The organism is Mesorhizobium sp. MC2-1-1 (assembly GCF_057597255.1).
Map to the genome: position 1 here is coordinate 2333132 of NZ_CP195205.1, position 113106 is coordinate 2446237.

General features: G+C 63.5%; 106 protein-coding genes (2 of these 106 only partly in view). 51 read left to right on the forward strand and 55 right to left on the reverse strand.

Features of this window, described 5'->3' with window-relative positions:
* The 5 genes in view from ACR64R_RS11780 to ACR64R_RS11800 are tightly spaced (at most 55 nt apart) and all read left to right on the forward strand, a layout consistent with a single transcriptional unit that may run on beyond the window.
* A protein-coding gene (locus tag ACR64R_RS11780; protein ID WP_027167184.1) for an acyl carrier protein crosses the window boundary here: on the forward strand, positions 1-78 show its end. It extends 204 nt beyond the left edge of the window; the window shows 78 of its 282 coding nt (coding positions 205-282); the start codon falls outside the window, past its left edge; the stop codon is at positions 76-78.
* A 55-nt stretch (positions 79-133) separates the two neighbouring features.
* Entirely contained in the window at positions 134-1321 is a 1188-nt protein-coding gene (locus tag ACR64R_RS11785; RefSeq protein ID WP_487361793.1) for a beta-ketoacyl-ACP synthase, read from the forward strand.
* Positions 1322-1348: 27 nt separating this feature from the next.
* A complete protein-coding gene (locus ACR64R_RS11790; RefSeq protein ID WP_487361794.1) occupies positions 1349-2620 on the forward strand; it encodes a beta-ketoacyl-ACP synthase in 1272 nt (423 codons plus the stop codon).
* Between the two features lie 38 nt (positions 2621-2658).
* On the forward strand, positions 2659-3687 hold the full coding sequence (locus ACR64R_RS11795) for a zinc-binding dehydrogenase (protein WP_487361795.1): 1029 nt from the start codon (positions 2659-2661) through the stop codon (positions 3685-3687).
* 6 nt (positions 3688-3693) lie between these two features.
* The gene (locus ACR64R_RS11800) at positions 3694-4680 is read left to right on the forward strand and encodes a lipid A biosynthesis lauroyl acyltransferase (RefSeq protein WP_487361796.1); all 987 of its coding nucleotides are present in this window, start codon (positions 3694-3696) and stop codon (positions 4678-4680) included.
* A 239-nt stretch (positions 4681-4919) separates the two neighbouring features.
* On the opposite strand, the gene ACR64R_RS11805 is transcribed toward ACR64R_RS11800, so the two are convergent.
* Both ACR64R_RS11805 and ACR64R_RS11810 read right to left on the reverse strand, forming a co-directional pair.
* Entirely contained in the window at positions 4920-5762 is an 843-nt protein-coding gene (locus ACR64R_RS11805) for a hypothetical protein (protein WP_487361797.1), read from the reverse strand.
* Between the two features lie 187 nt (positions 5763-5949).
* The gene (locus tag ACR64R_RS11810) at positions 5950-6381 is read right to left on the reverse strand and encodes a L,D-transpeptidase (protein ID WP_487361798.1); all 432 of its coding nucleotides are present in this window, start codon (positions 6379-6381) and stop codon (positions 5950-5952) included.
* Between the two features lie 260 nt (positions 6382-6641).
* On the opposite strand from ACR64R_RS11810, the gene ACR64R_RS11815 reads away from it, so the two are divergent.
* The 5 genes from ACR64R_RS11815 (at position 6642) to ACR64R_RS11835 (ending at position 12992) form a co-directional block, all read left to right on the forward strand.
* A complete protein-coding gene (locus tag ACR64R_RS11815; RefSeq protein ID WP_487361799.1) occupies positions 6642-7919 on the forward strand; it encodes an acetylornithine deacetylase/succinyl-diaminopimelate desuccinylase family protein in 1278 nt (425 codons plus the stop codon).
* Between the two features lie 130 nt (positions 7920-8049).
* Positions 8050-9531 (forward strand): ABC transporter substrate-binding protein, encoded by a 1482-nt coding sequence (locus tag ACR64R_RS11820; RefSeq protein ID WP_487361800.1) that lies wholly within the window; start codon positions 8050-8052, stop codon positions 9529-9531.
* Between the two features lie 28 nt (positions 9532-9559).
* Positions 9560-10507 carry an ABC transporter permease gene (locus tag ACR64R_RS11825; protein ID WP_487361801.1) on the forward strand — a complete coding sequence of 316 codons (948 nt, stop codon included), beginning with the start codon at positions 9560-9562 and terminating at the stop codon, positions 10505-10507.
* Positions 10504-11373 (forward strand): ABC transporter permease, encoded by an 870-nt coding sequence (locus ACR64R_RS11830; RefSeq protein WP_487361802.1) that lies wholly within the window; start codon positions 10504-10506, stop codon positions 11371-11373. The genes ACR64R_RS11825 and ACR64R_RS11830 overlap by 4 nt, the downstream gene beginning before the upstream one ends.
* Positions 11370-12992 carry an ABC transporter ATP-binding protein gene (locus ACR64R_RS11835; protein WP_487361803.1) on the forward strand — a complete coding sequence of 541 codons (1623 nt, stop codon included), beginning with the start codon at positions 11370-11372 and terminating at the stop codon, positions 12990-12992. Before ACR64R_RS11830 ends, ACR64R_RS11835 begins: the two co-directional genes overlap by 4 nt.
* An 84-nt stretch (positions 12993-13076) precedes the next feature.
* On the opposite strand, the gene ACR64R_RS11840 is transcribed toward ACR64R_RS11835, so the two are convergent.
* On the reverse strand, positions 13077-13508 hold the full coding sequence (locus tag ACR64R_RS11840; protein ID WP_487361804.1) for a TerB family tellurite resistance protein: 432 nt from the start codon (positions 13506-13508) through the stop codon (positions 13077-13079).
* Positions 13509-13729: 221 nt separating this feature from the next.
* On the opposite strand from ACR64R_RS11840, the gene ACR64R_RS11845 reads away from it, so the two are divergent.
* Both ACR64R_RS11845 and ACR64R_RS11850 read left to right on the forward strand, forming a co-directional pair.
* Positions 13730-14515, forward strand: a complete 786-nt coding sequence (locus ACR64R_RS11845; protein WP_487361805.1) for a TSUP family transporter — start codon at positions 13730-13732, stop codon at positions 14513-14515.
* A gap of 52 nt (positions 14516-14567) precedes the next feature.
* The gene (locus ACR64R_RS11850; RefSeq protein ID WP_487361806.1) at positions 14568-14738 is read left to right on the forward strand and encodes a hypothetical protein; all 171 of its coding nucleotides are present in this window, start codon (positions 14568-14570) and stop codon (positions 14736-14738) included.
* Between the two features lie 184 nt (positions 14739-14922).
* Here the strand turns inward: ACR64R_RS11850 and ACR64R_RS11855 are convergent, their stop codons facing one another.
* Both ACR64R_RS11855 and ACR64R_RS11860 read right to left on the reverse strand, forming a co-directional pair.
* A complete protein-coding gene (locus ACR64R_RS11855) occupies positions 14923-16398 on the reverse strand; it encodes a cobyric acid synthase (RefSeq protein ID WP_487361807.1) in 1476 nt (491 codons plus the stop codon).
* Positions 16398-17015, reverse strand: coding sequence for a dimethylsulfonioproprionate lyase family protein (locus ACR64R_RS11860; protein ID WP_487361808.1), 618 nt, complete (start codon positions 17013-17015; stop codon positions 16398-16400). The genes ACR64R_RS11855 and ACR64R_RS11860 overlap by 1 nt, the downstream gene beginning before the upstream one ends.
* Before the next feature lie 138 nt (positions 17016-17153).
* Between ACR64R_RS11860 and ACR64R_RS11865 the strand changes: the two genes are divergently transcribed.
* Together ACR64R_RS11865 and mmsB are read left to right on the forward strand one after the other, a co-directional pair.
* Positions 17154-18320, forward strand: a complete 1167-nt coding sequence (locus tag ACR64R_RS11865; protein ID WP_487361809.1) for an isobutyryl-CoA dehydrogenase — start codon at positions 17154-17156, stop codon at positions 18318-18320.
* Positions 18321-18342: 22 nt separating this feature from the next.
* Positions 18343-19227 carry a 3-hydroxyisobutyrate dehydrogenase gene (gene mmsB / locus ACR64R_RS11870; protein ID WP_487361810.1) on the forward strand — a complete coding sequence of 295 codons (885 nt, stop codon included), beginning with the start codon at positions 18343-18345 and terminating at the stop codon, positions 19225-19227.
* A gap of 307 nt (positions 19228-19534) precedes the next feature.
* Here the strand turns inward: mmsB and ACR64R_RS11875 are convergent, their stop codons facing one another.
* Together ACR64R_RS11875 and ACR64R_RS11880 are read right to left on the reverse strand one after the other, a co-directional pair.
* Positions 19535-20914 (reverse strand): aspartate aminotransferase family protein, encoded by a 1380-nt coding sequence (locus tag ACR64R_RS11875; RefSeq protein ID WP_487361811.1) that lies wholly within the window; start codon positions 20912-20914, stop codon positions 19535-19537.
* Between the two features lie 206 nt (positions 20915-21120).
* Entirely contained in the window at positions 21121-23196 is a 2076-nt protein-coding gene (locus ACR64R_RS11880) for a prolyl oligopeptidase family serine peptidase (protein WP_487361812.1), read from the reverse strand.
* Between the two features lie 104 nt (positions 23197-23300).
* Between ACR64R_RS11880 and ACR64R_RS11885 the strand changes: the two genes are divergently transcribed.
* Positions 23301-23840 (forward strand): hypothetical protein, encoded by a 540-nt coding sequence (locus tag ACR64R_RS11885; RefSeq protein ID WP_487361813.1) that lies wholly within the window; start codon positions 23301-23303, stop codon positions 23838-23840.
* 1 nt (position 23841) lies between these two features.
* Here the strand turns inward: ACR64R_RS11885 and ACR64R_RS11890 are convergent, their stop codons facing one another.
* Together ACR64R_RS11890 and ACR64R_RS11895 are read right to left on the reverse strand one after the other, a co-directional pair.
* Positions 23842-24996: an MFS transporter gene (locus tag ACR64R_RS11890; RefSeq protein WP_487361814.1), complete on the reverse strand. Its 1155-nt coding sequence runs from the start codon at positions 24994-24996 to the stop codon at positions 23842-23844.
* 93 nt (positions 24997-25089) lie between these two features.
* The gene (locus ACR64R_RS11895) at positions 25090-26262 is read right to left on the reverse strand and encodes an MFS transporter (protein WP_487362421.1); all 1173 of its coding nucleotides are present in this window, start codon (positions 26260-26262) and stop codon (positions 25090-25092) included.
* Positions 26263-26459: 197 nt separating this feature from the next.
* Here ACR64R_RS11895 and ACR64R_RS11900 point away from each other — a divergent pair, with 197 nt between their 5' ends.
* The 4 genes from ACR64R_RS11900 to ACR64R_RS11915 all read left to right on the forward strand — a co-directional run bounded on the left by ACR64R_RS11900 (position 26460) and on the right by ACR64R_RS11915 (position 33660).
* A complete protein-coding gene (locus ACR64R_RS11900; protein ID WP_487361815.1) occupies positions 26460-28037 on the forward strand; it encodes a trimethylamine methyltransferase family protein in 1578 nt (525 codons plus the stop codon).
* 103 nt (positions 28038-28140) lie between these two features.
* Entirely contained in the window at positions 28141-30711 is a 2571-nt protein-coding gene (locus ACR64R_RS11905) for a GcvT family protein (RefSeq protein ID WP_487361816.1), read from the forward strand.
* Between the two features lie 84 nt (positions 30712-30795).
* A complete protein-coding gene (locus ACR64R_RS11910) occupies positions 30796-32322 on the forward strand; it encodes an ArnT family glycosyltransferase (RefSeq protein WP_487361817.1) in 1527 nt (508 codons plus the stop codon).
* Positions 32323-33660 (forward strand): M24 family metallopeptidase, encoded by a 1338-nt coding sequence (locus tag ACR64R_RS11915; protein WP_487361818.1) that lies wholly within the window; start codon positions 32323-32325, stop codon positions 33658-33660.
* Here ACR64R_RS11915 and ACR64R_RS11920 read toward each other — a convergent pair.
* Together ACR64R_RS11920 and ACR64R_RS11925 are read right to left on the reverse strand one after the other, a co-directional pair.
* On the reverse strand, positions 33628-34467 hold the full coding sequence (locus tag ACR64R_RS11920) for a phosphate/phosphite/phosphonate ABC transporter substrate-binding protein (RefSeq protein WP_487361819.1): 840 nt from the start codon (positions 34465-34467) through the stop codon (positions 33628-33630). The two genes, ACR64R_RS11915 and ACR64R_RS11920, sit on opposite strands and share 33 nt — an antisense overlap.
* A 76-nt stretch (positions 34468-34543) precedes the next feature.
* Entirely contained in the window at positions 34544-35566 is a 1023-nt protein-coding gene (locus ACR64R_RS11925; RefSeq protein WP_487361820.1) for a fatty acid desaturase, read from the reverse strand.
* A 228-nt stretch (positions 35567-35794) separates the two neighbouring features.
* On the opposite strand from ACR64R_RS11925, the gene ACR64R_RS11930 reads away from it, so the two are divergent.
* Entirely contained in the window at positions 35795-36652 is an 858-nt protein-coding gene (locus ACR64R_RS11930) for a helix-turn-helix domain-containing protein (protein ID WP_487361821.1), read from the forward strand.
* A gap of 129 nt (positions 36653-36781) precedes the next feature.
* Positions 36782-37804, forward strand: coding sequence for a betaine--homocysteine S-methyltransferase (gene bmt, locus ACR64R_RS11935; RefSeq protein WP_487361822.1), 1023 nt, complete (start codon positions 36782-36784; stop codon positions 37802-37804).
* A gap of 9 nt (positions 37805-37813) precedes the next feature.
* On the opposite strand, the gene ACR64R_RS11940 is transcribed toward bmt, so the two are convergent.
* From ACR64R_RS11940 to ACR64R_RS11970, 7 genes are all read right to left on the reverse strand, one after another.
* The gene (locus ACR64R_RS11940; RefSeq protein ID WP_487361823.1) at positions 37814-38095 is read right to left on the reverse strand and encodes a hypothetical protein; all 282 of its coding nucleotides are present in this window, start codon (positions 38093-38095) and stop codon (positions 37814-37816) included.
* A 144-nt stretch (positions 38096-38239) separates the two neighbouring features.
* Positions 38240-40432: a vWA domain-containing protein gene (locus ACR64R_RS11945; RefSeq protein WP_487361824.1), complete on the reverse strand. Its 2193-nt coding sequence runs from the start codon at positions 40430-40432 to the stop codon at positions 38240-38242.
* A gap of 2 nt (positions 40433-40434) precedes the next feature.
* On the reverse strand, positions 40435-40995 hold the full coding sequence (locus ACR64R_RS11950; RefSeq protein ID WP_487361825.1) for an RNA polymerase sigma factor: 561 nt from the start codon (positions 40993-40995) through the stop codon (positions 40435-40437).
* A gap of 90 nt (positions 40996-41085) precedes the next feature.
* The gene (locus tag ACR64R_RS11955) at positions 41086-42177 is read right to left on the reverse strand and encodes a hypothetical protein (RefSeq protein WP_487361826.1); all 1092 of its coding nucleotides are present in this window, start codon (positions 42175-42177) and stop codon (positions 41086-41088) included.
* Between the two features lie 149 nt (positions 42178-42326).
* The gene (locus ACR64R_RS11960; RefSeq protein ID WP_487361827.1) at positions 42327-43058 is read right to left on the reverse strand and encodes a dienelactone hydrolase family protein; all 732 of its coding nucleotides are present in this window, start codon (positions 43056-43058) and stop codon (positions 42327-42329) included.
* A gap of 103 nt (positions 43059-43161) precedes the next feature.
* Positions 43162-43851: a hypothetical protein gene (locus ACR64R_RS11965; RefSeq protein ID WP_487361828.1), complete on the reverse strand. Its 690-nt coding sequence runs from the start codon at positions 43849-43851 to the stop codon at positions 43162-43164.
* Between the two features lie 89 nt (positions 43852-43940).
* Positions 43941-45515 (reverse strand): trimethylamine methyltransferase family protein, encoded by a 1575-nt coding sequence (locus ACR64R_RS11970; RefSeq protein WP_487361829.1) that lies wholly within the window; start codon positions 45513-45515, stop codon positions 43941-43943.
* 271 nt (positions 45516-45786) lie between these two features.
* Here ACR64R_RS11970 and ACR64R_RS11975 point away from each other — a divergent pair, with 271 nt between their 5' ends.
* Entirely contained in the window at positions 45787-46485 is a 699-nt protein-coding gene (locus ACR64R_RS11975; RefSeq protein WP_487361830.1) for a corrinoid protein, read from the forward strand.
* Between the two features lie 85 nt (positions 46486-46570).
* On the opposite strand, the gene ACR64R_RS11980 is transcribed toward ACR64R_RS11975, so the two are convergent.
* On the reverse strand, positions 46571-46705 hold the full coding sequence (locus ACR64R_RS11980; RefSeq protein WP_487361831.1) for an EncA/B family entericidin: 135 nt from the start codon (positions 46703-46705) through the stop codon (positions 46571-46573).
* Between the two features lie 52 nt (positions 46706-46757).
* Between ACR64R_RS11980 and ACR64R_RS11985 the strand changes: the two genes are divergently transcribed.
* Positions 46758-47390: a DUF1638 domain-containing protein gene (locus ACR64R_RS11985; protein WP_487361832.1), complete on the forward strand. Its 633-nt coding sequence runs from the start codon at positions 46758-46760 to the stop codon at positions 47388-47390.
* A gap of 12 nt (positions 47391-47402) precedes the next feature.
* Here ACR64R_RS11985 and ACR64R_RS11990 read toward each other — a convergent pair whose 3' ends face one another.
* Positions 47403-48317, reverse strand: coding sequence for an NAD-dependent epimerase/dehydratase family protein (locus ACR64R_RS11990; protein WP_487361833.1), 915 nt, complete (start codon positions 48315-48317; stop codon positions 47403-47405).
* A gap of 126 nt (positions 48318-48443) precedes the next feature.
* On the opposite strand from ACR64R_RS11990, the gene ACR64R_RS11995 reads away from it, so the two are divergent.
* The 6 genes from ACR64R_RS11995 to ACR64R_RS12020 all read left to right on the forward strand — a co-directional run bounded on the left by ACR64R_RS11995 (position 48444) and on the right by ACR64R_RS12020 (position 53075).
* A complete protein-coding gene (locus tag ACR64R_RS11995; protein WP_487361834.1) occupies positions 48444-49019 on the forward strand; it encodes a DUF4893 domain-containing protein in 576 nt (191 codons plus the stop codon).
* A gap of 93 nt (positions 49020-49112) precedes the next feature.
* Positions 49113-49895 carry a formyl transferase gene (locus ACR64R_RS12000; RefSeq protein ID WP_487361835.1) on the forward strand — a complete coding sequence of 261 codons (783 nt, stop codon included), beginning with the start codon at positions 49113-49115 and terminating at the stop codon, positions 49893-49895.
* Positions 49896-50030: 135 nt separating this feature from the next.
* On the forward strand, positions 50031-50333 hold the full coding sequence (locus tag ACR64R_RS12005; RefSeq protein ID WP_487361836.1) for a virulence factor: 303 nt from the start codon (positions 50031-50033) through the stop codon (positions 50331-50333).
* The gene (locus tag ACR64R_RS12010) at positions 50326-50931 is read left to right on the forward strand and encodes a methylenetetrahydrofolate reductase C-terminal domain-containing protein (protein WP_487361837.1); all 606 of its coding nucleotides are present in this window, start codon (positions 50326-50328) and stop codon (positions 50929-50931) included. Before ACR64R_RS12005 ends, ACR64R_RS12010 begins: the two co-directional genes overlap by 8 nt.
* Positions 50928-52019, forward strand: coding sequence for a methylenetetrahydrofolate reductase (locus ACR64R_RS12015; RefSeq protein WP_487361838.1), 1092 nt, complete (start codon positions 50928-50930; stop codon positions 52017-52019). The genes ACR64R_RS12010 and ACR64R_RS12015 overlap by 4 nt, the downstream gene beginning before the upstream one ends.
* An 81-nt stretch (positions 52020-52100) precedes the next feature.
* On the forward strand, positions 52101-53075 hold the full coding sequence (locus tag ACR64R_RS12020) for a methyltetrahydrofolate cobalamin methyltransferase (protein WP_487361839.1): 975 nt from the start codon (positions 52101-52103) through the stop codon (positions 53073-53075).
* A 78-nt stretch (positions 53076-53153) separates the two neighbouring features.
* Here ACR64R_RS12020 and ACR64R_RS12025 read toward each other — a convergent pair whose 3' ends face one another.
* Complete coding sequence (locus tag ACR64R_RS12025) at positions 53154-53396, reverse strand: hypothetical protein (RefSeq protein WP_487361840.1); 243 nt, start codon at positions 53394-53396, stop codon at positions 53154-53156.
* 89 nt (positions 53397-53485) lie between these two features.
* Between ACR64R_RS12025 and ACR64R_RS12030 the strand changes: the two genes are divergently transcribed.
* From ACR64R_RS12030 to ACR64R_RS12040, 3 genes are all read left to right on the forward strand, one after another.
* Positions 53486-55555: an ASKHA domain-containing protein gene (locus tag ACR64R_RS12030; RefSeq protein ID WP_487361841.1), complete on the forward strand. Its 2070-nt coding sequence runs from the start codon at positions 53486-53488 to the stop codon at positions 55553-55555.
* 181 nt (positions 55556-55736) lie between these two features.
* Complete coding sequence (locus ACR64R_RS12035; RefSeq protein WP_095765549.1) at positions 55737-55922, forward strand: hypothetical protein; 186 nt, start codon at positions 55737-55739, stop codon at positions 55920-55922.
* Between the two features lie 309 nt (positions 55923-56231).
* Positions 56232-57194, forward strand: a complete 963-nt coding sequence (locus tag ACR64R_RS12040) for an alpha/beta hydrolase (protein ID WP_487361842.1) — start codon at positions 56232-56234, stop codon at positions 57192-57194.
* Position 57195: 1 nt separating this feature from the next.
* On the opposite strand, the gene ACR64R_RS12045 is transcribed toward ACR64R_RS12040, so the two are convergent.
* Positions 57196-58095 (reverse strand): LysR substrate-binding domain-containing protein, encoded by a 900-nt coding sequence (locus tag ACR64R_RS12045; protein WP_487361843.1) that lies wholly within the window; start codon positions 58093-58095, stop codon positions 57196-57198.
* Positions 58096-58314: 219 nt separating this feature from the next.
* On the opposite strand from ACR64R_RS12045, the gene ACR64R_RS12050 reads away from it, so the two are divergent.
* The 3 genes from ACR64R_RS12050 (at position 58315) to ACR64R_RS12060 (ending at position 60243) form a co-directional block, all read left to right on the forward strand.
* Positions 58315-58500, forward strand: coding sequence for a hypothetical protein (locus tag ACR64R_RS12050; protein WP_487361844.1), 186 nt, complete (start codon positions 58315-58317; stop codon positions 58498-58500).
* A 349-nt stretch (positions 58501-58849) separates the two neighbouring features.
* Positions 58850-58984, forward strand: a complete 135-nt coding sequence (locus tag ACR64R_RS12055) for a hypothetical protein (protein WP_095791071.1) — start codon at positions 58850-58852, stop codon at positions 58982-58984.
* Positions 58985-59304: 320 nt separating this feature from the next.
* Positions 59305-60243 (forward strand): GlxA family transcriptional regulator, encoded by a 939-nt coding sequence (locus tag ACR64R_RS12060; protein WP_487362422.1) that lies wholly within the window; start codon positions 59305-59307, stop codon positions 60241-60243.
* Between the two features lie 21 nt (positions 60244-60264).
* Here ACR64R_RS12060 and ACR64R_RS12065 read toward each other — a convergent pair whose 3' ends face one another.
* The 7 genes from ACR64R_RS12065 to ACR64R_RS12095 all read right to left on the reverse strand — a co-directional run bounded on the left by ACR64R_RS12065 (position 60265) and on the right by ACR64R_RS12095 (position 68404).
* On the reverse strand, positions 60265-61056 hold the full coding sequence (locus ACR64R_RS12065) for an ABC transporter ATP-binding protein (RefSeq protein ID WP_487361845.1): 792 nt from the start codon (positions 61054-61056) through the stop codon (positions 60265-60267).
* Entirely contained in the window at positions 61053-61826 is a 774-nt protein-coding gene (locus tag ACR64R_RS12070; protein ID WP_487362423.1) for an ABC transporter permease, read from the reverse strand. The genes ACR64R_RS12065 and ACR64R_RS12070 overlap by 4 nt, the downstream gene beginning before the upstream one ends.
* Positions 61827-61982: 156 nt before the next feature.
* The gene (locus ACR64R_RS12075) at positions 61983-62933 is read right to left on the reverse strand and encodes an ABC transporter substrate-binding protein (RefSeq protein WP_487361846.1); all 951 of its coding nucleotides are present in this window, start codon (positions 62931-62933) and stop codon (positions 61983-61985) included.
* A gap of 124 nt (positions 62934-63057) precedes the next feature.
* Complete coding sequence (locus ACR64R_RS12080) at positions 63058-63900, reverse strand: DUF1194 domain-containing protein (RefSeq protein WP_487361847.1); 843 nt, start codon at positions 63898-63900, stop codon at positions 63058-63060.
* A 79-nt stretch (positions 63901-63979) separates the two neighbouring features.
* Positions 63980-64921, reverse strand: coding sequence for a phosphoribosylaminoimidazolesuccinocarboxamide synthase (locus tag ACR64R_RS12085; RefSeq protein WP_487361848.1), 942 nt, complete (start codon positions 64919-64921; stop codon positions 63980-63982).
* A 59-nt stretch (positions 64922-64980) separates the two neighbouring features.
* Positions 64981-65826, reverse strand: a complete 846-nt coding sequence (locus ACR64R_RS12090; protein WP_487361849.1) for a site-2 protease family protein — start codon at positions 65824-65826, stop codon at positions 64981-64983.
* Between the two features lie 16 nt (positions 65827-65842).
* Positions 65843-68404, reverse strand: coding sequence for a GcvT family protein (locus ACR64R_RS12095; RefSeq protein WP_487361850.1), 2562 nt, complete (start codon positions 68402-68404; stop codon positions 65843-65845).
* Positions 68405-68572: 168 nt separating this feature from the next.
* On the opposite strand from ACR64R_RS12095, the gene ACR64R_RS12100 reads away from it, so the two are divergent.
* Both ACR64R_RS12100 and ACR64R_RS12105 read left to right on the forward strand, forming a co-directional pair.
* A complete protein-coding gene (locus tag ACR64R_RS12100) occupies positions 68573-69181 on the forward strand; it encodes an IclR family transcriptional regulator (protein ID WP_487361851.1) in 609 nt (202 codons plus the stop codon).
* Entirely contained in the window at positions 69121-69348 is a 228-nt protein-coding gene (locus ACR64R_RS12105) for an IclR family transcriptional regulator domain-containing protein (RefSeq protein WP_487361852.1), read from the forward strand. Before ACR64R_RS12100 ends, ACR64R_RS12105 begins: the two co-directional genes overlap by 61 nt.
* A 3-nt stretch (positions 69349-69351) precedes the next feature.
* On the opposite strand, the gene ACR64R_RS12110 is transcribed toward ACR64R_RS12105, so the two are convergent.
* The 11 genes from ACR64R_RS12110 to ACR64R_RS12160 form a co-directional block, all read right to left on the reverse strand.
* Positions 69352-70191, reverse strand: coding sequence for an SDR family NAD(P)-dependent oxidoreductase (locus ACR64R_RS12110; RefSeq protein ID WP_487361853.1), 840 nt, complete (start codon positions 70189-70191; stop codon positions 69352-69354).
* An 18-nt stretch (positions 70192-70209) separates the two neighbouring features.
* Positions 70210-71049 (reverse strand): alpha/beta fold hydrolase, encoded by an 840-nt coding sequence (locus ACR64R_RS12115; protein WP_487361854.1) that lies wholly within the window; start codon positions 71047-71049, stop codon positions 70210-70212.
* 311 nt (positions 71050-71360) lie between these two features.
* Positions 71361-72113 (reverse strand): FkbM family methyltransferase, encoded by a 753-nt coding sequence (locus ACR64R_RS12120; protein WP_487361855.1) that lies wholly within the window; start codon positions 72111-72113, stop codon positions 71361-71363.
* Complete coding sequence (locus tag ACR64R_RS12125; protein ID WP_487361856.1) at positions 72110-73342, reverse strand: hypothetical protein; 1233 nt, start codon at positions 73340-73342, stop codon at positions 72110-72112. Before ACR64R_RS12125 ends, ACR64R_RS12120 begins: the two co-directional genes overlap by 4 nt.
* An 11-nt stretch (positions 73343-73353) precedes the next feature.
* Entirely contained in the window at positions 73354-74829 is a 1476-nt protein-coding gene (locus ACR64R_RS12130) for an aspartate aminotransferase family protein (protein ID WP_487361857.1), read from the reverse strand.
* Positions 74830-74853: 24 nt separating this feature from the next.
* Positions 74854-75861, reverse strand: coding sequence for an NAD-dependent epimerase/dehydratase family protein (locus ACR64R_RS12135; RefSeq protein WP_487361858.1), 1008 nt, complete (start codon positions 75859-75861; stop codon positions 74854-74856).
* Positions 75858-76307 carry an EamA family transporter gene (locus ACR64R_RS12140; RefSeq protein WP_487361859.1) on the reverse strand — a complete coding sequence of 150 codons (450 nt, stop codon included), beginning with the start codon at positions 76305-76307 and terminating at the stop codon, positions 75858-75860. The genes ACR64R_RS12135 and ACR64R_RS12140 overlap by 4 nt, the downstream gene beginning before the upstream one ends.
* 123 nt (positions 76308-76430) lie before the next feature.
* Positions 76431-77783: an FAD-binding oxidoreductase gene (locus ACR64R_RS12145; protein ID WP_487361860.1), complete on the reverse strand. Its 1353-nt coding sequence runs from the start codon at positions 77781-77783 to the stop codon at positions 76431-76433.
* Complete coding sequence (locus tag ACR64R_RS12150; protein WP_487361861.1) at positions 77783-79216, reverse strand: UbiA family prenyltransferase; 1434 nt, start codon at positions 79214-79216, stop codon at positions 77783-77785. The genes ACR64R_RS12145 and ACR64R_RS12150 overlap by 1 nt, the downstream gene beginning before the upstream one ends.
* A gap of 233 nt (positions 79217-79449) precedes the next feature.
* Positions 79450-79713 carry a hypothetical protein gene (locus tag ACR64R_RS12155; protein ID WP_487361862.1) on the reverse strand — a complete coding sequence of 88 codons (264 nt, stop codon included), beginning with the start codon at positions 79711-79713 and terminating at the stop codon, positions 79450-79452.
* A gap of 294 nt (positions 79714-80007) precedes the next feature.
* Positions 80008-82497 carry a mechanosensitive ion channel family protein gene (locus tag ACR64R_RS12160; RefSeq protein WP_487361863.1) on the reverse strand — a complete coding sequence of 830 codons (2490 nt, stop codon included), beginning with the start codon at positions 82495-82497 and terminating at the stop codon, positions 80008-80010.
* 192 nt (positions 82498-82689) lie between these two features.
* Between ACR64R_RS12160 and ACR64R_RS12165 the strand changes: the two genes are divergently transcribed.
* The 4 genes from ACR64R_RS12165 to soxG are packed head-to-tail and all read left to right on the forward strand — an operon-like array spanning position 82690 to position 87841.
* A complete protein-coding gene (locus ACR64R_RS12165; RefSeq protein ID WP_487361864.1) occupies positions 82690-83949 on the forward strand; it encodes a sarcosine oxidase subunit beta in 1260 nt (419 codons plus the stop codon).
* A 13-nt stretch (positions 83950-83962) separates the two neighbouring features.
* Positions 83963-84241, forward strand: a complete 279-nt coding sequence (locus tag ACR64R_RS12170) for a sarcosine oxidase subunit delta (RefSeq protein WP_487361865.1) — start codon at positions 83963-83965, stop codon at positions 84239-84241.
* Complete coding sequence (locus ACR64R_RS12175) at positions 84238-87246, forward strand: sarcosine oxidase subunit alpha (protein WP_487361866.1); 3009 nt, start codon at positions 84238-84240, stop codon at positions 87244-87246. Before ACR64R_RS12170 ends, ACR64R_RS12175 begins: the two co-directional genes overlap by 4 nt.
* A gap of 7 nt (positions 87247-87253) precedes the next feature.
* The gene (gene soxG, locus ACR64R_RS12180; RefSeq protein WP_487362424.1) at positions 87254-87841 is read left to right on the forward strand and encodes a sarcosine oxidase subunit gamma family protein; all 588 of its coding nucleotides are present in this window, start codon (positions 87254-87256) and stop codon (positions 87839-87841) included.
* A gap of 103 nt (positions 87842-87944) precedes the next feature.
* Here soxG and ACR64R_RS12185 read toward each other — a convergent pair whose 3' ends face one another.
* Positions 87945-88100 (reverse strand): hypothetical protein, encoded by a 156-nt coding sequence (locus ACR64R_RS12185; RefSeq protein WP_487361867.1) that lies wholly within the window; start codon positions 88098-88100, stop codon positions 87945-87947.
* Between ACR64R_RS12185 and ACR64R_RS12190 the strand changes: the two genes are divergently transcribed.
* Positions 88099-89445 carry an MFS transporter gene (locus tag ACR64R_RS12190; protein ID WP_487361868.1) on the forward strand — a complete coding sequence of 449 codons (1347 nt, stop codon included), beginning with the start codon at positions 88099-88101 and terminating at the stop codon, positions 89443-89445. The two genes, ACR64R_RS12185 and ACR64R_RS12190, sit on opposite strands and share 2 nt — an antisense overlap.
* 21 nt (positions 89446-89466) lie before the next feature.
* Here ACR64R_RS12190 and ACR64R_RS12195 read toward each other — a convergent pair whose 3' ends face one another.
* Positions 89467-90171, reverse strand: coding sequence for a nitroreductase (locus ACR64R_RS12195; protein WP_487361869.1), 705 nt, complete (start codon positions 90169-90171; stop codon positions 89467-89469).
* A 235-nt stretch (positions 90172-90406) separates the two neighbouring features.
* Here ACR64R_RS12195 and ACR64R_RS12200 point away from each other — a divergent pair, with 235 nt between their 5' ends.
* From ACR64R_RS12200 to ACR64R_RS12220, 5 genes are all read left to right on the forward strand, one after another.
* Positions 90407-90994, forward strand: coding sequence for a helix-turn-helix domain-containing protein (locus ACR64R_RS12200; protein WP_487361870.1), 588 nt, complete (start codon positions 90407-90409; stop codon positions 90992-90994).
* A gap of 97 nt (positions 90995-91091) precedes the next feature.
* Positions 91092-93545, forward strand: coding sequence for a GcvT family protein (locus tag ACR64R_RS12205; RefSeq protein WP_487361871.1), 2454 nt, complete (start codon positions 91092-91094; stop codon positions 93543-93545).
* The gene (locus tag ACR64R_RS12210) at positions 93542-94441 is read left to right on the forward strand and encodes a homocysteine S-methyltransferase family protein (protein ID WP_487361872.1); all 900 of its coding nucleotides are present in this window, start codon (positions 93542-93544) and stop codon (positions 94439-94441) included. Before ACR64R_RS12205 ends, ACR64R_RS12210 begins: the two co-directional genes overlap by 4 nt.
* Positions 94441-95622 carry a pyridoxal phosphate-dependent aminotransferase gene (locus ACR64R_RS12215; RefSeq protein ID WP_487361873.1) on the forward strand — a complete coding sequence of 394 codons (1182 nt, stop codon included), beginning with the start codon at positions 94441-94443 and terminating at the stop codon, positions 95620-95622. The genes ACR64R_RS12210 and ACR64R_RS12215 overlap by 1 nt, the downstream gene beginning before the upstream one ends.
* The gene (locus tag ACR64R_RS12220) at positions 95619-98066 is read left to right on the forward strand and encodes a GcvT family protein (protein ID WP_487361874.1); all 2448 of its coding nucleotides are present in this window, start codon (positions 95619-95621) and stop codon (positions 98064-98066) included. Before ACR64R_RS12215 ends, ACR64R_RS12220 begins: the two co-directional genes overlap by 4 nt.
* A gap of 47 nt (positions 98067-98113) precedes the next feature.
* On the opposite strand, the gene ACR64R_RS12225 is transcribed toward ACR64R_RS12220, so the two are convergent.
* The 7 genes from ACR64R_RS12225 to ACR64R_RS12255 are packed head-to-tail and all read right to left on the reverse strand — an operon-like array spanning position 98114 to position 104687.
* Positions 98114-98701: an NAD(P)H-dependent oxidoreductase gene (locus ACR64R_RS12225; protein ID WP_487361875.1), complete on the reverse strand. Its 588-nt coding sequence runs from the start codon at positions 98699-98701 to the stop codon at positions 98114-98116.
* Positions 98701-99282, reverse strand: coding sequence for an NAD(P)H-dependent oxidoreductase (locus ACR64R_RS12230; RefSeq protein WP_487361876.1), 582 nt, complete (start codon positions 99280-99282; stop codon positions 98701-98703). Before ACR64R_RS12230 ends, ACR64R_RS12225 begins: the two co-directional genes overlap by 1 nt.
* Entirely contained in the window at positions 99282-100682 is a 1401-nt protein-coding gene (locus ACR64R_RS12235) for an FAD-binding oxidoreductase (protein WP_487361877.1), read from the reverse strand. Before ACR64R_RS12235 ends, ACR64R_RS12230 begins: the two co-directional genes overlap by 1 nt.
* Positions 100679-101980: a cytosine deaminase gene (locus tag ACR64R_RS12240; RefSeq protein WP_487361878.1), complete on the reverse strand. Its 1302-nt coding sequence runs from the start codon at positions 101978-101980 to the stop codon at positions 100679-100681. The genes ACR64R_RS12235 and ACR64R_RS12240 overlap by 4 nt, the downstream gene beginning before the upstream one ends.
* A 30-nt stretch (positions 101981-102010) precedes the next feature.
* Positions 102011-102862, reverse strand: coding sequence for an ABC transporter permease (locus tag ACR64R_RS12245; RefSeq protein WP_487361879.1), 852 nt, complete (start codon positions 102860-102862; stop codon positions 102011-102013).
* Positions 102849-103670 (reverse strand): ABC transporter ATP-binding protein, encoded by an 822-nt coding sequence (locus tag ACR64R_RS12250; protein WP_487361880.1) that lies wholly within the window; start codon positions 103668-103670, stop codon positions 102849-102851. The genes ACR64R_RS12245 and ACR64R_RS12250 overlap by 14 nt, the downstream gene beginning before the upstream one ends.
* Before the next feature lie 12 nt (positions 103671-103682).
* Entirely contained in the window at positions 103683-104687 is a 1005-nt protein-coding gene (locus ACR64R_RS12255) for an ABC transporter substrate-binding protein (protein WP_487361881.1), read from the reverse strand.
* Between the two features lie 253 nt (positions 104688-104940).
* On the opposite strand from ACR64R_RS12255, the gene ACR64R_RS12260 reads away from it, so the two are divergent.
* Both ACR64R_RS12260 and ACR64R_RS12265 read left to right on the forward strand, forming a co-directional pair.
* Complete coding sequence (locus ACR64R_RS12260; protein WP_487361882.1) at positions 104941-105324, forward strand: RidA family protein; 384 nt, start codon at positions 104941-104943, stop codon at positions 105322-105324.
* A gap of 69 nt (positions 105325-105393) precedes the next feature.
* Positions 105394-106191: a creatininase family protein gene (locus ACR64R_RS12265; protein ID WP_487361883.1), complete on the forward strand. Its 798-nt coding sequence runs from the start codon at positions 105394-105396 to the stop codon at positions 106189-106191.
* A gap of 12 nt (positions 106192-106203) precedes the next feature.
* Here the strand turns inward: ACR64R_RS12265 and ACR64R_RS12270 are convergent, their stop codons facing one another.
* Positions 106204-106713: a tyrosine phosphatase family protein gene (locus ACR64R_RS12270; protein WP_487361884.1), complete on the reverse strand. Its 510-nt coding sequence runs from the start codon at positions 106711-106713 to the stop codon at positions 106204-106206.
* A gap of 74 nt (positions 106714-106787) precedes the next feature.
* Positions 106788-107828: a threonine-phosphate decarboxylase CobD gene (gene cobD / locus ACR64R_RS12275; protein ID WP_487361885.1), complete on the reverse strand. Its 1041-nt coding sequence runs from the start codon at positions 107826-107828 to the stop codon at positions 106788-106790.
* On the opposite strand from cobD, the gene cbiB reads away from it, so the two are divergent.
* Entirely contained in the window at positions 107827-108816 is a 990-nt protein-coding gene (gene cbiB, locus ACR64R_RS12280) for an adenosylcobinamide-phosphate synthase CbiB (RefSeq protein WP_487361886.1), read from the forward strand. The genes cobD and cbiB overlap by 2 nt on opposite strands.
* Here cbiB and cobO read toward each other — a convergent pair.
* The 3 genes from cobO to ACR64R_RS12295 form a co-directional block, all read right to left on the reverse strand.
* Complete coding sequence (gene cobO / locus ACR64R_RS12285; protein ID WP_487361887.1) at positions 108813-109427, reverse strand: cob(I)yrinic acid a,c-diamide adenosyltransferase; 615 nt, start codon at positions 109425-109427, stop codon at positions 108813-108815. The two genes, cbiB and cobO, sit on opposite strands and share 4 nt — an antisense overlap.
* Position 109428: 1 nt before the next feature.
* A complete protein-coding gene (cobU, locus tag ACR64R_RS12290; RefSeq protein ID WP_487361888.1) occupies positions 109429-109974 on the reverse strand; it encodes a bifunctional adenosylcobinamide kinase/adenosylcobinamide-phosphate guanylyltransferase in 546 nt (181 codons plus the stop codon).
* 130 nt (positions 109975-110104) lie between these two features.
* Positions 110105-110797, reverse strand: coding sequence for a gamma-glutamylcyclotransferase (locus ACR64R_RS12295; RefSeq protein WP_487361889.1), 693 nt, complete (start codon positions 110795-110797; stop codon positions 110105-110107).
* A gap of 98 nt (positions 110798-110895) precedes the next feature.
* On the opposite strand from ACR64R_RS12295, the gene ACR64R_RS12300 reads away from it, so the two are divergent.
* Positions 110896-112074, forward strand: a complete 1179-nt coding sequence (locus ACR64R_RS12300; RefSeq protein ID WP_487361890.1) for an aromatic ring-hydroxylating oxygenase subunit alpha — start codon at positions 110896-110898, stop codon at positions 112072-112074.
* Here ACR64R_RS12300 and ACR64R_RS12305 read toward each other — a convergent pair.
* Positions 112066-113106: the 3' portion of an MFS transporter gene (locus ACR64R_RS12305; RefSeq protein WP_487361891.1), read on the reverse strand. 159 nt of this gene lie beyond the right edge of the window; 1041 of the gene's 1200 nt are visible here — the last part of the coding sequence; its start codon lies beyond the right edge, outside the window; the stop codon is at positions 112066-112068. The two genes, ACR64R_RS12300 and ACR64R_RS12305, sit on opposite strands and share 9 nt — an antisense overlap.

Consider the following 113106-nt stretch of genomic DNA (forward strand, 5'->3'; position numbering starts at 1 on the left):
GCCTCGACCGATGATTATTTCGTCATGAAGAACCTGTGCGCCAAGATCGACGCGTTGGTCGCGGCCAAGGCGGCTTGAGGCCCTCCGAGCGCGGCCTTGACGCGCTTTGCCAGCTGACCCACAACAGCCGCCCATGAGTTCCCACGACGTCGTCATCACAGGCATCGGCCTCGTCTCCTCGCTGGGAGAAGGTCCGGACGCCCATTGGCAAAAGCTGACGCAGCCTGGTTTCCAGCCGGTGCTCGAGACGGAGCGTTTTGCTCCCTATACCATCCACCCCCTGCCCGAGATCGACTGGAATCTGCAGATTGCCAAGCGTGGCGACCAACGCCAGATGGAAACCTGGCAGCGGCTCGGCACCTATGCCGCCGGCCTTGCGCTGGACGATGCAGGAATAAAGGGCAATGACGAGCTTTCCACGACCATGGACATGGTGGTGGCCGCCGGCGGCGGCGAGCGCGACGAGGCCGTCGACGCCGCGATCCTGGCCGCCTCCGAGAGCCGAAACGACCGCGACGTGCTGCTCAACGAGAAGCTGACCACGGAATTGCGGCCGACGCTGTTCCTCGCCCAGCTCTCCAACCTGCTGGCCGGCAACATCTCCATCGTCCACAAGGTCACCGGTTCCTCCCGAACCTTCATGGGCGAGGAAGGCGCGGGCGTCTCGGCCGTCGAGACGGCGGCCGCGCGCATTCGATCCGGGCAATCGACCCATGTGCTGGTTGGCGGCGCGTTCCAGACCGAGCATTCCGACATGCTGCTCGGCTATGAACTCGCCGGTTATCTGCATCGCGGCCCGTGGAAGCCGGTCTGGCAACGCCAGGGCAGCGAAGGCGGCGGCGTGGTCACCGGTTCGGGCGGTGCTTTCCTGGTGCTGGAGCAGCGCGAGCACGCGGAAAGCCGAGGCCGAAGGATCTATGCCGAACTCGGTCCCATTGTGTCAGGCCGCGCCAGGCGCCGCTTGGGCGAGCTGGATTCCGAGATCGTGGCCCTGCTGAAGCAGGCCGGATTGCCCGCCGGGGAACTGCTGACGATATCAGGCGCTTCGGGCGCCCATGCCGCCACGACCGCCGAGAAAGCGGCGCTCGATGCCAACCCCGCGCTTGCCGTGCGCGGCTTCTCGACGCTGACCGGCCATATGAAGGAAGCGCAGTTCCCCTTCGCCGTCGCGCTCGCGGCCATGGCCATCGACCGCAAGGCAGGTTACCCCGCTTTCGACGCCTCGGCCGAGAAGCCGTTTGACGATGCGCCGAAGGCTGTCCTTGCAACGGCGATCGGCTATCACCAATTCGAGGGCATGGGGCTGATCAAAGCGGCCTGAAGACCATCGAGGCTGTCAGGACAAAACATGGCCGAATTCAAAGACCACATGGGCAGGCCGGTCGTCGCCGTCACCGGTATCGGCGTGGTTACGTCGCTGGGCGTAGGCAAGACCGACAACTGGGCGGCGCTGACGTCCGGCAAATCCGGCATCCATCCGATTACCCGCTTTCCGGTCGATCACCTAAACACCCGCATTTCCGGTATGGTCGATTTCCTGCCGTCGAGCTCGAAGGGCGCCAGTCACCTGACTTACGAACTGGCCGAGACCGCTGCCCGGGAGGCCATCTCGGAAGCGGCCCTCGATTCCGGCGATTTCGGCGGGCCGCTGTTCCTCGCCTCGCCGCCGGTCGAGCTCGACTGGGCTGACCGCTTCTCGCTCTATAATTCCGACAAGAAAGATGGCGGCGCGGAAAGGCTGCTCAGGGTGGCGCGCGGGCTGAAGGAGCTCGACATCTTCGAAACCACGCAGTTCGGGTCGATCGCCGATCGCCTGGCCGACCGTTTCGGCACACGCGGCCTGCCGGTCACGCTCTCGACCGCATGCGCTTCAGGCGCTACCGCCATCCAGCTCGGCGTCGAGGCGATCCGGCGCGGCGAATGCGACAAGGCGCTCTCGATCGGCGCCGACGGCTCGGCGACAGCCGAAGCGCTAATCCGCTTCTCGCTCCTCTCCGCCCTCTCCACCCACAACGACATCCCTGAAAAGGCGTCAAAGCCTTTCTCCAAGGATCGCGATGGCTTCGTGCTGGCCGAGGGGTCCGGCGCGCTGGTGCTGGAATCGCTGGAAGCCGCATTGGCCCGTGGCGCGACGATACTGGGCATCATGAGCGGCTGCGGGGAGAAAGCCGACGATTTCCATCGCACCCGCTCCAAGCCTGATGCCTCGCCGGCGATCGCGGCGGTGCGCGCCGCGCTTGTCGATGCGGGCATGAGCGAGGACGAGATCGAATATGTCAACGCGCATGGCACCTCGACGCCGGAAAACGACAAGATGGAGCATCTGTCGCTGTCCACCGTCTTCGGCGAGCGTATCAGCTCGATGCCGGTCTCGTCGAACAAGTCCATGATAGGCCACACGTTGTCGGCCGCCGGCGCGGTCGAGGCCGCCTTCTCGCTGATGACCATGCGCGAAAGCGTCATTCCGCCGACCATCAACTACGACAATCCCGATCCAGCGATCGTGCTCGATGTCGTGCCCAACAAGAAGCGCAACGCCGAAGTCGGCACCGTCCTGTCGAACTCGTTCGGCTTCGGCGGCCAGAACACCTGCCTTGTCATGGCGCGGGAACCGGTCTAAGCGGACGTTTTTCCGCTTCCGGAGTTCCGACAGGCCACATGCGCGCATTGCAACTTATCGAGGACCGCCGTCTTGAAACGGTGGACCTGCCGCCTCCTCCGCCGCCTTCGCTGGGCGAAGTGACGCTCCGCATCAAGGCGGTGGCGCTCAACCATATCGATGTCTGGGGTTGGCGCGGCATGGCGTTTGCCAAGCGCAAGCTGCCGCTGATCGTCGGCGCCGAGGCTTCCGGCGAGGTCGAGGCGGTCGGCCCAGGCGTCTCCAACCTCTTGCCGGGGCAGCTCGTATCGATCTACGGCGCGCGCACCTGCGGGCTCTGTCGCGCCTGCCGCGAAGGCCGCGACAATCTCTGCGAGCATGTGTCGGGCGTCCACGGCTTCCATCTCGACGGCTTCGCCCGGGAAAAGATCAACCTGCCCGCGCGCCTCTTGGTGCCAGCGCCCCCCGGCGTCACGGAAATCGGCGCGGCGGTCGCCCCGGTCACCTTCGGTACGGTCGAGCATATGCTCTTCGACAACGCCAGGCTGGAGCCAGGCGAGACAATCCTCGTCCATGCCGGCGGCTCCGGCATCGGTTCCGCCGCCATTCAGCTGGCGAAGCGCATTGGCTGCACGGTGATCACCACGGTTGGCTCGAACGACAAGATCGACAAGGCCAAGGCGCTTGGCGCGGACCACGTGATCAACTACCGCGAGGACCGTTTCGAGGGCGTCGTGCGCAAGCTGACGAAGAAGAAGGGGGTCGACGTGGTGTTTGAGCATGTCGGCGCGGACACCTTCGCCGGCTCGATGCTGTCCTTGAAGCGTGGCGGCCGCCTCGTCACCTGCGGTTCGACCTCCGGCGTGTCGACGCAGGTCAACCTGATGCAGCTCTTCCAGCAGCAGCTGAAACTGCTCGGCTCCTTCGGATGCCGCATGGAGAACATGGCCAATGCCATGCAGAAGATGGCTGCCGGCCTCGTTGCCCCGGTGATCGATACCGAGGTGGGTTTCGACGACATCGACGCGGCGCTGAATCGAATGGAAGGCCGCGACGTGTTCGGCAAGATCGTCCTCCGCGTCTCCTGAAGGCAAATGGTCGGCAACGCGCTCAGGAAAGCCCGCCGGGACTTGATGTTCCGCTATGGGCGACGGCTGCGCCAGATGGAGCACTGGCTGGTCGCAAGACTCGCCATGGTGTTGCTCTCGCTACTGCGCCTATTGCCCCCGGACAGCGCACTGAACTTCGCCGACCGCGCCGCCCGCCGGATTGGCCCGCTGGTCGGGCGCCATCGGGTCGCGGTCGACAATCTGCGCCTTGCCTATCCGCAAAAGAGCGACGCCGAGATAGAGGCCATCGCACGCGACATGTGGGGCAACATGGCTCGCCTCGCGGCCGAATACATCTTCCTTGATGCATTGTTCGACTTCGACCCCGACGCTTCTAAGCCGGGACGGGTCGAGGTGCGCGGCGTCGAGCATTTCCTGGAGATTGCCAGCGAGAAGAAGCCGCATATCCTGTTCACCGGGCATCTCGGGAATTTCGAATTGCTGCCAGTGGCCGCCGCCACATTCGGCATGAACATCACGGCGCTGTTTCGCCCGCCGAACAACCCCTACCTCGCCGACTACATCCATTCGACGCGCCGCTCCTCGATGGGTGCCCTGCTGCCCTCCGCCACCGGCGCGTCCTTCGCCCTTGCAGGCATCCTGGAGAAGGGTGGCAACATCGGCGTGCTGGTCGATCAGAAATTCTCGGGCGGCGTGGAGACGAGTTTCTTCGGCCGCCCATGCCAGACCAATCCGATGCTAGGCATGCTTGCCCGCCACTATGACTGCGATGTCTACCCCGCCCGCTGCGTCAGGCTGCCGGGCAACCGCTTTCGCCTGGAAATCGAAGACAGACTGACCTTGCCGCGTACCCAAGACGGCAGCGTCGACGTCGATGCCGCCACGCAGCTTATCACCGATGTGGTCGAGCGCTGGGTGCGTGAGGATCCTGGACAGTGGATGTGGTTCCACAAGCGCTGGGAGATCAGCGGCCGTCGCCGCAAGCGCGGACAGGCAAAACCCGCCAACTGAGATTCCGAACCACCGAGGCTAGAGCAATTCCAGGAAAAGTGCGTAGCGGTTCTCCGTCCGGAATTGCGTAAAAACAAAGACTTAGAGCGGTTCGGCGATTCCGTGAAACGCTGAACCGCTCTAGCGTATTTGCGGCCGGAAAAGCCTCGGGGACTTCACTACACACAAAAAAGAAAAGCCGCGAAGATTGATCTTCGCGGCATCGATATTGGCTTGGCGATCAGGCCAGCAAAGCGATCTCAGAAGATCGGCACCCCGAAGTTCGGCCGGTAAGTGTCCATGGTCGCGCCATTGCGGTCTTCTGAAAGCAGGGTATCCGAGCCGAAGCTGGCTTTTAGCCCAACCACATACTTGTGGACGTTCACGCTGCCCGACGCCTCGGATATCGTCAGGTGGTCCCACTGATAGCGTCCAAACACCGACCAAGGTGTGCCGGAAAACCTGTAGGTCGCCTGCAAGGCGCCTGTGAGAGTGTCGAGATGACCGCCATCCGCGGACAGTCGCGAGTATCCGAGTTCACCATCGAAGCGAAGGTTGTCCTGAGCAAAGAAGCGCACCACGCCGCGGCCGCCCCAATTGTCGAAATGGTCGGATTCGCCGCTTGCCCGCAACTGGCCGTAGTAAACTTGGCCATAGAGCGTCACATTGCCGAAATACGCCTGAGCTTCAGGACCGACGGTGAAGCTATAGAGGTTGGCGTCGCTTAGACCTTCGTCGCCGCCATATCCATTGAGCGTCGCAAACCCGCCAAGTGCATAAGAGCTCGGGTCGCGCCAGTAGCCATGAACGGCCCCGCCATAGCTGTAGATGTTCGTTCCCTGCACCCAAAGCGAATCGACGACGGCATCGGTCTGGATATTCCAGCGGGCATCGATCGGGAAATTGACGCGAGCGGCGCCGCCGGCTGCCGTGCCCGTCGCATGATCGCCAGGGACCGAAAAATAAAGTCCGCCCACATAGAGTTCGCCGTAGCCGGAAATGTGCGGCTGGGCGAGTTCCTGATCGAGAACAACCGGCGCATCTGCAGCGAAAGCAGCCGTTGCAGTAGCCGCGATCGCTGTGCCCAAAAGAAATCGATGCATTACAGCCCCCAGCAGCAGAACTAACACTTCGTACTTACCACTGTCGCCTCATGCAAACCAGCTTCGGCAACGCTATTGAATTCATAAGCCGTTGTTTTTCGCAGTATGTGAGGCATCGCTGCAACGCCGCGCTGACGAGCAGGCAGCAATGCTGCCCGCGACTGTCAGAGAAGCGCTGTCGTCCGGTTCAGTTGGTGACGACGATGCGCGTGTTGCCCAAGCCTGCTTCCTTGACCATCGCATAGAAGGTCGCGGCGTTGGCCGGATGCAGGCGCACGCAACCATGCGAGGCCGGGCGCCCGAGATTTCTCACCGCCCCGGTGCCGTGAATGGCGTAGCCCCCGTGGAAGAACACGGCATAGGGCATCGGCGAGTTGTCATATTTGCGTGAGTACCACATCCGGGCGGTCCATTGCGGCCGGTAGCTGCCGCGCGGCGTGAAATAGCCCTTGCGCGCGGTCGACACGCTCCAGCGATAGATCACCTGGCCGTATTTGCTGACGGTCATCGTCTGCGTGGAGACGTCGATATTGGCGACCAGATTGGCCGCCCGGCTTGCGACAGACATGCCGAACAACACGGTCGCCAGCACCGTTGCCATGAGAACGAAGCTCTTCATGCGATCAAACCCCTTTTGTTGCCCCCGCCATTTCCGCGGTTTTTCCATCTTTTTGCTGGCAGATGCGTTAAGTACCACACACTCCTTGACGAATCCGCCAATCCAATCCGATGAATTTGAACGGTTTTCCCGTTAAAGTTGTCTCAGCGACGCGCACCGTCTGAAGTTTAGGCGCGGCGTTGGGCCATGCCTGGATCGTCATGTGGCAATGAGCGACTGGATGCTTGCAAAAGTGCCGGGTTCCCTCTTCAATCCGGCGGATGAATGAACGGCTTTTCAAGGCGGTCGAGGATCGGACCGACGAGCTTGTTGCGCTGACCGCCGACCTGATCCGCTTCCCGACCGTCAACCCGCCGGGCGACGCCTATCGGCCATGCGCCGAGTTCCTTGGCGCGCGCCTTGGCAAGCTCGGCTTCAAAACCGAGTTCATCCGAGCCGTAGGGGCGCCCGGCGACAGCGACCGCTACCCGCGCGTCAACGTCGTGGCCCGTTTCGACGGCCGCTCGCCCGGCGCTTGCGTGCACTTCAATTCCCATATCGACGTGGTCGAGGCCGGCGAGGGCTGGACCGTCGATCCCTTCGCCGGCGTGGTGAAGGACGGCAGGGTCTATGGCCGCGGCGCCTGCGACATGAAAGGCGGCCTGGCGGCCTCCCTCATCGCCGTCGAGGCATTTATGGAAACCTATCCGGATTTCCCCGGCGCCATCGAGATATCGGGCACCGCCGACGAGGAGTCGGGCGGCTTCGGCGGCGTCGCCCATCTGGCGAGGCTTGGCTATTTCTCGAAGCCGAAGGTCGACCACGTCATCATCCCGGAGCCGCTGAACAAGGATCGCATCTGCCTTGGCCATCGTGGCGTCTGGTGGGCCGAGATAGAGACCAAGGGCGAGATCGCGCATGGCTCGATGCCGTTCCTCGGCGACAATGCGGTGCGCCATATGGGCGCCGTGCTGCAGTCATTCGAAGAGGACCTCTTCCCGGCGCTCGACCGCAAGATGACACGCATGCCGGTGGTGCCGGAAGGTGCCAGGCGCTCGACCATGAACATCAATTCCGTCCATGGCGGCCAGACCGAGGATTTCCGCCCGGGGCTCCCCTCGCCCAACGTGCCGGATTCCTGCCGGCTCACCATCGACCGGCGCTTCCTGCTCGAGGAGGACATCGCCGCCGTGAAGGGCGAAGTCACCAGCATCCTCGAGCGCCTGAAGCGCGAGCGCAACAAATTCGACTACGAGATCCGCGATCTGATGGAGGTGCTGCCGCTGATGACCGAGCGCGACGCGCCGGTGGTGAAGGCTGTCGCCAGGGGCATCATGGAGGTGTTCGACCGCGAGCCTGACTACGTCATCTCGCCCGGCACCTACGACCAGAAGCACGTCGCGCGCCTCGGCCACCTTTACGACTGCATTGCCTATGGCCCGGGCATTCTCGACCTTGCGCATAGGCCGGACGAATGGGTGGGCATCGCCGACATGGTGGAATCGGCCAAGGTGATGGCGATCGGCCTCAACATCCTGCTGAGAGGTGCCGCGGACTGATCGGGGTCGATGGTGGTGGGAAAAACATTCCCCGCGGCGGGACACGCCAGCACGAAACGCGATTTACTCGTACGCGAAATCACGCTTCTATCCGCCAGCTTGGGCAGGTTTGAGCAATGGGAGTTCAGCGATGAAATTGTGGAAGACCATCCTGGCCGCGGCTCTGCTGTCGTCAGCCGCGGCGACGTCGGCCTTTGCCGCGCGCACCGACCTCACGCTGGGGATCGTGCTCGAGCCTCCGCATCTCGATCCGACCGCCGGCGCGGCCGCGGCCATCGGCGAGGTCACCTATGCCAATGTCTTTGAAGGGCTGACGCGCATCGACGATAACGGCCGGGTTCAGCCTGGTCTCGCCGAGAACTGGGCCGTCTCCGACGACGGCAAGGTCTACACGTTCAAACTGCATTCCGGCGTGAAGTTCCACGATGGGGCGGCCTTCAGCGCCGACGACGTGAAATTCTCGCTGGACCGAGCGCGTGCCAAGGATTCGCTCAATCCGCAAAAACAGCTCTTTGCGCACATCACCGATGTCACGGCGGTCGATCCGGGGACCGTTAAGGTCACCCTCGACGGGCCGCAGGGCGATTTCCTCTATGACATGGGCCAGGTTGCGGCGGTGATCGTGGCGAAGGGATCGGCCGACGGCAATAAGGACAAGCCGATCGGCACCGGTCCATTCAAGCTCGATCACTGGGCCAAGGGTTCCGAGATCACGCTCGTCAAGAACCCGGACTATTGGGGTACACCCGTCGCGCTCGACAAGGCGACATTCCGGATAGTTCCCGATGCCGCCGCGGCTGTCCCCGCGCTGCTGTCTGGCGACATCCAGGCTTTCGCCAATATGCCCGCGCAGGACGCGCTCGGGCAGGTCCAGTCCGATCCGCGCTTCAGCGTCGTGATCGGCTCGACAGAGGGTGAGACGATCCTGTCGATCAACAACAAGAAGCCACCCTTCGACAAGCTCGCGGTGCGGCAGGCGCTGGCCTCCGCGATCGATCGCAGCGCCATCATCGCAGCCGCCTCGAACGGTCTTGGAAAGCCCATTGGCTCCCATTTCTCGCCAGCAGATGCGGGCTATGTCGATCTCACCGGCGTGTACCCGCACGACATCGCCAAGGCCAAGCAATATCTGAAGGAAGCGGGGCTGGAGAACGGCTTTTCGGCCACGATCAAGCTGCCGCCCGTACCCTATGCACGCGACGGCGGTCAGGTGATCCAGTCGCAACTGAAGGAGATAGGGGTCAATCTGCAGATCATGCCGGTCGAATGGGCGGAGTGGCTGAGCCAGGTCTTCACCAACAAGGACTACGACCTGACTATCGTTTCCCATGTCGAGCCAAACGACATCGATATCTATTCGCGGCCCGGCTACTATTTCCAGTATGACAATCCGAAGTTCAACGAAGTCATCAAGGAACTCGGCACCACGGTTGACAAGGACAAGAGGCTGGAGCTGCTTGGCACGGCCCAGAGGATTCTCGCGCACGACGTGCCCGCCGTCTACCTGTTCGAGCTACCCAAGATCGGCGTCTGGGACGCGAAGCTGCAGGGTATGTGGGCAAACTGGCCAATCGAGGCAGATGATCTGACCAAGGTGAAGTGGACGGATTGAAGGCCGCGCGATCGCCCGATCGCCTCCCATGACCGCCTACCTCCTCAAGCGCCTCATCATCGCCGCCCTCACGCTGGTGCTGGCCTCGATGGTGGTGTTCGCGGTGATGGAGATCCTGCCTGGAGATCCGGCGCGCCTGATGCTGGGCATGAATGCAAGCTCCGAGCAGGTCGAAGTGCTGCGTAACCAGATGGGGCTGAACGCGCCGCTGGTGCTGCGCTACCTGCAATGGGCGGGGGGCTTGCTCAGCCTCGATTTCGGCCGTTCCTACACCTATTCGGTGCCCGTCATCGACCTGGTGCGGGAACGCATCGCCGTTTCCCTGCCGCTGGCGTTGATCGCGCTGGCGCTTTCGACCGTCATCGCCATTCCGGTCGGCGTGTTTTCCGCCAGCCGGCAAGGCCGGGCCGGCGACACGCTTGCCATGGGGGCCGCCCAGCTCGGCGTCGCGGTGCCTAATTTCTGGTTCGCGCTGATGCTGATCTATCTGTTTGCCGTCTGGCTTCGTCTGGTTCCGGCCGGCGGTTTCCCGGGCTGGGGCGCCGGCATCTGGACGGCGCTGAAATCCCTGATCTTGCCGGCCGTGGCCCTTGCCTTGCCCCAGGCGGCGATCCTGGCGCGCGTCGCGCGCGCGGCGCTGATCGAGGTGCTCAACGAGGACTATATCCGCACCGCACGCGCCAAGGGCCTGCCCTACCGAGCGGTGCTGTGGCGCCATGCGCTGCGCAACGCCATGATCCCCGTCCTCACCATCCTTGGCCTGCAATTCGCTTTCCTGCTCGCCGGAACCATCATCATCGAGAACGTTTTTTACCTGCCCGGCCTCGGCCGGCTGATCTTCCAGGCCATTACCCAGCGCGACCTGATCGTGGTCGAGAGCATCGTCATGCTTTTGGTCGCCGCCGTGATCCTCATCAACCTCATCGTCGATTTCTCCTACGCCATCGTCGATCCGCGTCTAAGAGGCCGGCAATGACCATGCGCTTCGACTTCCCCGAGGAAACCTTAGCCGCCGTGCTCGCCAAGGCCCTCGGCAACCGCTCCTTCCTGATCGGGCTTGTCATCACGCTGCTGATCGTGGCCGCTGCGCTCATCTCCTTCGTCTGGACACCCTACGACGTAACCAGGCTGGTGATCGCCGACAGGACGCAGCCGCCCTCGCCGTCGCACTGGTTCGGCACCGACCATTTCGGCCGCGACATCCTGTCGATGATCATGGTCGGCGCTCGCAATTCGATCGCTGTCGCGCTGGTCGCGCTGGGCATCGGCATGGGCATCGGCGTCCCGCTTGGCGCCTTCGCCGCCGCGCGCGGGGGCCTGGCCGACGAGGTGCTGATGCGCGTCAACGATCTCGTCTTCGCCTTTCCGGCCTTGCTTTCGGCGATCATGATCACCGCCATCTTCGGGCCGGGCGCCGTCAACGCCATCATCGCCATCGGCATCTTCAACATCCCGGTCTTCGCTCGCGTGGCGCGGGCCGGCGCCTTGGCGATCTGGCCGCGCGAGTTCATCCTTGCCGCGCGCGCCGCCGGCAAGGGCATGACGCGCATCAGCATCGAACACATCCTGCCCAACATTGCGACGCTGCTCCTGGTCCAGGGCACGATCCAGTTCGCGCTCGGCATACTGGCCGAAGCCGGCCTCTCCTATGTCGGCCTCGGCGCCCAGCCGCCGATGCCGAGTTGGGGCCGCATGCTGTTCGACGCGCAGACGCGCATGGTGACCGCGCCCTGGATGGCGATCTTCCCCGGCATGGCCATCGTCATCACCGTGCTCGGGCTGAACCTGCTCGGCGACGGCATCGCCGACATCCTCGACCCGAAATCGCGGCGGCGCAGATGAGCCTGCTCGAGATCGAGAACCTGTCACTGAGGATCGGCGCCACGCCGATCCTCAAAGGCGTCGAGCTGGACATCGCGCCTGGCGAAGTTGTCGGCCTGGTCGGCGAATCCGGCTCCGGCAAGTCGATGACGGCGCTGACGATCATGCAGTTGCTGCCGCATCTGGCGCGCGCCGAGGGTCGCGTGACCTTTGACGGCATCGACATCCTCGGCGCGACCGAGGACCAGATGTGCGCCTTGCGCGGCGACGATATCGGCATGGTCTTCCAGGAGCCGATGACAGCTCTCAATCCGGTCAAGACCATCGGCGAGCAGGTCGCCGAAGGCATCCGCTGGCACACCAAGGCGGGCCGCGCCGAAGCCGAGAACCGCGCGCGAAAAATCCTCGATCGCGTCGGGCTGCCTGAAGCTAAGTTCCCGCTCTCGCGCTACCCGCATGAACTGTCGGGCGGCCAGCGCCAGCGCGTCGTCATCGCCATCGCCTGCGCACTGAAGCCGAAATTGCTGATCGCGGACGAACCGACGACCGCGCTCGACGTGGTGCTGCAGGCGCAGATCCTCGACCTTTTGCGCGATCTGGTCAGCGAAAACCGCATGGGCCTCCTGCTCATTTCGCACGACCTGGCGGTGGTGACCGAGATGGCCGATCGCCTGACCATCCTGCGCAACGGCGAGGTCATGGAAGCCGGCGACACCGCCCGCACGCTGTCGGAACAATTGCATCCCTATACACGCGAACTGGCGCTCGCCTCCATGCATGTGCCGGCGCGCCCGAAACCACACCTTGCCGGCTCGGCGAAACCCTTGCTCGAAGTCGAGGGCGTCGGCCGGGACTATCCGGGCCGGCGGACATCCCTGTTCCGGCCGGTTCAGCCGGTGCGCGCCGTCGACGATGTCTCGCTGACCATCGAGCCGGCTCAATCGGTGGCGCTCGTCGGCCGCTCGGGCTGTGGCAAGTCCACGCTTGCCCGCATGATCCTGGCCTTGGACAAACCGACGGCGGGCACCATCCGCTTTCGCGGCGAGCCCATCACGGGCAAGCCGGAATCGGCGCTGAGGCCGGCCAGGCGCGACATGCAGGTGGTGTTCCAGGATCCTTATGGCTCCTTCGACCCGCGCCAGAAAGTGGCGACGCTGGTGTCCGAACCGCTGCATCTCCTTGAGAAACAGCCGGCCGCGGCCGAACGCCGGGAGATGATCGCGCATGCGCTGCATGAGGTCGGGCTCGGGCCGCGCGATATGGACAAATACCCGCATGAATTCTCGGGCGGCCAGCGCCAGCGCCTGTCGATCGCGCGGGCCATCATCACGCGCCCGAAGCTGGTGGTCGCCGACGAGCCGGTCTCGGCGCTGGACGTCTCGATCCGCGCCCAGATCCTGGACCTTTTCGCCGAGCTCAACCAGAAGCTCGGTATCGCCTATCTGTTCATCACCCACGACCTGACTGTCGCCCGCGCCATGGCGGACGAGGTGCTGGTGATGCATGAGGGCAAGATCGTCGAGCGCGGCCGGACCGCCGATATGCTCGACCATCCGCGCTCCGAACCTGCACGGGCGCTTGTCGCGGCCGCCCCCGACCTTCACCGCGCCATCGCGCGGCGCGTGCAGGAACAGGGGTAGCTCAGTCAATTTGTTTCACGCAATTCCGGACGGCTACGGCGAAGTCGCCGAGCCCAAACGCTTCACACTTATGCTGGAATTGCTTTAGCCCTCCGGCTTCACCACATCGACCGGACTGATATCGAGCAGATCGAGCGTCCGGCGCAGAAGCCGTACTTCACTTTCCGCCAGCTTGGAATCGGCCTTGGCGATCTCGGCCATGTGCCGCGCAAGCAGTTTACGGCGCTCGACGTCGAGATCGCGGAACAGCGCGATCGCCTGCGAACCGTTGGTCTCGTATCCATAATCGTTGAGGTATTCGATGACCCGGTCGATCGACGCCTCCGGGATGCCGAAAGAAGCCTTGCAGATGTGGCGGAAGACTACCATCTCGCTCTCCGAGACCGAACCGTCGGCCAGGATCATGCGAAACAGCATCAAGAGTTCCGCTGAGAGCACCGGATCGTCCGCCACCTTGCGCACGCCGGGATCACCGTCGAAGATCGAGCGTATTTGGTCGAGCAATGCCATCGCCACCAAGCTCCCTTTGCGATTCCATCTGATTGTTAGAGCAATTCCGAGAAAAGTGTGAGCAGTTAAGTTCGGCGTCTTCGCCGTAACCGGAATAGCATCAAAACAACGGCTGGAGCCGCTTGTGGTATCCGTGAAACGGTGAACCGGTCCAGCGTGCAATCGCTCTTGCGCAAATGGGTCGGGCGTGATGGAAGCTGCTGCATCCTTCCAAAGCGCCTTCCCCGATGATCGACCTTACCCTGCAAACCGTCCTCATCCTCATAGCCGCCGCTTTTGCCGCCGGCTTCGTCGACTCGATCGCGGGCGGTGGCGGGCTGATCACGATCCCGGCACTGTTGCTGGCCGGCTATTCGCCGGTCGCAGCCCTCGGCACGAACAAGTTGCAAGGCATGTTCGGTTCCGGTTCGGCCACCCTTCATTATGCCGCCAACGGTCAGGTCGACCTGCGCCGCCAGTTGCCGTCGGCGCTGCTGGCGCTTGTCGGCGGCGCGGTCGGGGCGCTTTTGGCGACCGTCGTTCCCGGCGATTTCCTGCGCGCCGTGTTGCCGCTGCTCCTCATAGCCATCGCGCTCTATTTTGCGCTGAAGCCGAACATGGACGATGTCGACCGCGCCGAACGGCTGTCGCCTTTCCTGTTCGGGCTGATCATCCCGCCGCTGATCGGGTTCTATGACGGCATCTTCGGTCCCGGCGCCGGCTCCTTCTACATGCTCGCGTTCGTTACCCTTGCCGGCTACGGCGTGCTCAAGGCGACCGCGCACACAAAGCTGCTGAATTTCGCGTCCAACATCGGCGGCTTCATCGTCTTTGCCGCAGTCGGCGTCATCGACTGGAAGATCGGCTTGATGATGGGCGTGGCCCAATTCCTCGGCGCGCGCCTCGGAGCCAGTCTCGCAATCCGTATCGGCGCCCGGCTCATCAAGCCGTTGCTGGTCATCGTGTGCGTGGCGCTGGCGATCAAGCTGCTGGCCGACCCGGCCAATCCCCTCCGGCAGCTGATTGGTATGTGAGGCTGCTGCTGGTAGAATTCAGACGTTGCGAATCATGTTGGAGGGACCAGCCATGAATCTCAGTGCGCCCACCCAGATCGTGTTCATTATTTCGTTGGTTATTGCCATCATCGGCCTTCTTGCCGGCCTTGGCGTTCTTGCATTCATTCCGCTTGCGTCAGTTTGGATCATGCTCATCGCCTACATCGTGCTCGCCGCCGGCTGCCTGATGCGCGGCGCCTAAAGCAATTTCAGGAAAAATGTGCAGCGGTTTTCCGTCAGGAATTGCGTTAACCGCTAACAGCAATCTCAGGCAACTCGGAGCGCCCGGCCTTGCCGGGCGCTTTTGATTCTCGCAGGCGTGTTCTGCTCGGCTCGGAACGAGCCGATGAGCGGTTTCGCCAATCTCAAACCTGTTGGTGAGAAGCCTAACGCGCCAAGCCGAAAATCGCGTCGCAGTCGAGATGCCGTTCCAGCTCGGCCGCGACCTCGTCCAGCGCTTTCTCGACTTCGGCACGGTAGTCGATGCCGCCTCCTCTGACGCCAAGGCTCTCCAGATAGGCGGCGCGAAAAGCGTCGGCGCAGAAAAACCCGTGCAGATAGGTGCCGATCACCTTGCCGTCGGCCGAGACCGCGCCGTCCTCGACACCGTTGAGGATCGCAGACGGCCGCGCCGTATCAGGGCCGGTGGTGCGGCCGAGATGGATCTCGTAGCCCTCGAGCGGCAGGTCGAACTGCACCGAATGCGCCCTTGAATTGCGAACCGTCTTTTCAGGCTCCATCACCGTTTCGATATCGAGCAGGCCTAGACCCTCGGCCTTGGTGACGCTGCCTTCGATGCCGTCGGGATCACACACCATGCGACCGAGCATCTGGTAGCCGCCGCAGATGCCAACGACATGGCCGCCACGCTTGCGGTGGGCGTGAAGATCGCGATCCCAGCCATTCTCGCGGAATTTGATGAGATCGCCTATCGTCGATTTCGAGCCGGGGATGACCACCAGCCCGGCATCTTCCGGCAGCTTCTTTCCCGGCGGCACGAACACGACCTCGACCTGCGGCTCGGCTTTCAGCGGATCGAGGTCGTCGAAATTGGCGATGCGCGCCAGCATCGGCACCGCCACCTTCAGCGCCCGCCTCTCGCCGGAAGCGAGGCGTTCGAGCACGACCGAATCCTCGGAAGGCAACCGCCCGGCCGCCTTCAGCCAGGGCACGACGCCGAAGCAACGCCAGCCGGTGAATTTCTCGATCGCCCTTATCCCGTCGTCGAACAACGAGACGTCGCCGCGGAACTTGTTGATGAGATAGCCGACGATCATACGTCGGTCCTCCTCCGGCAGGATCAGATGCGTGCCGGCGACAGAGGCAATGACGCCGCCGCGGTCTATGTCGCCGACCAGGATCACCGGTACATTGGCGCGCGTCGCGAAACCCATATTGGCGATGTCGCGGCTCCTGAGATTGATCTCGGCCGGCGACCCGGCGCCCTCGACGATGACAAGGTCGGCGCCTTCGCCGACCTCGGCCCAGGAATCCAGCACCGCGTCCATCAGCCCGGCTTTCATCGCCTGGTAGTCACGAGCCCGCGCCTCGCCATAGACCTTGCCCTGCACCACCACCTGCGAGCCGATGTCGCTCTGCGGCTTGAGCAGCACAGGATTCATATGCACCGTCGGCCGCACGCCGCAGGCCAGTGCCTGCAGCCATTGCCCGCGGCCGATCTCGCCTTCTGCAGCCTTGTCGCCACCGGGAATGTCGGCTACGGCGGCATTGTTGGACATGTTCTGCGGCTTGAACGGCCTGACCTTCAGCCCGCGATTCTTCGCGGCGCGGCAAAGCCCCGCCACCAGCACGGTCTTGCCGACATCCGAGCCGGTGCCCTGCAGCATGATCGCTTTTGCCATCAGGCTCGGCCCCCAAAGTCGATCATCGAGCCGATGTTCGATTTCTGCGCCAATGGCCCGCCGTGCCAGAGATAGAGGGCCATCAGCGGCTCCTTGCCCGTGCGCATGGCGTGGCTGACGTTAGAGGCGTGGTGAATGACCTCGCCGGCATCGCGAAGCTGGAAACCGCCCTCGCCCATGCGCCACTCCGTGCCGCCGGTGAGCGGGATGTAGATCTCCTCTGCGATGTGATGATGGTCGGGATAGACGATATCCGGTCCGAGGATCAGCAGCCCGGCGGCGACCTCGTCATTGACGAAATGCCCGCGCGCGCCGAACACTTCCAGCCAGCCGTAATTGTCGATGAAGCCCTGCCCGAAATCGGCGGCTGTATAAGTCTGTCCCCAGCGCAGCTTATCGCGATACTCGGCAACCAGACGGACCAGCGGCTTGGCGTCCATCCGCACAAGCTCAGCGATACGATCGAGATGACCAAGGCAGCCTAGCGAGCGCGGCTCGAGAGGACGTGCAGGCATTTTCCAGTTGATGCGCGCGACTTCGTGGGAAACCAGATCATTGTCGACGCCGGCGAGATAGGCGTGGAACAGGTCCAGCAACTCATCGAAAATTGTCGGCACGCAAGGCTCCGTTGATCATTCCATGCACAACCGGTCCGCAGGAGGCCGGGTTGCGCGGCCGCATCATTGGTCTAGATTGAACGGCGCGCAAAGCCAAAAACGACAGGCCATAAGGCCTGGAGCGACAGGGAGCACGCCATGGACGCGGCAGTCGATGCGGGCACTGGCCAGTTCGAACTCAACGAGGAGCAGCGCGCCATCCAGGAGATGGCCCGGGCCTTCGCGGCGGATCGCGTCGCGCCCAATGCGCTCGACTGGGACAAGGCAAGGCACTTCCCCGCCGATGTGATCCGCGAAACCGGGCCGCTCGGCCTGGGTGGCATCTATGTGCGGGACGATGTCGGCGGCTCGGCGCTCGGGCGGCTGGACGCGGTGTTGATCTTCGAGGCGCTTGCCCATGCCGATCCGGCCTTCTCATCCTTCATTTCCATCCACAACATGGCGGCCTCGATGATCGACCGCTTCGGCACCGACGTGCAGCGCCAGCGCTTCCTGCCGAAACTGACCTCGATGGAGTGGCTGGCGAGCTATTGCCTGACCGAGCCCGGCTCCGGCTCGGATGCGGCTGCGCTGAAGACGCGTGCGGAAAAGAGCGGCGGCGACTATGTGCTCAATGGCGCCAAGCAGTTCATCTCCGGCGCCGGCGACAGCGACCTTTACGTCGTGATGGCGCGCACCGGCGGCGACGGCCCGAAAGGCATTTCGACCTTCGTCGTGCCCAAGGATGCGCCGGGTCTCTCCTTCGGCGCCAACGAGCACAAGATGGGCTGGCACATGCAGTCGACCCGCCAGGTCATCTTCGAGGATTGCAAGGTGCCTGCCGAGAACCTGCTGGCTGCGGAAGGCGCCGGTTTCGGTATCGCCATGGCCGGGCTCGACGGCGGCCGGCTGAACATCGCCGCCTGTTCGCTGGGCGGCGCGCAGTCGGCGCTCGACAAGGCGCTTGCCTATACCGCCGAGCGCAAGGCCTTCGGCGCCAAGATCAACCAGTTCCAGGCGCTGCAGTTCAGGTTGGCCGACATGGAGACGGAGTTGCAGGCTGCCCGCATCTTCCTCTACGCCGCCGCTTCCAAGCTCGACCGCAAGTCGCCGGATGCCGGCAAATGGTCGGCGATGGCCAAGCGCTTCGTCACCGACATCGGCTTCGACGTCGCCAACCAGGCGCTGCAGTTGCATGGCGGCTACGGCTATCTGCACGATTACGGCATCGAGAAGCTGGTGCGCGACCTGCGCGTCCACCAGATCCTCGAAGGCACCAACGAGATCATGCGCGTCATCATCGCGCGCTCGCTGATCGGACGCTGAAAAGACATTTGGGAGAGCGACAATGAGCACCATCGCCTTTATCGGCTTGGGCAACATGGGCAATCCGATGGCTGCCAACCTAGTCAAGGCGGGGCATGCGGTGCTGGGCTTCGACCTCGTGCCTGAGAACCTTACAGTTGCGAAAGATCACGGCATCACCGTCATGGCCAACGCTGTCGCCGCGGTGAAGGACGCCGACGTCGTCATCACCATGCTGCCGGCCGGCAAGCACGTGCTGTCGGTCTATGAGGACATCGCGCCCAGGGCGAAGAAGGGCGCGCTATTTATCGATTCCTCGACCATCGATGTCGAATCGGCGCGCAAGGCGCATGCGATTGCCGCCAAGCATGGCCTGCGGTCGATCGATGCTCCGGTCTCCGGCGGCACCGGCGGCGCGACGGCCGGCACCCTCACCTTCATGGCCGGCGGCTCGAACGAGGCCTTCGCCGCGGCCGAGCCGGTCCTGAAGCCGATGGCCGGGCGCGTCGTCCATTGCGGTGGCGATGGCGCGGGCCAGGCGGCCAAGATCTGCAACAACATGATTCTCGGCATCTCGATGATCGGCGTAGCCGAAGCTTTTGTGCTCGCTGAAAAGCTCGGGCTTTCGCATCAGGCACTGTACGACGTTGCCTCGACCTCGTCGGGCCAATGCTGGTCGCTGACCACCTATTGCCCGGTCCCCGGCCCTGTGCCGGCCTCACCGGCCAACCGCGATTACAAGCCGGGCTTTGCCGCCGCGCTCATGCTGAAAGACCTGAAATTGTCGCAGGAAGCAGCGCAGAGCGCGGGCGCCGTGACCCCGCTCGGCGCCGAAGCCACGCAGCTCTATGCCTTATTCAACGCGCAAGGCCACGCCGGCGCCGATTTTTCCGGCATTATTAATTTCCTGCGTGGAAATCAGGCGTAAGCCTCTGCTTTTCATAGGTTATTTTCGATATTTTCCGCTCAGAAGCCGGCAAATTTAGATTTGCTTAAGGTCTCGATAACTCACCGGTAACGATGTGCCTTTAAAACGGATTGCGAGGCGGACATCGCATCCGCCCGGTGCTCCGGATCAGGTCTCGCGTACCGGAGCCCGTAAGTTTCGCAAGTGTTTCGTCGCGAAACGCCATGCGTATCTGGCAAAGCCGCGTTCCCATTGGGGCGCGGTTTTTGCGTTTTGGAAGGTCCAGGAGGACCGGGCGCCCGATCGATAAGCGCCCGGCCATTTCGGCTTAGCGCTTCCGCAAATCCGCGTCCGCGAGATCGAGCGCCTTGGCTATGCGCTCGCAGGCCATATCGATCGTGTCGCGGGTCCAGATCAGCGGCGGCGACAGGATCATCGTGTCGCCGGTAGCCCGGAGCATCATGCCGTTTGCGACCGCATGGTCGCGCACCACGACCGCAGCACTTCCCGACGGCAGGTAGCGTTCCTTGGTCGCCTTGTCCTTGACGATCTCGATCGCGCCCATCAGCCCGATCGAACGCACCTCACCGACCAGCCTGTGCCCGGCGATCCGTTCCTGCAGCGCCTGCGCGAAGTACGGGCCGGTGTCGTTCCTGACGCGCTCGACGAGGCCTTCCTTCTCGATGATCTCGAGGTTCTTCAGCGCCACCGCGCAGGCCACCGGATGACCGGAATAGGTGTAGCCGTGATAGAACTCGCCGCCCTTGTCGACCAGCGTCCTGGCGACACGGTCGCCGACCAGCAGCGCCGACAACGGCTGGTAGCCCGAGGTCAGCGCCTTGGCGGTGGTGATGGTGTCGGGCTCGATGCCGAACGTCTGCGCGGCGAACCACTCGCCGGTGCGGCCATAGCCGGTAATGACCTCGTCCAGCATCAAGAGGACATCGTATTTGCGGCATATCCGCTCCACTTCCGGCCAGTAGCTCATCGGCGGGATCTTCACGCCGCCGGCGCCCATCACCGGTTCGCCGATGAAGGCGGCAACCTTGTCGGCGCCAGCTTCGAGTATGGCGTCTTCGACCGCCTTTGCCGCGCGGATGCCGAAATCATGGTCGCTCTCGCCGGGTAGCGCGAGTTCATAGGCATAGGGCATCATCACATGGACGATGTTGGGCACCGCGCCGCCGAGCTGCTTGTGCATCGGTTCCATGCCGCCCAGCGACGTGCCGGCGATCGTCGAGCCGTGATAGGCCGACTTGCGCGAGATGATGCGGTTCTTCTCGGGCTTGCCTTCGAGCGCCCAGTAGTGGCGGACAAGACGCAGCGCCGTGTCGTTGGCTTCGGACCCGGACGAGCCGTAGAAGACCTGGCTGACATGCTTGGGCGCCAACTCGGCCAGCTTCCCGGACAGGAGCACCGGCGTCGGCGTCGAGCACTTGAAGAAGGAGTTGTAGTAAGGCAGTTCCTTCATCTGCGCGTAAGCCGCCTCGGCGAGCTCGTTGCGGCCATAGCCGACGTTGACGCACCAGAGGCCAGCCATTCCGTCCAGGATCTCCATCCCTTCGGAATCGTAGATGAATGGGCCGTTTGCATGCGTGATGATGCGGGAGCCGATCTCGCGCAGTTCCTTGTGGTCGGTGAAGGGATGAAGGTGATGCGCGGCGTCGATCTGCTGAAGCTGCTTCAGCGAATAATTCTGATAGGTCATGGATCTGATCTTTCCTCTTGAATCAATCCGGCAGCGGCCGGGGCGGATTCGTCAGAGGAAGCGGGGCGGCGAGTAGCCGATGCGGGCGCACAGCCGCAAAAGCTCGGCGCGAAGGGTCCGCGGTGACGGCGTCACCCCGACCCCGAAGGCGCCTGATGTGCTGAAGCGGATCATGGCGGCAGCTTATGCCGCCTGGGGCCCAGAATTCAAGCCGTTCCGGTTAGGGCTCGCTTGAGAAACATATAACGCATCGCCGTTTGCGCGGCCTGCGGCCGGCGGTCGCCACGCCCGCCATGGCCGCCTTCGGTCTCCTCGAAGAACAGCGTCCGGCCATGGCCCGCCTCCTGCAGCCGCGCCGCCATCTTGCGGGCATGCCCAGGATGCACGCGGTCGTCGGCGGTCGAGGTCATCAGCAGCACCGGCGGATAGGCGACGTTGGCAGCGATATGCTGGTAGGGCGAATAGGCGCCGAGCCACGTCGCCTCCTCCGGCTTCGACGGGTCGCCATATTCGGCGATCCAGGAAGCGCCGGGCGGCAGGTCGGTGTAGCGCAGCATGTCGAGCAGCGGCACGTCGATGATGACGGCGCCGAACAATTCCGGCCGCTGCGTCAGCGACGCACCGGTGAGCAGGCCGCCATTCGAGCCGCCCTGTATGCCGAGTTGCGCCGCCGTGGTGATGCCGCGACGGACCACGTCCTCGGCAACCGCGGCGAAATCGTCGAAGGCGTTCTGGCGCTTGCCCTTGAGCGCGGCCTGGTGCCAGGCCGGACCGAACTCGCCGCCGCCGCGAATGTTGGCCTGCACATAGGCGTTGCCCTTGTCCAGCCAGAGCCTGCCGCGAATGCCGGCATATCCGGGCAGGAGCGGCACTTCGAAGCCGCCATAGCCGTAAAGCAGCGCCGGCACCGGCCCCTGCTGGTCGCGCCGCCGCACGACGAAATACGGGATCATCGTGCCGTCCTTCGAGCGCGCCTCGAACTGCTCCGAAACATAGGGCGAGGCGTCGAAGCGTGCCGGCTGCGACTTCACGGTTTGAAGCGTCTCGCCATTGTCGTCCGACCAGATGATCGAACTCGGCGTCAGGAAATCGGTGAAGGAGAAGGAGACGCTGGAGCCGAAATGCTCGACATGGCTGATGCCGACATTGCCGTTGTCGGGCAGCGCCACTGGCTTCAGCGACCAGCCACTGGTGGTGCGGTCGCAGGCGACGACCTTGCCGCGAACATTGTCCATCAGATTGATGAACAGCCGGTTCTGCGTCCTGGCGAGGCCTGCAATCGAGACGCGATGCGCCGGCTCGAGCACGGTTTCGAACGGCCCGAACGCGCCGCTCTCGATCCAGCGGTCGAAATCGACCGAATAAAGCCCGTCGGGCAGGCAGCGCGTGCCATCCGGCGCAGTCCACGGGCTGCGCACGCCGAAGATCAATTGGCCCTTGAAGATCGCCGTGTCGGTGGCATCGTCGGGCAACGGAATGCGGCGGTTCTCGCCGGAATCCAGCCGCAGGAAACTGTGCGAGGTGAAGAAATCGAGCGTCTTGCCGAGCAGTACGTGCCGCTTGTCGCCGTCATATTCCGCGCCGCCGCCGACCGCGAGATGCTGCTTCTCGCCTTCGAAGATCGGCGTCGCGTCCTCGAGCTTCGTGCCGCGCCGCCAGAGTTTTATGACGCGCGGATAGCCGGACTGGGTCTTGTCCTCTTCCTCAAAAGCCGCCGAAACGATCACCGTATCCTTGTCCAGCCAGGAAAAGCCCGACTTGGAGGCGCGCGCGGAGAAACCGCCGTCGACAAAGGACCTCGTCGCGATGTCGAACTCGCGCATCTCGCTGGCATCGCCGCCATCGGGCGACATGTAGAGCAGGCAGCGGTCGAAATCGGGATGGAGGCGGCTGGCGCCACCAAAAACCCATTTGACGCCTTCCTTCGCCGAGAGCTGGTCGAAATCGATGATCGTTTCCCAATCCGGCTTGTCGGTCTTGTAGGAAGCGACAGGCGTGCGCCTCCACAGGCCAAGCGCATTGGCCTTGTCCTGCCAGAAATTATAGACGTAGCCGGCAAGCGCGGCCCCGACGGGGATATTGTCCTCGGCCGTCATCAGGTCGAGCGCGGTCTCGAAGGTTGCCTGATAGGAGGGATCGCCCTGCAGTTCGGCGATCGTTAGCGCATTCTGGCGATGGACCCAGGCCAGAGCTTCCTTGCCGTTGCGGTCCTCCAGCCAGAGGAACGGGTCTTCCGCCGTGCTGGCCAAGGCCGACTGCTTTTGCGCGCTCGATTGGGTCATGTGGTCTCCGAAAATGGTCATGCTCGGTGCCACAAACATCGGCATGGCGCTACCGACATTCAATTGAAGCCTCTAAAAACATGACCGCAACAAGCGAAGAACCCATGCAGCGCCTCTACATTGCGATCGAGAAGTTTGGACCATCCGACAGTGTCCGATGGAAAAGCTACGTCGAGTGGTCGGGCCTAACCCAATTGCACGAACTCGTAACGCTGGACAGTATGCTGTGCCCAAGGGTCCCGAAGGAAATGAAGGATAGCTATTGGTCCCACGTCGTGAACGAGGACTTCATGCTCGACTTCTTCGTGGACTTGGATTTCCTCCTCTCCGAGTTGGATGACACCCGCGATCTCAACATTCTGGGCGTAATCCGAGGGCCGTCAGAGGACGTAGGCTCGTTTTCGTGGCCCGGGTTCACCTTCCTGGGTTATGACCTTATGGACAAGGATGTCGGCAACAGCGCGCTTACCAATTGCGGCGGCTTTCCTGAAGCATTCGCCAACTCGGAGCTCTCAAGCGTTGGGCTGATCTCGGACTTTGAGCGCGCGGTTGAAGTTCAGGGAGCCCTGCGCGGCAACTACTATCCGCGCGAACATCATGCCGATTGCGACCTCTGGGCAATCTTCAGACGACAGGACGCGTAGCCTACATCACCTGTCTTCGAACGACCGTCGCCGCCACCAGCGCCGCGCAGATCGCGCCAAGCGTGACCGGCAGGCCGGCCGCGCCGATGACGTCCATCACGCCGCCGGTGAGCGGCGGCACGACGATGCCGCCGAGGCCCCACATCAGCGAGAAGGCGGCGTTGCCGGCGACCAACGCCGAACCGGTGAAGCGTTCGCCGAGCTCGATGATCGACATCGTGTAGATGCCGTAGGAAACGGCGCCCCAGATGAAGACGCAAACCCAGATGAGCGGCGTCTCGATCAGCGCCGGCAAGAGCAGGCATCCGAGGACCGTCATGGCGACGCAGCCGAAGCGGACCAGTCGCGCGGTCAGTCTTTCGGCAAGCAGTCCGAGCGGCACCTGCATGGCGATGTTGCCGGCGATCATCGCCGAAAGCAGCGCCGACATGCGCTCCTCGGCAATGCCATGATGCGTCCCATAGACCGGCAGCAACGCCAGGATCGCCTGCTCGAAACCGGCCGCCACGATCACCGCCGACAGGAGCAGCCAGGCCAGGGGCACGAAGCCGAGCACCGAAACCTTTTTTTCGGCCTCCTCGACTTTCGGCAGCCGCTTCACCACCGCAGCAAGGCAGCAGCCGCAGAAGAGGAAGGCCAGGATGCCGACCAGGAAAGGCGGCCAGCCTTCGGTGCCGACGGCAAGCAGGCAGAGCGGCCCGGTCGCGAAGCCCGCCGAGATGATCGTCGAATAAATGCCCATGACGCGGCCGCGCCGGGCCGGCGGGGCAAGCGCGATCACCCAGATCTCACTCAACACATAAAGCGGGTTGGTCACCACGCCGATCAGGAAGCGCAGCGGAAACCACAGATAGACATTTTGCGTCCAGCCGATCAGCGCCAGCACCAGCGCCGAAAGCGCCGCGCAGGTCAGCGCGGTGCGCCCCGCCCCGAACCGGCGGGCCAGTCCCGGGATCAGCGGCGAAGACAGGATGAATCCGACCGGTGTCATTGCCGCCGACAGACCGATCATCGCCGGCGAGACGCCTTGCCGTTGCAGGATGAAGCTGAGCAGTGGATAGGAAAGCCCTTGCGCGATGGCGAACACCGACACTGTCGCGATCACGCCCGTGATCGCAGCCCATTGCGCCGTCTCTTCGCTGTCCGCCAGAGCCATCGGTCCTGCTCCAATCGCTTGGAGGCTTAGCCGTTGGGGCTGGTTGCCGTAAGGCCCACCGGAGGCGAAAGCGGATGCTCCAGCCAAATCCTGTCAGGAACCCCGGCGCTGCAAGGACCGATATAAGGCGAACGCCACCAGCAGTATGTCAAGCCCGACGATGACGCTGGGCAGTCCAAGCGGCCCGATCGCCTGCATCAGGGCGCCTGCCCCGGGGGGCCCCACGATGCCGCCGACGCCCCACAGCAGCGCGAAAGCCGCATTGCCGGTGACCAGCAGCGAGCCCCTGAACCGGCTGCCGAGCTCGACCAACGCCATCGTGTAGACGCCGTAGCCGACCGCGCCCATCACCAAAAGCACGCCCCAGATCAGCGGCGTGGTGATCAGCAGCGGCAACAGGATCGCGCAGAACGTCGTCGCCATCGCGCAGGCGAGGATCATCGGGCGGCCGCCGAAACGTTCGGCGAGCAGGCCAAGCGGGATCTGCAGGACGATGTTGCCCAGGGAGAGCATCATCACCAGTGCTGCAAGCGTCGCTTCGGGAAGGCCATAGCCAGCACCGAAGACCGGCACCAGCGCATAGGTGCTTTGTTGGACGGCGGCGGAGACCATCACTGCCAGGAGCAGCGCCGGCGCCAGCCGGGCGAAACCGAAAAAACTCCCGGCGGGCTGGCCGTCATCTTCGAAACCGGTGAGCTTCGAGGAAACGAGCCGCAGGATAACCGCGCACAGCGCAAATCCGGCAATGCCGACGCCGAAGGGCGCCCAGCCGGCGGTGCCGACCAGCGTCAGCGTGAACGGCCCGGCCGCGTAGCCCGCACCCATCAGCGTGTTGAACACGCCCATCACGCGGCCGCGCCGCGCCGGCGGCGCCAGCGACAGCGCCCAAACCTCCCCAAGCACATAGAGCGGATTGATGACCACGCCGATGATGAAGCGGATGACGTACCAGGCGACCCAGTTCTGCAGATAGAAGATGGCGAGAAAGCACAGCGCGCCGATCAGCGAGCAGCCAACCGCCAGGTTGCGCGCGCCGACCAGCCGCACCGCCGTCGGCACGAAGGACGCCGACAGGATCAGGCCGACCGGCATCATCGCCGCCGACAGGCCGATCAGGCCCGGCGAGAAACCCTGCTTCTGCATCAGCAGGGTGAACAGCGGCGAGCTCAAGCCCTGCGCCGCGCCGAACATGGCAAGGGCGGCGGTGACGCCGGCAAGGGCCGCCCATTGCGTTCGATCTTCGACGGTCTGGCCGGAGGTGGTCATCGTGGCCCGCTGTTTGACAATCACGGCTCCATATCAGTGATGAGAGGCTCTCAGATGACTCAGCCGAAGCAATTGGGCGATCCAGCGCCCCCTACCCGCCATGTCGCTTCCCTTGCTCTAGTGGTCGCCACCTCCTTACCGGCGGCATTGTCGTCAGTTCATTATGCCGCCGATTTCGCATGCTCACGAGGCTTCCCATGACCGCCGCCCTTCATCCCGCTGAGCCGGCACAGGCTACCGATCGCGCCCGCCGTGGCGGCCGCGCGGGCAAACGCGCCGGCGGTTCGGCCGCCTTCGAGCAGCCCGCCTTCCGGCAGTTGAAGAATCCGCTGACGCCGACCAAGCTCGTGTCCGATGACGAGTTGGAATCGATCCACATTGCCTCGCTGCGCGTATTGAAGGAGATCGGCGTCGACGTGCTGCACGAGGAAGCCCGCCGCATCATGAAGGCTCATGGCGCGGATGTGCGCGAAGGCTCTGAGCGCGTGCGCTTCGACAGCGACATGATCCTCGAGCTTGTCTCGCACTGCCCATCCGAATTCACGCTGCATGCCCGCAACCCGGCGCACAATCTGCGTTTCGGCGGCAACAACGTGATCCTGTCGATGATGGCCTCGGCACCTAACTGCTCCGATCTCGACCGCGGCCGCCGGCCGGGCAACCAGGCCGACTACCGCAACTTCCTGCGCCTGGCGCAGATGCACAACATCCTGCATTGCACCGGCGGCTACCCGGTGGAGCCGATCGACATCCATCCCTCCGTCCGGCATCTCGAATGCATCCGTGACCTCGCCATGCTGACCGACAAGGTCTTCCACGTCTATTCGCTCGGCAAGGAGCGCAATGTCGACGGAATCGAGATCACCCGCATCGCGCGCGGCATCAGTCGCGAGCAGCTCATGGAAGAGCCGTCGGTCTTCACCATCATCAACACCAATTCGCCGCTCAAGCTCGACGTGCCGATGATGGAAGGCATCATCCAGATGGCGAGCATGGGCCAGGCTGTGATCATCACGCCGTTCACGCTGTCGGGCGCCATGGCGCCCGTCACCGTCGCCGGCGCGCTGGTGCAGCAGAACGCCGAGGCGCTCTCGGGCATCGCCTTCGCGCAGATGGTGAAGAAGGGCGCGCCGGTCGGCTATGGCGGCTTCACCTCCAATGTCGACATGAAATCAGGCGCACCGGCCTTCGGTACACCCGAGTACATGAAGGCGCAGCTTGTCGGCGGCCAGCTCGCTCGCCGCTATCAAATTCCCTACCGCACCTCAAATACCTGCGCCGCCAACACGGTCGATGCCCAGGCCGCCTATGAAAGCGTGTTCTCACTTTGGGGCGCGATCCAGGGCGGCGGCAATCTGATGATGCACGGCGCCGGCTGGCTTGAAGGCGGACTGCGCTGCTCCTACGAAAAGACCATCCTCGACATCGATCTTTTGCAGATGGTGGCCGAATTCCTCACCCCGCTCGACCTTTCCGAGGACGCGCTCGGCTTCGACGCCATCCAGTCGGTCGGCCCGGGCGGCCATTTCTTCGGCACCCAGCACACGCAGGAGCGTTACAAGACCGCCTTCTACTCGCCGATCGTGTCCGACTGGCGCAACTTCGAGACCTGGGCCGAGGCGGGCTCGCCGACGGCGATGGAACGCACAAACAAGGTTTGGAAGGAGCGCCTTGCCTCCTATGAAGAGCCCTATATGGACCCCGCCATACGCGAGGAACTCAACGACTTCGTCGAGAAGCGTCGCGCCGAAGGCGGTGCGCCGACGGATTTTTGATCATCCGTGTTGGGGATGAACAGTCGACCCCACACTCTCGACCTTCGCTCGGCCTCCACGCTCGATCATTCGATTCAGTCTCTGTAAAAACGGACCTATCTGTATGAAATCTCATGTAAAAGCGGTTGTCATCGGCGGCGGCGTCGTCGGCTGCTCGGTGCTCTACCACCTCGCCAAGGCCGGTTGGACCGACATCATGCTGATCGAGCGCTCGGAGCTGACCTCCGGCTCATCCTGGCATGCAGCGGGCGGCTTCCATACGCTGAACGGCGACCCCAACGTCGCCAAGCTGCAGGCCTATACGGTCCAGCTCTACAAGGAAATCGAGGAGCTCTCCGGCCAGTCCTGCTCGCTGCACCTGACCGGTGGCGTCATGATGGCCGATACGCCGGAGCGCATGGACTTCCTGCGGCTGGCGCACGCCAAGGGCCGCTATCTCGGCATGGACACCGAACTGATCACGCCTTCGGAAGCCAAGGCGATGTTCCCGCTGATGGACGAGAAGAACTTCGTTGGCGCCATGTGGGATCCGGTCGAGGGTCATCTCGACCCGTCCGGCACGACCATCGCTTATTCGAAAGCGGCGAAAAAACTTGGCGCGGAGATCGTGCTGCGCAACCGCGTCGTCGACCTGACGCAGCAGCCTGACGGCACCTGGAACGTCGTCACCGAGCAGGGCACCGTCCATGCCGAGCACGTCGTCAACTGCGGCGGCCTGTGGGCGCGCGAGATCGGCCGCATGGTCGGCGTCGAGCTGCCGGTGCTGGCGATGGAGCACATGTACCTGCTGACCGAACCGATGCCGGAGGTCGAGGAATTCAACAAATCGACCGGCCGCGAGATGATCGGCGTGCTCGACTTCAAGGGCGAGATCTACACCCGCCAGGAGCGCAACGGCATCCTGCTCGGCACCTATGAGAAGGCCTGCAAGCCGTGGTCGCCGGTTAACACGCCGTGGGATTTCGGCCACGAGCTTTTGCAGCCCGACATCGACCGCATCGCGCCGTCGCTGGAAATCGGCTTCAAGCATTTCCCCGGCATCGAGAAGGCCGGCATCAAGCAGATCATCAACGGCCCCTTCACCTTCGCGCTCGACGGCAACCCGCTGGTCGGCCCGGTGCAGGGCCTGACCAATTTCTGGTGCGCCTGCGCCGTCATGGCCGGTTTCAGCCAGGGCGGCGGCGTCGGCCTCGCATTGTCCAACTGGATGGTGCATGGCGATCCGGGCTTCGACGTCTGGGGTATGGATGTCGCCCGCTTCGGCGAATGGGCTACCCTGCGCTATACAAACGCCAAGGTGCGCGAGAACTACTCACGCCGTTTCTCGATCCGCTTCCCGAACGAAGAGCTGCCTGCCGCTAGGCCCGCGCAGACCACGCCTCTGTACGACACCATGCTGGCCAACAACGCGGTCATGGGCGATTCGTGGGGCCTGGAAACCCCGCTCTGGTTCGCGCCCAAGGGCACTGAGCCCAAGGACATCGTATCCTTCCACCGCTCCAACGACTTCGGCCCGATCGGCGAGGAAGTGCGCGCCACCCGCGAGAGGGTCGGCGTCACCGAGATCGCAAACTTCGCCAAATACGAAGTCTCCGGCCCGGGCGCGGAGGATTTCCTCAACCGGCTGATGACCAACCGCATGCCGAAGGTCGGTCGCATCGTGCTGACCCCGATGGTCAACGAGTTTGGCAAGCTGATCGGCGACTTCACCATCGCCAAGGCCAGCGAGGACCGCTTCATGATCTGGGGCTCTTCCGCCGCGCAGAAATATCATATGCGCTGGTTCGAGAAGCACCTGCCCAAGGACGGTTCGGTACGCATCCACCGCTTCGACCAGACGCTTGTCGGTCTCTCCATCGCCGGACCGAAGTCGCGCGATCTGTTGCAGAAGCTGGTCGATATCGACGTGTCGACAAAGGCCTTCCGCTTCATGGACTTCCGCGAGATGGCGGTCGGCGGTGCGCCCTGCATGGTGAACCGCATCACCTATACCGGCGACCTCGGCTACGAGATCTGGATGGCGCCGGCCTATCAGCGCCTGGTCTATAAGGCGATCAAGGAAGCCGGCGCGGAATTCGGCATCGTCGATTTCGGCATGCGCGCGCTCTTGTCTATGCGCCTGGAAAAGAACTTCCCGACCTGGTTCCGTGAGTTGCGGCCGATCTACGGGCCCTTCGAAGGCTCGATGGACCGTTTCATCAACCTCGAGAAGAACGACTTCATCGGTCGCGAGGCGTCGGCCAAGGAGCAGGCGCAAGGGCCGAAGCTGCGCCGCGTCTCCTTCATCGTCGATGCCGTCGACGCCGACGTGATGGGCGACGAGCCGATCTGGGCCAAGGTCGGCAAGGACTATGGCACTGTGGAGAAGCCGCATGGCTATGGCGCGCCGCGATTCGATGAGACGGGCAAGGAAGTCCGCGGATCCAAGGCCGCCGAAGGCGCATCCGCCGTGCGCGGCATCGTCGATGGCGACTGGCGCGTCGTCGGCTGGGTAACCTCGGGCGGCTATGCGCATTACGTCCAGAAGTCGATGGCGCAGGGCTATGTCCCCGCCGCCCTTGCCGAGGACGAGAGCGCCGGTCTGTTCGAGATCGAGATCCTCGGCCACCGCCGCCCGGCCCGCATCAATGTCGAGCCGCCCTTCGATCCGAGCGGTGAGAAGATGCGGAGCTGAAGCCTCTCGAATTGTTGGATTGCGTCGGTTGCCATGGCATGGTCAGAGCCCGCGACCGGCGCATCAGCACGAGAAGACCAACCCTTGCGGCAGCTAGAGAAATGGACCGATTGGCTCTGTGAGGGACGGGTCGGTCCGCTCAGCGCCGCGATCGCATCAATCCTCCTCTACTGCCTGACCCAGATCGTCGTGATGACCCTGTTGTCCCATCTTGCGGGCACGGGCGTTGGTGTCGACGATTCCGAGCAGTTGATGGAAATGCGGTTCCTGGCTGCCGGCTACGGCAGTTCGCAACCGCCTTTGTACACCTGGCTCGCCATACTCGCGGCCTCGCTGGTCGGAACGAGCGTCCTTGCCCTCAAGATCGTCAAATATGGCCTGCTGGCCGCTGGACTGGCCGCCTATTTCACAGCCATACGCCGCCTGGGCTACTCGAACCGCGCTGCTACGGCTGGCATGTTCGGGCTGCTTCTGTTTCCCCAGATCTTCTGGGAGATGCAGCACGCCCTCACCCACTCGGTCGCCATATTCTGTTTCACTTCGGTGCTGCTTCTCGCGCTGGTCGAGGTGGAGAAGCGGCGATCCGCCGTTGCCTACGCGCTTTTCGGCCTGGCGACGGCGGCCGCGATGCTGTCGAAATACAACATCGTGATCTTCCTTGCCGCCCTGTTCCTGGCATCCCTCTCGGTTCGCGAAACGCGTGAGGCGATCTTCGATCGCCGTTTCCTGATCAGCGTGGTGGTGACGATCCTAGCCTGCCTGCCTACGCTTTATTGGAGCCTCACGCATCTGGACGATCTCCTCTCGCATCAGGGGGGCTTTGGCGTCGCCGAAGGCGACGGCATTGTAAGAACGGCGCTTCTGGGAATCCGCAGACTGGTCAATGCGATCGTCAATTTCGCCGGATTGCCGGCGATTATCTTTGCCGTCGCGTATGTACTGGCGATAAGGAAAGGGACGGAGCCGCTTCAGCCGGTAAGGTGGCCGGAAAAGCTGCTGTGGCGAGCAATCGTCTTTAGCCTGGTCGTTATGGTGGCAATCGTGTTGGGGGCCGGCATCACACAGTTTCGCGACCGTTGGATGCTTCCCGTCTTCATTCTTTTGCCCGCGGCCCTTGCCATGCGCTTCGACGCCATGGGCCAGAGGGGTCGAAAAACACAAGCCACCATTGTCTTCGTCGGCGCCGTCCTTGCCGTCCTTGTGCTGCCGGTAAGCTGGTACATGCATCTGAACGGCGGTGCCAACCGCGGCGGCATGGTGCGCATGGACTACCGGTCGCTCTACGACCAGATCAACGCCGACGGACCGGTCGACACCGTGGTCTCGAGCTGGTTCTGGATCGGCAATCTGCGCCTGGTGGATCCGGACCTCATCGTGCTCGATGATGAAATTCCCGACTTCGCCCAGTCGATTCGCGAGCCCGCGGTGCTTGTGCTGGCGCAGGACAGGGAGCCGCCTTCCGATATTTTCGACAGGATCGCCCAGGCAGGTTATGTGATGGATACCGTCCACCGGCGCATCACCGTGCCTGAGCGCTTCGGCGGCGCGCCGCGCCAGGCAACGATTACCAAATTGTACAGGAAGACCGCGCAGCCTGCGTCAGGGGGATGAATGGACAAGCAACGCTTCGGCCGGCATCGCAAGATCATGCCCTTCGAACCCGGCGCGGTCGAGGCGTTGCGCAAAGCCTCCCGCGAGAAGGCGGCATCGCTCAACCAGCATGTGCTGGGCTATGGCGCGACGGCCGAAGCGGAATGGGCGGCAGCCGGCGTTGCCGCTCCCAATCTGCCGGCTATGCGGAAATATCGGCTCGAGCGCATCCGCGCCGAGCTGAAGCGCCGCGACTATGCCGGCGCGCTGCTCTACGACCCGGTCAACATCCGCTATGCGACGGACTCGACCAACATGCAGCTCTGGGTCGCGCACAACCAGACGCGCCACTGTTTCGTCGCCACCGAAGGCCCGGTGGTCCTGTTCGACTATTTCTCATGCGAGCACCTGTCCGATCATTCGGGCGTCGTCGACGAGGTGCGGCCGGCGGTGTCGTGGATGTATCTCTACAGCGGCGAATTGACCGATGAGAAGGTCCGTCGCTGGGGCGCCGGCATTGCCGACCTGATAGCAGAGTTTGGCGGCAACCGACGCATCGCCGTCGATCACATCAATCCGGAAGGCGTTGAGGAGCTCGCGCGTCGCGGCATCTCCGTCGGCAATGGCGAGGCGGTGATGGAAAATGCGCGCCTCATCAAATCGTCGGACGAGATTCTCGCCATGCGCCGTGCCATCGTCGCCTGCGAGGCCGCGATGGGCGAGATGGAAGCAGCATTGAAGCCCGGCATCTCGGAGAACGAATTGTGGGCGGAGCTGCATCGCGGCAACATCGCGCGCGGCGGCGAGTGGATAGAGACGCGCCTTCTGTCGTCGGGGCCGCGCACCAACCCCTGGTTCCAGGAATGCTCCTCGCGAGTCGTCGAGAACGGCGACCTCGTCGCTTTCGACACCGACCTCATCGGCCCCTATGGCTTCTGCGCCGATCTCTCGCGCACATGGCTCTGCGGCGACAGGCAACCGTCGAACGAGCAGCGGGACCTGTTCCGCATTGCGGCCGAACAGATCGCCCACAACACCGATCTGATGCGACCGGGTATGTCCTTCCGCGATCTCGTCGAGCGCTCGGCGGTGCCGCCGGATGACTGTTATCCGACACGCTACGGCGTGCTCTATCATGGAGTAGGCCTGGCGGACGAATATCCGACGCTGCCGCATGCCGGCGACTGGACCGCCGAGACGCCGGACGGTGTGCTCGAACCCGGCATGGTGCTTTGCGTCGAAAGTTATATCGGCCGGCTTGGCGGTCGCGAAGGCGTCAAGATCGAGGAGCAGATCCTGATAACAGCCATCGGCAATGAGAAGCTGTCAGCCTACCCGCTGGACGAGCGGCTGCTCTGATCTCCCGCTCTCGACCGCAGCGACGGCCTCGCGCATCGCGGCAATCATCGTTTCGGGCATTGTTCTCGCGGTAATATAGGGCAGACCCTTGCGGCGCGCCGTCCAGCCGACCACCCTCACGCCTTTGGCCGCCGGCTCGAAGCGCTGCGCCAGCGCCCAGCTTTCGCAGTCGATCGCCGCTATATCGGCCCTGCCCTCGGCGATGGCTATGATCGACGACCTGTGGCCTCCGCTCTCGCTGCGCGAGGCGAAGATGTCCAGGCTTTCGCCCATCGCCTCCAGGTCGCGCGTCAGCCCGATCAGCCCGGACATCGAATCCGGATTGTTGAAGGTGAAGCGCTTGCCGTGCAGGAGATCTATCGGGATGGCGGCCCTGCCATCTTGCGGCGAGGCGACCGACTGTCCGCCGTCCGCAGGCATCACCAGCGCGCTCGAATAAAGGTCTCCCTGCCCTCCCTCGAACGCATCGTAGTTCGGCTGCGCGATCACCTTCACATGCCCGGCTAGGCCGAGCTCCATCGGCCCCCAGCAGGTTTGTCCGAAAAGCAGCGCCGGGCTCAGCCAGAGCTGGTGCAAATCGAACTCGTCTGGGGGCAGTGTCGCCGGGTCCGGCGCAACCAGCCGTCCGGCCTCGTCGAGGATCCCGCCAGGCACCGGCGGCAGTTCACGATTGCTGCGCAGGACGGTCTCCGGCGCATCGATGCCTCTTTGCCGGAAGGCATCGCGGAGCCGCGCCCATTGCGCATCGACCTCGCCCCGGGCTTCGGGCCAGTCATACATCGGCAGGGCCGCAACGAACTTGCTCATGTCGAACAGCTTTCAAGGACAGACGATCTTGGCGCCTGCGTTCCGCCGCGAAAAAAGCGGTCGCGGAAAGTCGAGATTACTCCTTCGGCGGCTCAGCCGGAACTGGTGCTGTTCCAAGCCCGTTGACATTGCGCGCCCTGACGCGCGGCTTGAAGGCGCGGCCGGGCTCCGGCGTGCGGCGCAATACCGGATGGATGACCGGCTCCTTGGCTTTGAAGGCATAGGATTTGATCAGCGACAGATAGTTCGGATAGACATAGCCGTTGTTCATCCGCAGCCATTCCGCGCGGCGCTCGCGAAACAGCTTCGGCAATCTGTACCACGCAACCGTCGGGCTCTTGTGATGCACGAAATGCAGGTTGTTGTTGAGGAACAGGAACGACAGCGGCGAGCGTTCTACGATGATGGTGCGACCTTCGGGATGTTCGGACCATTGATGCTCGGCATAGGTGCGCACCGAAATCAGCGACTGTCCGAGCCAAACCGGCACCAGCACGTAGAGCCAGATCGGGATGCCGAAGCCCAAGGTTACGATCGGCACCACGACGGCGATGCCTATAGCGTGCAGCAGCCAGGCCCTGCGGATCGTTTTGTCGCCGGCAAGCATCTGCCTTGCATCGTCGAAGAAGAAGCCGACCGACGACAGCCACGGACCGAGGACGAAGCGGCCCACCATGGTGTTGTTGATCTTGAGCAGGAACTTCATCGCCGGTGGCAGTTCCTCATGCATCCAGAGCGCCTTGTAATAGCTCTCCGGGTCGTCCAACGGATCGGTCAGCCGCTCGTCGGCATGGTGGCGAAGATGGATAGTCTTGAAGCGCCGGAACGGCCAGACAAGCCCGATCGGCAGGAAGACGACGGCTTCGTTGATCCTGGCGCTGCGGGTCGGATGGCCGTGCGACACCTCATGCATCAGCGAGGATTGCAGTGCCAGGATCACCGCCAGGGCGATCAATGCAATCGCAGGATATGCCGGCCAGAGCACGAAACCAATGGCGAACCACGCGCCGTAGCAGAAGAGAGCGAGAAATACCGTCGGCCATTCGATTGCCGGTGCGCTGCCACGTCTCTTCTTCATGCCGGTACTGGTGCTTGCCATGCTATCGACCACTGCCTTTCAGTCGCCGGAACCAGCTCGATTCCTGACAGCATTGTGTCAGGAGCTTTTCGTTGCCGCAACGCGACAAAGCGCACAAACTGTTGCGAGTGCGCATTTTCAGCCGCACGTGTTATACATTGTAAACAAATATGGGGATTCATTTCCGCCTGAGCCACGTTCAACCCGGCTCTGGCGCAAATTTTTCCTCTCCGAAGCAGGAGCAGCATGATGGACAAGCGCGATCTGTCGACTCTCTTCCGGGAGCGGTTGAAAATGCTCTTGACACGGTCCGATCTCAACCAATCGGCCTTCGCGGCGGCCGTCGGCATCGACCGCTCGGCGCTGTCGCAGCTCCTGTCGGGCGCCTCGACCCGCCTGCCCCGTGCCGAGACGCTTCTCAACATCGCGGCCGAGTTCAAGGTGTCGCTCGATTGGCTGCTCGGCCTTTCCCAGGATGAGGGCGTCACCGGCGAGATCCGCGAAAGCCTGGAGATCGAGGAAGCTGCGGGCGGCTTCGACCGCACGCTGCTGGCCAAGTGGCATGCTGAGGCGGCCGGTACGAAGATTCGCTACGTGCCGGCAGGCATTCCCGATCTTTTGCGCACCGAGGCCCTGGTCGACTATGAGGCCGGGATAACCAACAAGAGTCGGGAAGCGCAGGCCGGCGAGACACAGTACCGTATCGATTACAACCGCCGGCCGGAGACCGACATGGAGGTCTGCATGCCGCGCCACACGCTGGAGATTTTCGCGCGCGGTCTCGGCGTCTGGGATCGTTTCCCCGAAGCCGACCGCCGTGAGCAGTTGCTGCACATGGCGGCCCTTCTCGACGACCTTTATCCGACCTTCCGCCTGTTCCTCTATGACGGACGCATGCGCTATTCGATCCCTTATACGATCTTCGGCCCCTACCGCGCCGCGATCTATGTCGGCGACATGTACCTGGTGCTGAACGCAACCCAGCCGATCCGCACCCTCACCAGCCATTTCGACAATCTGATCCGCGCTGCGGACATCAACGCGCACGAGGCGGCGAGCTTCGCGCAAGGTCTGGCCGCCATGTCCTTCCCGTTGGGCTCTGTCTGAGCGCCGGCATCGATATCATCCTGGCGGGCCAGGCTGCCGCATCTGATGACCTCACGGCCGCAATCTCGTTGACTAGACATAAAGACTTCTTTATATCGTTATTTGAATTTGAACACGAAAGCCAAAGCCATGACCGCGACCAATCCGATCGACGCCCTGCTTGCCGAAAAGGGCGTGCTTCTGGCCGACGGCGCCACCGGCACAAATCTGTTCGCGATGGGTCTCGAGGCCGGCGAAGCGCCAGAACTGCTTAATGAGACTTCGCCCGAGACCATTGCCAGCCTGCATCAGAACTTCGTCGACGCCGGCGCCGATATCATCCTGACCAACTCCTTCGGCGGCACGCGCCACCGGCTCAAGCTGCATCACGCGCAGGACCGCGTGCACGAGCTGAACAAGCGGGCCGCCGAGATCGCCCGCTCCGTCGCCGACAAGGCCGGCCGCAAGGTGATCGTCGCCGGCTCGGTCGGCCCGACCGGCGAATTGCTGGTGCCGCTCGGCGCCCTGACCTATGACGACGCCGTCGATGCCTTCGCCGAGCAGATCGAGGGCCTCAAGGCCGGCGGCGCCGAAGTCGCCTGGATAGAGACCATGTCGGCGCCCGACGAGATTCGGGCCGCGGCTGAAGCCGCGATCCGCGTCGGCCTGCCCTATACCTATACCGGTTCCTTCGACACGGCCGGCCGCACAATGATGGGCCTGCTGCCCAAGGACATCCACGCCGTGGCCGACGGGCTCTCGCAGGCTCCGCTCGGTGTCGGCGCCAATTGCGGCGTCGGCGCGTCCGATATCCTGGCCTCACTACTCGACATGACCGAGGCGAAGCCGGAGGCGACGGTGATCGTCAAGGGCAATTGCGGCATTCCGGAATTCCGCGGCGCGGAGATCCACTATTCCGGCACGCCGGAACTGATGTCCGACTATGTGCGGCTTGCGGTCGACGCCGGCGCAAAAATTGTCGGCGGATGCTGCGGCACCTCGTTCGCCCATTTGGCCGCCATGCGCAAGGCGCTCGACGCGCACACCAGGTCGACGCGCCCGACGATCGAGACGATCGTCGAGCGCATCGGCCCGATGCGCAACAAGGTGGCGACGGCGAACATCGCCGAAACCAGCGAAGGCCGCCGCGAGCGCAGGCGCGGCCGCGCCTGACAGGCCTTCCTATTTGCTGTTTTCGGCGTAGCGCGACTGCGCCGTATTGAAATCGATGGCGCCGCCCTGGCTGCCAGCGCCAATAGTCATCAGGGCGCCGGATGCGCGCGGATCGGTGATCTGTTCCAGCATCACGCGAAAACGGTCGTTGTGAAGGGCCGAAAGCGCCGTATCGCGGGCCGCGTCGACATCATTGCTGATACGCGCCGATTCCGCTGAGGGAGCGGCCACTCCCCGCATCGGTGCATCGGCCGCCGTCGAGTTCGCGTTCCCGATTGTCGTGATATGCACTGCCGATCCCTCAAATCTATCAGCACTAACTAACAGAAGCTGATTGCAACGATGTTCCGGAAAAGCCTTGCAATTTAACGATCGCCAAAAGGCCGGCGGGATTTCTCCCGCCGGCCCGTCCTTCAGTCTCTGTTTCCTAGCCCTCTACTTGCTGCCGTCCAGCGATGAGGCGAGGCGCACCAGCGACAGGAACTCCGCCCTGTATCCGAACGGATCGGCGCCGCGCGCGGCATTGGCGATCTCCGCGATCCGGTCATAACCGAAATTCGCCGTCTGGTCCTCGTTGCGCAGCCTCTGCCCGAAGGCGGCGACCGCGACCGAGAAACGCTGGTCCGAGCCGGCCGCGTCGAAGGACGAGACCTCGTTGGCGGCTGTCACCGGCGTGGTGATGAGCTTCGAGACGTTCTCGTTCGGCAGCTTGTAGCGGATCTTGACGAAGGCATATTCGTCGGCGTTGGCGACGCCGCCATTGTCGACCTTGGCCTGGCCGTAACGCAGCGGATCGACCTGCTCTGCGCCGCTGCCCTTCGGCGTGATCTCGTAGATCGCCGTCACCGAGTGGCCGGAGCCGATATCGCCGGCATCGACGCGGTCGTTGTTGAAATCCTCGCGCTTCAGGGCCCGGGTCTCGTAGCCGACAAGACGGTACTCCGAGACCTTGGCCGGATTGAACTCGACCTGGATCTTGACGTCCTTGGCAATGGTGAACAGCGTCGAGGAGGCATCCTCTACCAGCACCTTCTCGGCTTCGGCCAGCGTGTCGATATAGGCCGCCGTGCCGTTGCCGTTCTGGGCGATGGTCTGCATCATCTGATCGTTCAGATTGCCGCGGCCGAACCCGAACACCGAGAGGAACACACCGGTCATGCGCTCCTTCTCGATCAGCCGCTTGAGGTCGTCGTCATCGGTCTGGCCGACATTGAAATCGCCATCCGTGGCAAGCATCACGCGGTTGACGCCGTCCTTGACGAAGGATTGCTGGGCAAGCTTGTAGGCCTCGCGAATGCCCTCCTCGCCGGCCGTCGACCCGCCGGGTTCCAGATTGTCGATCGCCGCAAGGATCTTCTGCTTTTCCGCCGCCTTGGTCGGCATCAGCACAGTGCCGGCATTGCCCGCATAGGTGACGATGGAGACGGTGTCGTCCGCCTTCAACTTGCCGACCAGCATCCGGAAGGCCGACTTAAGCAGCGGCAGCTTGTCCGGCTCATCCATCGAGCCCGACACGTCGATCAGGAAGACAAGGTTTGCCTTTGGCTGCTCGGCCGGCTTCACGTCGAAACCCTTGATCGCGACATGCATCAGCTTGGTGTGCTCGTTCCACGGGGTCGGCATGACGGTGACGGTCGAGTTGAACGGCGTCGCGGCCGAATCCGGGCCCTTCCAGTCATAGGGGAAGTAGTTGACCATCTCTTCGACGCGGACGGTGTCCGGATCAGGCAGCGCGCCCTCCTTCAGCGACCGGCGCACGAAGGAATAGGAAGCCGTGTCGACATCGATCGAGAAGGTGGAGACCGGATCCTGGGCGGTCTCATGCACCGGGTTGGTCTTGAAGGTCTCGATGCGATCGCGGTTTTCCTCCCGCGGCTGCATCTGGTCGGCCGGCAAGGGCGCGGGCTGCCCCATCAGCTTGGAATCGACCATTGCGGGGGAAGACTGGGGCATGATGTTCGCCGCGCCCGCCGGCGCCTGGTCGGCCCGCTCGGCCTCGCCGACGCTGGGCGGTGTCATCGACATGATCACCCTGTTGGACGACCCGTCCTTGCCGCCGGCCGCGAGTCGGCCGCTCTCTGATGGCGCAGGCTGCAGGACAGGCTTGGCCGCCGGCGTCGCTTCCTGCTTGAGAAGGGCGTCGACCTCCGTCGCCGGCTTCGGCGCCGCGGGCGCCACTTGCGAATTGGCCCGGGTCTCGGCGTCCAGTTCGGTCTTCTTCTCCTTGGCGGGCGCCGCCGTCATCGGCTCCTTGACCGCCGGTCGCTCGGGAGCAAGCTTCTGCGCCACCGGCTTGTCGGCCACCGTCTCGGTGACGGTGCGGTTGCCGCCGGTGACCGGCGGCTGTTCCTTCAACATCTCGAAAGCGGCATAGCCGGCGATAGGCAGGGCGACCAGCGCCGTGATCGCCGGCGTGGCAATGAGTTTGCGTTGCATGATGTCTCTCCAGAGCTTTTGCGCTCGCTCCGTGAGACGAAGGCCCGCCGGCGATCCTTGGGGGGCGGTCGAAGTATTTTCGTCGAGGTCGAAAGCCGCCATCGCGGCGGCGAGCGCGCGCGCCTTCGCCGCGCCGTCCGGCGCCGGTACGGCGATATCGCGCAGCCTTTCGAGTTCGTCGTCACCGACCATGGTCACACTTCCCCAACTGAGCGCATCAGCACCTTCAGCCGTTTCTTCGCTTCATGGATGTGCCAGGAAACCGTCGTCTCCGAGATCGCCATCACCTCCGCCGCCGCCGCGTGGTTGAGGCCTTCGCCATAGACCAGCAGCACCGCGTCGCGCTGCTTGTCCGGCAGCATGCGCACCGCCGCCCACAGCGCCTCAGCCGGATCGTCGGCCTCCGTCGACGCCTCGCCGGCGATCAGCGCATAAGCGCCGTAGGCATCGGTCTTGGCGGTGTCGCGGGCGCGCTTGCGCATCATGTCGCGCGAAGCGTTCAGAGTCATGGCATAGAGCCATGTCGTGAACGCGCCGCTGCCCTGATAATCGCGGAGCGCGCGGCCGAGCCGCACGCAGACGTCCTGGGCGATGTCCTCGGCGTCGGCCTTGCGGCCGCACCAGCGATAGGCGGCGCGATAGACGAAGCCATAGTGCCTTTCGAGCAAAACGCCGAAAGCCCCCCTGTCTCCGCCCCTCGCCCGCCCGATCAATTCGGCATCGGAGGCTTCGCTGTCGTCCAGCATCATCGCCATCATTTGCCTGTTGGACGAAGGCTAATGACCAATCCTTGGGACGACGGGAAGAAAAATCTCGTGGAAATTCGCGACATCGGGCGGCCGGCGTTATTGGCCGGGACAAACAAGGCGGACGGTGACAGTGTTCTTGCCGCTCACCGACATACCCCCTTGCGAGATGATCTTGCCGAAGGGCATGGCGCTCACGTCCTGCGAGATGTTGGTGTCGTTGGTCAGGCGCTCCTCGCCAAAGACCTCGCCGCTACCCACTTCCCCCTTCGGGCGCATCGACATGCCGTGTCCTCCCATGCATCGGACCTTGATATCGCCCGGCTTGCCGGTGGACGTGCTTTTGAGGCTCATGGCGAAACCATCGGTATCAAGTATCATATCAATGTCGTCATTCAGTTGGCCGCTCGACTTGCAGCTCATGCCTCCGATTTTCATGTTCTTGATCCGGCCGGCCTGCTTGCCCTTTCCGTTCAGCGTCCAATTGTCGGATCCGGGTGAACTCTTGCCCTCCATCTTCACGGACGGAGTGACGTAGGAATAGGTGACATCGAACTGCGGGCCGAAAATGCGAGGCTCCATCTTCGCCTCGACGGTCATGGTGCCCTCGTCAACTATCCGCTTCAGCACGGCGCGCATGGCCTTCGCCTGCTCCTGGTAGCGCTCGGCCTCCTCGGCGGCAATGAGGCTTGGCAGCCTGTCCCAGTAGACGGATGCCGTCTCTCTCGCGCAACGGTCGCGGTGCGCTGCCTCATGCGCAAGCGTGATATCGGCTATATCCTTACACGGCGAGCCGGCGCGCAGTTTCTCGAGTTCCTCGGGCTTCTGCTCGCAACTGCCAAACCGCATGTCGACGGTCGCAGGACCCGTGTAGCCGTACGCCGGATTATAGGGGAGCTTGAACTTCTCCATGGCCCTGGCGCGCTCCATGGAAGAACGATGACCGATGTTTACGTCCGAATCGGGGTGCGTCGGAATCTTGTGGGCCTCGATTAGCGGATCTTCGACCGCCTTGAGCGTCTTGGCCATATCCGAGAAGAAGCGGGCCTCATACTCCGCGTTCTTCAGTTCTTCCTGGACGCTCCTTAAATCCTGACAGGAACATTGTTTCTGCTCTGCGCTGGCCTGGTGAATCGCATAGCCCGCTGACAAAGCAATGACCAATGCCCCGCGACCGATGAAAAACCTCATCTCGCCTCCTGATTGTATCGACGTCGCCGATATTCAGGAGGTCTGTTTCGAGAGTGTGTCGCCAAGCCTCGCCATGTTCCGGCAAGCTGACAGACACTTGCGCCGTCGAATGGATTGCCCGTCGGTCTGAAGGAGCGTTGGCCGGGAGCTCAGCCAAGGGTCTCGGCGAAGAAGGTCGTCAGCCTCTTCCAATGGCGTTCGGCACCCGCTTCGTCATAGACGCTGTGGTCCTTGATGCACCAGCCATGGCCGACACCGACGTAATTCTCGATAACGTGGTCGACCTCGGCTACGCGCAAGGCCTCCGCCAGCCGCGCCGACTGTTCCGGCGGAAAGCTGCGATCGACGCCGGCAACGCCGACATAGACCCGCGCCTTGATCGAAGCCGCCTTGCGGTGCGGGCTGTCCGGCGCATCGCTGGCGAGATTGCCGCCATGAAAACTCGCCGCCGCGACGATGCGGCCGGGATTGGTAGCGGCCGCGTTGAGGGCCCGCGCGCCGCCCATGCAATAGCCCACGACGCCGACCGGCCCGTCAATGCCTTCGGTCGTGAGCGCGTCGAGGAAGCCGGCATTGTCGCGGATGGTCATGTCCTGCGTCGTGCCGGTCACCAGCGCCATCAATTTGGTTTTGGTTTCCTCCACCGTGAAGGCGGTCTTGGCGTCGAACGGGCCATAAGGGGCGTTGCGATAGAACAGGTCGGGCACCAGCACGGCGTAGCCGTGGCCGGCAAGCCTTTCGGCCATCTCATCAAGCGCCGGGCGCGGGCCGAAGGCGTCCATATAGAGGATGACAGCGGGGCTGGCCTTGCGGGACGGTCGAAAAAGCCCCGCCTTTGCCTTGCCGTCCGTGGTCTCGATCTCAATCTGCTTTCCGGCCATGATGCTCTCCGTTGGCTGCCGCGCGTTAGATATCGGCAAGCGCCGTTCCGGCAAGCCATTCCCGGGCCGGGCCATTCAAGATTTCGTGCGGCCGGCCCGCCTCCTAGAGCCGCGCGAAAGCCGCCATATGAAAGGCCTGCACCTCCGGCGGATAGCGATAGTCTGCGCCATACGGGCAGGCGTTGCGGTCGAGGCAGCCACCGCTGCGGCACGGCTCGCCACGAGGGCCTCGAACATGGACGAGACAGGCTTCATGGGCAAAGCCCTGTCCGGAATAGGCATCGACCGGACAGGCTTTCAGGCAGGGTTTCTCGACACATGTGCCGCAAAGATGAATCGCTTCATGAACTTCGGGAAGAGAAATCTCGTTCTCGAACAGCAAGGCGCCACGGTAGGCGTGCCAGAGCCCATATCGCGGGTGCATGAGGATGCCAAGCGGCGATGGTTTCAGCCCTTCGGCCCGCATCGCCCATTGCTGGAACGGCAGATAGGGCCGGTCGGAGGGCGACACCGCGCGGGCGCCACAGCCTTGCGCTACAGCGCCGATAACCTCCCGCGACCAGATGTCGAGCGGATTCGCGACGCCCCTCGCCTGCTGTCCCAGCCAGCGCTGGAAATGCGGCCATGGCGCCGCGCCCGCCTGCCCGACCAGCAGCACCGATTTCGCTGGAGCCCCTGAACGCGCAGCCGGCGCCGCCTCATCGCCACCGAAGTTGAAGCCGCCGCGAAGGATGAGCCCGTTGGCCGCGAGCGCGGCCGCGATCTTCTCGACCGCGTCGCGGGAAAAAGTCATCCCTTCCGGTCCGGGTCGGAGAACGCGCTCCGCCAGACTTCCTTGTGGATGATGTTGGCGACTTTAGCCCGGCCTGACTCGGGCTCCTTTCACGTGAAGGCGTCGGCCATCGAGCCCTTCTTCTTGGCGATGAAATCCTTCAACGCGTCGTCGATGGCTGGATCGAGATGCGGCGCCTCGTAGCTTTCCAGCCAGCGGCGTGTCAGCTCGTTGGCGCGCTGCGGCGCGGTCTTCTCGCCCTCGGCAAGCCACTGTTCATAGGAATTGTTGTCGGCAATGTTGGAGCGGTAGAAGGCCGTCTGGAAATTCGCCTGGGTATGGTCGCAGCCCAGGTAATGGCTTCCCGGGCCAACCTGGCGGATGGCGTCCATCGCCTGGCCGTTTTCCGACAGGTCGACGCCCTCGCAGAATTTCTGCTGCATGCCGAGCTGGTCGATGTCCATCATGAATTTCTCGTAGCAGGACGCAAGACCGCCCTCGAGCCAGCCTGCCGAATGCAGCACGAAATTCGTGCCGGCGAGGATCGTCGAGTTGAGCGTGTTGGCGCTCTCATAGGCAGCCTGTGCGTCCGGGATCTTCGAGGCGCAGAGCGAACCGCCGGTGCGAAACGGCAGGCCGAGCCGCCGGGCGAGCTGTGCTGCGCCGTAGGAAACCAGCGACGGCTCCGGCGTTCCGAAGGTCGGCGCGCCGGACTGCATCGAAATCGACGAGGCGAAGGTGCCGAACAGCACCGGCGCGCCAGGTCTTATCAGTTGCGTGAACGAGGCGCCGGCGAGCACCTCCGCCAGCACCTGCGTCAGCGTGCCGGCGACCGTCACCGGGCTCATCGCGCCGGCCAGGATGAAGGGCGTCACGATGCAGGCCTGGTTGTGGCGCGAATAGACTTTCAGCGCCCCCAGCATGGTCTCGTCGAACACCATTGGCGAATTGGCGTTGATCAGGCTGGTCAGCACCGTGTTGTTCTCGACGAAGTCGTCGCCGAACACGAGCTTGGCCATCGCCACTGTGTCCTCGGCCCGCTCCGGCGCGGTGACCGAGCCCATGAACGGCTTGTCCGAGTAACGGATATGCGCGTAGATCATGTCGAGGTGGCGCTTGTTGACCGGCACGTCGACCGGCTCGCACACCGTGCCGCCCGAATGGTGGATCGACGGCGCCATATAGGCGAGCTTCACGAAATTCTGGAAATCCTCGATCGTCGCGTAGCGGCGGTTGCCGTCGAGGTCGCGCACGAAGGGCGGGCCGTAGACCGGCGCAAACACCGTCGCATTGCCGCCGATCTGCACCGAACGTTCCGGATTGCGCGCATGCTGGGTGTAAATCGAGGGCGCGGTTTTCAGCAGCGAGCGGCACAGCCCCTTCGGGAAGTGCACGCGCTCGCCCTTGACGTCGGCGCCGGCCTCTTTCCACAGCGCCAGCGCCTCGGCGTCGTCACGGAAGATGATACCGGTTTCTTCCAGCACCGTGTCAGTGTTCTTCTCGATCAGCGCCAGGCCTTCCTCGTTGAGGACCTCATAAACGTTGATCTTGCGCTTGATATAGGTGAGCTGGGTGCCCGGGCCGCCACCCGAGCGCGCCGCGCGCCGAGCTGCCGCGCCGCCACTGGCGGCGCGCCCGCGCCGTGCGTTTGACGCTTCCTGGTCGACTGGCGCGTTCTCGCTCATGATCGTCCTTCCCTAAAACCGTTCGACTGCATTTGCTGACGGCGGCAGACCGCCGCTTCTCGCCGGATCGTAGCCATGCACCCTATTGGAAACGGCCAGCCAGCGCCAACACCTGTCGCAAAATCGACAAGAAAAGCGCTAATTTTTCAGTCGCTTTCCTTTTGCGGGAAGTCGCAAATCAGCTATGGCTACGTTGCCCTCGCGGGTTAGGTATTGGCGCATCGATTTTTAGGCTGCCGCAGTCAGTCCGAGCAGCAAGGAGCCCGAGAAAATGTCCGACGACGAGATCATCCTTTCCGAGCTTTCCGACGACGAACTCGTGCAGCAGATGCATGACGACCTTTATGACGGCCTGAAGGAAGAGATCGAGGAAGGCACCAACATCCTTCTGGAGCGCAATTGGGCGCCTTATAAGGTGCTGACCGAGGCGCTGGTCGAAGGCATGCGTATCGTCGGCGAAGACTTCCGCGACGGCATCCTGTTCGTGCCGGAAGTGCTGCTCTCGGCCAACGCGATGAAGGCCGGTATGGCCATCCTGCGTCCGCTGCTCGCCGCCACCGGGGCGCCGAAGCAGGGCAAGATGGTGATCGGCACCGTCAAGGGCGACATCCACGACATCGGCAAGAACCTCGTCGGCATGATGATGGAAGGCGCCGGCTTCGACGTCATCGACCTCGGCATCAATAACGCGGTCGAGAAATATCTCGACGCAATCGAGCAGCACCAGCCCGACATCATCGGCATGTCAGCGCTGCTCACCACCACCATGCCCTACATGAAGGTCGTCATCGACACGATGAAGGAAAAGGGCATTCGTGACGATTATGTCGTCCTGGTCGGCGGCGCGCCACTCAACGAGGAATTCGGCAAGGCCGTCGGCGCCGACGCCTATTGCCGCGACGCAGCGGTAGCGGTCGAGACGGCCAAGGATTTCATGAAGCGCAAGCACAACGTTCGCGCTTCCGCCTGACCCAAGGCATCAGGATGGATCGATAGAAAAAGCCGCGCCTTGCAGCGCGGCTTTTTTGTTCCCAGATGATGGACGAGGCTACCGGTCAGTTGACAGTGTCCTTGACTGCCCTTGCCGTCGATTTGACGTCCTTGCCTACGCCCCGAATGGTGTTGGCGCAGGCGGTAAGTGCAAGCGCAAAGGCCAGAATGGCCATCGGCGCTATGCGTAGCAATTTCATGGATGGTGTCTCCCTCGACAGATACTAGCCCCGCAGCGAAAGCCGGCCCGACTTGGTGAAAGCGCAAGAAACGAAACCGAATCAAACAGACAGGCTTCTCGTCATCGCCTGCGGGATGATTGCGCGCGAAGTTTTGGCCGTCAAGCAACGGCTAAAGCTCGACCATCTCGATCTGACCTGCCTGCCGGCCGAGTTCCATTTTTACCCGGACCGGATCGCGCCGGCGATGGACAAGGCGATCGAAAAGGCCAAGGCGGAAGGCTACGAGCACATCTTCGTCGGCTATGCCGATTGCGGCACCGGCGGCCTGCTCGACCGCGTGATCGAGAAGCATGGCGTCGAGCGCATGGCCGGGCCGCATTGCTTTGCCTTCTACCAGGGCATGGACGCCTACGCGAAGGTCGCCGACGACGACATGATGTCGTTCTACATGACCGACTTCCTCTGCCGCCAGTTCGAGTCTTTCTTCATCAAGCCGCTCGGCCTCGACCGGCATCCCGAGCTGATCAAGGATTATTTCGGCAACTACGAGAAGCTGATCTATCTCGCCCAAACCGACGATCCGGAACTCGACAAGGTCGCCGAGAAAGCCGCGCTTATGCTCGGCCTCACCTATGAGCGCCGCTCCACCGGCTATGGCGATCTGACAGGCGAACTGGCGCGGGTGGCTGCAAATACGACCTGAAACCACTCGATCTCAGGTTTCTCCATCGAGCGTGGCCAACACATCGGCAAAGCTGGTCTTGCACACGAAGCCCAACCGCTCCCTTGCCCGCGACGGATCGTAGATGCGGTCTATCGAGGAGAACATCGTCCAACCCTTCCTGGCATAGAGCCTCGGATAATCCGGGAAATAGCGCGCTACGACTGCCGGCGCGTCGGCGATCAATTCAGCGCAGTCTTCCGTCCGGAACGGCGTCGGCGCCGAAATGATAAAGGTGTCAAAACCGAGCTGCGGGGCTTTCTCCAGGGCCGCGACATGCGCCTCGGCCGCATCATCCACGGTCAGCCGCCGGAACAGCAGCTCGTTCGCCTTGGTGTTGGCATCGGATTGCTGGATCGCATGTGCCATGTCGTCGGCTTCAGGAAAGAAGCGTGCCGTGCGCAGCGCCACCACCGGCAGTCCGTGTTCGATATGATAGAGACGGCACAGATGCTCGGCCGAAAGCTTCGTCACGCCATAGATGTTGCGGGGCTCCGGCAACATCTCTTCCGTGAGCCAGGCCGCCTTGCGCGCGCCGCCGTGGAAGCCGGCGCGGATCGCCTGCGAGATCATCAGCGATGTCGTCGAGGTGAAGACGAAGCGCTGGACGCCAAAGGCGACGGCCGCATCGAGCAGGTTGAGGGTGCCCTGCACATTCGTCGCGACGAAGGCGCTATTCTCATATTGCTCGATGTTCGGCTTGTGCAGCGCGCCGCTGTGAATGATGGCCTCGACGCGATTCTCGTGGATAGTCTCCCGGACAAGATCGCGGTCCGCTATCGAGCCGACGATTTGCGTGCGCACGGAAGGGACCTGATCAAGGCCGATGACGTCATAGCCGAGCGCTTTGAGCCTTGGCCCAAGTGCGCTGCCCAGCCATCCGGACGATCCCGTGAGCAATATCCGCATCGATCAAACCGCCATTTTTTCGAGCACGCACTGTTAAGCATGGATGACAGCCAATGACGAACCGGTAAGTTGTGCGCCAATGATAGAAAAGACTGTTCCAGCCATTGATTTGAGGAAACACATTTCATGATCCCTCGCCTGCTCCTTGCCGCCTTTGGCCTTGTTGCCCTCACCTTGCCGGCCCATGCCGATGGGGAAGTACAGAAGCTGATCACCGACGCCGACAAGGCGCGTTTGGACAAGTACGGCGAAACGCGCAAGGCGGCTCTCGAAGAGGCGAAGGCTGGCAATCCGTCGGAGGTCAAGCAATTGGAAGATTTGCTCGCCAAGCCGCTCGTCGCCTTCTCCGACAAGGACCTTACCGGCAACTGGAAATGCCGCACCATCAAGGCGGGCGGCATCAGCCCGCTCGTTATCTATGGCTGGTTCAAATGCAAGGTCACCGACGACGGCTCCGGCTGGCGGCTTGCCAAGATCAGCGGCTCGCAACGCACGGGCGGCCGCTTCTTCGACGACGGCGACAAGCGCGCCATCTATCTCGGCTCGTTCTCGGTCAATGACGACAAGGCGAAGCCCTATGGCAGCGGCCCAGAGAGCGACCAGGTCGGCTACGCCTTCCGCAACAGCGCCACCGAGTGGCGGATCGAATTCCCCGCGCCCTATTACGAATCGAAGCTCGATATCATGGAGTTGAAGCGCTGAGCCGCTTTTTGCGTCTGACCGAAGGCGGTCGGCACACCAAGGGTTAACCCGCGCCGCATAGCATGCGCCCGGTCTTTGGAGCGGGTGCTTGCCGTGGCAGCGTCGGTATCGAATACGCGACCGGTTGTGGTCGTCACCGAAGGTGGACCGCATATCTGGGCCATCGTCAACGCGCTTGCCGATCGCGTCGGTCCCGTCAGCGTCATCCTCGAAGCGCCGGAATCCAAAAAGCGTCTGCTGCTCGGACGGGCGCGGCGTCAGGGTTGGGTGTCTGCCTTGGGCCAGCTCGGCACGATGGTGCTGACAAGGCTCGGCAAGCGCTTCCTGGCTGGGCATGCCGAGCGGCTGATAGCCGAAGAGAGGCTCGCGACCGAGCCCCGGCAAGGCCAGGCGATCATCCACGTGCCTTCGGCCAACGGGCCGGAATGCCTGAAGGAAATCAGCAGCATCGAACCGGGCGTTGTGCTGCTTGCTGGCTGCAGGCTGCTGTCGAGAGACACCTTGGCGGAGATGCCTTGTCCAGTGCTCAACTATCACGCCGGCATCGCGCCGAAATATCGCGGCATGAATGGCGGCTACTGGGCGCTGGCCTCCGGCGATCGAGCGAATTTCGGCACCACCGTTCACCTTGTCGATGCCGGCGTCGACACCGGCGGCGTGCTGAAGCAGGCACGCGGCAGTGCGAAGCAGGGCGACACCATCGCCAGCTACGCGCTGCGCCAGGCGGCGTTCTCGCGCGATATCTGCGTCGAGGCGGTCGCCAATGCGATGGCCGGCAGACTGGAAACGATCAATCCAAATCTGCCGTCGAAGCAATGGTATCACCCGACGATCTGGTTCTACCTCTGGACCGGTTTGACCAAGCGCGTGTGGTAGTCAGCCAGCCACACAATCCAGCATTCTCTTTGCGACCTCCGCCAGCGTCGCTTTTGAAGGCGCGGGCGTCGTCCCATAACAAGCAGCCCAACTGCGCTTGCGGCAATGCTCCAAGACTTCGAGGAGTGAGAATTCATGGCCGATCTGATCGTCGTCTATTGGCGCGACATCCCCGCCCAGGTCATCGTCAGGAAGGGCCGGCAGAACGCGAAGCGCGAACTGCCGCTGCGCTTCACCGAGGCGATCGACATGTGCGCCATGCGCACCGGCGCCGGCGGCACCGACGACTATCTGGCCGAATGGCGTAAGGCCGATCCGATCCCGGTTGGCGACGACCTCGAGGCAGAGGTCGAGAAGGCTTTTCAGGAACTCGACGCGAAATACGACCGCGAGCGGCTGGTCGCTCTGGTCAAGGCTGGCGGGAAAGAAAATGTCTGACACTACTCCTGTCAAGGAAGGGGCGGCGGTTACTCAGGCCACCTTGGTCAAGAAGGCAGCGCCGAAATCCGACTACAAGCCTTCCGACGTATCGCCGCAGCGCCGCGTCCAGCGCACTTTTGCGGTGCGCCTGTGGTCGGTCCGCCATTCACGATTGCTCGAATGGTTCTACAGCCGGTTCGCCGACGCCTTCCTGCTCCTACACCCTCTGTGGAAGGGTATCGGCTACGGTCGCGTCGAAGCCCCGGTGAAATTCGTCGAGAGGCGCGTCAAGGGCTTCATGTTCGACTGCCGCATGTGCGGGCAGTGCGTGCTCTCCTCCACCGGCATGTCATGCCCAATGAACTGCCCCAAGCAACTGCGCAACGGCCCGTGTGGTGGCGTGCGCGCCAATGGCAATTGCGAGGTCGAGCCCGACATGCCCTGCGTCTGGGTCAAGGCCTGGGAAGGCTCACGCAACATGGTGCATGGCGACAAGATACTCTCCGTGCAAAAGCCGGTCGACCAGTCGCTGCGTGAAACCTCGGCCTGGCTTCGTGTGACCGCGCAGGCCGCCGCCGCGCGTGAAACGCCCCAGACCCCCGGAGCTTCGGCATGAAGGGCCGCCAGCGCGACGAGAACCCCGCCGGCATCCATCTGCCGCTCGATCCCCTGCCCGGGCACACGTCGCGCGGCCGACTGGAGCGCGTGTTGCGCCGCGGCGAATTCGCGGTGACGACCGAGCTCAACCCGCCCGACAGCGCCGATCCCGAAGACGTCTACAACCGCGCCAGGATCTTCGATGGCTGGGTCGACGCCATCAACGCGGTCGATGCCTCGGGCGCCAACTGCCACATGTCCTCGGTCGGCATCTGCGCGCTGCTGACCCGCATGGGCTACGCGCCGATCATGCAGATCGCCTGCCGCGACAAGAACCGCATCGCCATCCAGGGCGACGTGCTGGGCGGCGCCGCGATGGGCGTCGCAAACATGCTGTGCCTGACCGGCGATGGCGTGCAGGCCGGCGACCAGCCGGGCGCCAAGCCCGTGTTCGACCTCGATTCCATGTCGCTGCTCGAAACCATTCGCATCATGCGCGACAACGGCAAGTTCTTGTCCGGCCGCAAGCTGACGACGCCGCCGCAGGTCTTCCTGGGTTGCGCGGTCAATCCCTTCGCGCCGCCCTACGACTTCCGCCCTATCCATCTCGGCAAGAAGATCGCCGCGGGCGCCCAGTTCGCGCAGACGCAGTACTGCTTCGATGTGCCGATGTTCAGAACCTTCATGCAGAAAGCCCGCGACCTCGGCCACACCGAGAAGCTCTTCCTGCTTTGCGGCGTCGGTCCGCTCGCCTCCGCCAAGACGGCGAAATGGATCCGCTCCAACGTGCCTGGTATCCACATCCCCGATGCGGTGATCAAGCGACTGGAAGGCGCGCAGGATCAGAAGAAGGAAGGCAAACAGCTCTGCATCGACATCATCAACGAGGTGAAGGAAATCCCGGGTGTCGCCGGCATCCATGTGATGGCCTACCGCCAGGAGGAATATGTCGCCGAGATCGTCGATGAATCCGGCGTGCTGAAAGGCCGCCAGCCGTGGAAACGCGAGATCCGCCGCGACGACCAGATCGTTGCCGAGCGGCTAGACCACATACTGCACGACGAGATTACCGAAACCCAGGTGGATATGGTGAAGACCGCGCATTGATCGCGCTGCCGGCACGCATTTGCTTGAACAAAATCAGATAACGATATAAAGAACTCTTTATATCCCGGACGGAGAGATCGCATGACCCGCACCATCGTCGCCTCGGCGACCCGAGAAATCGTCATCGGCTTCGATCAGCCCTTTTGCGTGATCGGTGAACGCATCAACCCGACGGGCCGCAAGAAGCTCGCCGCCGAGATGGTGGCCGGCAATTTCGAGACCGTCATCAAGGACGCGCTCGAGCAGGCCGCCTGCGGCGCCACCATGCTCGACGTCAATGCCGGCGTCACCGCCGTCGACCCCAACGCGACCGAGCCGGCGCTGTTGGTGCAGACGTTGGAAATCGTGCAGGGCCTCGTCGATCTGCCGCTGTCGATCAACTCGTCGGTCACCGCCGCCATCGAGGCGGCGCTCAAGGTCGCCAAGGGCCGCCCGCTGGTCAACTCCGTCACCGGCGAGGAGGAAAAGCTCGAGGCCATCCTGCCGTTGGTCAAGAAATACAACGTCCCGGTCGTCGCCATCTCCAACGACGAGACCGGCATTTCCATGGACCCGGATGTCCGCTTCGCGGTCGCCAAGAAGATCGTCGAGCGCTGCGCCGATTTCGGCATTCCCGCCCATGACGTCGTCGTCGACCCGCTTGTCATGCCGATCGGCGCGCTGGGCGACGCCGGTCGCCAGGTGTTCGCGCTGCTACGCCGGCTGCGTGAAGAGCTCAAGGTCAATACCACTTGCGGCCTTTCCAACATCTCGTTCGGCCTGCCGCACCGCCACGGCATCAACGCCGCCTTCATCCCGATGGTGATCGGCGCCGGCATGACCTCGGCGATCATGAATCCGGTGCGTCCGCAGGAGATGGAAGCCGTGCGCGGCGCCAATGTGCTCAACGGCACCGACGAAAACTGCACCAACTGGATCCGCACCTACAAGGATTACAAGCCGGCCGAAGGCGGCCAGGCTGTCGCAGCTCCGACGGCGGTCAACGCTCCTGGCGAAGGCGCCGCCGCTGGCGGCCGTCGCCGTGGCGGTCGTGAAGCTCGCATGGCCAAGGGATAGCGCGCAATCGTGAGGCACACCGCAAACAACTCTGGTCCGATCGCATCGTGGATGCGATCGGACAGCTCTGCTTTGCGCTCAAGCCATGCCCAATATGGCGTCGAACAACGCCATTCCAGCCCACGATCCGAAAATGCCGGTGACGCCGCCAATGATGAAATCATCGTCATAGGCGGGCCAATATGCATGCAGCACGAGGGTTCCGACGACCGCGCCGAGGATTCCGGTCGCGAGGTATTGCGGATTGCGCAGCCACGAGCCCTTGATCACGCGCACCATGGTGAACGCGGTGAAGACGGCGGAGAGCAGAAGTTCCGACATGGTTGGCCCCTGGACCAGCAGACTCTCCACCCAACAGTAAAACGATCCGTTAAACGGGATCGGCAATTGCCATCGAGACGCGTGCCAGCATGAATCCTCCCCCCAACATCACCGATCCCCTCGTCCTGTTTATGCCGTCGGGCAAGCGTGGCCGGTTCCCGGTTGGCACGCCGGTCCTCGACGCCGCGCGCCAGCTCGGCGTTTATGTCGAAAGCGTCTGCGGCGGCCGTGCCACTTGCGGACGCTGCCAGATCGAGGTGCAGGAAGGCAATTTCGCCAAGCACAAGATCGTCTCGTCCAACGACCACATCTCGCCCAAGGGCGCCAAGGAAGAGCGCTACGAGCGCGTGCGCGGCCTGCCCGAACGTCGCCGCCTCTCCTGCTCGGCGCAGATCCTGGGCGACCTTGTCATCGACGTGCCGCAGGACACGGTCATTAACGCCCAGACCATCCGCAAAGACGCCGATACCCGGGTTATCGCCCGCGATACCGCGATCCGCATGTGCTATGTCGAGATCGAGGAGCCCGACATGCACAAGCCGCTCGGCGACCTCGACCGGCTCAAGATCGCCCTGATGAAGGACTGGGGCCTCAAGAACCTGGAATTCGACTTCTACCTGCTGCCGCAGGTGCAGGGCATCCTGCGCAAGGGCAACTGGTCCGCGACGGCCGCCATCCACAAGGATGCCGACAGCGACATCGCGCGCGTCATCGCGCTGTGGCCCGGCCTGAAGAACGAGGCCTACGGCCTTGCCTGCGACATCGGCTCGACCACCATCGCCATGCATCTGGTATCGCTGCTGTCGGGCCGCGTCGCCGCGTCTTCCGGAACGTCCAATCCGCAGATCCGCTTCGGTGAGGATCTGATGAGCCGTGTCTCCTACGTGATGATGAATCCGGACGGCCGCGAAGGCATGACGGTGGCCGTGCGCGAGGCGATCTCGGGGCTCGTCGACAAGGTCTGCGCCGAAGGCAATGTCCAGCGCAACGACATCTTGGATTCCGTCTTCGTCGGCAATCCGATCATGCACCATTTGTTCCTCGGCATCGATCCGACGGAGCTCGGCGGCGCGCCCTTCGCGCTCGCCGTCTCCGGAGCGGTGCGCATCAAGGCCTCCGATATCGGCCTGAAGCTCAACCAGGGCGCGCGCCTCTACATGCTGCCCTGCATCGCCGGCCATGTCGGCGCCGATGCCGCCGCCGTCACCTTGTCGGAAGGCCCGCATCGCCAGGACGAGATGATGCTGATCGTCGATGTCGGCACCAATGCCGAAATCGTGCTCGGCAACAGGGCGCGCGTCGTCGCCGCCTCCTCGCCCACCGGCCCAGCCTTCGAAGGCGCGGAAATCTCCGGCGGCCAGCGCGCCGCGCCCGGCGCCATCGAGCGCGTTCGCATCGACCCGGAAACCCTGGAGCCGCGCTACCGCGTAATCGGCTCGGAGCTTTGGTCCGATCAGCCAGGCTTCGCCGAAAGCGCCCAGGCAACGGGCGTCACCGGCATTTGCGGCTCCGGTATCATCGAAGTGATCGCCGAGATGTATCTCGCCGGCATCATCTCGGAAGACGGTGTCGTCGATGGATCGCTCAGCACGCGCTCGCCGCGCATCGTTCCCAACGGCCGCACCTTCTCCTACGTGCTGAAGGAGGGCGAGCCGAAGATCACCATCACGCAGAACGACGTGCGCGCCATCCAGCTCGCCAAGGCGGCGCTCTATGCCGGCACCAAGCTGCTGATGGAGAAACAGCATACCGACCATGTCGACCGCATTCATTTCGCCGGCGCTTTCGGCTCCTTCATCGATCCGAAATACGCCATGGTGCTGGGGCTGATCCCCGACTGCGACCTCGACAAGGTCTCGGCCGTCGGCAACGCCGCCGGCGCCGGCGCGCGCATGGCGCTGCTCAATCGCGGCTACCGGCGCGAGATCGAGGAGACGGTGAGCCGGATCGAGAAGATCGAGACGGCGCTGGAACCGAAATTTCAGGAGCACTTCGTCTACGCCATGGCGCTGCCGAACAAGGTCGACCCCTTCCCCAAGCTGGCGGCCGCCGTGAAGCTGCCGCCGCGCAAGGCGATGAGCGAGGACGGCACGGCCGGAGATGCCACCCCGCGCCGGCGCTCGCGCGAGGAGCGCGCGGCACGACGCGGCCGCGAGTAGCTTCTACCGCTTCCCGCATTTCAATTTCGTTTGCATGCAAATGTTTCCGGATTCGCGCGATCCGGAAACCGAAGCGCTGCCTTCGCGAAATTCATCCGATACATCCATGACGCATTTAGCGGACATCGAACGGCGGCCACGGATCGTTCCCGGCCGCCGCTGCTCGTCAAGGGAGATGAAAATGTCGATGTACGATAACCTCAGCCGCTTCGGCGTCACCATCAGGCAGGCTCATGCGCGGAACAAGGCGATCCGCGCGCTGAACAGTCTGCCGGCGCATGTCCAGAAGGATATCGGCTGGCCGGCCTCGCCGCCGAGCGATCCGCAGGCGGCGCTCCATGCGTTGCTCCTCGGCACGCCGCGCTGATGACTTTCACCGACAAATGCAAGCTGCTCGGCAAGCGCCGGGGTCGCGATGCGGCCCCGGCCAGCGGCGACAACAAATTACGCGCCGCGCTCCTGTCGAAGCGGCGCTAGAGCCATTCCGGCAAAAGTATGGGCGGTCAGGCTCGGCCAGTCGCGCAGCCTTCCGTCCAGATTTGCTCAAACAAGAAACAAGCACCATCGGATCACGCCGATGTGCCAGCGTTGAATCCTTGACATTTTTAACTTCGGTACGATTTTCGCGGAGGGAGGGAATTTTCTTGGTCGGCTATGCCGAGGTCCGTGTATCCGCATGCCCAGTTTGAAAAGCCACCTGGTTTCGTTCGTTCTCAGGCACAGCCGCAAGAAGGCGTTCTCCAGTGCCGAAAACCTGCAGCGCTGGATCGCCTACGCCCGAAAGACCGAGGACCATCACCCGCCGGCCCTTCTCAAGGCGCGGATGGACATCACCGAGACCGAAATCGGCGGCTTTCCCGTCTATGAGATTGCACCGAAAGCGGGCGAGCGCCGGCGCATCCTCTACATGCATGGCGGCGCCTATGTGTTTCAGATCACCTCCTACCATTGGGGTCTGATCGCCGAGATGGCCGAGCGCCTCGGGTTCGGCATTACCGTGCCGGTCTACCCCATCGCGCCCGAGCACGATTTCCATGACATGTTCGGCATGGTCGGCGACGTCTACCGGCGCATGCTCGAAGAGACCGAGGCCGAGGACATCGTTTTCATGGGCGACTCCGCCGGCGGCAACATGGCCGTCGTGCTGACCATGATGGCGGCCGAGGAGGGCCTGCCCCTGCCGTCGCGTCACGTGCTGATCTCGCCCGGCCTCGACATGTCGCTGTCCAATCCGGAGGTGTTCGAGGCTGAGCGCAACGATCCCTGGCTGGGCATTCCTGGCGGGCTGGAAGCGATCCGCCTTTACAGCGCCGGCTTCGAGCGCTCCGACTGGCACATCAGCCCCCTCTACGGCGACCTCACGGTGCTGCCGAAGACGCTGCTGCTCACCGGATCTCGCGATCTGCTCAGCCCCGACAATCTCATCTTCGCCGAACGCGCGCGCGCCGCCGGGGTCGAGGTCGACGTCGTCTACGAAGAAGGCATGTTCCATGTCTGGCCGCTGATCGAGATGCCGGAAGCGCGCCGCGCGCGCGACAGCATCGTCGACTTTCTCAGCCTGCCGGCACCGCGTCGGGCTCGCGCCAGACGCAGGACAAGAGCCGCGTTAGCAACTCGCCCGGCGCCGGCGACCGAATAGCTCAGAACTTGCCGGTTTCGCGGAACACTTCGAAAGTCGCGCGGATATGGTCGGCGACGGCCTTGACCGGCGCGCTGGCATCGGGCGCCACCACCATGGCGAGATTGTAGGTGCCGATCTCGGGCATGCCGTCCTTGGCGCCCAGCGAGACCATCTCGTCACCGAGGAACGACTTCGGTAGCGGCGCCACAGCAAGGTCGGCCATGATGGCGGCGCGCTGGCCGGCCGTATGGGCGCTCATATAGGCGATGCGGTAATTGCGGCCCTCGCGTCCAAGCGCTTCCAGGGCACCGGCCCGCCAGGCGCAGCCTTCCTCCCACAGCGACACCGGCAGCGGTTCACGCAAATGCGCGCAGCCGCCCTTGGCGCCGGCCCACACTATGGGCTCGGTCAGCAGAACCTCGGCACCGATGGCGCTGGTCTTGTAGGAATTGGTGAGCAGTGTGATGTCGAGCGCGCGGTCGTCCATGCGGCGGCGCAGATTGATGCTCTGGTCGATCGTGACGTCGACGGCGATCGACGGATGCGACTGGGCAAAACGCTTCAGCACATGCGGCAGAACGCGCTCGCCATAGTCGTCAGGCGAGCCGAGCCGCACCACGCCGACGATGTCGGGAATGATGAACTTCGACACCACTTCGCGGTTGATCGACAGCAGCCGGCGCGCATAGCCGAGCAGCATCTCGCCGTCCGTGGTCAGCGTCACCGAGCGCGCGTCGCGCGCGAAGACCGAACGGCCGAGGATATCCTCCAGCTTCTTGATCTGCATGGAGACAGCCGACGGCGTGCGGAACACCGCGTTGGCGGCGGTGGTGAAGGAACCGGTTTCCGCGATCGCCACGAAAGTACGCAGCACATCGAGATCCAGTAGCGGCAAAGGATGATTGAGGGGGGCGTTCATGAGCGTCTGCCTTCAATTTTTCTGATGCAATCGATCATTCCATTTCGTTTGATTGAACATCACTCCGGGCGCATAGTCAACTCGATCGATGCGGGATGCTGCCAGAAGCAGCCATCAAACGACCATGACACAGTCCTGCAATCGACATGAAATGAAGCTGAAACAGACCTGACTTAACGCAATGACGGGCCCCTCCCTGCCCGCATAGAGGAGAAAGAAATGTATATCCTGTCGTCCATCGGTCGGCTTGCGACCGAATTCAGCGCGGCCCGCGCCCGCTATCAGACCGAACGCGCCATCCATGCGCTGCCAATTGAACTGCAGAAGGACATCGGCTGGCCGGAAGCCGGCGATGCCAGGACCGGCTTGCGCCTCGGCGTCGGAAGCTGGGCTGGAGCAAAGTAGCCACGTGTGTATGGATTTCTGAAGGCCTGCCGCATCAGCTCGGCAGGCCTTCGTGTGTTTGGGGCCTTTTGTTTGCACTCAAACGAATTTTCCAGCCATGCGGAAGCCGCATGACGCATATGAGCCACTCGCATAGCGGCTTAATTCTTGGACTAACTTCTTGTAAACAATTGCAAATCGTGGGCACATCGCCCAAAAATGTCGCACTCTGTGTCGCTTTTCATATCAAGCGCTTCGCTTTTGCGATTTAGTTTCTCCCGAAGCAGGCCTATATCCACGCCAGCCAAAACGAGCTGCCCCACTCCATTAAGCGAAGGCGACCCGTCTGAGCAACCGAATGGAGATGATGATGAAGCTCTTTGCCCGCCTGTTCACCCGCCGCGAAATGAACCTGACGACTGCCTTGGAGCGTCAGCGCCTCGCCAAGACGATGCCCGGCCAGACAGGCGCCATGGCCGCTGCCCGTCTCGGCTTCGTTGCCTGAGCTGGCTTTTGGAATGGCGGTCGCCGCCGCTGAACGGACCCAACGCCGTCCGGTTTTTCCGTGGCGGCGTTCCGATCTTGTCGGGCTTTCGTTGCATGGGCGCAGCCGCCAACCTCGGGCCGATTGCCCATTTGCGACCCGTGTCGCAAATTTAATCTTCGCTTAGCCGCCTACCCGATTGACAGGAATGGTTTTTACTGATGTCGCTATGCTGTTCGCGACATCCTGTTCGCGTCATGGCAGCGTGAGGTTACCCCGTGAATGCCGTAAAGCATGCGATCAAGAGATCGTTTGTGTTCTTCCTCATTCCCGATTTCACCATGATCGCCTTCGCCACGGCGCTCGATCCGCTGCGCTCCGCCAACCGGATGCTCGGCTACGAGGCCTATCGCTGGCGGCTGGCCAGCATCGACGGCAAGCCGGTGCGCGCCTCGAACGGCGTGGAATGCGCCGTCAACACGTCGCTGGAGGAAGAGCGCAAGAAGATGGCCGGGCCGGACCGGCCGAACATGGCGATCGTCTGCAGCGGTATCAATGTCGAGCGCTACCACAACAAGTCGGCCTTCGCGTGGCTGCGCGAGGAGTATAATCGAGGCGTCGCTGTCGGCGGCCTGTGCACCGGCGCGCATGTCCTCGCCGCCGCGGGTCTGCTGTCCAACAAGCGCTGCGCCATCCATTGGGAGAACCTGCCGGGCTTCTCCGAGGCCTTCCCGAAGGCCAATGTCTTTGCCGATCTCTTCGAGGTCGACCAAAATGTCTACACCTGCGCCGGCGGCACCGCAGCTCTTGACATGATGCTGAAACTGATCGGCGACGATTTCGATGAAAGCCTGGTCAACCGCGTCTGCGAGCAGGTGCTGACCGATCGCGTGCGCAGCCCGACCGACCGCCAGCGCCTGCCGCTGCGCGCCCGCCTCGGGGTCCAGAATTCCAAGGTGCTCACCATCATCGAACTGATGGAGGCCAACCTCTCCGAGCCGCTGTCGCTGATCGAGATCGCCGATCATGTCGATCTGTCGCGCCGGCAGATCGAACGTCTGTTCCGCACAGAGATGGGCCGCTCCCCTGCCCGCTACTATCTGGAGATCCGGCTCGACCGCGCCAGGCACCTGCTTATCCAGTCGTCGTTGCCGGTGGTCGAGGTGGCGGTGGCCTGCGGCTTCGTCTCGGCCTCGCATTTCTCCAAATGCTACCGTGAGCTCTACGCCCGCTCGCCGCAACAGGAGCGCGTCGACCGCAAGCATTTGCTGGCGGCTTAAGCGGGCAAAGAACGCAGCCGTCTAGGCCGGCTGCGTCTGCGCCGTCCGCACCGCCTCGATGCGTATGTCTTCGGTGAGTTGCGCCTTGAGGGCCGAGAACTCCGGGCTGGTCTTCAGCGTGTAGTGGCGCGGATGCGGCAGGTCGACCGGCACGTCGGACTTGATCCGGCCGGGCCGGGCGCTCATCACGATCACCCGTGAAGCCATGAAGATCGCCTCCTCGATGTCGTGGGTGACGAACAGCACCGTCTTCTTGCGCCGCTCCCATATGCCGAGCAGCAGTTCCTGCATCAACCCGCGCGTCTGGTTGTCCAGCGCCCCGAACGGCTCGTCGAGCAAAAGGATCTCCGGATCGTTGGCCAGCGCCCGTGCGATTGCCGTCCGCTGCTGCATGCCTCCCGAAAGCTGTTTCGGCCAATGGTTCTCGAAGCCTGCCAGGCCGACGAGATCGATATAGGAAGCGACGATATCGTTTCGCTCGCGCTCGGGCCTGCCTTGCTCGCGCAGGCCGAACCCGATGTTCTCGGCGACTGTCAGCCAGGGAAACAACGTATAGGACTGGAAAACCATCCCGCGGTCCGGTCCCGGCCGCGTGACCGCCTTGCCGTCGAGCAGCACGCGCCCCGTGCTCGGCGCCTCCAGTCCGGCGACGATCCTGAGCAAAGTCGACTTGCCGCAGCCGGACGGTCCCAGGATGGTGATGAAGTCATTGGCGGCGACGGCGAGGTCGACCGGCTGCAGCGCCCGCACCGGTTCCCCGCCTCCGACCCCGGCAAAGGTCCGCGAAACGCCTTCGATGAGAAGCTTGCTCATACCAGGCTCCACGGATAGAGCCAGCGGTTGAGCGCCTTGAAGGCGAAGTCGGACAATAGCCCGATCAGCCCGATCACGATGATGCCGAAGATGATCTGCCCGGTCGCCAGCCGCGACTGGCTGTTGATGATCATGTAGCCGATGCCCGACGACGAGCCGATCAGCTCGGCGACGATCACATAGGTCCATGCCCAGCCGAGCACCAGGCGCAGCGTCTCGGCGATCTCCGGCGCATTGGCCGGCACGATCACGCGCTTGACGATGCCGTTGTCGGTCGCCCCCAGCGTATAGGCGGCCTCGACCAGGTCCCGCCTCGTGCCGCCGACCTTGACCGCGACGATCAGAATGATCTGGAATACCGAGCCGACGAAGATCACCAGCAGCTTTTCCAGTTCGCCGATGCCGGCCCACAGGATGAGCAGCGGGATGAAGGCGGACGCCGGCAGGTAGCGCGCAAAGGACACGAACGGTTCGAGGAAGGCTTCGACCGGCTTCCAGGCGCCCATCGCGATGCCGATCGGCACCGCGACGATCGACGCCAGCGCGAAGCCACCGAAGACGCGCCAGATGGTGATCAGAATATCCAGCCAGAAACCATCCTCGGTGAGCAACCGCCAGCCATCCTGCAGCATCGACAGCGGGTCGGCGAGAAAGATCCGGTTCACATGGCCACCGAGCGTGATCCACGCCCAGAACGCCACGAAGAAGACGAAGAAGGCTATGCCGAGCACGGTTCGCGTACCCGGCGCGACTGGATGCAAGGGACGCAGCATAAGGCCCTGTCCTTGAAGCATGTCGCCCCGCTTCGGGATAAAGACATGCGCAAAATCGAAAACCCGAAGCACGCGGAGCGGACCTGAAAGATCGTGGCGCGCCTCAAGGAGAAAGGACCGGCGGCCTGACGCCGCCGATCCGGTGATGCGCGATCAGTTGGCCACCGCGCTGGTGTCGGCAAGCGTCGTCACATCCGGCACTTCCTTGATCAGCCCCATCTGCTTGAGGAGCTCGGCCGCGGTCTTGGAAAAATCCTGGAACTCCTTGGTGAAGAACTGCTTGTTCTCTTCCTTGTCGGCCCACTTCAGGTACTTGGCCGAATCCTCGAACTCCTTGGCCGACTGCTTCACGTCGGCGCCCATGATCTCGTAGGATTTCTGCGGATCCTTCTTGATCAGGTCGAGGGCGTCGAAATAGCTGTCGGCCAGCGCCTTGGCGGCATCGGGATTGGCCTTGAGGAAATCCGGCGTGCAGCCGACGGTGTCCAGCACCATCGGGTAATCGAGCGTGGTCGCCAGGATGTGGCCTTGGTCGGCCTTGTCGCGGACCGCCGAAATGAACGGCTCATAGGTGACGGCGGCATCGTTCTGGCCGGCGAGGAAGGCCTGCGCCGCCGCGTCCGGCTCCAGGTTGACGACGGTGACGTCCTTGGTCGACATGCCGTTCTTGTTAAGCACCCAGGCGAGCAGGAAATAGGGCGACGTGCCGGGCGCGGACGAGGCGACGGTCTTGCCCTTGAGGTCGGCGACGGTCTTGATGTCGTTGCGCACGACGATGCCGTCGGCGCCGTAGGATTTGTCGAGCTGGAAGATCTGCTTGGTGGTGACGCCGCTGGCGTTCCACACCATCCAAGTTTCCACCGTGGTCGCCGCGCATTGCAGGTCGCCGCTGGCGATCGCCAGCGGGCGGCTGGCCTGCGGCACCTTCTTGAGCGTTACGTCCAGCCCGTGCTTTTCGAAAAGCCCGGCCTGCTTGGCCAGGGTCAGCGGCGCGAAGCCGGTCCAGCCGCTGATGCCGATCGTGAGCGATGTGGCAGCCATCGCCGGGGCTCCGAGCAAGGCGGCCGCCGTCAGCGCCGCCGCGAAAATGGTGGTCCTGTTCATTGTGGTTCCCCTTTTATGTGGTGAGCGCAAATTGTCTCACAGACGCCAAAGGGCTTGTCAATGAAGCAGAAGCCGCACTTGACGATGGTCCAATCCAATCCCGGGAGGAATGCTTCTCGATCCGTCACGGCATGCCCCAGCCGCGGTTGCGCCACATCTTCTCGCCGGCCTGGCAGTCGGTGGCCGGCCTGTCGTCGGCGAGCACGACCGGCGGATGCGCGGCCTCTTCCGCCGCCCATTGCGGCGAGGCGGGACCGGCAAGTTCGAGCACCAGCTTGCGGCGGATTGCTTCCGGAAATTGCGTCCAGTCATTGACCGGAATCATGAAGGCGCCCGGTCCGCCGATGACGCAGTCGCTGTAATAGCGGTCGAGATTGTCGACGTCGAAGGCGCCGCTGAAACCGCCGCGCGTCATCAGCGGCAACCCGTTGATGGTGATGCCTTGTTTGACCACCTCGTCACGCGTGAGGTTGACGGGCGCGCCCTGGTTGTTGGGTCCGTCGCCCGAAACGTCGATGACGCGCTTGGCCCCCTGAAAACCGCTCTCGGCGAAAAGGTCGCGGCCGAAGGTCAGCGCGCCGGAGATAGAAGTCCGTCGGGCGCTGTCCGGCGGACGTGCATTCAGTTGCGCCACCACCTTCTCGGCGTCGTCGCGGTTGGCGATCACCGTCCAGGGCACGACTACGCGCTGCCAGGTCGTGCCCGCCCACTCGACATAGGTGACGGCGATCTTGCCATGGGCGCCGTCGGCGATGGCCCTCAGCACATTGTCGTGCGTGAGTGCCGCCGCGTAGCCGTGACGCTGGATCTCCAGCTCGGCCGGCGACATGGACAGCGAAACGTCGACCGCCAGCACCAGCTCGACATCGACCGGCTCGGCGGGAGAAGCCGATTGCGTCAGCCAAAGCGCCAGCGCCAAAGCGGCACTGCCTGAGACGATATGCCTTGAGCGGGCATAAGCGGACATGGGCAAAGGTTAAGCGAAAATCGCTGCACGCAAAAGCCGGGAGTTCCCAGCATCGGATTCCGCCGGCGCGACGTCCTTCCTAAAAATACCGCGCGAGATTCGAGCGGATGCGCTCCAGCACCGTATCGCCGGAAAGGTCGGGCACGAATTTCGCGCCGGTGATCGCCTCATAGGCCTGGATATAGACCGCAGAGGTCTGATTGACGAGCTCCTCCGGAATGCGCGGGATCGGGTCCTTGTAGGGATCGCATCGCGCCGACACCCAGGAGCGGACGAAGTCCTTGTCGAAGCTCTGCGGCCGCCCGCCGCTTGCGAACGCCTCCTCATAGCTCGCCGCGATCCAGTAGCGGCTGCTGTCGGGCGTGTGGATTTCGTCCGCGAGCACGATAGTGCCGTCCCGGGCGGTGCCGAATTCATACTTCGTGTCGGCCAGGATCAGGCCGCGTTCGGCCGCGCGCTGCTGGCCGCGGGCGAACAGGGCCAGCGCATAGCGCGATACGGTGTCCCACTGCGCCTGTGTCAGCAGCCGCTCCGCGACGATCTCGGCTTCCGACAGCGGCTCGTCATGGCCGCCATGTGCAGCCTTGCTGGTGGGCGTGATGATGGCTTGCGGCAGCTTTTCGTTGTCGAGCAACCCGTCCGGAAAACTGTGGCCGTAGAAGCTCCGCTCGCCCTTCCTGTATTTGGTCAGGATCGAGGTGCTGGTGGTCCCCGCCAGATAGCCGCGCACCACGATCTCGACCGGCAGCATGTCGAGCCGCGTGCCGACGACGACGTTGGGGTCGGGATATTCCAGCACATGGTTGGGACAGATGTCGGCGGTTTCCTCGAACCAGTAGCGCGCTGTCTGGGTAAGCACCTCTCCCTTGAACGGTATCGAGGCCAGTATCGTGTCGAACGCGCTCAGACGGTCGGTGGCGATGATGATGCGCCGCCCGTCCGGGAGGTCGTAATTTTCGCGCACCTTGCCGTGGTAGTGATTGGGCAATTCGGGAATGAAGGCGTCGGACAGGATGCGCATGGGGCGTGTTGCTTTCGCAGGACTGGTATCGAGCCACATAAGCCGCTGCCCCCCCCACATCAAGCCGGATGCGGCGGAACGGGCTTCTTGTTGCCAGCGGCGCGAAACGCCCGCCAGTTCGGCCTGAAGGAAGGCGGAATCCACACCAGAATTCCGGCTGCCGCCGCAGGCACGATGACCGCGAAACGCAAGATTGAAAGCACGACACCGCAGAAGCCGACGATCCGCACGGCGGTATCAGCGCCGAAGCGCGGCGCAAGGAGATGCCTGGCGATCGCCCCGCCGTCGAGCGGAAAGGCCGGGAGGAGGTTGAGAATGGCCAAAACCCCATTCACCAAAATGCCAAGCCAAAGTGTCCACTCAAGAGGGGTTGCCGGTGTCGGCGGCGGCGAACTGAAAAGACCGCCGTGATGGACCGGCAACAAGGGCCCGGCAAAGAGATAATAGGCGGTGGTAAAGCCTGCCGCCAGGATGATGTTCACCAAAGGCCCGGCAAAGGCGATCCACGCCCAGCCATAAGGCGAAGCCGGGCCGGGCTTGAACCAGGCAATGCCGCCGAAGAGGTACAGCTCTATCCGTTGGGTGCCGATGCCTTGGCGCCGCGCTGCCCAGACATGTGCAAGCTCGTGCAGAAACACCGACAGGAGCAGCAGCGCGGCAAAGATGAGTGTATGAGTAAGAGCGGCCTGGGGGCGCCTCGACCATTCATGCAGGAACGGCAGGGCGGCGGGAATGGCAAAGGTCCAGCTCACATGAACGGGAATGTTCCCCTTCATCGTGAAGACGAGCGCGGCGTTCTTCCTGTCCCAGCCGAACCGTTGCACGATGCCCACTCCGCCTGGCGCGACGCTACGCGAGAATCGGTCCGCACAAAAGCAAAAAGCCCGGCCGAAGCCGGGCTTCACGTGCCTCGCCCAGGGCTCAGCTCCTCGGCTTGAGATTCTCCGGGTCGTAAAGCGGCCTGTAACCGACGCCGGCCACCTCGACCGGATAGGTTTCGCCGAAATATTCGACCTGCAGCTTGCGGCCTTCCTGGCAGTAGGCCCAGGGCAGATAGGCAAGCGCGATGTTCTTGCCGATCGTCGGACCATAGGCGACCGAGGTGGTGAAGGAGCGGCGGCCGAGCTCATCCACCAGCGTCTCGCCGGTCGCGGGATCCTGCACCGGCATAGTGCCGACCGGATAACGCGCGACGCCCTTGGCATCCGTGTTCTCGGTCATCACCAGTGTGCACAGCATCGCCGGCTGATGCTCGCGGGCACGGTATTCCAGATGCTTGGCCTTGCCGCAGAAGTCGTTCTCCTTGACCTTCGGACGGGCAAGGTCAGCCTCAAGCAGATTGTACTCGGTCAGAAGATCGGCGTTCTGGAGCCTGAGACTCTTCTCCATGCGGCGCGTGTTGGCATAGGTCTCGACGCCGAACGGCATCACACCGGTCGAGCGCAGCGCGTCCCAGACGGCGAGCCCGTCCTCGTAGCGCATATGCAGCTCCCAGCCCTGCTCGCCGACATAGGAGATGCGGAAGGCCGTCACATCTTTGCCGCCGATCTTGATCGGCTTGATCGCGGCGAAGGGGAAATTCTCCGGCGAAAGCCCCTGGGGATCCTCGACCACTTTCTGCAAGGTCGTGCGGGCATTCGGCCCCCAGATGCCGATGGTGACATATTTCTCCGTCACGTCGGTGACGGTCGCGTTAAAACCCTTGTCCTGTGCGGTGCGTTGCATGTAGCGGAAGTCGCGCGGGCCGGCGTCCGCGCCATCGATGACCCTGCAGCGATCGGCCATGCGGATGACGGTGAAGTCGGCGCGCACCATGCCTTCCTCGTCGAGGAAGTGGGTGTAGATGCCCTTGCCGATATTGTTGTCTCCGCCGATCTTGGCCGCGCACAGCCATTCCAGCAGCGCGACATGGTCGGGACCTTCTACGTCGTACATGGAGAAATGCGAGAGGTTGACGATGCCGCAATCCTCGCTCATCGCAAGATGCTCGGCATTGGAGACGCGCCAGAAATGGCGGTTGTCCCATTCGTTCTCGCGCACCGGCACGCGGTTGCCGTACTTCTCGAGCAGATGCTCGTTGGCGGCATAGCCGTGGGCGCGCTCCCAGCCGCCCAGTTCCATAAAATAGCCGCCCAGCTCCTTCTCACGCTCCCAGAACGGGGAGCGGCGAATGTTGCGGCCCTTGGAGAAGGGCTCGCGCGGATGAACGGCCGGATTGTAGACCATCATCGCCGTCTCGGTGCAGCGATCCCAGATGAACTGTTCCTGCATCTGGTGCGGATAGAAGCGCGAATAGTCGATCGCATGATGGTCGACCTCGGTCCTGCCGTCGGTCATCCAGTCGGCGATCAGCTTGCCCATGCCCGGGCCGTCCTTGACCCAGATGGCGACCGCGTACCACAAGCCCCTCACCTTCTGGCTTTCGCCCATGGACGGGCCGCCATCAGTGGTCACCTGTAAAAGACCGTTGAAGGAGTGGCCTTCATTATAGCCGAGTTCGCCCAGGATCGGCGTCAACTCCATGGCGCGCTCCAGAGGCGCCAGGATCTGTTCCATGTCGAGGTCGCGCTGCGACGGCGAAAGCCGCGCCTGGTCTTTTTCGAGAAGATCGCGTGGGTGGCACAAACGCGGATTGGTCTCCTCGTAATAGCCCCATTCGATCTGCCCGCCCTCGGCGGTCTTCGGATCGCCGGTATCGCGCATATAGGCCGAGTTGCCCTGGTCGCGCAGCAGCGGCCAGCCGATCTCCTTGCCGGTGCCGGCGAACTCGTTATAGGGGCCGAAGAAGGTGAGCGGATGATCGATCGGCATCACCGGCAGGTCCTCGCCGACCAGCGCCGCGGTGAGCCGGCCCCAGATGCCGGTGCAGACCACGACATAGTCGGCCTCGATCGTGCCGCGCTCGGTGACCACGCCCTTGATGCGGCCGTTCTCGACGATCAGTTCCTTAGCGGAGGTGTTGGCGAAAGCCTGGAGCTTGCCGGAAGCGACGCCTTGGTCGACCAGTTTGCCGGCGACCGTCTGCGAGCGCGGGATGACAAGGCCGGCATCCGGATCCCACAGGCCGCCCTGCACCAGGTGCTCCTCGATCAACGGGAACTTCTTCTTGATTTCGGCCGGCTCGATCAACCGCGCGCGCGTGCCGAAAGCCTTGGCGGAAGCGACCTTGCGCTTGATCTCCTCCATGCGGCCGTCGTCGCCCACGCGCGCCACCTCGAGGCCGCCGACCCGGGCGTAGTGACCCATCTTCTCGTAGAAATCGATCGAGTAGAGCGTCGTCCAGCACGACAGGAAATCGTGGCTGGTCGTGTAGCAGAAATCCGAGGCGTGCGCCGTCGAGCCGATATCGGTCGGGATGCCCGACTTGTCGATGCCGACAATGTCGTCCCAACCGCGTTCGATCAGGTGGTGGGCGACGGACGCGCCGACGATACCGCCCAGACCGACGATGACGACCTTCGCCTTTTTCGGAAACTCTGCCATTGCCCGCGACTCCAAAGAGATAAAGCGAGCGGGACTATAGGGCGGAGCGGTGGCGCGATTGAAGCCTGTTTGCGACATCGCAAAAAAAGCCCGCGCCACGTCAGCCCTTTGCTGTTCGGGAAAGAGTCGGGCTAGCCAGCGCAGCCCGCATTTGGCTAGGGTCGGCCCATGGCAAGCAAGAACGAAGGCCCGCAGTCGATCGAGCGCGTCGCGCGCATTCTGGAATGTCTGACGGAACGACCGATCGAGGGCGAACGCTTGTCCGACATTGCCGGGCGCTGCGGCTACCCCAAGCCGGTGGCGCACCGCACGCTGAACGCGCTCGTCGATGTCGGCTATGTCGAGCAGGATCCCGAAACGCGTCGCTACCGGCTGGGGCTGGAGATTTTCGCGCTGGCCGCTGCGGCGGGCAGTCGCATCAGCATTCTGCATCTCGCTCAGACTGCGATCGCGGAACTTGCGGCCAAGCACGGCGACACGTTTTTCCTCTATGTTCGCAGTCGTAGCCATGCCATCTGCATTGACCGCGTCAGCGGCTCCTTCCCCATCAAGGCGCAGACCATCAATGTCGGTGACCGCGTCCCGTTAGGTGGCAGCGCCGGCAGCCTCGCCATACTCGCCAATGTCAGGGATGATGAACTGGGCCATCTGATCGACATCAACATGCCCATGCTGGCCATCTGTCGAAATTCGATCCTGGCCGGTTGCATCAGCTTGTGGCCGAGACGCGCGAGCGCGGCTATGCTCTTTACGAGGGCGCCATCGTTCCTGGCATGAGCGCGGCGGCGCTCCCGATCCGCGACGGCCAGCAAAACGTCGTTGCCTCCATCAGCATCGTGGCGCTCTCGGACCGGCTGACGCGACAGCGCCTGCCGCAGATCGTCGACGACATGGCCGATGCGATCCGCCGGATCGAGCAGCGCGCCGGCTACAGCCGGGTCTGAGGCCTAGGCGCAGCGGGCGCTGAGGCCGCCGTCCACAATCAGCAGCTGTCCGGTGATGTAACGCGCCTCCCGGCTTGCCAGAAACACCGACGCGTTGGCGACATCCCAGGCATCGCCTGTGAAGCCCATCGGGCAGAGCGCCGCGCGTTCGCGGGCCGCGGCCTGCCCGTCCCTGCCATAGCGTTTGGCAAGCTGGTTCTGCACCAGCGAGGTATGCAGCAATCCTGGCACGATGGCGTTGGCGCGAATGTTGCGGGCTGCGTTCTCCAAGGCAAGTTGCACTGTGAACTGGTTTAGCGCCGCCTTGGACGCCGCATAGCCGGCATAGGCGATGCCTGGATAGCGGATGGAGCCGACGGTTGAGATGTTGGTGATAACGCCGCCCTCCGGCTGCATCAACATCTGCCGCAACGCCAGGCGACTGGCCAGAAACGGCGCCCGGGCGTTGACGGCGAACGCGCGATCCCAAGCCTCTGTCGGCATCGCCTCGATCGCGGCCACGTCCGCGATGCCGGCATTGTTGTGCAGGATATCGATCTTCCCGAAGGCCTCGATCGCAAGGGTGAATACGGTCTCGACCTCTCTCTCGTCGCCTGCCTGCGCCTCGACCGCCAGCGCAAGGCCGCCAGCCGCGCCAACCAGCCTGGCCGTGGCTTCGGCCCGCTCCCGGTAGAGGTCCACGGCAACGACGGCAGCGCCTGCCAGGGCATAGGCAAGCGCCGCCGCCTGGCCATTGCTCAATATGTCGCCGGAGGATCCGGCGCCAAACACGATGGCGGTGGCGCCAGCAAGCCGTCCCGAAGGTTCAGGCGCGTGCGACGGCAAGGGGACCCTGCCGGCCAACGGGTGCTCCGCCATGCTTCAGCCCACCCGGTCAAGGAACCGCGCCAGCGCGACGTTGAACGGCTCTGGTTTTTCCAGGAACATGAAGTGGGCACCACCGTCCTCCGCCGCGGTGACCACAAGCTCGGCATCGGCGAGCTGCCCCGCGATCCACTGCTGCGACCGTACCGACACATGGCTGACCATGCCACCGAAAACCAGGACCGGCCGATCGATGCGCCGGAAGATATCGCGCCAGTCGAGCGACGCATGGTCGATAAGCAGCGAAGCGGCCGCCTGCGGCTTGACGCGCAGATTCTCCGCCACGATCCAGTCGCGCAAGGCGGGGTCGATAGTCTTGGTGATCATTGAGCCGACAAAGGCCTCTCGCACAGAGGCACCCTCCGGACCGACAATCTGCGCCGCGATCGAACCGAGCGCTGCCGCGTCGAAGATCGCGCCGGCGTCCGCATTCGCCCCGTCGTCCATGCCGGGCTGGTTCATGACCGCGGCCGGCTCGTCGACGAAGATCAGGCTTTTCAGCCTCCCCGTTCCGAAAAGGTCGATGAAGCTCCAAAGCACCGAAGCGCCCATCGACCATCCGAGCGCCGAGACCGCATCCAGGCCTTCGTGGTCGAGCAACTCCTGGACATCCCTGGCAAAGCGCGACACGCGAAAGCCGTGGTCGGCATCCTTGGACTTGCCGTGACCTCGGAAATCGAGCGCTATCACACGGCGCGATTTGCTGAACGACGCGATTTGGTTGCGAAACATCGCCGCCGATTGCGACCAGCCGGGAAGCAGCAGCAGCGGCAGCCCCTCACCGTCGATGCTGTAGGCCAGCGTTGCGCCATCCGAAGTCCGAAAAACCTTGTCCATCCACTCCCTCCCCAAGTCCGATCTGGTCGGTCCACCAGTGGGGCGCCCTCCTCCGGCGCCGGCCACTTCTGCCGCGCGGCAGTCCAGCCGACGAGGCAACATGATTTGGATGGCACAGCCTTTTCCCGCCAAGAATATCCCATTCCGGAATTCTGACTGTTTGCCTGAAATATTTTCTGAAAAGCCTGCGGATTCAGCCGAATTATTCAGCTGCCAGGAACATCAATTCCGACTGGTGGAATATGGCCAAATGCCTAATCGGCCTGGGTGGCCCGGACCGTGGTCCGCGCCGTCAATCGTGCCGGCTTATGTCAGGCGAAGGCCCAGATGTCCTCGGCCTGGAAGCCGACCTGATAGCCAGCGGTCTTCAGCTTGACGATAACTTGGCCGATCTCGGCGGCGGGCAACGCGCCGACCTCGATCTTGATCAGGCCGGGACGGTAGCGCGTCAGGTCGAGTTGATCGAACACCATCCAGTCGGCGCCCTCGCAATCGACGAGGAAAGCGTCGATATGGGCGATGCCGTTGCGGTCGAGCAGCGTCTGCAAGGTCTCCGACGGCACCTCGATGTCCTTCAGATGCGGGGCGAACTTGTTGAAGTTGGCGTCCGCCTCGCCCCAGGCGTTCTTGCCCGACATCAGATTGGTGTCGGTGACCGACGAGCAGCCGATGAACTCGATTGGCAACGTGCCGGCTTCGAGCGCGGCAGCATCGAATGTATGGACCGTGATCGTGCCCTTGGTCCTGGTCACCGCTACCGGCTCGATGACGAAGCGGCCGGTATCCGGGTAGTTGGCGCGCAGGCGCTTCTGGTTGTAGGGAATCGGCTCAACCAGCATGGCCCGCGCCCCGGAGATGCGATGCAGCCAGGGCGTCACGTCGTCGAAAAGCGCGCCGTCGCAGGCCCCGACATTGACCATCTGGAACGGCCGACCGCCGAAACGTGCCTTGAGCGCCGCCTTGGCCAGGAACTTCGTGCCGTGCAACGCCGGGCCGCGATCGAGCAAGCCCACAGGCAGGCCGAGCGACAGGAGAATGCGCGCGAAGCTGGAAAGCGAGCTCATGACTGGTCTCCGGAAATGACCTGCGGCGCGACGCGGCGCCCGCCCTGGCTTGCCGCCGCCCACAGCGCCATCAGTGGCGCGGCGAGCAGCAGGAAGGGTGGCAGAAGAGTGGGGAAATAGATGCGGGTGTCGTGGATCGGGAAGACGGCGAACTTCGCCAGCACGCCGAGCACGAGTGCCGTCAGCAGGATGCCGGCGCGGCGGTCCGGCCGGAAGCCGGCGTGGCTCAAGCCGAACCATCCGGCCAGCGCCAGGATCGAGACGCCGACCCAGCTGTTGACGCTGATGGCGCGCACCACCGACGCGGCGATGGCCTTCAGATAAGCCGCGATCGAAAACGGCGGCTCGAAGCCGTCCATATTGTAATGCTGCTCGATGCTGGAAAACCAAAGATGCGGCCACCAGCCCGGATGCTGGGCCCATCGCGAGATGGCGAAATAGGCGATGAATGACGCGGCGAAGCCGGCCAGCACGCCCCACGCCCTCTGGCGAAATGCGACGAGCAGCACCGCGAAAATGGCAAGGAAGACGATGTTGTCGGGCCTGGCCATGAAGGCCAGGAACAGCAGGACCGCCGTCGCCGCTTCACCTTTGCGCACATAGGCGAAGAGCCCGCCAAGAAACAGCGCCGAGCACAGCAGATCGGGTGTCGACGCCCGCGCCGCGTCGCCGAAATCGGCCATGATCAGGATCGCCCCGACGACCGGCGCCAGCGCCAGCGCGCCTTCCGTGCGCAGCCAGGCGAGGGTGATGGCGCCGAACAGAAGCACCGAGAACACCTGCACCAGCCGCATCGCCTCTACCGGCGATACGATACGGCTGAGCCCGGACAGGATCTCGGCATAGAGGAATTTGATCCGGTACATGCCGAGCAGCGAGTGGAAGTCGGCGGCGTTCTCGGCCATGTGGCTGCGGAAGCCGCCGCCGTCGTCCGTCAGCGTCTTGTAATCGCCGGCCGACACGCCGGCCTTGACCGTGCTGTAGGCGTAGTCGTGCAGCGCCTGCGGAGCGGGATAGGCGCCTTCCTCGGCGATCGCCAGATAAGGCAGCATATCCCAGTTGGTGTCGGGCATGAACCAGGCCGTCGCGGCGGTCAGCAGGATATAGACCGAAAAGGTGATCGCCCCGATCGATGCCGCCCATTTCGCGTAAGCCCCCTCGCCCCATGCCAGGCCAGCGCCGGTCACCTGGTCCAGCGGATGGGTCGGAGCGGACGGCCTGGTCAGCATGCTCGGCGCCTTTACTTGCCGACCTGGCTTTTCACGAAATCCTTCACGATCGCCACGATGCCGCGCGACAACAGGCTGTCGAAGGCATCGACGAAGCGGTCGACATGCTCGGGCCGGCAGATGAGCGGCGGTTCGAGCCGGATCACGTTGCGGTTGTACTCGGTGAAGGCTACGAGCACATCATAGTCGCGCAACAAGAGCGAGCCGACGAAGCCCGACAGCGAGCCCTTCAGCTTGTCGTCGAGCACGCTCACCACCGGTCTGAGCACCATCGGCAGGGTCTGCGAGAAATCGTGGAACTCGAGCCCGACCATGAAGCCCTTGCCGCGCACGTCCTTGATGATCTTCGGATATCTTTCCTTCAGCGCCTGCAGCCGCTGCAACAGATACGCGCCGGTCGAGCCGGCATTGTCGATCAGCCCCTCGTCATAAAGCACATTGATCCCTTCGATCGCGGTGACGCAGGCCTCGCCCATGCCGCCAAAGGTGGCCATGGCGTGGATCATCGCGGTCTTCGGCGTGCCATAGGCCTTCATGTAGACGTCGCGCCTGGCGATCATGGCGCCGACCGCCGCCTTGCCGGCGCCGAGCGACTTCGCCAGCGCCGTCACATCCGGCACGACGCCGGAATGCTCGAAGGCATAGAAGCGGCCGGTGCGGCCATAGCCGCATTGCACCTCGTCGGCGACCCACAGGACGCCATGCCGGTCGCAAAGCGCGCGCAGTTTTTGCCAGTATTCCGCCTCTGCCTGGATGATGCCGCCGCCGCCCTGGATGGTTTCGAGCACGATGACGCCGATCTCTGGATCGCTCTTGAACAGCCGCTCCACGGCGTCGATGTCGGCAAAAGGCACGCGCACGACATTGTCGGCCACCTTGAAGTCGGCGCGGTATAGCTGGCCATCTGTGATCGCCAGTACGCCCTTGGTCTTGCCGTGGAAGGAGTTCTCGGCATAGACGATCTTCGGCCGCTTCGGGCCTGCGGCGCGCTCGGCGAGCTTCACCGCCGCCTCCATGGCCTCCGAGCCGGACGAGCCGAGGAACACCATATCGAGTTCGCCGGGCGAGCATTGCGCGATGTTATGCGCGAGTGCGGCCGCATATTGCGACATGAAGGCAATCGCGATCTCCTGGCGCTTTTCCTCCTGGAATGTCCTGCGGGCTTCCAGGATGCGCGGATGGTTGTGGCCGAATGCCAGCGAACCAAAGCCGCCGAAGAAGTCGAGGATCTTGCGGCCGTTCTGGTCGATATAGAACATACCCTCGGCGCGCTCGATCTTGACCTTGTGAAAGCCGAGCAGCTTCATGAAATGCAGCTGTCCAGGGTTGAGATGCGCCTTGAACAGGTCGGTGATGCGGGCGACGTCCAGCGCCTTGGCGTCTTCGACGCTGAGAAGGTCGGGCTTGGCGATGGTCGCCGGCGACAGCGCCGGCGCATCGACCAGCGTGCGCGTTCCGGTATGTTCCGGCTTTGCCATGACGGTCATGTGGAAAATCTCCCCTTCGTCGCCCTATTCGGCGGGAACGTGTTTGGCGGCGACGGCGTGGCCGTCCTTCTTGTCGCGGTACTCGCTGTAGGCGGCGATCAGCATGTCCTCGTCGCGATATTGCGGCACCCAGCCGAGCTGGCGCTCGGCCTTGGACACGTCGAGCACGCATTCCTCGTCGGCGATCAGATACTGTTCCGGATCCATGATCGGCATGTTCATGAGGTCGAGCAGATCGAGCGTGCGCTTGACCGCCCAGCCGGGTGTCGGCAACAGGATTGACCTGGACCCGGCATGGCTGATCAGGTCGCCGAGCAGCTTCCTGACCGGCGGCGGATTGATGGAGCCCAGATTGTAGGCCTCGTTCGGCACGCCCGCCTTCCAGGCCGCGCGGGCGGCCTCGGCGCAGTCGAACACCGAGATGAACTGATAGGGGTTCCTGCCGGAGCCGATCATCGGAACGGGCAGGTTCCAGTCGATCAGCTTGAACAGCTTTTCCAGGATGCCGAGGCGTCCGGGGCCGATGATCAGGCGCGGCCGGAACAGCGAAATCGACATGCCGCGCTTGCGCCACTCGACGGCGAGTTCCTCGGTCTTGAGCTTCGACAGCCCATATTCGCCAAGCGGCGCGACCGGATGTTCCTCGGTCATCGGCAGCACCACCGTGTGGCCATAGATCATGTCGGTCGTGTAGTGGACCAGCTTCGAGGCGCCTGCCTTATCCATCGCCTGCATGATGTTCTTGGTGCCGTGGAAATTCACCGGAAAGAAGAAATCGTGCCGCTTGGCGCGCACCTGGATCGGCGACAGCATCTTGGCCGACAGATTGTAGACCACGTCATCGGCGTTGAGCCCCACAGCCGCGACCGAGGCCGGATCGGTGACGTCGCATGTGATGAAACGCGCCGAACGGTAATGCGGCAGGTCGCTCTTGACGATGTCGGCGACGATGACGGTCTCGCCGTCCGCGACGAGTTTGGGGGCAAGGTGGCGGCCGACGAAACCGTCGCCGCCGAAAATCACATGTCTCATCGAACGATCTCGCTTGTGCCGATCTTGTCGGGTGTGATGGAGGCGGTCTGGTCGTCATGCCCGCGGCCGCCCATTTCCCGCCCACTCTGCGCGATCAGGATCGTGCCGACGCAGATGCAGGCGATGCCGGCGATGCGCCAGCCATTGAGGTCCTCGCGGAAGACGAAATAGGCAAAGATCGCCACGGCGACATAAGCCAGGCTGAGGAACGGATAGGCGAAGCTTAGCTCGACCTTGGACAGCACATAAAGATGCGACGCCATCGAGATGACGAAGGTGCAGAGGCCCAGGAACACCCAGGGGTTGAACACGATCTGCAAAAGCTTGACGATCGGATTGACGCCTTCAAAGGAGATCGGCCCCATCGACATCATGCCCTGCTTGAGCATCAGCTGCGCCGCGGCATTGGTCATGACCGTGAAGAGAATGAAGATTATATATTTCATTGTTGCCACCCCGCCCCATGGGCGGCCCTATTACTAACCTGCAAATATTTCGTGAAGTCGCGACGGTGCCTTAAGTAAATCATGTCTTAACACTTTATTGACCACGATCTATTTGACTTTTATTTATTCCGCAGCCTCAACTCTTCCTCGTTCGATCTGCTGCCTCATGGCCGTCCGCGCCCAGAAGCTCGATATAAAAACCGGGTCGCGGAGCGCCTCCAGCCGCTGCCAGTGCGGGAACGATGCGGCGAACGTCTCAGGCCCCATACGGGCGTCCTTATAGGGGTTCACCGCCCCGCCAGCCTCGACCGTGATACGGTCGAGCTCGGCAAGCAGCCGCAGCGTCCTTCTCCCCCGATTGGGGAAATCGAGCGTCAAGGTATAGCCGGGCCGCGGGAAGGACAGCAGCGCCGGCGAGCGGACCTCGCCGAAGCGTTTGAGCACCGTCAGGAACGATCCCTGGCCTGCCCGGCGCGCCGCCTCCAACAATGCCGGGACGGCCCGGCGCGCGTTTGCCTCCGGCACCACGCTCTGGTGTTGGAAAAGCCCGCGCGGCCCGTAGAGCCGGTTCCAGTCGCGCAGGCCGTCGAGGGGAAAGAAGAAGCCCTGATAGCCCGCCTGGCGTGGCGCCGCGGACTTTCCCTTTTTCCAGCGGTAAGCCGCGTTGAAGACGGTGAGGAAAGGCCGGTTCAGCACATTGAACGGCGGCTGCACCGGCACGGAAAGCCGGCTGCCGGCGCGCGCGGCGGCGTGGGAGCCGTGCTCGGCATGATTGCCGGTGAACAAAAGGCCCCGCCCGCGCCCGTGGCCGCCGGCAAGCTGGTCGATCCAGGCAACGGCATATTCGTTGGCCTGGTCTGCAGCCTCGGCGAGATCGAAAAACTCGGCGAGATCACGAAACCGCGTCGCCCTTTCCGTTATGTCAAGCGAGGGCACCCGCATCAGCTTGATCGACGCGGAAAGGACAAGCCCGGTCAGCCCCATGCCGCCGATCGTCGCCTCAAAAAGGCGCACATTGTCGCTCTGCGAGCAGCGATAGGTCCGGCCGTCGGACCTGAGCAGCGTGAGGGCCTCCACATGGCAGCCGAAAGTGCCGCGCCGATGGTGGTTCTTGCCGTGGATGTCGTTGGCGATCGCGCCGCCCAGCGTCACGAACTGCGTGCCTGGAACCACGGCCGGAAAGAAGCCATAAGGCGCGGCATGCGCGATGACATCGCAAAGCAGGGTGCCGGCCTCCGCTTCGAGCACGCCTGTTTCGGCGTTGAAGGAACGGATACGGTTGAGCGGCCGCATGTCGACCACCATGCCGGTATCGTTCTGGCAACTGTCGCCATAGGAGCGGCCATTGCCATAGCCGAGCAGTGATCCCGGCGTTGGCGCGCCGCGCTTGAGCAAGGCCATCGCCTCGCTCGCCGGGATCGCCCTGCGCGCCGGCGGCGTCGCCAGCCCGAAGCTGCCGAGGCGGCTGTCCCCCATCACCAGCCTCCCGCGACGAGGAAGACGGCGCCGATGGCGACGACGATCTGGCTGCGCCAGTCGCGAATGATGAAGACGACCGGGTCGTCATGCATCTCGTCGCGCCGGGCGAGGATCCATACGCGCATCGTAAGATAAAGGACGATCGGCGCCAGCGGCCATATCAGCCATGGATGCGGATAAAGCTCGCGCACTGCCGGGCTGTCCATGTAGAGCGCAAGGACCAGAGCCGAGGAGAACGCCGACGCCATGCCGGCCTGGGCGACGATTTCCTGGTCCTCCGTACGATAGCCCCGGCCGGCGATGCGCTCGCCCGGCGGAATGGCGGTGGTGCGCAGCTCGACGAAGCGCTTCACCAACGCCAGCGACAGGAAAAAGAAGATCGAGAAGGCGAGCAACCAGAAGGAGACGTCGACACCTGTGGCCGCCGCGCCAGCCAGCACGCGGATCGTGTAGAGGCCTGCAAGCGTCAGCACATCGACCAGAAGCATGCGCTTCAACGAAAGCGAATAGGCGGTGGTGATCGCCATATAGCCCAGAAGCACGCCAAGGAATTCGATCGGAAGGAAGAGGCTCGCGGCAATGCCGATCGCGAGCAGCGCCGCGATCGCGCCCATGCCGAACGGAATGGACAAGGCGCCGCTGGCGAAAGGCCGATTGCGCTTCGTCGGATGCTTCCGGTCGAGCGCCAGATCGAAAAAATCGTTGAGGATGTAGATGGCGGACGCCACGGCGCTGAAGGAGACGAACGCCAGCAGGCATTGCCAGATCATATTCGGGTTGAAGTATTCGTGCGACAGCACCATGGGCACCGCGATCAGCGCGTTCTTCAGCCACTGATGCATACGCAGCATCTTGATGTAGGTCCTCAGCGTCGGCTTTGGCGCCGGCATGGTCTCGGCTTGATGCGCTGCCTGCCAGCGCCGGGCGCTGCGGTCAGGCGCCACCACGAGCGCGGTGCGCGCCGCGTCGAACACCTTGAGATCGTGGTGGCTGTTGCCGGCATAGTCGAAGCCCGCGTCGCCATAGGCGGCGACAAGCGCCGCGCACTTCCGGGCCGAGGTCATGTTGTGGGGGCCGTCGGTCGCCAGCACGCGATCGAAGATGCCGAGATGCGTGGCGATCGCTTCGGCGAACCTGCGTGGTGTTCCCGTCGCCAGAACGATCGCGCGCCCCTCCTGGCGCTCGGTGCGCAACCGGTCGAGCAGTTCGTGGCGATAGGGCAGCGAAGCCGGATCGATGTCGACGCGTTCAGCTATTTCCCGCTTCAGCCGGGCCGGTCCCCCGGTCAGCCACAGCGGGACCAGAAAGAGATAGAGCGGATTCTTCTTGAGCAGGATGAACAGGCCTTCCCACAGAAGGTCCGTTGCAATCAGCGTGCCGTCGAGATCGACCGCAAGCGGAATTGCGTTCCTGTCCGACCGCGCGTCCATTGTCCTGCCCTGCCCGCGCGAACCACCCTAGAGGGTCGTCCGCCATATGAAATCAGTGCCGTGTTTCGGCATCTTCATAGCGGGATATAGCGGGGGACGACGTATCGAACGTTAAAACGCCCGGTTGCAGCGCGGAGCCAAACCGGTTTTCGGGCGCCATCGTTAAGCGCCGGCTACCGGAAACGATAAAAGGCCGGACATCCGCCCGGCCTTTGCCAATCGTGCGATAACGATTACTTGATCCGGGCAGTGCCGCCCGATATCTCGACCGTTTCCGAACCGGTCAGCGCTTCGAGATCGCCGTTAGGCAATGTAACGAAGCAGCCATTCGAGCAGAACTCCACCGTCTCGCCGGCGCCAAGCGTCAACTCGCTCTTGGCCCCGCCTTCGGTCACGATCAGGGTTCGCGTTTGAGCATCCCTGTTGATCGCGCTGGCGGCGAAAGCCGAACCGCCCAAGGCCAGCAAAGCGATGGCGGCAACGACAGACTTCCACATTGCAATTCCGGTGTTTGCACACCGCCTCTGTTCGCATTCGCAAGGCATTCTCGCCCTTTGCACCCGAGCTTATATGAGATGTTACCTGAACCGCAACTGAATGCCGCATTCATGCCACAATCGGTTTCGGGTAGCCGCAGGGCAATCGACCGAACGTCTACCGGGATAGGGTCAGGCCAAGTCGAAAATTGTGGGTTACGAGAACCGGAGCGGAGCCTACTTGAAAGTACGTAAGCACCGGAAGCGCAGGACGCCGCCATTTGCAGGACGGCCTAGCCCTAACATCGATGCACCTCAGCCAGGATCGGGCTTGCGGCCCCTGCGCTTCATCTTGGCGAGGCGTTCCCGCTCGGCCGCGGCTTCCTCCTCCAGTCTCTGGCGCTCGGCGAATTCGGCTTCGATCTTGTCGTCGTCGATCGGCCATGCTTCGTGCTTGTTGGTCTCGACAACGGCGCGCGGTGTCGACGGAATCTCGATCCGCTCCTCCTCGAAGATATCGAAGATGGCGAAACGGATATCGTTCTGCACGACGCTGCTGTTCATGATGTCGGCAACGAAAACGCGAATTTCGAATTCAAGGGCGGCCGCCCCGAAATTGGCGAAGAGAACGAACGGCTCGGGATTCTTCAGCACCATCGGGTGAGCGCGCGCAATATCCAGCAGGATGGCATGCACGCGCCTAGCGTCGCTGCCATAAGCGACGCCGACCTTGATTTCGAGGCGCCCCAGCTTGTTGCGATGCGTCCAGTTGCCGACCGCGTTGTTGATGAGGTTCGAATTGGGCAGGATCACCGACTGCCGCTGGAAGGTCTCGATCTCGGTGGCGCGCACGCTGATCTTGCGCACCGTGCCGCTGACATCGCCGGCGACGATCCAGTCCCCGACCTTGAACGGCCGCTCGGCAAGCAGGATGAGGCCCGAAACGAAATTCGAGACGACATTCTGCAGGCCGAAGCCGATACCGAGCGAAAGGGCGCCGGCAACCAGCGCCAAGTTGGAAAGATCGATGCCGGCCGCCGAGATGCCGACCAGGCCGGCAATCGCCACGCCGGCATAGCCGACCCCCAGGCGGATCGAGTTGCGCACGCCGGCGTCGACCTTGCCGCGCGCCATCACCGAGCCGTCCAGCCAGCCCTGGAACCAGCGCGTCAGGAAATAACCGATGGCGAAGACGACGATGCCGGTCAGGATGCCGAGGAAAGAGATGGTCACCGAGCCGATAGTGACGCCGGTCGCCAGCTTGTAGGCCCAGGCCTCGATATCGCCGGGCTGAAAACCCCACATCAGAAGGATCAGCGGCAGGAATACCAGCACGATCATCACATTGATGGCGATGCTGACCACAAGGCCGAGCTGGTCGAGGGCTGTATCCTCGTAGCTGGAGTTTTCCGAAAGCCACCGCCCCACGGAAGTATCGGCGAAGGCGCCCTCCTCGCCGATCGCGCGCGCCGACAGGAAACCGATATAGGCCGTCACAAGGACGGTTCCTGTCACCACGACCTGGAACGCCACGAAGAGCGCCAGACCGATATAGCCAAGCAGCGCCGCGGCGATGGTGAACAGGCCGAGCCCGATCGCAATGAAACGAAGCCAGGCCGGCCAGGGGCGCCATGAGCCGTCGGACGCCCTGAAAGGCCGCAGCAGCGCCATCAGGATCAGGATGACGCCAACGATGATGGTGGCGACAAAGCCCCTGGCGATCGTCAGCGACAGCGGCGAACCCATCTTCTCGTTGACTACCGAGAGGAAGTAATTCAAGCCGAGCACCAGCGCCATGGCCGTCGTCAGCCAGACGAGCCAGCGCGCGGAACCCGTCGCGACAGGGATCAGGCGCCAGTTCGGCAGGCGTGGTTCGAGGGCCGCATTGGTCAGCCGGTTGACGCAGAAAACCATGCCGATCACCGACAGCAAGGCATCGAGGAACGTGCCGATGTCGCCGCGCAGCACATTGTAGTAGTTGAAGAAGAAGACGGCCGAAGCGAAGAAGACGCCGAGCGCCAAGGTCGGCAGCAGCGTCGACCAGAAGGCGACAGATAACCGGCTGAGGTAGGACGGGTCATCGACGGTTGGGTCTGGTTCGAATATGCGCCCGAACAAGCGCCTGCCGCCGATCAAAAGCACGGCCGCCAGCGCCAACGCCATGAGCGTCGCGGCAAGGACCGCCTGGAACTTGAACCTGACGGCGAAGCTCAGCCAGGACGACACTGCTTTGTAAAGGCCCGTGATCTGATCATGCGCGTCTGAAAGGGCCTGCGGGCTCAGCGCGTCGTTCAGGTCATAGTGTTTGGTGATGACGCTGCGAAAGAGCTCGCTGCGCATGACAGCAATCTTGTCGACCAGCCCGTTGACCCGGATCGACAGGTTCTGCGCGCTGGCGACGACAGCGTTGATTTCGGCTTTTTCCGAGGCGAGCGCGCCGCGCTCGTTGCTGACGACCGCCGGCTCGGGAGGTTGCCCCTGAGCTGGCGGCGCGCCCAGCGTTTCGATGCGATTGTTGATGTCATTGAGGCGTTGCCGGAACGCTAGCGCGCTGGTCAGCGCCGCTCGCGAAATATCCTCGAGCTGCAACCGGATATCGACAAGCCCCGCATCATCCTGGTCGGGTTCGCTCAGTTTCTTCTCGAGGCCGTCGGTTCTGGTCGTAAGGTCCTGGATGACCTTCGTCTGGTCGGCGATGAGCCGAGACGAGCCGTGACCGATCGCTTGCGCCGACGCGTAGAACGCCGGCTGCCCGAACACAGCGACGATCACGACCAATATCAGGCGTAGCAGTCGGAGGAACATGCGTTGTGGCGACTCGCGGCCGAAAAATGCTCGAAAATTTCGACCTTGATAAAGACCGGCCAATCGTGCGGCAAGCCGTCACGGTCGTGTCATGCGAAGTCGGCCTGTCGAAAAGCGATGGCGCAATCTTGGCTTTGCGCCTCCGGCCTGCTCTATAGTCTGCCGCCTCGCATCATAAGGACGATAGGAAGAATGGCGGAATATTCAGCCTTTTCGCTGCTCAAGAACGCGCTGGCCGGCAACAAGGACTGGAAGCCCGCCTGGCGCAAGCCCGACCCGAAGGCTTCCTATGACGTGATCGTCATCGGCGGCGGCGGCCATGGCCTTTCGACCGCCTATTATCTCGCCAAGGAACACGGCATCACCAATGTCGCGGTGCTGGAGAAAGGCTGGCTGGGTTCCGGCAATGTCGGCCGCAACACCACAGCGGTGCGCTCCAACTACCTCTTGCCGCAGAACACCCGCTTCTACGAACATTCGATGAAGCTGTGGGAGAACCTTTCGCACGACCTCAACTACAATGTCATGTTCTCCCAGCGCGGCTGCCTGAACTTGGCGCACACGCCGGCTCAGCTCGACGATTACGCAAGGCGCGGCAACGCCATGCGCCATTTGGGGGTGGACGCGGAGTTGATGAGCGTCGACCAGATCAAGCGGCTCGTGCCGGCGCTGGACGTCTCGGGCTCGGCACGCTTCCCTGTCCTTGGCGGATTGATGCAGCCGCGTGCCGGCACCGCCCGTCACGACGCGGTCGCCTGGGGCTATGCGCGCGGAGCGGACCGCCGCGGTGTCGACATCATCGAGAATTGCGAGGTCACCGGCTTCCTGCGTGACGGCCACCGCGTCACGGGCGTGACGACGACGCGCGGCGAGATCCGAGCCAAGAAAGTCGCGCTTGCGGTTGCCGGCAGCACAGGCCGTGTCATGCAACTCGCTGGCATTTCCCGTATGCCGATCGAAAGCCATGTCCTGCAAGCTTTCGTCTCGGAATCGCTGAAACCAGCCATCGACACCGTTCTTACTTTCGGCATGGGCCATTTCTACGTTTCGCAGTCCGACAAGGGCGGCCTCGTCTATGGCGGTGACCTCGACGGCTACAACAGCTATGCCCAGCGCGGCAGCCTGCCGATCGTCGACGAAGTGATGAGCGAAATGCTGGCGCTGTTCCCGGGCTTCGCCCGCGTGCGCATGCTGCGCTCCTGGGGCGGGCTCTGCGACATGACGATGGATGGCTCGCCGATCATCACCACCGGCCCGTTGCCTGGCATGTATCTAAATTGCGGCTGGTGCTACGGCGGCTTCAAGGCGACGCCGGCTTCGGGCTGGTGCTTTGCCCACACCATCGCCAGGGACGAGCCGCACGAGTTCAACGCGCCTTTTACGCTCGATCGCTTCTATCGCGGCCTCATCATCGACGACAAAGGCCAGGGCGCGAACCCGCGGCTGCATTAGGGTTGAAAAGAGAATGCTGATCACCTGTCCCTATTGCGGCCCGCGCGACGTCATCGAATTCACATATCAGGGCGACGGCAACCGCGAGCGGCCGCAGCCGGCCTCGCAGGATCTCGACGCCTGGAATGCCTATGTCTATGACCGGCTGAATCCGGCCGGCGATCACAATGAAATATGGCAGCACTCCGGCGGTTGCCGCGCGCATCTGAGAGTCGTGCGCAACACGCTCACGCATGAGATCCTGAGCACCGCCTTCGCACGTGGCGCCCACAAGGCGGAGGGCCGCTCGTGAGCCCGCGCCGCACCGAGACTGGCGGCCGGATCGACCGCCTGCGCACTATCCGCTTCACATTCGACGGCGCGCCCTACACCGGCCATGCCGGCGACACGCTGGCTTCGGCGCTGCTCGCCAACGGTGTGACGCTGTTCGGCCGCTCCTTCAAATACCATCGCCCGCGCGGCCTGCTCGCCGCCGGCGTCGAGGAGCCGAACGCGCTGGTGACGGTGCTGCGCGGCGAAGTACGCGAGCCGAACATCCCCGCCACCATGGTCGAGATCTATGACGGGCTCGTCGCCGTCAGCCAGAACCGCACGCCTTCGCTTGCCTGGGACATCAACGCGATCAACCAGCTCGGCGGCAAGATCCTGTCGGCCGGCTTCTATTACAAGACCTTCATGGGCCCGGTGGTCGGCCCGCTCAAGGGCACGCGCTTCTGGATGTTTTGCGAGCATTTCATCCGTCGCGCCGCCGGCCTCGGCAAGGCAGGCACCGCGCCCGACCCGGCGCGCTACGAGCGCATGAACGCATTTTGTGACGTGCTGGTCGTCGGTTCGGGTCCGGCCGGCTTGATGGCGGCCAAGGCCGCCGCCGACCAGGGCGCCCGCGTCATCCTCGCCGATCTCGAAGCCCACCTTGGCGGCTCCGCCAACTGGTCGGGCGAAACCATCGACGGCATGGCTGCCGCCGACTGGGCCCAGCGCTTGGTCGGTCAGCTCGGCGGCAACGACAATGTCCGGCTTTTGCCGCGCACGACGGTGTGGGGCTACTACGACGGCAACACGCTGGCTGCGCTGGAACGGGTGACCGATCATAAGGAAGTGGCCGCCAAGGGCGAGCCGCGCCAGCGCTACTGGGCGATCCGCGCCGGCACGGTGGTTCTCGCGACCGGCTCCTTCGAGCGGCCCCTGGTGTTCCCGGGCAACGACCGCCCCGGCGTCATGCTGGCGCATGCGGCCGAACGCTATGCAGTTGAATATGGCGTGCTGCCCGGACAGCGCATCGCGCTCTTCACAAACAACGACAGCGCCTACCGCTCGGCCGTTGCCTTGAAGAAGGCCGGAGCTGTCATCGTCGCCATCATCGATGTCCGAAGCGATGTCTCGAACGACATGCGCAAGCTGGCGAGCGACGCCGAGGCAGAGCTGCTTGCCGGCCATGCGGTGATCGCGACCGAAGGCGGCAAGGCACTCAGCGGCCTCAAGGTTCAGCGCTTCGACGCCATGAGCGGCGCGCTGAGCGGCGACGGGCGCAGCATCCATGCCGACAGCCTTCTGATGTCCGGCGGCTGGTCGCCGACCATTCACCTTGCCAGCCAGGCCGGCGCGAAGGCCGAATGGGATCCGGCGAGACAAGCCTTCCTGCCGCCGAAGCCGACGCAGGGCTGGCCAAATCAGCGATGGATTGGCGCCGGCGCCTTCACCGGCAGTTTTTCGACTGCCGAAGCTATTGCCGAAGGCCGCGCGGCCGGCCTTCAGGCGGCAGGCGGTGCGGTGTCATCCGCTCCCCTGCCCACTGTCGAAGCGCCGCCCGGCGATCCCGATCCGGCGCCGGTCTTCGAGATCAAGGCCAAGGGCAAGAGCTTCGTCGACTTCCAGCACGACGTGACCGCCGAGGACGTGCGGCTGGCGCATCGCGAAGGCTTCGTCTCGGTCGAGCATCTGAAGCGCTACACCACGCTCGGCATGGCGACCGACCAGGGCAAGAGCTCCAACGTTCCGGGTCTCGCGATCATGGCCGAGGCGCTCGGCAAGCCGATCCCCGAAGTCGGCACGACGCGTTTCCGCCCGCCTTACACGGCGGTGTCGATCGGCTCCCTGGCCGCCGAGCGCTTCGGCGACCTCAAGCCCGAACGTCTGACCCCGATGCATGACTGGCACCTCGCCAATGGCGCCACAATGTATGCGGCCGGCCTCTGGTACCGCCCGATGATCTACGGCCTCGCCGGCGAGACAGTCGAGCAGGCCTATGTCCGCGAAGCCAGGGCGACACGCGAAAGCGCCGGCATCGTCGACGTCTCGACGCTCGGCAAGATCGCCGTGCAGGGACCGGACGCGGCCGAGTTCCTCGACCGCGTCTACACCAACATGTTCTCCACCCTCCCCGTCGGCAAGGCGCGCTACGGCCTGATGCTGCGCGAGGACGGGCTTGCCTTCGACGACGGCACCACATGGCGGCTCGGCGAGCAGGACTTCCTGATGACCACGACCACCGCCAATGCCGGCAAGGTGATGCAGCATCTGGAATATTTCCTGGACGTCATCTGGCCGGAGCTGAAGGTCACCGTCACCTCCGTCACAGACGAATGGGCGGGAGCGGCGATCGGCGGACCGAACGCGCGCGCCATACTTGCCACCTGCGTCACCGGCACTGCCGTCGACAACGCCGCGCTTCCCTTCATGGGCATCGTGCATGGCCAGATCGCCGGCGTCCCTGTGATGATCTGCCGGCTGTCCTTCTCCGGTGAAATGGCGTTCGAGGTCTATTCGGGCGCCGGCTACGGCACCCGCGTCTGGGAAGCCTTGATCGAGGCCGGCAAGCCGTTCGGCCTGGTAACCTACGGGCTTGAGGCGCTGGGCACGATGCGCATCGAGAAGGGCCATGTCACCGGCGCCGAGATCGACGGCCGCACCACGGCGCGCGACCTCCATCTCGACTGGATGCTGTCGAAGAAGAAGCCCTTCATAGGCTCGGCCATGATGGACCGGGAAGGGCTGATCGGCTCCGACCGGCTGGAGTTGGTTGGAGTGATCGCGCTCGACAATCAAGCGCTCAACGGCGGCGGGCATATCGTCGAGGAACTGGACGAGGACAATCCGCACGACTCGCTCGGCCACATCACCGCCTGCTGCTATTCGCCGGCGCTCGGCAAATATATCGCGCTGGCCCTGGTCAAGGGCGGCAAGGCGCGTCACGGGACCCGCGCCTTCGTCTCGGATCCGCTGCGCAACCGGTTCGGGCCGATCGAGATCGTCTCCAACCATTTCTACGATCCGGATGGGAGCCGCATGCATGGCTGAGCAGCATTTGCCCGAACGCCAATCGCCGCTCGAGCCGGTGTATCATCCGGGTTCGCACGGCAATTTCGAACATGGCGTCGACGTCATACTTTCCGAGACGCGGCCTGGCTCGATCCTGCAGCTCGCCGTCTGGCCGGGCCAAGAAAAGCGGCTGATCGAAATTATCAACAAGGTCACCGGGCTCGTTCTGCCCGATGGGCCAGGCGGTGGCGCAAGCAGCGGCGCCCGCGCCGCCTTCGGCTTCGCGCCGGGAAAATTCACCGTGGTGGATGAGGCGGAGGCCCTGGCTCAGGCCTTTGCCGGATCGATCACGCCGGCCATCGGCACGCTGACGGACCTTTCGCATGGCCGCACCGCGATCCGCATCGCCGGCCCAAAGGCGGAATGGGTGATGGCAAAATTCTTCGCCATCGACTTCGCCTTGCCAGCCTTCCCGCTTGGCGCCGGCCGTTCGACCAACCATCACGATATCTTCGCCCAGATCCAGCGCAGCGGCGCCGACCAGTTCGACATCTACGTCTTCCGCTCTTTCGCCCGCTCGTTCTGGAAGGCCTTGTGCCACGCCTCCGAGGAAGTTGGCTACGAGGTGCAATAGTCCAGCGTTGCGGGGAAGGAATTGGTCCAGCCGATTGTCTGGCACCATTGACGGCCACAACTGCTGCTTGAGCGTTGGGCCAGCAGGGACGATAGATAAGGAATCACGGGCGTTTGCCAGGCAAACGTTCGTCCAGGCAACCATTTCGACCATACCCTTCCATGATGTTAGAGACTTCGGCGACGGCCACGACCCGCTTTGCTCCGGCGGAAGGTCCGTCGATGCTGTTGCCGGCAACGGTCGCCTGCGGCGTGTTCATGACCAGCCTCGACCAAAACGTCGTGGTCACGGCGCTGCCCGGCATCGGTGAGAGCCTTGATCGTCCGCCAAGCCAGCTTGGTCTGCTGATCACTGTCTATGTCGCCAGCCTCATCGTCACCATGCCGCTCGGCGGTTGGCTGGCCGACCGCTTCGGCCTGCGCAACGTCTATTGCTTCGCCCTGCTGCTTTTCGCCGGCGCCTCCGCATTCTGCGGCCTTTCGGAGAACATCTGGATGCTGGTCGGCTCCCGCGCCTTGCAGGGTTGCGGCGGCGCGCTGATGGGCACGCTCGGCCAGGTCGTCATCCTGTCGAGCTTCCCGCGCGACCGCACGCTCAAGATCAATATGTACATCTCGCTCGCCGGCCAGTCCGGACCGTTGGTCGGACCGCTGGTCGGCGGCGCGCTCACCACCTATGTCTCCTGGCGCTGGATCTTCTACATCAACATCCCGATCGCTCTGACCGCCGCGCTGCTTGCCGCCTCGCTGTTTCCGTCGACGACGAAGCCGGTGCGCACGCCGTTCGATTTCCCCGGGTTCCTGCTCGTCGGCAGCGGCATGGGCCTGCTGGTCTTCGGCATGGATTCACTCGCTGCCAAGGATGCCGCGAACAGCCTCATCGCCATCGAGCTTGGCCTGGCGATCTCCATCCTGGCGGTTGCCTCCTTCTATTGCCTGCGCGCGCGCAACCCGCTGCTCGACCTCAACCTGCTGCGCATCCGGACCTTCCGTATCTCCTTCCTCACCGGCGGCAGCCTCGACACGATCGGCCTGAGCTCGGTGGTCTTCCTCCTGCCGCTGATGTTCCAGCTCGGCTTCGGCATGAGCGCGGTGCAGGCCGGTTCGCTCACTTTCGTCGCCGCGATCGGGTCTTTGATGATGCGTTTCTTCATGCCGCGCCTTCTGAACCGCTTCGGCTTCAAGCGCGTTCTGGTCACGAACACGCCGATCATCGCCCTGCTGGTGGCGGGCTTTGGCCTGATGCACGAGGGCCTGCCGGCCTGGATCGTGCTGGCCTATATTTTCGCCTTCGGCGTCTTCCGCTCGGTGCAATGGGCCTCGACCGGAAATCTCTCCTATTCCGACATCGCGCCAGAGCAACTCGCGCGCTTCAGCGCGCTCTACTACATCCTGTGGCAGCTCGCTGTGGCGATCAGCGTCGGCCTTGCGGCCGCGCTATTGTCGCTGCTTGCCGGCGGCGGCAAGGCCAGCGTCAACGACTATCGCATCCTGTTCGTCATCGAAGGGCTGATCACGCTCTGCGCGCTATCGGCTTATCTGAGGCTGACGCCGCAGGACGGCGCCCATGTCAGCGGCCACGGCGCGCACATGAACACCGACTGAACGGCCAGGGAACTGTCGACGCTACTCGGCGAACGTTACCCAGTCCGCGAGCGGCGCGCGGTCGGTGCGGAACTCGTTTTCGGGCTTCGACGTGTCCTCGTAACCCAGCGCCATGCCGCAGACGACGATCTCCTCGTCGGGAATGCTGAGAACCGGCCTGATCTGGCGGTGGTAAGGCGCGAAGGCCGCCTGCGGGCAGGTGTGCAGCCCCCTGCCCCGAGCCGCCACCATGATGTTCTGCAGGAACATGCCATAGTCGATCCACGACCCCTGGTTAAGTCTCCGGTCGATCGTGAAGATCATGCCGACCGGCGCGTCGAAGAAGATGAAGTTGCGGTCGTGCTGCGCCCGCATCTTGTCGACCTCGCGCCGGCCGATGCCCAACGCCCCGTAAAGACCGAAGCCGTTGGCCCGGCGGCGCGTGAGATACGGTTCGAAGAACTGGTCGGGATAGTAGCGATACTCGTCCCACTCCGCCTTTTCAGCGCGAATGCCTGAGTTGAGGATGGCATCGCTGATGCGCTGCTTGACCTCGCCCTTGGTCACATACACACGCCAGGGCTGCATGTTGGTCCCGGAAGGCGCGCGCGCCGCGACCGCCAGGATGGCGCGAATCGTATCGTCATCGACCATATCGGGCAAGAAGGCGCGCACCGAGCGGCGCGACGTGATCGCCTCGTCGACGATCGCCGCGTCCATGGCGATTCGGCTATTCTTCTCCAGCATGGGCCGTCCCTTCGCGCATGACCGGAACCGTAACCGGCTTCCGCATCGACCATCCGCAAACACTAAAGTGATTTTAGTACCCGACCGGACGTCCCCACCCGCCGTTCGTTGAGCGAGCCTTTGCATGAACCTCAAAAATCACGCAAGTAAATCTTGCAACGCATGAAAATCCCCTTGATTTTTTCATAAACTTGCCGCTTCATGAAATTTGCCGGATTTTTTTCATGAGAGATGCTTGACCTCGACCACGGCCAGATCGGAGCAGGACAATGGCGACCGGCTGCTGGCTGGCGATATCCGCGCGCTGCGCAAGGCGCGCGGCCTGACGCTTGCTGAAATCGCTCTTAAACTCGGCCGTTCGGTTGGCTGGGTCAGCCAAGTGGAGCGCGGCCTCTCGGTCCCTTCCCTCGGTGACTTGAGGGCATTCGCCGGCCTCTTCGATGTTCCGATCAGCCTCTTCTTCAGCCATGACGTTCCCGTCGAACAGGAACGCGGCGTGATTGTGCGCGCCGGCAGCCGACGTTCGCTTGGCACAAGTGAATCCGGCCTGGTGGAGGAGCTTCTTTCGCCCGACCTCGGCGGTAGCTTCGAGATGCTGCGCTCGGTCTTCGCACCCGGGGCGGAGCTGAAGATCGAAACGCGCCGTCCGACGGAAGAGGCAGGTTATGTCGCGTCGGGCACGTTCGAGATCGAGATCGACGGCGTCTGGCATCGCCTCGGCGAGGGCGACTCGTTTCGATTCGCGGGCAAGCCGTTCCGCTGGCGCAATCCTGGCGCTGAGCCAGCGGTCGTGATCTGGGTGGTTTCACCGCCTGTATATTGATCAATGCATGTCGCCCAAAAGTGCGAGGCGGTTTTGGGATAACGACATGCATCAAAACAAGAATCGAAGCGCGAAGCGCTTGGCCTGGAGGAAGAACATGGCGGGTTTGCCGACCACGGCACGCGTGGTGATCATCGGAGGCGGCGTCGTCGGCTGCTCATCGCTCTATCATCTGTGCAAGGCAGGCTGGACCGACTGCGTGCTTCTGGAAAAGAACGAGCTGACCTCCGGCTCGACCTGGCATGCCGCCGGCAACGTGCCGACCTTCTCCTCGTCATGGTCGCTGATGAACATGCAGCGCTATTCGACCGAGCTCTACCGGGGCCTGGCGGAAGCGGTCGACTATCCGATGAACTATCACGTCACCGGTTCGCTCCGGCTCGCTCATACGAAGGAGCGCATGCAGGAATTCCAGCGCGCCAAAGGCATGGGCCGCTACCAGGGCATGGATATCGACGTCGTGGGCCTGGACGAGATCAAGCGCCGTTACCCCTTCATCGAGACGCATGATCTTAAGGGCGCGCTCTATGATCCGAGTGACGGCGACATCGACCCGGCGCAGTTGACCCAGGCGCTAGCCAAGGGCGCGCGCGACATGGGCGCCAGGATCGTCCGCTTCTGCCCGGTCACCGGCGTGCGCCGCGAGAACGGCGAATGGGTGGTCACGACGCCGCAAGGCGAAATCCGCTGCGAGATCGTGATCAACGCGGCCGGCTATCGCGCCGCCGAAGTCGGCAAGATGTTCGGCCGCGACGTGCCGATGATGGTGATGAGCCATCAGTACATATTGTTCGAGGAGATCCCCGAACTGGCCGCGTGGACGAAGGAACAGGGCCACAAGCTGCCGCTGCTGCGCGACGTCGACACGTCCTATTACCTGCGCCAGGAAAAGAGCGGCATGAATCTCGGCCCCTACGAGCGCAATTGCCGCGCGCATTGGGCGACCCACAACGATCCTATGCCGGAGGATTTCTCCTTCCAGCTGTTCCCCGACGATCTCGATCGTCTCGAGCACTACCTCGCCGACGCCGTCGCCCGCGTGCCGATCCTCGGCACCGCCGGCCTCTCCAAGGTGATCAACGGGCCGATCCCTTACGCGCCGGACGGCAACCCGCTGATCGGGCCGATGCCCGGCGTGCCGAACGCCTTCGAGGCCTGCGTCTTCACCTTCGGCATCGCCCAGGGCGGCGGCGCCGGCAAGGTGCTCGCCGAATGGGTCACCGAAGGTCAGACCGAATGGGACATGTGGTCCTGCGACCCGCGGCGTTTCACCAGCTTTGCCTCGGCGCCCGACTATTGCGTCGCCAAGGGCATGGAGATTTACGGCAACGAATACGCCATACAATTCCCGCGCCATGCCTGGCCGGAGGGGCGTAACCGCAAGTTGTCGCCGCTGCACGATCGCATCAAGGCGCTGGGCGGCCAGTTCGACGCCTATAATGGCTGGGAGCGCGCCACCTGGTATGCCGGACCGGGCGACGACACGTCCGAGGAAGCGACGCTGACCTTCCGCCGCGACGGACCATGGCAGCAGCGCGTGCGCGAGGAATGCCTGGCCGTGCGCGACGCCGCCGGCATCCTCGACCTGCCAGGCTTCTCGCGTTTCAACCTCGAGGGCCGTGGCGCGGCCGACTGGCTGTCCCTGCAGGTTACCGGTCTTGTGCCGAAGCCCGGCCGCATCGGCCTCGTCTATTTCGCCGACGACAAGGGCCGCATCGTCACAGAGATGTCGGTGGTGCGCCATGGCGAGGACCGGATGACGCTGATCACCGCCGCGGTGGCGCAATGGCACGACTTCGAATGGCTGAAGTCGCGCATACCCGCCGATGCGACCTTCACGCTGACCGACCGTACCGAGGAATACTCGACCCAGATCCTCGCCGGCCCGAACTCGCGCAAGATCCTGGCCGAAGTCTGCGACGCCGATCTGACGCTGCCCTGGCTGACACATCAGGAAACGACGATCGCCGGGCGCTGGGCGAAGCTGGTGCGCGTCTCTTTCGCCGGCGAACTCGGCTGGGAGATCCACACCAAAGTCGCCGATACGGCGACCGTTTTCGACGGTGTCTGGGCGGACGGCCAGAAACACGGGCTGAAGCCCTTTGGCATGTATGCGCTGGATTCGCTGCGACTGGAGAAAGGCTACCGCGCCTGGAAGGGCGATCTCTCGACCGACTATTCGATCCTGCAGGGGGGCCTGGAACGCTTCGTCAAATGGGACAAGCCCGACTTCCGCGGCAAGGCGGCGTTGCTCAATGAAAAGCAGCAGGGCGTGAAGAAGCGCTTCGTCACGCTGGTCGTCGAAAATCCCGGCGACTGCGATGCACCCTACATGTCGACGCTCTGGCACGGCGGCAGCATCGTCGGCGAGACGACGTCGGGCGGCTGGGGCCATCGCGTCGGCAAGTCGATCGCGTTGGGCATGCTGCGCGCCGATCTCACACAGCCCGGCACGGCAGTTGAGGTCGAGATCTTTGGCGATCGCTTCAAGGCAATCGTCCAGAACGACGAGCCACTGTGGGATCCAAAGAACGAGAGGTTGCGGGCATGACCTCTGTCATACTAACCGACGGCGGCATGGGCCAGGAACTGGTGCGGCGCAGCAGGTCCGAGCCGACGCCGCTGTGGTCGGCCAGGGTTCTGATCGACGAGCCGGACCTGGTGCGCGACCTGCATGCGGAATTCATCCGTGCCGGCGCGCGCGTCATCACCATCAACACCTACTCTGCAACGCCGGAGCGCTTGGCGCGCGAGGGCGCCGAGGATCTATTCAAGCCATTGCAGAGACGCGGCATCGAACTGGCTAAGCAGGCCCGCGACGACGCCGGCGACGCCGCGATCGCAGGCTGCCTTTCGCCTCTGTTCGGCAGCTACGCGCCGGCGTTGACTATATCGTTCGAAGACACGCTCGACATCTATCGCCGCATCGTCGCCGAGCAGGCGGACGGCGTCGATCTGTTCCTGTGCGAGACGATGGCTTCCGCCGAGGAGGCCCGCGCAGCCGTCACGGCGGCTTCGGAGAGCGGCAAGCCGGTCTGGGTGTCATGGACATTGGCCGATCATGGCGCGCCGCGCCTGCGCAGTGGCGAAACCATTGCCGATGCGGCGGGGGCCCTCGGCGACCTGCCGGTCGCGGCGCGGCTGCTCAATTGCTGCCGGCCCGAAGCCATCGCCGCCGCCTTGCCAGAACTCGTCGCCTTGGGTGGACCGGTGGGCGCCTACGCCAACGGCTTCACCTCGGTTGAGGCTCTGAAGCATGGCGGCACCGTCGAGGTGCTGCACGCCCGCCACGATCTCGATCCGCAAGCCTATGCGGACCAGGCTATTGGCTGGGTCGATGCCGGCGCCGGCATCGTCGGCGGCTGCTGCGAGGTTGGTCCCGCCCATATCGCAGCCCTTCGCGACAAGCTCGCGCGGGCCGGTCACCAGATTTCGGGAGTGTCCTGATGCCGAAACCATCAAAGCGCATTACAGGCATCGTGCCGTCGGGAAAGGATGGCTGGGAGGTTCATTCGGCTGCCTGGGCCCGCAAGCAGGCTGGCGAGGATATCATCATGTTGTCGGTCGGCGACCATGACTTCGACACGCCTTCGGCAACGATCGAGGCCTGTGTCGACGCCGTGCGCGGCAGCAATCACCATTATACCCCTCTCCCGGGCCTGCCGCGCCTGCGCAAAGCCATGGCGGCGGCCTCGACCGCCTGCACGGGCATTCTGACTGAGCCTGACGAGGTCATTGCCACGCAGGGAGGCCAGGCTGGACTCTTTGCTGCCGTGCAAGGTGTGCTCGACCCGGGTGACCACGCCATCGTAGTCGCGCCTTACTACGCCACCTACCCGAACACCTTCGGCGCCGCCGGTGCCAGCTTCACGGTGGTCGAGACGCCGGCCGAAGATGGTTTTCAGCCTCGCGCGGACATGATCCGCGCGGCACTGAAACCCAATACGCGCGCCATCCTGATCAACACGCCGAACAATCCGACGGGCGCGGTCTATTCGCGCGAGCGGCTGGAGGAACTGGCCGACATCTGCAGGGAGCACGATCTCTGGCTGCTCTCCGACGAGGTCTACTGGACGCTGGGCGGCGGCGAGCACATCTCGCCGCGTTCGCTGCCCGGCATGGCCGAGCGCACGCTGGTCATCAATTCGATGTCGAAAAGCCACGGCATGACCGGATGGCGCATGGGCTGGCTGACCGGCCCTAAAGAGATGATCCGGCTGTTCACCGACCTTAACCTGGTGACGACCTATGGCCTGCCGGCCTTCATTTCCATCGCCTGCGCCGAGGCTCTGGAGAACCACTACGGCGTGAAGGAAATCGCCGAGCGTTACGCCGCCCGCCGCACCGTCTTCCTCAACGCGATACGCGGCGCCAATGAAGTCACCGTGCGAGGCTCCGAAGGCGGCATGTATGTCATGCTCGATGTCTCCGCGGTCGAACCCGATGACGAAAAATTCGCCTGGGCGCTGCTCGACAAGGAAAAGCTGGGCGTCATGCCCGGCTCGAGCTTTGGCCATGCCGCTGCCGGGCACATCCGCATCAGCCTCTGCCAACCTGAACCCATCCTCGAGGAAGCCGCGCTCCGCGTGCGCCGCTTCGCTTCCAATTATCGTCGCGAGGCCGCATGACCAGGACCATCCCGACCAAGGCCCGCGCCGTGATCATCGGCGGCGGCGTCTCCGGCTGCTCAGTCGCCTATCACCTGGCCAAGCTCGGCTGGACTGACATCGTGCTCCTGGAGCGCAAGCAGCTGACTTGCGGCACGACCTGGCACGCCGCCGGCCTGATCGGGCAGCTGCGCGGCTCGCAGAACATGACGCGGCTGGCGAAATATTCGGCCGACCTCTACGTCAAGCTCGAAGCCGAGACCGAAGTCGGCACCGGCATGCGCCAGGTCGGCTCGATCACCGTCGCGCTGACCGAGGAACGCAAGCACGAGATCTACAGGCAGGCGTCGCTCGCTCGCGCCTTCGATGTCGACGTGCGCGAGATTTCACCAAGCGAAGTCAAGCAGATGTATCCGCATCTCAACGTCTCCGACGTGGTCGGCGCCGTGCATCTGCCGCTCGACGGCCAATGCGATCCGGCCAACATCGCCATGGCGCTGGCCAAGGGCGCACGCCAGCGGGGTACTGCGATCATCGAGAACGTCAAGGTCACCAAGGTGCACACCAGGAACGGCCGCGTCTCCGGCGTCTCCTGGGCGCAGGGCGAGAATCAAGGCACGATCGAGACCGACATCGTCGTCAACTGCGCCGGCATGTGGGCGCGCGAGTTGGGACGGCAGAACGGCGTCACCATCCCGCTGCATGCTTGCGAGCATTTCTATCTCGTCACCGAGCCGATCCCCGGCCTCACCCGTCTTCCGGTGCTGCGCGTGCCGGACGAGTGCGCCTACTACAAGGAGGATGCCGGCAAGATGATGCTCGGCGCCTTCGAGCCGGTGGCGAAGCCATGGGGCATGGATGGAATCCGGGAGGATTTCTGCTTCGACCAGTTGCCCGAGGACATGGAGCATTTCGAGCCGATCCTGGAAATGGGCGTCAACCGCATGCCGATGCTGGGCACCGCCGGCATCCATACCTTCTTCAACGGACCCGAGAGCTTCACGCCCGACGACCGCTATTATCTCGGGGAAGCGCCAGAACTCGCCGGCTACTGGATGGCGACCGGCTACAATTCGATCGGCATCGTTTCCTCCGGCGGCGCAGGCATGGCGCTGGCGCAATGGATCAACGACGGCGAGGCACCCTTCGATCTCTGGGAGGTCGACATCCGCCGCGCCCAGCCTTTCCAGAAGAACCGCCGCTACCTCAAGGAGCGCGTCTCGGAAACGCTCGGCCTGCTCTATGCCGACCATTTCCCCTATCGCCAGATGGCGACGTCGCGCGGTGTGCGCCGTTCGCCCTTGCACGAGCACCTGAAGGCGCGTGGCGCGGTGTTCGGCGAAGTGGCGGGCTGGGAGCGCGCCAACTGGTTCGCCCGCGAGGGCCAGGAGCGCGAATACCGATATTCATGGAAACGGCAGAACTGGTTCGACAACCAGCGCGACGAGCATCTGGCGGTGCGCAACGGTATCGGCCTGTTCGACATGACTTCCTTCGGCAAGATCCGCGTCGAGGGCCGCGATGCCTGCACCTTCCTTCAGCGTCTCTGCGCCAACGATATGGACGTCATGCCGGGCAGGATCGTCTACACGCAGATGCTCAACCAGCGCGGCGGCATCGAGAGCGACCTCACGGTTACCCGGCTTTCGGAGACGGCCTATTTCCTCGTCGTGCCCGGCGCCACCTTGCAGCGCGACCTTGCCTGGCTGCGCAAGCATGTCGCCGACGAGTTTGTCGTCATCACCGACGTGACCGCCGCCGAAGCTGTCATCTGCCTGATGGGGCCTGACTCGCGAAAACTGATCCAGAAGGTCAGCCCAAACGACTTCTCCAACGAAGCCAACCCGTTCGGCACTTTTCAAGAGATCGAGATCGGTATGGGCCTCGCCCGCGCTCACCGCGTCACCTATGTGGGGGAGCTCGGGTGGGAGCTTTATGTCTCGACCGAGCAGGCCGCCCATGTCTTCGAGGCGATCACTGAAGCCGGCGACGATGTCGGGCTGAAGCTTTGTGGCCTGCATACGCTGGATTCCTGCCGCATCGAAAAGGCATTCCGCCATTTCGGCCACGACATCACCGACGAGGACAATGTGCTGGAAGCTGGTCTGGGCTTCGCGGTGAAGACGAGCAAAACCGACTTCATCGGTCGCGACGCAGTGCTTAGGAAGAAAGAGGCGGGTCTCAGTCGGCGGCTAGTGCAGTTTCGCCTGAAGGACCCCGAACCCCTGCTCTTCCACAACGAGGCAATCCTGCGCGACGGCAGGATCGTCGGCCCGATCACTTCCGGCAATTACGGCCACCATCTCGGCGGAGCGATCGGCTTAGGCTACGTGCCCTGCCAGGGCGAGAGCGAGGCGGATGTGGTGGGCTCGTCCTACGAGGTGGAGATCGCCGGCGAGCGTTTCGCCGCGGAAGCTTCGCTGAAGCCGATGTATGATCCCAGGGCGGAACGGGTGAGGATGTAGCGCCAGCCCCCTTCTCCCCTGTTGTGGGAAAAGAGGAAGTCCAGCCCTCAAAACCTTTCCAGCCTCGTCCTTACCTTCGCCAGGAAAGCTGCCCGGCTCTTGGGCGTGGAGGTATCCATCAGGTAGTGCGCCAGGAAAAACGTCTTGCAGCGCGTTGCGCAGATCGCACGCATCCCGCGCAAGATGGTCTTGCGGCCGGGCTGGCCGACGACAACGCTCCACCATGTCGGCGCGCCGCAGGTGGTGATGACGCCGACCTTGGTGACATGTGTCATCAGTGACTTTATGCGGCCCTTTCCCGCCGGCAGCTTGAACGCGATGTCGGTGGCCCATACGCGGTCGAACCAGCCTTTCAGCATTGCCGGAAGGCCATACCACCAGGTCGGATAGATGAAGAGGATCGCCTGCGCCCACTCCAGATGCTCGAAATGCGGCTTGAGCCTGGGATCCTGCGGCGCTCGATCGTTATAGAAGCGCCGCTCCTCGCAGCTCATCACCGGATCGAAATTCTCGGCGTAAAGATCGAGCAGCCGCACATCCCAACCGCGCCTGTTCAGCACCTCGATCGCCAAATCGCGGATAGCCGCGCAAAAGCTCTCCGGCACCGGATGGCAGTAGACCACCAGCACGCGCATCAGAAGTCGTCCATTGCCGCCGCGACCCTCGCCATGAAGGCGCTGCGAGTCTGGTCGGTGGAAAGATTCATCGAATAATGCGCGAGATAGGACACGGGGGCGCCAGGTTTTATGGTAGCCCGCAGCATGCGCTTGACGATCTTGCGCGGCGGATCACCCATCAGTATGGCGCGAAAACGGCTGCCGCCATAGGTGGTGACGGCCGCCATTTTGCGAATGTTGTGCAGCGTCGGCCGCACCTTGCCGTCGACCAGCTTGAACGACACGCCGGGCAGGAAGACGCGGTCGAAGAAGCCTTTCAGGATCGCCGGGTAGCCGTAATTCCAGACCGGGAACGACAGCACGAGCGCTTCGGCTCTTTGAAGCCTTTCCACGTAGCCAGCGACCGCGTCGTTCGGTCCGCGCGGGTCGTGGTAGCCGAGCCGTTCCGCGCGCGTCAGCCGCGGATCGAAATCCTCGGCATAGAGATCGCAATCATCGACCGAGTGTCCAGCCGCGCTCAGCCGCTCGACGATCGTCCGGTGCAGGCCGGCGTTGAAGCTGGTCTCCACCGGATGAGCGTAGAGGACGAGGATGTTCATCAGCCCGCCTTTTGCAGGCCCTTGAACAGGAAGGGCTTGCCGGAGCGGTAGTCGTAGCCCGGATTCTCCCAGGCAATCATCTTGCCGGGATTGAGCAGGCCTTGCGGGTCGGTCTCGCGCTTGAAGGCAAGCTGCACCTCGTCGGTCCGCTTCATGCCGCCTTCTTCAAGCGTGTAGCGGTGCGGGTTGAAGATCCAGCAGCCATTGTCCTCATGGATGCGGATGATCTCGTCGAGCCGCTGTTCCGTGGAGTAGCGCACCAGCGGCAGGCCGGCCGCGCCGATCGCCCCATCGAAGCGGATGAATTCGAGATGCGCCGGCACCTCGTCGCCGAAGCGGTCGACCATCGCCTTGACATGGGCGAGATGATCCGGCGACGGATAGCGCGCCTGCAGATAGGTGATTGTCGGGTCGACCCGGATGGCACGCAATGTCGTGTGGTTCCATGTCAGTTCATAGGCGGGCGGGAGACCCTTGAGATCGGCCTCCCGGTCGGCCCGGAAAACGATCTCGCCATTTGTGCTGCGCACGAAAGCGACAAAGGCATCCATGGCATGGGGCGCTATCATGCACACCACGATGCTCTGGTCGCGCCGGAAGAATTTCTGGTGCCGCTTGAAATAGTCGTAAGGGATGGGCGCGGCGATCGGCGTGATCAGTTTCGCCAAAATGCCGTCCTGGACGGCGAGGTCGTTGCCGAAGCCGGCCGCGCCCATGAAATCGTCGAATCCGACGATAACGTCGATCCAGTCGTAGGACGCCGTCAACGGCATTTCGACCTCGGTTATTATGCCGTTGGTGCCGTAGGCATGCATGACCTTGAGCACCTCCTCGCCCGTCAAATCCATGACGCGGGGCTCGGCTTCCATCGTCACGGTCCTGAGCCGTATGACATTGCCCAGGTCGCGCAACCCGCCCCAGCGGATCGAGCCGACGCCGCCCGAGCCGCCTGCGATAAAGCCACCGATCGAGGCCGTGTTGTAGGTCGAAGGCGAGAGTCTCAGCTCCTGCCCGGAATGCGCGCGTGTCGCCTTGTCGATGTCGGCCAGCACCGCTCCCGGTCCGGTCACCACCCGTCCGGACGCGATCGCCTTCACCTCGTTCATCTCGGCAAGGTTGAGCACCACGCCGCCCGACAGCGGCATGGCCTGCCCATAATTGCCGGTGCCGCTGCCGCGCGGCGTGACCGGGACACCGTGCCGGTGGCAGGCCGCAAGCACGCGGATCACTTCGTCCTCATTCTTCGGCGTGACGATGAGATCGCCCTTGACGTGGTCGAGCTGCGCCTTCAGCACCGGGCTGTACCAGTAGAAGTCGCGGCTCTTCTGCTGGACGATGGCCGGGTGGTCGTCGATCTTGATCCCGTCGAGATTGCGCTTCAGCGCTGCGATATCCATCATCCCACCATCAATTCGTCGAGTTCGCCATAGTCGGGCAGTCGGCGCTCGATCGCCCTGCCCTCGCGCACCACGATGCGATCCGATTCGGGCCGCGACAGCAATTCCGTCCAGCTCCGTCCCTTGAAGACGATGAAGTCGGCGCTGCCGCCGGCGGCCAGCGTGCCGGCGCCGTCGAGCCGCATCACCTCGGCTGGCGTTGCCGCCACGGCCTTTGGCCAGTCGCCGACCGGATGGTCGAAATGCAGGATGCGCGTCGCCATGCGGTAGACTTCCAGCATGTCGAGATCGCCATAGGCATAGAAAGGATCGCGCGTGTTGTCGGATGCGACCGCCACCTTGATGCCGCGAGCCCTCATCTCATGCAACAGCGTCACGCCTCGCCAGCGCGGTGTCGTGCCGTTGTTGCGGCGGTCCTGCAGATAGAGGTTGCACATCGGCAGCGACACCACGGCGAGCCGCGCCTTCGCCACCTTGTCCAGCGTATCGAGCACCTCGAGGTCAGGCTGGCGCGCCAGCGAGCAGCAATGGCCGACCAGTATGTTGCCCTCGAAACCATTCCAAAGCGAAGCCTCGGCGATCTTCTTCAACGAGATGGCAGCGACATCGTCGGTCTCGTCGGCATGGAAGTCGAGATCGAGCCCGTGCTTGATCGCCTGCGCGAAAACCTGGTCAAGCAGTTCCTCAAGATCGGGCACCATATAGGTCACGACGCCGAGCACGCCCTTGGCCGCGGCCAGGCGTTTGGCCAGCCGCTCGAACCAGGCCTTGTCGCGCACGCCTTCGATGCCGAGCAGGCAGGCAGCCTGTAGGTCGATCCTGCCGCGCCATCTCTCGCGCATCGTCTCGAACACCGGCCAGGAGATCTCCTCCTGCGGTGCGACGCTGTCGAGATGCGTGCGCAAGGCCTTCGTTCCGTGCGCGTAGGCCGAGCGCAGGGAGAAATCCATGCGCCGCGCGACATCCTCGGCGGTCCAGCGCGCGGCGCGGTCAGCGCCGGTGGCACCGAGCGCGCCCATGAAGGTGCCATCCGGATTGGGTTTTCGCGGCCAGATATGGCCCTTGTCGATGTGGGTATGGCAGTCGACGAAGCATGGCAGCACAATGCGGCCGCCGAGGTCGACCGCGCCGTCCGGAGCCTTCGATTTGCCACGCGCCACGATGCTGGAGATCCTGCCGTCGGCGACGGATATGTCCATAGGCGCGAAGCCGTCGCTGTCGAAGGCGGCGGCGAGGCCCGGCGTCAGCGACGCATGCAGCCGGACATTGGCCAGGTGATATGAGGCTGCGTCCGGAATCAACTGCTGCTCCTCTGGGTGAGACGGACCACCCTAGCGCTCCTGCTTCAACGCGCTCTCGTGCCAGCGGCGCAGGATCAGATGCGACACCAGCGACAGCACCAGGAAGATCATGATGCCGGTGAGCGAGATCAGGATCAGCGCCGCGAACAGGCGCGGCGCGTTGAGCCGGTAGCCGGCCTCGATGATGCGGGACGCAAGCCCCGACGACTGCCCCTGCGCGCCGGCGACGAATTCGGCCACCACGGCGCCGATCAGCGACAGGCCGCCTGCGATCTTCAGCCCGCCGAGGAAATAGGGCATCGCCGCCGGCAGGCGCAGGTAGCGCAATTGCTGCCAGCGCGTCGCGCCGTTGAGCTTGAACAGGTCGCGCAGGTTTCGGTCGACGGAGTTCAGCCCGAGCGTGGTGTTGGACAGGATCGGAAAGAAGGCGACGATCCACGCACAGAGCAGAAGCTTGGTCGTCTGGTTATTGATGTAGATGTTGATCAACGGAAAGATGGCGACGATCGGCGTTACCTGCAGCACGATAGCGAAGGGGAAGAACGACATCTCCACCCATTTCGACTGCGCGAACAGCACCGCCAGCCCGACGCCGCCTATAACGGCAAGCAGCAGGCTGAGGAAGGTGATTCGCAGCGTCACCAGAAGCGACGAGAACAACAGGCCCGCATCGTTGTGCAGCGTCTGCAGCACCACGCCCGGCCGCGGCAGTATATATTGCGGGATCTCGTTCCAGACGCAGATGCGGTCCCACAGCCAGATCGCCAGCACCATGATCGCCAGGGGCAGCACCCATTTGCCGATGCGCTCCAGCCGCTCCTGGCGGACCCGGCGCGCCTCCTCCGGATCGAGCTTCAGGGTGATGTCGTCAATGGCCGTCATGATTGGATCCGGCGGTTGAGTTGATGGCGTTGACCAGCACGTCCGATGCCTGCCGGCAAAGCGCGGCATAGTCGGGCGAGGTCCGGAAAACCTCATCGCGTGGATAGGGCGCATCCACGGCCAGTTCGTCGAAGACACGGCCCGGTCTTGCAGCCATCACCACCACGCGATTGGAGAGAAACACGCTTTCGAAGACGCTGTGGGTGACGAAGACTACGGTGAAGCGCTCGTCCTGCCACAGCTCCAGAAGGTCGTTGTTGAGCTTGAAGCGGGTGATCTCGTCCAGCGCCGCGAATGGTTCGTCCATCAGCAGGATGCGCGGCCTGGTCACCATGGCGCGAGCGATGGAGACGCGCATCTTCATGCCGCCGGAGAGCTCGCGCGGTACCGCATTCTCGAAGCCGTTGAGGTGAACGCGCGCCAGCATCTCCATCACCGCCGGCTCCGCCTTGGCGCGCGATACGCCTTTCAGCCTGAGCGGCAGCCAGACATTATCGAAGACGCTCGCCCATGGCAGTAGCGTCGGCTCCTGGAAGACGAAGCCCCTGTTGGAGCGGTCGATCGGGCCGCGCCAGTCGAGCTGGCCCGAGGTGGGCGTAGACAGGCCGGCGATCAGCCGGAGCGCCGTCGACTTGCCGCAGCCCGACGGGCCGAGAAGGGAGATGAAATCGCCCTCGCGGATCGCCAGGTCGACCTTGCTCAGCGCCGTCACGCCGTTGGAAAAGACCTTGCCGACATTGCGCAGCGAAAGCAGCATCGGGCGCTCGCCCGATGCCGCCGGCGCCTCAGCCACTTTCTCCAAGTTCATCAGGCGGGCCGCCTATTTCTTCAGCTCCAGCCCGACGCCCTTGTTTATGAAGGCCAGCGTATAGGCCTTTTTGATGTCGATGCCCGGCTGCGCGACCTTGGCCTTGACCATCTTGTCGTAGAAGCTCTGGATGCGCGCGTCGGTCATCGCGCCGATACCGAGCTTCTCCGAATCGCCGGAATCGACCACGCCGAACTTCTTCAGCTGCTCGATCGAGAAGGCGATCTGTTCATCCGTCATGTCCGGATTGTCCTTCTTGATCATGTCATTGGCGGCTTTGTTGTCGCCATAGAGGTACTTGTACCAGCCCTTGGCCGAGCCATCGACGAAGCACTGCACCACCTCCGGCCGCTTGTCGATCGTGTCCTGCATGACCTCGACGGTCGTCGCATAAGTGTCCCAGCCATAGTCGGCGAGCAGGAACTGATTCGGCACGAAGCCGCCCTGTTTCTGGACCGCGAAGGGCTCGGACGTCACATAGCCCTGCTGGATCGACTTCTTGTTGGCGATGAAGGGCGCCGGATTGAAGGTGTAGGGCACGCGCTTTGCCGCATCGAAACCGAGTTCGGTGACCATCCACTGGAAGAAGGTCTGCGCGCCCTCATCGCCGAGGATGTACTGGTCGGCGTTCTTCAGGTCCTCCCACTTGTCGAGCCCCTGCCCCGGCTGGGACATGATCACCTGCGGGTCCTTCTGGAAATCGGCGGCGACGACACGCATCGGGATGCCCTGCTGGACGGCGTCGAAAGCCGACAGCAGATTGCCGCCCATGTAGAAATCGATCTTGCCGGCAAGCAGCATCGGCCGGCCGCTGACCTGCGGACCGCCCTGCATGATGGTGACGTCGAGGCCGCAGGCGGCATAGGTGCCGTCGGCAACGGCCTGGTAGTAGCCGCCATGTTCCGGTTCGGCCAGCCAGTTGGTGCCGAAGGTGACTTTCTCGTTGGCGGCCGCGCCAAGCGTACCCGCTGCCAGCAGGGCGACGGCGCCTACCAGTATCTTCTCTTTTCCGTGCATAACATCACCCTCTGTTGGCTCCGGCGCGCTATGCGTCGGGCTCGACACCATTGGTTCAAGAAGCAAGACACATGCCAGCGCCCGGCCTGCCTGCTTGTGCAAGGCTCGACGCGAAGACCGGACGGGTCATGCTGAGCAAAAGGCATCGTGCCTATTTTTTGAACGGCTGTCCATAATCGCCCGGCCCGGCATGCCCGGCATCTTGAATGTTTCATGAATCCGCCACTAGGCTGGCCGCGTACAGGAGAATGCCATGCTCAACTACCTCGCCCCAAAGTCGATCAAGCCGCCTTTCGCCCGCTACAGCCACGGGGTCGAAATACCCGCAGGAAAACGCCTGGTGCTCTGCTCGGGCCAGTTGGGCATCGGCCCTGACGACGCAGTGCCGGAGGATGCCGGGGCGCAGGCGGAGCTTTGCTTCAAGAACATCGCCGCGATCCTGAACGAAGCCGGGTTGACCTTGAACGACATCGTGCGCATCAACGCCTTCGTCACGGACCGCGCCCACCTGCAGGCCTATATGGACGTTCGCAACCGGCTGTTTTCCGATCCCGCGCCGGCCTCGACGCTGATGATCGTCTCCGGCTTCGCCCGCCCGGAATTCAAGGTCGAGGTGGAAGTGCTTGCAGCCGCCTGACGGTTGCCCGCGACCGCCGGGCGCTTTAGACCATCGCAATTGGACAGCAATGCCAGCCGGGAGAAGAACGTGACGACAAGACGTGTGTGGTGGGGCGACTATCGGACGACCGAATATGCCTCGATCGATGCCGAAGCGACCATCGCCGTGCTGCCGGTGGCGGCGATCGAGCAGCATGGCCCGCATCTGCCGGTCTCGACCGACACGTCGATCATGATGGGCATGCTGGAGACGGTGATCGCGCGCCTGCCCGACGATCTCGACATACGTATCCTGCCGGTGCAGGCGGTCGGCAAGTCGAACGAGCACTTGCATGCGCCTGGAACACTCACCCTGCCGGCCACCACTCTCGTTGACGCCTGGACCGAGCTCGGCCTGTCGGTCGCCCGCGCCGGGGTTAGGAAGCTGATCGTCGTCAATTCGCATGGCGGCAATGAAGAGATCATGGGCATCATCTCGCGCGAACTGCGCGTGCGAGCAAAGATGCTGGCGGTAAAGACGAGCTGGCAGCGTTTCGGCCGCCCGGCCGGCATGTACACCGAACTCGAGGACCGTCACGGCATCCATGGCGGCGATGTCGAGACCTCGCTGATGCTGCACTTCCGGCCCGATCTCGTCGATATGGGCAAGGCAGAGAATTTCGTCTCCAATGTCGCCCGCGCCGAAAAGGAATTTGCCCTGCTGCGCCACACTGGCACGAATGCCTTCGCCTGGATCGCCAGCGACCTCAACCCGAACGGCGTGGTCGGCGATGCGTCAATCGCCACCGCCGAAAAAGGACGGCTCACCGCCGAGCACCAGGCAGACGGATTCATCAATCTGGTGAAAGACATCCGTAAGGCGAAGCTTTCCGAATGGCTGCTATGACGGAGCGCTCTTCTACCCTTCGATAGCGAGCTCGAAAGGCGTGCCTTCGAACGCGTCGGCGCCGCGTCCAATCGCTTCGATCGCCGCGATCATGCGGCCGTCGCGCTGAAGCAGCATGTCAGCGACGGCGATCAGCCGAGGATTTGGAGTGGCCGTCGGCGAGAGAAAACGCAGCGTCCGGGCGAGCTCCATCTCGTCACGCCTGGGCGCCAGCGCCGCGGCAATGATATAGGCCGACGCAGTCGAGCGGCTGACGCCCGCATAGCAGTGTACGACCAATGGCTTTGCACGGTCCCAGCGATAAGCGAAATCGAGCAAGGCGCGGACATGCTCCTCGCCCGGCATCGTCATGCCCTCCTGCGCCGCGGCAATGTCGTGCATGACGAGATGGAGGTGGTTTTCCGCCAGGATCGAGGCCGGGCGGATCACCTCAGTGCCCGCGGCAAGCAGTGATAGTAGGCGCTGCGCGCCGGTCCTTGCCACGGTTTCGTCGACCTTCGACAGCGAACAGACATGGATCATAGTCCAATCTCCTTCGGCGCATCCTCGCGCCTAGAGCATGCTGCCGCTAAATATGATGCGGTTTTCGGACGACATCATGCTCTTTTTTCCTGATTTGAAGCCCACGCGGCAAGAGCGCCCTCAAGGCGCTGCCATTCGGCCTCGCCCCCCGGCAGGCCGACTCGCAAGACCTGCGGTCGCCCGACGAAATGCCGGACCAGCACGCCGCTCGAGCCAAGCGCCGAAAACAGGGCCGGGGCGTCCGGAAACGACAGATAACGGAACAGGCTGGTGCCGCCGGCGACCGGAACATGGAGCCGGTCGAGCAGAGCGTCGAGTCGTCCGGCATCCTGCGCCAGGCGTTGCCGCATGGCGGTCTGCCAGCCCGCATCCGACAGAGCCCGGATGCCATATTCAAGTGCCGGGCCGGCCACCGCCCAGGGCCCCAGTTGCGCATCCAGCCGCTCGGCCGTCAGTTGATCCGCCAATGCGAAGCCGAGCCTGACACCGGCAAGGCCGAAGAACTTGCCGAACGAACGCAGCACGACGATGCCGCCCACCCCGACATCGCCGGCCAGGCTTTGCTCGATCGGGCCGACATCCATGAATGCCTCGTCGACGACGAGCAGCCCGCCCTTGGCGCGAAGCCGCGCGGCAAGGTCGAGCAGGCGAGCCTTCTCGATCACCCGACCGTCCGGATTGTTGGGATTGACCAGCACCGCAAGGTCCGCGTCGACCAGCGCGTCGAAATCCCCCACCTCCGCCACGGCATGGCCGGCTATTGCGGCGGCTCGGGCGTGTTCGGCATAGGTTGGGCCCAGCACCAGCGCCTTGCCGGGCCGCAGCAGCGAAGCCACGCGCGGCAGGAGAATCTGCGTGCCGGGCGCCGCCGCGACATGCGCCGCTGACGGAGCGCCATAGGCCGAGGCCGCAATTTCGGCCAATTCGCGCAGTCGTTGCGATTCCGGCAAGCGTGACAGGGCGGTGGCGGGCAGGTCGAAAAGCGGATAGGAGTGCGGATTGATACCTGTCGAAAGGTCGACGAAAGGCCGTGGCGCGTGAGGGAAGAGCGCACTCGCCCGGTTAAGGAATCCACCGTGATCCACCGCAGCAATAGCTCCATCAAGAAGCTTCATGTCGATCCTGATCGCTTTCCTGTCACTCGCCGTTGAACGGGTCCTGGGCTATCCGGATTGGCTGTTCAACACCATCGGCCACCCGGTTACCTGGATAGGCAGGCTGATATCCTTTCTCGATCGCCGGCTCAACCGCGCGACGGATTCCGACGCATTGCGTCGCCGCCGCGGCGGCCAGGCCCTGCTGGTCATTCTGCTGGTGCCGGGACTCATCGGTCTGGCCCTGCATATCCTGCTCTGGATGATGTTCCCAACGGGTCTCGTCATTGCCGCGATCCTCGGCTCCTCGTTGCTGTCGCAGAAGAGCCTCGCCGAGCATGTCGAGGACGTAGCCGACGCGCTGGAGACCGGCGGCCTGACGCTCGGCCGCATCGCCGTGTCGCGTATCGTCGGCCGCGACCCCGAAAAGCTCGACAAGGCGGGCGTTGCCCGCGCCGCGATCGAAAGCCTGGCCGAGAATTTCTCGGACGGCATCGTCGCGCCCGCCTTCTGGACCGGCATCGGCGGACTGGCGGGAGGGGCGACCTACAAGGCCGCCAATACCGCCGATTCGATGATAGGCCACCGGACGCCGCAATACGAGGCCTTCGGCCGTGCGGCCGCGCGTTTCGACGACCTGATCAACCTGCCGGCATCGAGGCTCACCGGCCTGCTCATCGTGCTGGCGGCCTTATTTGTCCCGGGCGCCGATCCCCGCGCCGCCTGGCAGGTTATGCGGCGCGACGCGAGGAAGCACCGCTCGCCCAATGCCGGCTGGCCGGAGGCCGCGATGGCCGGCGCACTGGGACTGTCTCTCGCCGGCCCGCGCAGCTATGGCGGCGAGGTCGTCGAGGACGCCTTCATGGGCGAAGGCGGCCGCCGCGAGGCCGAAAGCACCGACATCCGTCAGGCCCTGAAGCTCTACCGCACGGCGGACTGGCTGCTGCTCGGCCTGTTCGCAGTCCTGTCGGCGATCGTGATCCACCTGACGATTTTGGTCAGCGGCTAAAATTCAATTCCCTGCTGTGCCTTAACCCCCGCCGAGAAATGGTGCTTGGTCAGCCCCATTTCGGTGACGAGATCGGCTGCCTCGACGAGCAGCGGCTTGGCGTTGCGACCGGTGACGATCACGTGCAGATCGTCGCGGCGCGCCTTGAGCGCCGCGACCACTTTTTCCAGATCGAGATAGTCGTAGCGCAGCGCGATGTTGAGCTCGTCGAGCACCACGAGGCTGATCGACGGATCGGCCATCAGCTCCAACGCCTTGGCCCAGGCGGCCTCGGCGGCGGCGATGTCGCGCTTGAGGTCCTGCGTCTCCCAGGTGAAGCCCTCTCCCATTGCGTGCCAGACGACCCGGTCGCCGAAAGCGGCAAAGGCGTCCTTCTCGCCGGTATGCCACTTGCCCTTTATGAACTGGACGACGCCGATGCGCTTGCCGTAGCCCAGCATCCTGAGCGCCAGGCCGAAGGCCGCCGTGGTCTTGCCCTTGCCTGGACCGGTGTTGACGATCAGCAGACCTTTCTCGATCGTCTTGCCCGCCACCTCGGCATCCTGCACCGCCTTGCGCTTGGCCATCTTGGCGCGATGGCGCTCGGCGTCCTTCTCCTCGATTTCAGCCATGTCATTTCACCTTGATTGGTAGCCCCGCCACCATCATCAGAACGCTGTCGGCAGCGGCCGCGACCTGCTGGTTGAGTCGGCCGGCGGCGTCGCGGAACCGGCGCGCCAGCGCATTGTCCGGCACGATGCCGAGCCCGACTTCGTTTGAGACCACGAACCACGGCCCGCGCGGTCGCGACAGCACATCCGCCAACCGCCGGCATTCGGCCTCGATATCGTGCTCCGCCAGCATATGGTTGGTGAGCCAGAGCGTAAGGCAATCGATCAGCACAGGCTGGTGGTTCGGCAAGGCTTCGATTGCGTCAGCCAGGTCGAGCGGCGCATCGACCGTCACCCAGCCTTCGCCGCGCCGCGAGCGATGCAGCGCGATGCGCTCGCGCATCTCGTCGTCATAAGCTTGCGCCGTGGCGATATAGGCCCAGGGCGACGGGAAGGCTGTCGTCAGGTTTTCGGCATGCGAGCTCTTCCCCGAGCGCGCGCCGCCGAGGATGAAAGTCAGCTTCCGATCTGAAGATATGTTGCCGCTCGCGGCTGTCGCGCCGGTCATTCCCTGCCTTTGCCTTTGGGTGGACATCGTCGTGGTCATCAGACCGACGGCGCGACTTTAGGCAGAAGCCCTCCGGCCGGCAAACCAAATTCCGCCACCGCGCGACGCGATCGCGGCAAGCCTTTCGACACTAAGAAGCGGCGATTCGCGCCGCGACGAGTTGTTGCAACCGCCACAGATGCGCATCGTGGATGCCGCGTTGCTCGAGATTCTTCACCGTGTTGTAGAGATAATCGGCGCCCGAGCCCCAATGGCCACAGGAGGTCGCCAGCCTTTCGACGACCGCTTCCTCGCTTAACGGGCCGGCATAGGTCGTCCCCCGACGGTTGATGACGAAAGCCAGCGCCCGCAGCGGGCCGCCATCGCTCGTTATGTTGAGCAGACGCGGATGGTAGCTGGTCGGCTTCAGCGTCACCTCGCGCCGCAGGATCTTGTCTAGCTGCTCGCGCCTGTTGCCATCGCCGAGCCGAAAGGCGATGCCCTTGCATTGGCCGCCACGGTCCAGCGCCATCATCAGGCCCGGGCTTTCCTTGGTGCCGCGCCAACGCGTCATGTTCATGCAGAAGGATCTGTGCCAGCCGCGCAGCAGGGCCACACGCTCCTCGACATGCTCGATCTCGGGCTTCCAGATCAGGGAGCCGTAGCCAAACAGCCAGAGCGTTTCGTTGGCGGGGAGTTGGGCCTCCAGCATGCTCGCCATCGCGTCATAGTCGGCATCATCCAGATGCGCGGCATCGGGATCCGGCCCGGCATCCTCGACCCTGCGAAAACAGCGGGCGACCAGTTCCTCGGTGAGCGACATGGTTCTTGGCAGCATGCGCATGATCTTAAGGTCCTGGCGCGGTCGCCACAATGCGCGGCGGACCGCAATTGACAACAGCTTTGCCTGGGTGTCGGCTGGCCCCAGCAAGGGAGAAGCCGATGCAGCCCAATCCAAGCGATCGCGATCCTTACAACGGTCTGACCAGCCTGCAACCGACCTTGCCGTCGACAGCCTATTGGGACGCCGACGCCTATCGGCGCGACCTGGAGGCTATCTGGTACCGAAGCTGGCTGATGGTCTGCCGTGAGGCCGATCTCGCCGAGCCCCTCGCCTTCCGAACGTTCCGCATCGGCAGCCAGGAAGTCGTCTTGTTGCGTGACGAGACCGGGAGCTTGCGCGCCTTCCACAACACCTGCCGGCATCGCGGATCGCAGCTTTGCCAGGAAAGCGCCGGGCGGCTGAAGGCCAGGCTGCTGACTTGCCCCTACCATGCATGGTCCTATTCACTGCGTGGCAACCTGGTGCGCGTGCCCTCGAAATCGCTGCCCGACGGCTTCGACAAGGCCGATTATCCTCTATACCGCGTGGCGCTCTCCGTCTGGCGCGGCCTTGTCTTCATAAACCTCTCCGAGGAACCCGAGGGCTCAACGGAAACCTCCTTCGATCCCGACTCCGGCGACCTTTCAAATTGGCCGCTGGAGACGCTCGTCACCGGCCACCGGCTCACCAAGATGATGAATTGCAACTGGAAGATCTTCTGGGAGAACTTCAACGAATGCCTGCACTGCCCGGGCGTGCACAAGGACCTGTCGCGGCTGGTGCCGATCTATGGCCGCGGCCTGATGGCAAGGCATGACGATCCCGAATGGGCGCGCCACGCCGACAATGACGATCCGGAATTCTCCGGCGGCCTGCGCGCCGGCGCCGAAACCTGGTCTCGGGATGGCCACATCCACGGCCCGGTCTTTTCCGGTCTGACCCCGGCCGAGCGCGCCGCCGGCCAGACCTACGCCACGTCGCTGCCCTCGATGTTCATCGTCGGTCATGTCGATTACATGCGCACGGTGCGGTTGATCCCGCTCGGCCCCGAGCAGACCGAACTCACCGCCGAATGGCTGTTCGCTCCGGACGCGCTGGCAGAGACAGACATCGACAACATCGTCGCCTTCGGCACCCAGGTGCTGGAAGAGGACGCCGCGATCTGCGAGGTCAACCAGAAGGGCTTGCGCTCGATGCGCCACGAGGCCGGCGTTCTGATGCCGGAAGAATACAGCCTGCACCGCTTCCACGATTGGGTGCGCGGATGTCACGCGGCGTTCCTGCCCTCATCAAAATGACTTCGGCAGATAGCGCCAGGTGACGAAGCCGCAGAAGGCGGCCAGGATGCCGAGGGTGACGAACACCGATCCCAGGCCGAAAAAGGTGAGCACCACCGAATAGACAAGCGGCGGCGTCAGCTCGGAAAAATCGAGATAGGTGCGGTAGACCGCTGCCATCTGGGCTTTCTCGTAGGAGCGCACCGAGCGCATGAAGACCGTCGAGCCCAGCGCGTCGAGCGCGATGGTGAACAAGGCGCCGAAGAGCAGCAACGCACCGGTGAGCAAAGGCGCGGCCTCGCCGACGCCGCCCGCAGCAAACAGCATTGCAGCCATTGTAAAATAGGCGAAGGTCATGACCCGGCGTCCGCCGAAACGCCTGCCCGCCCTGCCCCAGAAGATCGCCATGAACAAAAGCGCATTGCCGGCGGAAACCAGCAGGCCACCGGCAAGTTTACCCTCGCCGGTGATGACCATGAACAATGGGCCGTAGACGAAGAACGTCGTCCAGAAGCAGGAGCGGCCGAAGGCGATCAGCCACGCAAGCCTCAGCCTCGGTTGCTTCACGAAGCGGCCGATATTGGCAAGCGGATTGGCCGGGCGCGACTTACCCGGCCGGATCGACTGGTTGTCGGTCAGCCGGTAGAACCAGAACAGGCAAAGCAGCGCGAACGAAAACACCACGACCGCGCCATGCGCGGCATAGATGCCGAAATGGGTGTAAAGGAAGATGCCAAGCGTCGGCCCGCCCGTCCAGGCGAACATCGACCACGCCATGCGCAGGGATTCCGCCTGCATGAAGTCGGTCTTGCGGATGTGGTCCATGATATAGAGGTTGAGCGTGATCGACAGCGCGCTCGCCCCCATGACGCGGCAGAGCATGCCGGCGATCTGTCCGGGCAGCGTGTGGGTGACGAAGAAGCCCGAGCCGATCGCCAGCAACACGCAGCCGGCCGTGTAGACCCAGCGTCGCGCGATGCGGCGGATGAGCATCGGCATGAACAGCGTCACCGAAAGGCCCATCAGCGACACGATGGTGTAGAGGATCGAAAC

Bases quoted from the DNA above. Each gene is read 5' to 3' on its own strand.
- cobD (WP_487361885.1), bottom strand. From the start codon at position 107,828: ATGAAGCTTCTTGATGGAGCTATTGCTGCGGTGGATCACGGTGGATTC.
- ACR64R_RS12115 (WP_487361854.1), bottom strand. From the start codon at position 71,049: ATGGACAAGGTTTTTCGGACTTCGGATGGCGCAACGCTGGCCTACAGC.
- ACR64R_RS12075 (WP_487361846.1), bottom strand. From the start codon at position 62,933: ATGAACAGGACCACCATTTTCGCGGCGGCGCTGACGGCGGCCGCCTTG.
- ACR64R_RS12185 (WP_487361867.1), bottom strand. From the start codon at position 88,100: ATGAACACGCCGCAGGCGACCGTTGCCGGCAACAGCATCGACGGACCT.
- ACR64R_RS12060 (WP_487362422.1), top strand. From the start codon at position 59,305: ATGATCGCCTTCGCCACGGCGCTCGATCCGCTGCGCTCCGCCAACCGG.
- ACR64R_RS12150 (WP_487361861.1), bottom strand. From the start codon at position 79,216: ATGGACGCGCGGTCGGACAGGAACGCAATTCCGCTTGCGGTCGATCTC.
- ACR64R_RS12120 (WP_487361855.1), bottom strand. From the start codon at position 72,113: ATGAGCTCGCTTTCCAGCTTCGCGCGCATTCTCCTGTCGCTCGGCCTG.
- ACR64R_RS12170 (WP_487361865.1), top strand. From the start codon at position 83,963: ATGCTGATCACCTGTCCCTATTGCGGCCCGCGCGACGTCATCGAATTC.
- ACR64R_RS11815 (WP_487361799.1), top strand. From the start codon at position 6,642: ATGAATGAACGGCTTTTCAAGGCGGTCGAGGATCGGACCGACGAGCTT.
- ACR64R_RS11995 (WP_487361834.1), top strand. From the start codon at position 48,444: ATGATCCCTCGCCTGCTCCTTGCCGCCTTTGGCCTTGTTGCCCTCACC.
- ACR64R_RS11785 (WP_487361793.1), top strand. From the start codon at position 134: ATGAGTTCCCACGACGTCGTCATCACAGGCATCGGCCTCGTCTCCTCG.
- ACR64R_RS12245 (WP_487361879.1), bottom strand. From the start codon at position 102,862: ATGACGGCCATTGACGACATCACCCTGAAGCTCGATCCGGAGGAGGCG.
- ACR64R_RS12095 (WP_487361850.1), bottom strand. From the start codon at position 68,404: ATGGCAGAGTTTCCGAAAAAGGCGAAGGTCGTCATCGTCGGTCTGGGC.
- ACR64R_RS12005 (WP_487361836.1), top strand. From the start codon at position 50,031: ATGGCCGATCTGATCGTCGTCTATTGGCGCGACATCCCCGCCCAGGTC.
- ACR64R_RS11925 (WP_487361820.1), bottom strand. From the start codon at position 35,566: ATGGCAAGCACCAGTACCGGCATGAAGAAGAGACGTGGCAGCGCACCG.
- ACR64R_RS11855 (WP_487361807.1), bottom strand. From the start codon at position 16,398: ATGGCAAAAGCGATCATGCTGCAGGGCACCGGCTCGGATGTCGGCAAG.
- ACR64R_RS11820 (WP_487361800.1), top strand. From the start codon at position 8,050: ATGAAATTGTGGAAGACCATCCTGGCCGCGGCTCTGCTGTCGTCAGCC.
- ACR64R_RS12020 (WP_487361839.1), top strand. From the start codon at position 52,101: ATGACCCGCACCATCGTCGCCTCGGCGACCCGAGAAATCGTCATCGGC.
- ACR64R_RS11915 (WP_487361818.1), top strand. From the start codon at position 32,323: ATGGACAAGCAACGCTTCGGCCGGCATCGCAAGATCATGCCCTTCGAA.
- ACR64R_RS11845 (WP_487361805.1), top strand. From the start codon at position 13,730: ATGATCGACCTTACCCTGCAAACCGTCCTCATCCTCATAGCCGCCGCT.
- ACR64R_RS12140 (WP_487361859.1), bottom strand. From the start codon at position 76,307: ATGAAATATATAATCTTCATTCTCTTCACGGTCATGACCAATGCCGCG.
- mmsB (WP_487361810.1), top strand. From the start codon at position 18,343: ATGAGCACCATCGCCTTTATCGGCTTGGGCAACATGGGCAATCCGATG.
- ACR64R_RS12160 (WP_487361863.1), bottom strand. From the start codon at position 82,497: ATGTTCCTCCGACTGCTACGCCTGATATTGGTCGTGATCGTCGCTGTG.
- ACR64R_RS11790 (WP_487361794.1), top strand. From the start codon at position 1,349: ATGGCCGAATTCAAAGACCACATGGGCAGGCCGGTCGTCGCCGTCACC.
- ACR64R_RS12100 (WP_487361851.1), top strand. From the start codon at position 68,573: ATGGCAAGCAAGAACGAAGGCCCGCAGTCGATCGAGCGCGTCGCGCGC.
- ACR64R_RS11805 (WP_487361797.1), bottom strand. From the start codon at position 5,762: ATGCATCGATTTCTTTTGGGCACAGCGATCGCGGCTACTGCAACGGCT.
- ACR64R_RS12190 (WP_487361868.1), top strand. From the start codon at position 88,099: ATGACCAGCCTCGACCAAAACGTCGTGGTCACGGCGCTGCCCGGCATC.
- ACR64R_RS11825 (WP_487361801.1), top strand. From the start codon at position 9,560: ATGACCGCCTACCTCCTCAAGCGCCTCATCATCGCCGCCCTCACGCTG.
- ACR64R_RS12080 (WP_487361847.1), bottom strand. From the start codon at position 63,900: ATGTCCGCTTATGCCCGCTCAAGGCATATCGTCTCAGGCAGTGCCGCT.
- ACR64R_RS11970 (WP_487361829.1), bottom strand. From the start codon at position 45,515: ATGAGCGAGAACGCGCCAGTCGACCAGGAAGCGTCAAACGCACGGCGC.
- ACR64R_RS12040 (WP_487361842.1), top strand. From the start codon at position 56,232: ATGCCCAGTTTGAAAAGCCACCTGGTTTCGTTCGTTCTCAGGCACAGC.
- ACR64R_RS12270 (WP_487361884.1), bottom strand. From the start codon at position 106,713: ATGATCCATGTCTGTTCGCTGTCGAAGGTCGACGAAACCGTGGCAAGG.
- ACR64R_RS11975 (WP_487361830.1), top strand. From the start codon at position 45,787: ATGTCCGACGACGAGATCATCCTTTCCGAGCTTTCCGACGACGAACTC.
- ACR64R_RS11950 (WP_487361825.1), bottom strand. From the start codon at position 40,995: ATGGCGATGATGCTGGACGACAGCGAAGCCTCCGATGCCGAATTGATC.
- ACR64R_RS11980 (WP_487361831.1), bottom strand. From the start codon at position 46,705: ATGAAATTGCTACGCATAGCGCCGATGGCCATTCTGGCCTTTGCGCTT.
- ACR64R_RS11990 (WP_487361833.1), bottom strand. From the start codon at position 48,317: ATGCGGATATTGCTCACGGGATCGTCCGGATGGCTGGGCAGCGCACTT.
- ACR64R_RS12065 (WP_487361845.1), bottom strand. From the start codon at position 61,056: ATGAGCAAGCTTCTCATCGAAGGCGTTTCGCGGACCTTTGCCGGGGTC.
- ACR64R_RS11830 (WP_487361802.1), top strand. From the start codon at position 10,504: ATGACCATGCGCTTCGACTTCCCCGAGGAAACCTTAGCCGCCGTGCTC.
- bmt (WP_487361822.1), top strand. From the start codon at position 36,782: ATGACCGCGACCAATCCGATCGACGCCCTGCTTGCCGAAAAGGGCGTG.
- ACR64R_RS11875 (WP_487361811.1), bottom strand. From the start codon at position 20,914: ATGACCTATCAGAATTATTCGCTGAAGCAGCTTCAGCAGATCGACGCC.
- cbiB (WP_487361886.1), top strand. From the start codon at position 107,827: ATGTCGATCCTGATCGCTTTCCTGTCACTCGCCGTTGAACGGGTCCTG.
- ACR64R_RS12030 (WP_487361841.1), top strand. From the start codon at position 53,486: ATGAATCCTCCCCCCAACATCACCGATCCCCTCGTCCTGTTTATGCCG.
- ACR64R_RS11920 (WP_487361819.1), bottom strand. From the start codon at position 34,467: ATGAGCAAGTTCGTTGCGGCCCTGCCGATGTATGACTGGCCCGAAGCC.
- cobO (WP_487361887.1), bottom strand. From the start codon at position 109,427: ATGGCTGAAATCGAGGAGAAGGACGCCGAGCGCCATCGCGCCAAGATG.
- ACR64R_RS12230 (WP_487361876.1), bottom strand. From the start codon at position 99,282: ATGAACATCCTCGTCCTCTACGCTCATCCGGTGGAGACCAGCTTCAAC.
- ACR64R_RS12260 (WP_487361882.1), top strand. From the start codon at position 104,941: ATGCTCAACTACCTCGCCCCAAAGTCGATCAAGCCGCCTTTCGCCCGC.
- ACR64R_RS12055 (WP_095791071.1), top strand. From the start codon at position 58,850: ATGAAGCTCTTTGCCCGCCTGTTCACCCGCCGCGAAATGAACCTGACG.
- ACR64R_RS11880 (WP_487361812.1), bottom strand. From the start codon at position 23,196: ATGACCCAATCGAGCGCGCAAAAGCAGTCGGCCTTGGCCAGCACGGCG.
- ACR64R_RS11960 (WP_487361827.1), bottom strand. From the start codon at position 43,058: ATGGCCGGAAAGCAGATTGAGATCGAGACCACGGACGGCAAGGCAAAG.
- ACR64R_RS11795 (WP_487361795.1), top strand. From the start codon at position 2,659: ATGCGCGCATTGCAACTTATCGAGGACCGCCGTCTTGAAACGGTGGAC.
- ACR64R_RS12165 (WP_487361864.1), top strand. From the start codon at position 82,690: ATGGCGGAATATTCAGCCTTTTCGCTGCTCAAGAACGCGCTGGCCGGC.
- ACR64R_RS11890 (WP_487361814.1), bottom strand. From the start codon at position 24,996: ATGGCTCTGGCGGACAGCGAAGAGACGGCGCAATGGGCTGCGATCACG.
- ACR64R_RS12085 (WP_487361848.1), bottom strand. From the start codon at position 64,921: ATGCGCATCCTGTCCGACGCCTTCATTCCCGAATTGCCCAATCACTAC.
- ACR64R_RS11810 (WP_487361798.1), bottom strand. From the start codon at position 6,381: ATGAAGAGCTTCGTTCTCATGGCAACGGTGCTGGCGACCGTGTTGTTC.
- ACR64R_RS11900 (WP_487361815.1), top strand. From the start codon at position 26,460: ATGACCGCCGCCCTTCATCCCGCTGAGCCGGCACAGGCTACCGATCGC.
- ACR64R_RS12205 (WP_487361871.1), top strand. From the start codon at position 91,092: ATGGCGGGTTTGCCGACCACGGCACGCGTGGTGATCATCGGAGGCGGC.
- ACR64R_RS12225 (WP_487361875.1), bottom strand. From the start codon at position 98,701: ATGCGCGTGCTGGTGGTCTACTGCCATCCGGTGCCGGAGAGCTTTTGC.
- ACR64R_RS11895 (WP_487362421.1), bottom strand. From the start codon at position 26,262: ATGACCACCTCCGGCCAGACCGTCGAAGATCGAACGCAATGGGCGGCC.
- ACR64R_RS12155 (WP_487361862.1), bottom strand. From the start codon at position 79,713: ATGTGGAAGTCTGTCGTTGCCGCCATCGCTTTGCTGGCCTTGGGCGGT.
- ACR64R_RS11800 (WP_487361796.1), top strand. From the start codon at position 3,694: ATGGTCGGCAACGCGCTCAGGAAAGCCCGCCGGGACTTGATGTTCCGC.
- ACR64R_RS12295 (WP_487361889.1), bottom strand. From the start codon at position 110,797: ATGCGCATGCTGCCAAGAACCATGTCGCTCACCGAGGAACTGGTCGCC.
- ACR64R_RS12015 (WP_487361838.1), top strand. From the start codon at position 50,928: ATGAAGGGCCGCCAGCGCGACGAGAACCCCGCCGGCATCCATCTGCCG.
- ACR64R_RS12125 (WP_487361856.1), bottom strand. From the start codon at position 73,342: ATGCTGACCAGGCCGTCCGCTCCGACCCATCCGCTGGACCAGGTGACC.
- ACR64R_RS12010 (WP_487361837.1), top strand. From the start codon at position 50,326: ATGTCTGACACTACTCCTGTCAAGGAAGGGGCGGCGGTTACTCAGGCC.
- ACR64R_RS12250 (WP_487361880.1), bottom strand. From the start codon at position 103,670: ATGAACTTGGAGAAAGTGGCTGAGGCGCCGGCGGCATCGGGCGAGCGC.
- ACR64R_RS11865 (WP_487361809.1), top strand. From the start codon at position 17,154: ATGGACGCGGCAGTCGATGCGGGCACTGGCCAGTTCGAACTCAACGAG.
- ACR64R_RS12195 (WP_487361869.1), bottom strand. From the start codon at position 90,171: ATGCTGGAGAAGAATAGCCGAATCGCCATGGACGCGGCGATCGTCGAC.
- ACR64R_RS12025 (WP_487361840.1), bottom strand. From the start codon at position 53,396: ATGTCGGAACTTCTGCTCTCCGCCGTCTTCACCGCGTTCACCATGGTG.
- ACR64R_RS12215 (WP_487361873.1), top strand. From the start codon at position 94,441: ATGCCGAAACCATCAAAGCGCATTACAGGCATCGTGCCGTCGGGAAAG.
- ACR64R_RS11905 (WP_487361816.1), top strand. From the start codon at position 28,141: ATGAAATCTCATGTAAAAGCGGTTGTCATCGGCGGCGGCGTCGTCGGC.
- ACR64R_RS12235 (WP_487361877.1), bottom strand. From the start codon at position 100,682: ATGATGGATATCGCAGCGCTGAAGCGCAATCTCGACGGGATCAAGATC.
- ACR64R_RS12130 (WP_487361857.1), bottom strand. From the start codon at position 74,829: ATGACCGTCATGGCAAAGCCGGAACATACCGGAACGCGCACGCTGGTC.
- ACR64R_RS12210 (WP_487361872.1), top strand. From the start codon at position 93,542: ATGACCTCTGTCATACTAACCGACGGCGGCATGGGCCAGGAACTGGTG.
- ACR64R_RS11850 (WP_487361806.1), top strand. From the start codon at position 14,568: ATGAATCTCAGTGCGCCCACCCAGATCGTGTTCATTATTTCGTTGGTT.
- ACR64R_RS11885 (WP_487361813.1), top strand. From the start codon at position 23,301: ATGCAGCGCCTCTACATTGCGATCGAGAAGTTTGGACCATCCGACAGT.
- ACR64R_RS11835 (WP_487361803.1), top strand. From the start codon at position 11,370: ATGAGCCTGCTCGAGATCGAGAACCTGTCACTGAGGATCGGCGCCACG.
- ACR64R_RS12145 (WP_487361860.1), bottom strand. From the start codon at position 77,783: ATGGGGGACAGCCGCCTCGGCAGCTTCGGGCTGGCGACGCCGCCGGCG.
- ACR64R_RS12045 (WP_487361843.1), bottom strand. From the start codon at position 58,095: ATGAACGCCCCCCTCAATCATCCTTTGCCGCTACTGGATCTCGATGTG.
- cobU (WP_487361888.1), bottom strand. From the start codon at position 109,974: ATGACCGGCGCGACAGCCGCGAGCGGCAACATATCTTCAGATCGGAAG.
- ACR64R_RS12035 (WP_095765549.1), top strand. From the start codon at position 55,737: ATGTCGATGTACGATAACCTCAGCCGCTTCGGCGTCACCATCAGGCAG.
- ACR64R_RS11965 (WP_487361828.1), bottom strand. From the start codon at position 43,851: ATGACTTTTTCCCGCGACGCGGTCGAGAAGATCGCGGCCGCGCTCGCG.
- ACR64R_RS12220 (WP_487361874.1), top strand. From the start codon at position 95,619: ATGACCAGGACCATCCCGACCAAGGCCCGCGCCGTGATCATCGGCGGC.
- ACR64R_RS11945 (WP_487361824.1), bottom strand. From the start codon at position 40,432: ATGGTCGGTGACGACGAACTCGAAAGGCTGCGCGATATCGCCGTACCG.
- ACR64R_RS12255 (WP_487361881.1), bottom strand. From the start codon at position 104,687: ATGCACGGAAAAGAGAAGATACTGGTAGGCGCCGTCGCCCTGCTGGCA.
- ACR64R_RS11955 (WP_487361826.1), bottom strand. From the start codon at position 42,177: ATGAGGTTTTTCATCGGTCGCGGGGCATTGGTCATTGCTTTGTCAGCG.
- ACR64R_RS12050 (WP_487361844.1), top strand. From the start codon at position 58,315: ATGTATATCCTGTCGTCCATCGGTCGGCTTGCGACCGAATTCAGCGCG.
- ACR64R_RS11930 (WP_487361821.1), top strand. From the start codon at position 35,795: ATGGACAAGCGCGATCTGTCGACTCTCTTCCGGGAGCGGTTGAAAATG.
- ACR64R_RS12300 (WP_487361890.1), top strand. From the start codon at position 110,896: ATGCAGCCCAATCCAAGCGATCGCGATCCTTACAACGGTCTGACCAGC.
- ACR64R_RS12135 (WP_487361858.1), bottom strand. From the start codon at position 75,861: ATGAGACATGTGATTTTCGGCGGCGACGGTTTCGTCGGCCGCCACCTT.